Origin of the sequence: Streptomyces sp. NPDC056373 (genome assembly GCF_042262425.1) — a bacterium.
Classification (GTDB): domain Bacteria; phylum Actinomycetota; class Actinomycetes; order Streptomycetales; family Streptomycetaceae; genus Streptomyces.
In genome coordinates this window covers 144,806-258,059 of sequence record NZ_JBHJPX010000009.1, presented here as the reverse complement: position 1 = coordinate 258,059, position 113,254 = coordinate 144,806, and the positions used below count along the sequence as shown (strand labels likewise).

The following is a 113,254-nucleotide window of genomic DNA, read 5'->3' as shown; positions in this document are numbered from 1 at the left end:
GGATTCCGCCCAACGTGAGGGAGTTCACCGTCCTGACGGCCCTCTACGCGGTGTCCTTCGTCCATCTCGACGAGGAGCGGTGGAAGGAGGCCGTCGAGGCGCTGCGGGCGATCCGCGGACAGTTCGACTCCCGCGGATGGCACAAGCAGGCCGGCAAGGTCCACCTGCATCTGGCTCACGCGCTGGCCCGTCTCGGTGAGCGGGAGGAAGCCGCCGCCGAGTACCGTGCCGTGCTCGCGATGGAGGGCGACGCTCCCGCGGACGTGCGGGACGAGGCGTTCGCGGGGCTGGCCGCACTGGCCGCGGGCCGGCCCGCGCCGCTCACCCGGTTCACGCAGTGACGGGCCTCAGCCACCGCGGCCCCTCGTGGAGGCGGACCCGGGCGAAGTCATGGGCGCCGGACCGGTCTGCAAGGACGTTCCCGCTTCCCCGCGTCCGGCCCCTCGTCACCATCTCCTGAGCCGGACAAGCCGTGGAGCCGCCACTCGCGGGGCGTCGTCCCGTAGGCCGCGCGGAAGGCGCGGCTGAAGTGGCTGGGGCTCGTGAAACCCCAGCGCCTGGCGACGGCCGCGACCGCGGTCCCCTGGGCCGGGGACCGCAGGAGATCGCGACGGCACCGCTCCAGCCGCTGCGTCCGGATCCACTCCCCCACCGTCACGCCCTCCGACTCGAACAGCTTGTGCAGATAGCGGACCGACATGAAGTGCGCCGCGGCGATCTGGGGCGGTGCCAGGCCGGGGTCGGCGAGGTGGCGCGAGATGTGGTCCTTGACGCGCACGAGGGTGGCCGCGGCGGTCTCCGGCGCCTGGGGGGTGAAGCGGCCACTGCGCTCGTTGATCAGCAGCGCCAGCAGGTCGAGGGCCGTGGCTGCGAACTGGCGGCCGGCGAAGGGGTCGAGACGCGCCGCTTCGCGTGCCAGCCGCGCGAAATAGCTGCCCACCAGGGCGGCGCTGCCCTCCCGGGCGGAGAACGCCGTGGCGGTCAGCGCCCGCAGATCCTCGTCACGCACCCGGAGATCCTCCCGGGGGAAGTGGAACGAGGTGAAACGGAACGCGTCCTGCACCTTCTTCCGGAACATCCGGGAGGAGTCGGAGAGGGAGAAGTCGCCCGGCCCGATGCGGGCCTCCCGCCCGTCCTGCTCCTTGAGGGCGCCGCCCCGCCGCTGCAGGGTGAGGATGAGGAACTCCTTGCCGTCCTGGGCGATCAGCCGCCTGCTGCGGGTCACGACCTGCGGGCCCGCCTGCACCTGCGAGACCCCTAAGGAACCCAGCCGGTGGCTGACGATGCTGCCGGGCGAGGGATCGTCCTCGAGGAGCCGCACGTCGAGCGGGATGAAGGTCCGGGACACCGCGTGGTGCCAGCGCTCCCCACGGTCGGCCGCCGGCAGTGACGCGGTGGACAGGACGACGGACACCCGGATTCCCCCCTGGACGACATCGAAGGCCGGCAGGCGGGATCCGCTGCCGGCCTTGACGATGTCACCACGCCGCCCCGGGGCGGTCCAGGAAGAATCGGAGGAAGAATCCGGTCACTTGGCCAGGAAGGCGAGCAGCGCCGAGTTGACCTCCTGTGCGTGCGTCCAGAGCAGACCGTGCGGTGCGCCCTCGATCTCCACGTAGTCCGCGTCCGGAAGGGCCTTGTGGAACGGGCGCGCGGTCCCCTCGACGGGCAGGATGCGGTCACCGGTGCCGTGCAGGATCAGGGCCGGCACGTCGATCGCGGGGATGTCGCCGCGGAAGTCGGTGTACCAGGTCGCGGGCGCGGCGGCCGCGGCGAAGAAGCCGCCGCCCGCGGCGACGTCCCAGCTGTGGCGGACGGCCTCCTCGCTGATCCGCGTGCCGAGGTTCTCGTCGAGGTTGTAGAAGTCCTTGTAGAAGTCGGTGTAGTAGGCGTAGCGGTCGGCCTTCACCGCGGCGACGACCCCGTCGAAGAACTCCTTCGGAGCGACGCCGTCGGGGTTGTCGTCGGACTTGAGCAGGCAGGGCTCCAGGGAGGCGAGGAAGGCGACCTTGGCGACGCGGTCCGTGCCGTAGCGGGACACGTACCGGGCGACCTCGCCGGTGCCCATGGAGAAGCCGGCGAGGACGGCGCCCTGCAGGTCGAGGGTCTCCATCACGGTGTTGAGGTCGGCCGCGAAGGTGTCGTAGTCGTAGCCGGTGGTCGGCTGGGAGGACTGCCCGAAACCGCGCCGGTCGTAGGTGATCACGCGGTAGCCGGCGTCGAGCAGGACGGCGCTCTGCCGCTCCCAGGAGTGCCCGTCCAGCGGAAAACCGTGGATGAGGACGACCGGCTGACCGGAACCGTGGTCCTCGTAGTACAGGTCGATGGCGGTGGAGTTCTCCTGGCCCACGGTGATGTACGGCATGTGCTGCTTCCTCGTTTCGAGCGGCTGGTGCAAGGGACACGGCCACGCTAGGCCGGGCGCGGACGCTCCAATTGCCCTGCAGCGCACCGGTGTTTGATCTGACGCGCACACTCGGGCCGTGAACCGTAACCGGGTGCCCTTCCGCGCCGGGCGTGACACCATCGGCGCCATGGAAGGGTTTATGACACCTGGTCAGATGTCTGCCCGGACGTCCCGTGCCCTCGCCGCCGCCGTCGGTGCGGGCAGAGATCTGGGGCTCGACGTGGGTGAGGCGAGGGTCATCTACGACGTGTTCTCCGTCGTGGTGCATCTGGCTCCGTCACCGGTGGTGGTCAGGGTGCCGACCGTCCTGCCGTCGTACTCCGACGCCGACTCCCAGGCCGCGCGGCAGCGGCAGGAGCTGGCCGTGGTGGGGTGGCTCGCGGATCAGGGGCAGCCGGTGATCCCGCCGAGTCCGCTCGTGCCGCGGGAGCCCGTGCTGCGCGACGGGTTCTCGATGACGTTCTGGCAGTTCGTCGAGCTGGACCAGAGCTCCGAGCCCGACTACGTGCAGCACGCCGGGCTGGTCGCCGACCTGCATGCCGCGCTGCGCGCCTACCCGGGCGAACTGCCCTTTCTCACGGCGGCCGAACCGCGGTTCGTCACCGACGGCCTCGCCGCGCTGGAGGGGCGCCCTGATCTTCTGGAGCCGGCGGATCTCGACCGCGCCCGGCGCGAGTGGGAGGTGCTGGAGCCGGTGGTCGCTTCACGCGCGGGGTTCGAGGCGATGTTCCCCGGGATCGGCTTCCAGCCGATCCACGGTGACGCCCCGGCCGCCAACATCGTGTCCGGCCCGGGCGGCGCGCTGTACTCCGATTTCGAACTGACCACGCTCGGACCGGTCGAGTGGGACCTGTCGGCCTTCGGCCCCGAGTGCGAGGCGGCGTACGACACAGCCGCCGAGCGCCTCGGTCTGCGGCCGCTGGACAGGGACGTCCTGCGGGTCGTCAACGCGGTGGGCACGGCCCGCGCGGTGGCCTGCCTCGCGCTCGCGCCGCAGTTGCCCCTGCTGGTCGACGCACTCGAGCCGGCCGTCGAGCAGTGGCGGTCGACGCCGTTCGCCGCAGGGCTGGGCGGCTGAGCGGGGCGCCCCGCAGGCGTTCCGTCATCCGGGCAGCGGCCGGTCGTCGACGATGTGCTTCATGACGAGGGTGGAGTTGAGGCGCTGAACGCCCGGGAGCCGGGCGAGCTGCTGGTCGTAGAGCTGCTGGAAGGCGGTCAGGTCGGTGGCGGCGACGCGCAGGAGGTAGTCGGGGTCGCCGAACAGGCGCTGGGCCTGGAGCACGTGCGGGACGGCGGCGACCGCCTCTTCGAACGCGGAGACCGTGTCGGCGTCCTCCAGGCGCATGGTGACGAAGACGAGGGCTTCGAAGTTCAGGCCCAGGGCGGCCGGGTCCACCACCGCGCGATAGCCGCGGATCGCACCGTCGCGTTCGAGGTCGCGCAGCCTGCGGTGGCAGGGCGAGACGCTCAGTCGCACGCGCGCCGCCAGCTCGGTGACCGTGAGACGGCCGTCCAGCTGCAGCTCGGTAAGAATTTTCCGGTCCATGGCATCCATGGAGAAGATTCTGCCCCAGTACCCGCGATCAAGGAGAAAAGAAAGGAACACTTCCGGGCAGAACCGGCCTAGCCTTCCTCTCGCACCACGGCACGTGAGAGGGAACGAACGATGGACACGACGACGCTGGCGGCCTTCCTGGCAGTTGATCTCCTGCTGGTATTCACCCCCGGCGCGGACTGGGCCTACGCGATCACCGCCGGTCTGCGGGACCGGTCGGTCGTGCCGGCCGTCGCCGGACTGGTCGCCGGATACGCGGGCTACACACTGCTCGCCGTGGCAGGGCTGGTGGTGATCGTGGCGAGCTCGGGGACGCTGCTGACCGCGCTGACCGTGGCCGGGGCCGGCTACCTGGTGTGGCTCGGCTGGGGGGTGCTGCGGCAGCCGGCGGTCCTGACGGCCGGCGCGGTGGAACCGGCCGCCGAGGGGGCCTCCCGCGCGCGGGTCCTGCTCCGGGGGATCGGGATCAGCGGCCTCAACCCCAAGGCGCTGCTGCTCTACTTCTCCCTGTTCCCGCAGTTCATCAACCCCGCGGGTGCCTGGCCGGTCGCGGGCCAGACCGGTCTGCTCGGCTCGCTGCACATGACTGTCTGTGCCGTCGTCTACCTCACCGTCGGAGTCCTCGCCCGCACCGTCCTGAAGACCAGGCCCGCCGCGGCCCGGGCGGTGACCCGGGTGTCCGGCGTGATGATGATCGCCATCGGCGGTTTCCTGCTGGTGGAACGCCTGGCGGGCTGAGGGGCCGCGGGACCCCCGGCCCGGGGAGGGCGAGTTCACGGCACCTCCGGTCCGCCGAACTCGCTCATCGCGTCGACGAGCCAGCGCCCCGGGTAGCCGGCGAACGAGGAGCGCGGAGCAGGCGATAGGCCGGCGCCTCGCCGGTCTGCCAGAGCAGGACGGCGACGGGACCCACCGTGGTAGACACCGCGCGGCCCGGGCCGAAGAACCGGGGATGCAGGTCCAGCGGGCAGGCCTTCTCCAGCACCTGCCGGGCGGACGGTCCGCTCAGCTCCAGCGTCGTGCGGTTCGCGGAGACGTCCACGACCGACCCGGGATCCCGCCCCAGTGCCTCCCGCACTGCGGCGGCCACAATCTCGCCACCCGCATCTGGTGCCTGTTTCTCGACCGCCTGCCGGACAGGGCCACGTCGAGGAGCACGGGCCGCTGATCGAGGCGATCGTCGGGGGCGAGCCGGAGAGGGCGGCGCGCCTCGCCCGGGGCCACGTCGAGGGGTTCGAGCAGGCGATCCGCGCGGCGATCTGAGCGTACGCGCTGGTCACGGTGGCGCCTTTCGGCAGACGAGCCTCAGCGGGCCGGTAGCGGGACAATCGGGTGCAGGGACCGAGTAGGCAGGTGCGGTACACCCGGAGGCACCGTGCAGGGACGCGTACCGGAGGACTTGGCGGTCGTCGTCGACGCCGGCGGGGTGATCATGGTGTGGAGCGACGGTGCCCGCCGCCTGCTCGGACACGAACCCGCCGAACTCGTGGGCCGTCCCGTCACCGACCTGCTCACCACCGACCTCCCCGCTTCCACGCGGCAGCACGTTTCCGAGGGCCGGCCGTGGTCCGGCGAGGTGGCGCTGCGGCACCGGGACGGCGACCGGGTCGTGGTCCGGCTGCGGGGGACGCCGTTGCGGGACGCGGAGGGCCGGCGGCTCTGGCTCGTGACCGGCACCCTGCCGGCGTACCCGCGGGCCGCGCGCAGGCCCCTGCCCCTGTGGGACCTCACCCTCGCCCAGCTCCCCGTGCCGGTGGCGGTCTACGACCGGGATGCCCGGCTGGTCGGCGCCAACGACATCATGACGGAGGTGATGGGCAGGTCCGAGGAGGAGATGAAGGGCCGGACCCTGTGGGAGATCGAACCGAACCCGCCCTTCGACACCTACGACCGTCTTCAGCGGGAGGTGCTGCGCACCGGCGAGATGATCTTCCACGAGGAGCACGGCAAGGCTCCGGGCGAGATCCGGCCGCACGCGTGGTCCATGTTCCTGTCGCCGCTCAAGGACGAGACCGGCACGGTCCAGGGCGTGTCGGCCACCGTCTTCGACACGACGGAACAGTCCTGGGCCCGACGGCGGCTGGCGGTGATCAACGAAGCGAGTCTGCGGATCGGGAGCACCCTGGACGTGACCCGGACGGCCGAGGAGATGGCGGAGGTGGCCGTCACCGCGGGGTTCGCCGACTTCGTCACCGTGGATCTGCTGGAGTCCGTGGCCCGGGGTGACGAGCCGGGGCCGCTGCCGCGGGACACGCCGGTCATGCTGCGGCGCAGCGCGCAGCGGTCGGTGCTGGACGGCTGCCCGGAGTCGGTGGTGGCGCCGGGCGGCGCGATCCGCTACCCGGTGGGGACGCTCCCGCTGCGGACCCTGGCCGCCGAGCGGGGCGTCCGCCACCGGCCGGGGGACCCGGATCTCCTGGAGTGGCTCGAGGCCTCCCCCGCCCGGGCCGAGACCATGGCCAGGCACCTGATCCACTCGGTGATGATGGTGCCGCTGCGCGCCCGGGGCGTGATCCTCGGCATGGTGCACTTCCTGCGGCACCGGACGCCCGACGCGTTCAGCGAGGACGACCTGCTGCTCGCGGAGGACATCGTCGCCCGGGCAGCGGTGAGCGTGGACAACGCCCGCCGCTTCACTCGGGAGCGCCGCACGGCGCTGGCGCTCCAGCGCAGTCTGCTGCCCGAGCGGGTTCCGGAACTGGCCGCGATGGACATCGCCTACCGCTATCTGCCGACCGGGTCCGGCGCGGACATCGGAGGTGACTGGTTCGATGTGATCCCGCTGTCCGGCACCCGCGTGGCCCTGGTGGTGGGCGACGTGGTCGGCCACGGCATCCACGCGTCGGCCACGATGGGCCGCCTGCGAACCGCGGTACGCACCCTCGCCGATGTCGACCTCGCCCCCGACGAGCTGCTCACCCAGCTGGACGACCTCGTCATACGGCTCGACCGGGAGGAGGGCCCCGAGGCGCGCGGGGCGGAGGAGACCCCGGGGCAGGTCGGCGCCACCTGCCTGTACGCGGTGTACGACCCGGTGTCCCGGCGCTGCACCATGGCCCGCGCCGGGCATCCGCCGCCCGCGCTGGTCACGCCCGACGGCGGCGTACGGTTCCTGGACCTGCCGGCCGGGCCGCCGCTGGGCCTGGGCGGTCTGCCGTTCGAGGCGTCCGAGATCCACCTGGAGGAGAACAGCCTGCTCGCCCTCTACACCGACGGTCTGCTGGAGGCGCCCGGGCACGACATCGACGTCGGCACCGCCCTGCTGCGCCAGGCACTGAGCAGCCCCGTGGGCGCGTTGGAGGACACCTGCGAGCAGGTGCTGCGCACGCTGCTGACCGGGCGGCCCACCGACGACGTGGTGCTGATGCTGGCACGGACCACCGTGCTCGACGCCGGGAAGGTCCGCACCTGGCAGCTGCCACCGGACCCCGCGGCCGTGGCCCGGGCACGCAAGATGGCGGGTGAGCAGCTGGCCGAATGGGGGCTCACCGAGGCGGAGTTCGCCACCGAACTGATCGTCAGCGAGCTGGTCACCAACGCGCTGCGGTACGGCGGCGCCCCCATCGAGCTGCGGCTGATCCGCGACGCGACCCTGATCTGCGAGGTGTCGGACGGCAGCAGCACCGCGCCGCATCTGCGCCGGGCCCGGGTCTTCGACGAGGGCGGGCGGGGGCTGCTGCTCGTCGCCCAGCTCGCCGAGCGGTGGGGCAGCCGCCAGACGGCCACGGGCAAGACCATCTGGGCGGAACAGCCCCTGCCCGCCGGGGCGTGAGCGGGGCTACCGCGTGCCGACGACGCCGCCGGTCGCCGTGACGACCTCGCCGACGGTGCGGCTGGAGTCGGCGACCGTTCGACGGCCGCTCGGCGGGACTCCGGGCCGGTGAGGACGCCGGGCAGCAGCGGACGGCGTCGTCCATGGCGCGGCTCGGCTCGGTCACCGTGTCGTGCCCGCCCCCGCGTTCCCGGTACGGCGGCGGGCATGTCCCTTGTCGTCCGGAACGGGCGCGGTGCCCGGAGCGGAATGCCGGGAGGCACGACGGGTACTCCGACGATCTTGCAAGCAGGCCTTCGGGCCGTTCGCCGTCGGAAACGTCCTACTGGCCGCTGGCCTGGCCGGCACCGAAGCCGGCCCTGCTCAGCGTCCACGAACACTCCAGCACGCTCACTCTGCCGGTACGGCCGGTGGAGGAACCCGACGAGGTGCCGTCGTCGCCCTTCGGCGAACCCGAGGGCACCGTCCCGTCGGCCACGACTCAGGTGACGCCGCGGGAGCAGCGCTGGGAGGTCAAGCGGGACCTGGTCGGCTACCACTCCGAGCTGGACATCGTGAAGGACCAGGGCACGGTCCGCTTCGAGGACATCGGCCTGGAGTCCGGCCGCCGCGCCCACGAGCGCTGCACGGCGGTCGCCGACGACTTCACCTCGGTCGGCGGCGAGACCACGTGGACCATGCGGTTCGCGCGGGAGGACTGGGACGCACGGGTGGTCACCCACACCCGGCTCACGTGCGACGAGTCGGACTTCTTCGTCGACGCGACCCTCGACGCCCACGAGTCCGACCGCCGGGTCTTCTCCCGCACCTGGAACGAGAAGGTCCCCCGCGATCTGCTGTAGCCGGTGTCAGCGCAGCTGGGCGGCGCACCAGCGGAAGTGCCCGTCGTGCGGCCCCTTGCCGAAGAGGTCGTAGGTGATGAGGGCGTAGGCCTTCCGGTAGAGGACCAGGTCCGCTTCGGCGTGGCCCAGTTCGCGGGCGAAGAGACGGGTCAGCTCGGCGGTGTGGTGGGCCGCGTCGGGTCCGTACATGTCCCAGACGGCGGCCGTGACCGCGGCCTCGAAGGCGGGGTCGCCGGCGGTGGTGCAGAAACCGAAGTCGAGGACGGCGACCGGGCGTCCGGCCTCGTCCATGTGGATGTTGGGCGGCACCAGGTCGCCGTGGATCACGCTGTCGGGCCGGCCGGGCAGCGCCCGCAGCCCGGCGACCGTGCGGGCCACGACGTCCGCGAGTCCGGGCACCTGCGCGGCGAGGGCGTCGCGGTTGCGGCCGACGGCCCGTTCCACGAGGGCGGCGAGCGCGTCGGGGAAGCGGGAGTGGCCCTGCCGGAGCGGCCGGTCGTCACCCTGGACCACCAGGCGCCGCATGGCCTCGCTGCCCGGGACGGATGCCAGCGCGCGCAGGACGGTGAGCAGGGCGTCGGTCTCGCGGCGGGGCAGGTCACGGGCGGGCCGGCTGCCGTCTCCGTCGGATCGCAACGGGCGTCCGCCGAGCTCGCGTTCGTAGCTGACGAGCACCCCTTCGTGCTCCTCGACGTCGAGGATCTCCGGAGTGCCGAAGGGCAGGGGATGCGCGGCGATGTCGGCGTAGAGCCGCCGGGTGAGGCCGAAGTCCTCGGGAGGGCGCCCGTCCCACACCTTGGCCACGGTCCCCTCCCGGAGCCGGTAGACGGTCCCCTCCATGCCGGAGGCGAGCCGCCGTGCACGGGGATACCCGCGCCGGGCGAAGTACCGGACCCAACGGTCGGACTGGTGTGTGTCGGTTTCGGTCACGTCCGGTATTCAACCAGCGCGGCCCTCGGCCGGGTCGCCGCACCGGTCGGCAGGCTGTCGCCGGCGGTCTCGGCCCTCACCGGTCGGCAGGCTGTCGTTCCCCTCCTGCCTCATGGACCCTGCCTGCACGGAGGCGGATACTGGAGGACTCGCGACAAGGACCGGTTCCCGACCCACCGTCGCCGCAAGGAGGACCACATGTCCGTGCGCACAGGACGCGTCGAACTCACCCCCGCCGCCGGAGAACTGCTGCGGCGGCTGACCGGGACGCACGGGCCGGTGATGTTCCACCAGTCGGGCGGCTGCTGCGACGGCAGCGCCCCGATGTGCTATCCGCGGGGCGAGTTCCGGGTGGGCGCCTCGGACGTCCTGCTGGGGCACGTGGCAGGGGACACGCCGTTCTGGATGAGCGCCGACCAGTTCACGTACTGGTCGCACACCCATCTCACCGTGGACGTGGTCCCCGGCCGCGGCAGCGGCTTCTCACTGGAGGCCCCGGAGGGCGTCCGCTTCCTGCTGCGCTCCCGTCTCCTCACCGACGAGGAGCTGCGCCGCCTCGCATCGGAACCGCCCTTGCCGAACGGGGCGGACCACACCGGCTAGCCCCCTGGGCCGGATCTACGGACCCTTCGCGTCGCTGGTGCCGGACCAGCAGGTGCGTTCATCGCAGGATCCGTGCAGAGGGAAAGGACGTACGGGCTTCCCGGAAGTCCGAGTGGCGGAGGCAGACCGCCTGTCGCATGGCGTGCTTCGGAAGTGATTCACCCAGCGCTGCCCCGTGCACCCGTGCGCCCCCCTGGAGAAAGGGTTCGTCAAGTCGGCGGCCGACCGGGACTGGGCAGGACATGAGGCAAGCAACGCATCGGTGAAACATCACCGTTTTCCCAGGTCGACTGGAACAGGTGGTATTCGATGAACGGCTGCGTTCCCGAATCGGAACAGGCATGGACAGCTGGTACTGCTCCAGGCATATTCCCATCCATCGGCCACGGTATCGCCTTGTTCCGTCGGCCGCTGGATTTTCTGAATTCTCTTCCCGCGCAGGGCGATCTGGTCGAGATACGCCTCGGCCCCCAGCGGGCGTGGATGGTGTGTCACCCGGAACTGGTCCACCGGATGCTCCGGGACACCCGGACGTTCGACAAGGGCGGACCGCAGTACGAGAGGCTCCGGGCACTGATGGGTGACGGCGTCGTCACCTGCCCGCATGCCGAGCACCGGCGTCAGCGCCGGTTGCTGCAACCCACCTTCCGCCCCACCGTCGTCGCCGCACAGACGGACGTGATGGCCGAGGAGGCAGCGTCGATGTGCCGAGACTGGCGCAGCGGGCAGCGGGTCGATGTCAGTGCCGTCACACTGGGTCTGACGACCCGGCTGATCAGCAGGCTGCTGCTGTCCGACTCGCTCGGCCCCGTTGCGGCCGAGGAGGTGCGGCACTGCCTCGCCGTCATCGTCCGTGGCCTGTTCGTGCGCACGGTCGTACCGGTGGACGCCCTGTTCCGTCTCCCCACACCCGCCAACCGCCGTTACCGGCGGGCGGTGGAGCGGGTACGCGAACTCATCGACACGGCCGTCGACGAGCGCCGCCGGGGGACTCCCCGCGACGATCTGCTGGGGCTCCTGCTGAACGCCGCAGCGGACGCGGACGGCGGGCCTTCGGTCACCGACCGCGAGGTCCACGACCAGTTGGTGTCCCTCCTGCTCACGGGTTCCGAGAGCCCTTCGATGTGTCTGGCCTCCACCTTCAGCCTCCTGGCCCGGCACCCGGAGGTGGAGCGACGGTTGCACGCCGAGATCGACACCGTCCTCGCCGGCCGGTCACCGGACGCCGAGGATCTGCCGCGTCTGGTCTACACCCGGGCCGTCCTCACGGAGACGCTGCGCCACTCCCCGCCCGGCTGGCTCTTCACCCGCATCACCACCCTGGAGACGGAGTTCGCCGGGCTCCGGCTGCCACCGGGCAGCACCGTCCTGTACAGCCCCTACCTCCTGCATCACGATCCCGCTTCCTTCCCCGAACCCGACCGCTTCCAGCCCGAGCGCTGGCTGGAGCGCGAGGCTGCCGCACACCCGCACGCGGCGCTGATCCCCTTCGCGGCCGGCAGCCGCAAGTGCATCGGTGACCTGTTCTCCATGGCCGAGATGACGGTGGCCCTGGCGACCGTCGCCGGACGCTGGCGGCTGCGGCATCCGGCCGGGCGCGTCGCGTCACCGCGCCCCGGAGCGACGCTCGGGCCGAGGTCCCTGACGATGATCTGCACGCCGAGGGCGAACGCACCGGGCAGCACCGCGCCGCACGGCCCCGCCCTCAAGTCCGCGACCGTGACGGCGGTATCGGGGACGAAGAACACCCGGAGGGGCGGTGACAACGGTGTCCGTCACGCATGAGGAAAGGGCGGCAGTCGCGCCGGACGTGCTTCCCGCGTCCACCTTGGTGGAGCTGATCGACGCTCACCTCTACATGCCCTTCCCGTTCCGGCGCAGCCCGCACGAGGCGGCGGTCACGGCGGGTGTCGACGAATGGCTGCGCGCGACCGGGTTGAGCGACGATCCAGGCGTCTCGGTCATGATCCGCAACACCCGCCCGGCCGAACTGGCCTCCTACAACAGCCCGGACGCGGATCCCGGCGTGCTGCAGCTCGTCGCCCATCAGATCGCCTACCAGTTCGTGTTCGACGACCGGGCCGAAGAGGTCGGCCGGCACCGGCCCGGCCTGTTGCTTCCCATGCTGGGCGAGAGCATCGCGATCCTGCGGGACGGCGCACCGCCCAGCACCCCGCTGGGAACGGCCCTCTCCGACCTCTACCGGCAGATCCGCGCACGGTGCACACCCGCACAGGCCGCCCGCTGGGCGTGGAAGAGCCGCGAGTACGTGCACGGGCTGCTGTACGAGGCGGTGGCCCAGACTCACTCCTCTCCCCTGCGGCCCGGGCTGTGCACGTCGATACGGTCCCTCACCGCAGGCGTCGAGCCCTTCCACCCGCTGTGCGAGGCCGCGCAGCCGCACGAGCTGACCTCCGAGGAACTCCACCACCCGGTCGTGCGACAGCTGAGCCGGCTGTCGGCCGACGCCGCGGTGTGGATCCCGGACCTCTTCTCCGCGGTCAAGGAGCAGCGGTCCGGCGAAATGATCAATTTGGCGCTCGCCTACCAGCGGGCCCATCAGTGCCCTCTCCCGGTGGCCGTCACCCTGGCCATCCAGCAGATCAACCGCACGATCCGCGAGTTCGAGAGCCTCTACGCCGGGATCGAACCGGAGTTGAGTCCCTCGGGCGTCGGCTACGTGGAAGGCATGGCCGGCTGGATCCGTGGCTGCTACTACTGGTCCCGCACGGTGCCGCGCTACGCGGACGCGGCGGCTCCCGGTCTGCGGTGAAGAGGACGGGTCGTCAGGATGCGTGACGGGTGCCCATTCGGGCCACGCTACCCGCCCGGCCCGCGTTTCACGCAGTTACAGCAGGTCATTCACCCTTCTTCGTCGTGTTCGTTCCGGATTCCACAACCGTGACCATCGGGCGGCATACGCTCGCGCTGCCTCCCGATGGCCGACGACAGGAAGCGGTACGGCACATGGAGAATGAGCTGCGGCAACCCACACCCGAGGCCCGGCCGTTGCTCGAGCGGCGCAAGGAGTTGCGGGCACTGGACTCGGCGCTGACGGGCCTTCGGGACACCGTCGACGGCGTGCCACAGGCACCGCGGGGTGGGCTCATCGCCTTCACCGGCCCGGCCGGGATGGGCAAGACCGCCCTGTTGACCGAGGCCCGCGCCCGCGCCCGGGCGCAGGGGTTCACCGTGCTGTCGGGCCGGGGCGGCGAGAACGAGCAGGAGCTCGCGTTCCACCTGGTGCGTCAGGTGGTGCAGCCCGCTCTGGCGTCGATGGGCGAGGGCGAACTCCGTACCTTCCTGGGCGGCTGGTACGACATCGTCGCCGCCGCCCTCGGTCTGGTCGCCACGCCGAGCGGCCACGTCCCGGACCCGACCGGGGTCCGGGACGGTCTCGACTGGGTGATGACGCGCCTCGCGGTGACAAAGACGCCCATGGTCCTGCTGCTGGACGATCTGCACTGGGCGGACGTCGAGTCACTGACCTGGTTGGCCTCGTTCGCTCCACGGGCCGTGGACCTGTCACTGCTGATCGTCCTCGCCCACCGGCCGGACGAACTGCCCGTCGAGGCAGCGGCGTTCGGTTCTCCCTCCGCCGACCTGGGGAACCGCCCCTTCACCCTGGCACCGCTCAGTGCCACGGCCGTGGCCAGGATCGTCCGGGACGAGGTCGGCGAGCAGGCCGAGGACGCGTTCTGCGAGGAATGCTGGGAGATCACCGGAGGGAGCCCCTTCGAGGCGGTGGAGCTCTCCATCAGGCTCGGCGAGCGCGAACTGCGGGGCAGCAGCGAGGACCTGCCCACGATGCGCGACCTGGCCGCCGCGGTGAAGGGGCCCGGACTCATCGAGCGACTTCAGGGGCTGGGCACCACCACCGTCCGCTTCGCCTACGCCGCGGCCGTCCTCGGGCAGGCCATCTCACAGGAACTGGCGGCCCGTATCGCGGCCATCGGCAGCACGGCGGCGGCAGAGGCCACGGAGAAGCTGCGCGCCGCCCGTGTGCTGGCCGATGGCGAGGCGCGCGGAGAGACCCTGGAATTCCTTCATCCCCTGATCGCCACCACGATCTACCGCTCCATCGGGCCGAGCCTGCGAATGGGGCTGCACAACTCGGCTGCGGAGGCCGTGCGGGCGGCCGGGCTCGGCCACGCCGCCGCGGCCCGGCACCTGCTGGAAGTTCCTTGCGACGCCAACGCCGAGGCCGTGGCCTGTCTGCGGGCGGCCGCCCGGGAGGCCCTGCACTCCGGTGCTCCGGAGGCGGCCCGACGGCTGCTGAACCGGGCTCTGCAGGAACCACCTCCGCCGGAGGAACGCGCGGCGCTGCTGCACGAACTCGCCTGCGCGACCTTCCTCATCAAACCCACGGCGACCGTGACGCACCTGCGCGAGGCGCTCGCGGAACCGGGCATCGACCCCGAGCTGCGTGCCTCCATGGTGTACCGGCTGACCCAGGCGCTGGCCCACACGGACCGGATGGCGGAGGCCGCGACGGTGGCGGCGGACGAGGCACAGCGGGCCGCCGCCCATCCTCGGATCCGGCTGCGGATGCAGGCCGACCACTTCGTGTGGAGCGCGTTCCGCACCGACGAGGTCGACTCGTCCGGCCGTTCACGCAAGCTGGCCCGGCTGGCCGAGCGTCTGCCGGGGCGCGGTCTGGAGGAGCGCTACATCATCGGGTCGCGCGCCTGGGACGCGATGATGTGCGCGGAGCCCCGCCAGAAGGCTCTCGCCTACGCCGAGGAGGCCCTGCGCGGCGGGTTGAGCTGGACCCACGAGAACCATGGCTTCGAGGTGCCCGTCTCGGTCGCGCTCGTGTTCATGTACTGCGACCAGCCGCGGCGGGCCGAGGAACTGTTCGCCAAGGGCATGGCCGAGTGCGGGTCGAAGGGCTGGCGCGGTTCCCACCTGGCCCTGGGCCAGACGCTCTCCGGGTACATCCGTTACCGCCGCGGCTGTCTGGCCGAGGCCGAGAACGCGGTGCGGGAGGGCCTGCGGATCGCCGACCGGGTGGAGGGTGCGGTGCCCGCCCAGTGGTTCGCCATCGGCATCCTGATCCAGACGCTCCTGGCCCGCGGCCGCGTCGTGGCGGCTCGTCGGCTCGCCGACACGTACCACTACGGCGACGTCATCCCGAACGCCGTCATCTACCCCGACCCGCGCACCGTCTACGCCGAGTTGCTCCTGGCGGAGGGGCGGCCCGACGAGGCCGCTCCCCTGCTGACCCGTGTCGGGGAGTGGCTGGAGGGCCGGGAATGGCGCAACCCCGCATGGTGCCCCTGGCAGCTGGGACTGGCCTCAGCCTTGTCGCGCAGTGCTCCTGACCGGGCCGTGCGCCACGCCCAGGACGCGGTGAAGCGGGCCCGGGACTTCGGCGCGGCGTCCGCGATCGGCCAGGCGCTCCACACGCAGGCGGAGGTGACGGGCGGTGCGGCGGGGCTGGATCTGCACGCGCAGGCCGTCGACCAGCTGCGGCAGTCGCCCGCCGCGTACGAACTGGCCCGTGCCCTGGTCGGCCACGGCGCGGCGCTGGCCCGCGACGGCCGTCTGCACGAGGCCGCCGACCGTCTCTACCAAGGCCTGGAGGTCGCGGTGCACTGCGGTGCCGAGGGCCTCGCCACCCGGGCCAGGAGGGAACTGTCCGCAGCCGGACTGCGGCCGCTGCCCCTGCGCTACGCACAGACGGACACGCTCACCGCGCAGGAGCGCAAGGCCGCCGAGATGACGGTTCGGGGCCATGCCGCGGTGGTCGTGGCCAAGGAGCTGCACCTCACCGAAGAGGGCGTGCGGCAGCTGCTCTCGTCCGTCTACCGCAAGGTCGGCACGGACGCGGCGGGCCTGGCCGCGGCGCTGGAGACGTTCCCCCGACCGCGGCCGTGACAGGCGTCTGCCACGGACGGGCGGTCGCGCGACGCCCGGACGACTCCGCGCCGCGCGGGTGCCCGTTTCACCGCGTCCGCGCATTGTGCTGCGCCCGATACCCCATCGACTCCCAGAACGCCCGCAACTCCGCGGTGCTCGTGCGGCGTTGCCAGTGCGCCTTGGGGTGCAGGCCGGAGCGGGAGTGGGACAGGAGAGTGGCCTGGGCGCGGCAGAAGGCCTCGCCGAGTTCGACGCGCTGGCCGTCGAGGCCCTTGGGCGGGTAGGGGCACAGTTCGAAGGCACAGTCGTCGCGGCAGTTGGAGCCCGCCTGGGAGGACGCCGTGCGGACGGTGGTGCGGCCCGGGTCGAGCGGGCTGCGGTCCTGGGTGAGGCAGGGCGGCAGGTCGGGTCGGGCGGTGTGCTGCAGGCGGCGGATGCGGTCGGTGGGCCAGTCGCCGCGCTCCGCCAGGTTGAGCAGCAGCAGCACGTCGGCGAGGAGCTGCTGCGCGCTCGGGTGGAGGGCGCTCCAGCCGGTGGAGGGCGGGATCCAGAGGTTGTGCTTGCGAGCCTCCCCACGGGACGTCTGGGAGCCGACGTGCGCGGCGACGCCCGACTCGTCGACCCACAGGAACCGTTCGGGCTGCCGGGTCTCGAGCGCCCACACGCACAGCTTCCCGGCCGCCGTCACGAAGGGGTGCTCCGGCTCGCCGTCGGGCCGGGCCAGCCACTGACGGACCTGCTGGGCCGGGTCGGAACCGTGGCCGCTGGAGGGGCGGGAGGTCGTGGCGCCGTCGGGCAGGTCCCAGAGGGTCAGCGCGTGGAGCAGTGTCAGGCGGGTGAACCAGAAGCGGGTGCGCTTGAGCATGTCCCAGGCCTGCTCGCTGAGGTACTCGCGGGCTTCGGAGCGGGCGTGCGGATGACGGTGCCGCCGGTTCGCCGCGTACTTGAAGCCCTGTGCGAGTGCCACCTCCACGTGGAGGTCGAGTCCGGAGCGCGCGTCCGGGCTGTCCTCGGGGATACCGACGCGGCGCACCCAGCTCTCCAGGAAGGCGTACGGCGTGTCCTGGTGCCGGTGGGTGGTGACCGAACCGACGAGCAGCGGGACCAGCCAGGCGCACAGGGTGTTGTCCCGCCACTGCCGTTCCTCGGCCTCGCGGTCCTCGCGCTCCCGCCTGCGCTCCTGACGCCGCTGCTGCTCACGCTCCTTCAGTTCCCTTTTCATTCGGGCGACCTGGCCCTCGCCGTGCCGTCGGCGCCGGCTCTCGCGCTCACCGACGACCTCGGGCTGCTGGCTGCCCCAGATCTCCTCCGTCCAGTCGGATTCCCGCTCCACGCGCCCGCTCTCCACCACCTGCGGTCCGCGCAGTCTGGGCTGGAGCGCCTCGAAGGCGAGGTCGCCGCCGGCGCCGATCTCCTGCGCGATGGCGAGACGGACGGCGTACGAGGGCTCCAGGCGCGCGATCTCGAACAGTTCCAGGTAGGCGGGCCGGAGCGTCTGGCGCTGGGCGACCCCGCGCATGGCCTCGCCGAACCTGGTCACGAGGAGGGCCTTGGCGGTCTGCAGGGTGTGCGGGTCGCGGGCCCGCAGCTCGGGCCAGGAGGTGCACAGCCGCATGGCGATCAGGTGCTGCTCGGGCTGGGCGTCGACGCTGTCGATCTCCAGGGCCGCCGCGTAGAGCTCCAGGGCCTTGCTGTGCAGGGTGCGGCCGAAGAGGGGGCGCACCTCCTGCTTGTCGTCGTTGTCGTGTCCGGAGGTGCGGGCCGTCTGAGCCTGGCAGGCGGCCACCATCAGAAGGTCGCGGGCGGCGCTCACCGGGCACCAGCAGGTCCCGTCCGGGCCCGTCGCGCCCGGCTCGTCGTGGACGCACGCGCCGTCCGGCAGGCGGGAGTGCAGCACCATGGCGATCAGCAGCTCCCGGCCCGGACTGCGCAGGGCCGCCGGGAAGAAGGACCCCTCGCGGGGTTCGTCCGGGACGTCGGGGTGGATCACGGCGTTCAGGAAGCGGGCGCCCAGCTGGGCCTGGATCACGCTGTGCTGGAAGCGGACGCGGTCCCCGCCGAGCTCGACCAGCTCCATCCGGGCACCCCAGTGGGCGGCGAGCCTGAGGTCGATGCCGCTGTCGCCGACCCTGCGGGCCAGTTCGCGGACGATCTCGGGGAAGCGGGAGCGGGCCGGGTCCTGCTCGTCGACGACGTCGGTGAACCGCACCTCGGAGGTGTCGAGGGCGAGTCCCACGCACGCGAGCGCGGACAGGTAGTGGACGGTCGAGCGGCGCTCGTCCGGGGAGAGCGGCAGGTGCGGCCGGAAGCGGCCGCTGATGAGGGCGCTCAGCCAGGTCTCGAACAGATGGAACCGCAAGGATGCCCGGTCACCACCCCTGGTCTCCACCGCCTCTTCCTCGGTGGGGACGCTGAGGGCGCGCTCCAGCAGGCCCTGCTCGTGCAGTTCGGCCGCGATCTCCAGATAGGTCGGGGCCTCCGCGATGCCGGCCCGCTCGACGATCCAGTCCAGCCGCTGGCGGTCCTCCCCGGCGCCCCCGGACGAGATGTAGGTGAGGGCGGCCTCCTCGCTCAGCGGCTCCAGTTCGGTGAGGGAGGCCTCCATGCCGCGCAGCGAGTCGTGCGGCCGGGAGGTGATGATCAGCGGCAGGCCCTCCTCGTTGGCGCGGCGGATGGCGAGCCGGATGATGGTGTCGCGCTCCTCCGTCAGGGCTTGCGTGGTGAGCGCTTCGTCCAGCCCGTCCGCGAGGACCACGATCCGGCCCTGCTGGCTCAGCCGCCGCCACACCTTCTCCGCTTCCGCGCCGGAGCGGATGGTGCCCTGCACCTCCTGGCAGAAGCGCTCGAAGGCCAGCTCACGGAAGTCCAGTCTGCTGTCGGCGGCGCGCAGCCGCAGCGGCACGGGCACGGCTCCGCGCTCGGCGAGCCGCTGGGTCAGCAGCACCACCAGCGCGGTCTTGCCGGTGCCGATGCCGCCGACGACGACGTGGGTACGGCGGAAGCGGCGGTCGCGCAGGTCCTCCATGAGGACGGCGCAGAGCTGGTCGCGGCCGACGACCCTGCCGAAGAGGCCGCCCGCGGTCTCCACGAGTTCGTGGGGATCCACCAGTGCCTTGCGCACGTACGCCCGGCGTACGTGTCTGAAGCGGAAGAACAGGTAGGTGACGGTGGCCAGGGCGAGGGTGAGGAAGGGCATGAAGAGCGACTGCAGGACAGAGCAACTGAAGCCGTCGGGGTACTTGCACTGCTGGTCGACCCACCGGACGGGTGATGTGAAGCCCCTGTCCTGCGGCAGGCTGACGAGGGCCGTGACGGCCAGGAACAGCAGGAGCAGTGCGCCGGTGAACGTCAGCACGAGCAGTGCCACGTATGCGCCGCCCTTGCGGACCCGCCAGGTCCTGGTCCGGTCGTAGCCCTGCCGCATCAGCCGGTGCCGGTGCAGGGCGCCGCGGACCCCGAGCGCGTCGCGCAGCACTCGCCCGAGCCGCCGGTGGGGTGGTCCTCCTTCGCTCACCCTGTGAGGCTTCCGCCGTACAGGGTGTTTGTGGCACGGGCGGCCCGGGATTCACCCGACGGAAGCGCCGCGGGCACCCGCCACCCGGCCGTACGGTGCCCGGGCCTCGCGAGCGGCAGCCGGGTGCTTCCCCCCTCGACTCCCCTCAACGGCCGGGCGCTTGACGCTGAACCGTTTCACTGCTTCCCTCGAATGGCTGCCTATGGGAGCGCTCCCAGTCATCCCCCACGTGAAGGGAACCCCGTGCAGAACTCCCCCCACACCTTCCCGAGACACGCCCTGCAGGCCCTTCTCGCGGCCGTGCTCATGGCCTGCCTGCTCGTCTGGGCCGGCGGCCCGCCCGCGCAGGCCGCCGCGGTGCCGACCGGACTCACCGGCACCACGGTGAGGGCGGCCGCTCCCGGACAGCCCGGCGACCCGAACATCAAGTTCGTCGGCCGCTGGGACACCACCAGCTCCTCCACCGCCTACACCCCGTACTGGGCGGGCGCGTACTACCGGGCCGGATTCACCGGCCGGACGGTCAAGCTGAAGCAGCGCGGCACGATCGACCTGTGGGCACGGATCGACAACGGCCCCGTGCGGTTCTTCGACGACGTCAAGGGGACGGTGAACCTGACCCCGACGGCCCTCTCCCCCGGCAACCACACCCTCCAGGTCAACTACCAGGTGGTGGCGGGGTCGTACAAGGGTGACGCCGTCTTCCAGGGGCTGGTCCTGGACAGCGGCGCGACGACGTTCGCGCCGCCGGCCCCGGCCAGGCTGGTCGAGTTCGTCGGCGACTCGATCACCGTGGGCACGACGAGCTCGCAGAACGCCCGTACCGCCTACGGCTGGCTGATCGGGGAGCGGTTGGGCGTCGAGCACACGCAGATAGCGCAGGGCGGGGCGTGTCTGGTGGCCGCGGCGGACGGGTGCGTGGGGCTGGAGCGGCAGTTCACCAAGCTCAACCCGAACGCGGCGACGCCCGACTGGAACTTCTCCCGCTACCGGGCCGACGCCGTCGTCGTCAACCTCGGCACCAACGACGTCGGGCACGGGGTGAGCTCGGCGCAGTTCCAGTCGGCGTACACCAGTCTGCTGCGCAAGGTGCGGGCCGCCTATCCGCAGGCGTGGATCTTCGCACTGGAGACGTTCCGCGGGCGGTTCGTCCCGCAGACCGAGGCCGCGGTGAAGGCCGCCGTCGCCGGTGGAGACTCCCGGGTCTCCTTCGTCGACACGACCGGGTGGCTGGGGTCGGGCGATCTGACGGACTCCGTGCACCCCAACGACCGGGGACACCGGGTCGTCGCCGACCGGCTGGCGCCGGTCATCGCGGCGCGGATCGGGTCTTAGCCGAACCTGACCGGGGCGGGCCTCACATCGGGCCGGGGCCCGCTCCTCCCCCCTTGAGGCGTTCCAGGTCGGAGGGGCGGACCTGGATGACGACCAGGGCGATCAGCGCGGCCACCGCGGTGAAGATCGCCGCCATGATGAAGGCGGCCGAGACACCGGAGGTGAGGATCTCGTCGGACCAGGGTTTGGGCACTTGCCCGGTCTGTTCGAAGCGGACGCGTTCGGCCGGGGTCGCCTGCCGGAGGAAGTCCGGGATCTGCTCGTTCGCCTCGTTGGTGCTGGCCGTGCCGAACATCGTGACGAGGATGGACAGGCCGAGGGAGCCGCCGACCTGCTGCGTGGCGTTGAGGAGGCCGGAGGCCGCACCGGTCTCCGGTGTGGGCACGTTGGACAGCGCCATGAGGGTCAGTGACACGAACTCCATGCCCATGCCCAGACTGAAGACGAGCATCGGCCCGAGGACGCTGCCGGCGTACGTGGAGTGAACGTCGGTCAGGGTCAGCCAGGCCAGGCCGGCCGCTGCCAGGATGGCGCCCACCACCATGAACGGCTTGGGACCGTAGACGGGCAGGAACCGCGAGGCCAGTCCGGCTCCGACGGCGATGACCGCGCTGACCGGCAGGAAGGCGAGTCCGGCCGCGAGCGGGCTGAACCCGAGCACGTCCTGCACGAAGAGCGTGAGGAAGAAGAACATGCCGAAGATGGCGGCGGCCAGGCACAGCATGATGCCGTACGTGCCCGCACGGTTGCGGTCGGCGAACATGTGCAGCGGCGTGATGGGCTGTTTCGATCGCCGCTCGATCATGATGAAGGCCGCCAGGACCACGACCGCCCCGGCGAACGAGGCGAGGGTCAGAGCGTCACGCCAGCCTTCCTGCGCGGCTCTGATGAAGCCGTAGACGAGCAGCACCATGCCCGCGGTGGACGTGAGCGCGCCGGCGATGTCGAAGCGCCCGGGGTGGCGTTCGGACTCCCTGATGAAGCGCGGTGTGGCGAGCACGATGAGCAGGCCGATGGGCACGTTGACGAACAGCACCCACCGCCAGTTCAGCCACTCCACCAGCATGCCGCCGGCGAGCAGGCCGATCGCGCCACCGCCGGCCGAGACCGCCGCGAAGACCCCGAAGGCGCGGTTGCGTTCCGGCCCCTCGCGGAAGGTGGTGCTGATCAGGGCGAGCGAGGTCGGGGACGCGATGGCGCCGCCCACACCCTGCAGGGCGCGGGCGCCGAGGAGTTGGCCGGAGTTCTGGGCGAATCCGCCGAGCAGGGAGGCGAACGCGAAGAGCAGCACACCGAAGATGAAGACGCGCCGTCGGCCGAGGATGTCGCCGGTCCGGCCGCCGAGCAGCAGCAGACCGCCGAAGGTGAGGGTGTACGCGTTGACCACCCAGGACAGGCTGGTGGTGGAGAAGTCCAGCGCGCTCTGGATGTGCGGCAGCGCGATGTTCACGATGGTGATGTCGAGGACCACCATCAACTGGCACGACGCGATGACGAGCAGTGCCATCGTGCTTCCGCCACCACCGGGTTCTGTGGTGGTGGTCGTCCGTGGTGAAGCCGGCTGCGGGCTGCTGCCTGCGGTGTCCACCGTTCGACCGTACGTCCGGCCCCCACACCCCACCAATCGATCTCCGCCGGCGCGGGCGGTGCGGGGGCAGCGGTTCGTCGGCCCGGCAGCTCAGCGGCCGCCGCGGATGAGGCCCGTCAGGTAGCGCCACAGCGAGGAGCGCTGCCGGGCGGACGGGTCCGGCAAAACCTCCTCGGCCACCCCGGGTGCGGGGTCGTCCGCCCACGGCCGCGGGGGCGGCGCGGAGGCGAGGTCGTAGTGCACGGGCAGGGAGCGCAGGCCGCGCATGAACGGCGAGGAGCGCCAGGGCAGTTGATCGGCGGGCAGGGCGAGGTCGAGGTGGTCGAACCGCTCGAACAGGCGCCCCACTCCGGCCGCCGCGACCGCCGAGGCGAGCTCGCGCGCCGGGCACTGACGCGGCCCGGCTCCCCAGGACAGGTGGGCCCGGGTGCTGATGGTGGTGCCCGAGGCGACGTGGTCGGCGAAGAGCGGGTCGGCATGGGCGGCGCCCGGGGAGACCCACACGGGGTCGCCGGCCCGGATCGTGTAGTTGCCGAGGGGGGTGTCCCGGGCCGCGAAGCGCGGGACGAAGTTGACCAGGGGCGGCTTGCGCATGACGACCCGGTTCATGCTCTCCCTGACCATGCCGGCGGACAGGCTGGCGCGCACGCTGCCCTCGCCCGAGATGACCTCCACGACGGTGTTGGAGATGAGGATGCCGACGTGGTCGGAGGTCATGCCGAGCAGCATGAACAACTCGCGGGCGAGCTGGTCGAGCGAGAGGTCCGGGTGGGCGGCCAGCAGGTAGGAGGGGAAGTCGTCGCCCGGCTTCTGAAGCTTCAGCGCGGCGAGTTCGGCCAGTGTCGCCAGCAGGCGTTCCAGCGCGGCCTCGGCGTCCTGGCCCGCGTCGAGCACGCGCCACATGTCCATCAGCGCGTCGTCGCCCTGCGAGCCGGGGAAGCCCAGCAGATGGCTGGCCACCATCAGCGGCAGCGGCCGGGAGAACTGCGCGGACAGGTCCGCCACTCCCGTCTTTCCGCCCTGCCCGACGAGGGTGATCAGTTCGTCGGCGTAGGCGGTGACGGCGGACTTCAGGCGCTTGGCCTGGGGGTGGCGGGGGTCCTGGAAGGGCTTGAGGGCGACGTCCCACGCGGTGCGCAGCGGCCGGTAGCCGGGGCCGCCCTGGATCAGGATGTGGTTGACCTCCAGGGAGGGTCCGAGCGGCCAGTCGGCGGGCACCCTGCCTTCGGTGCGGGCCCGCCAGTTCTCCAGTCCCTTGGGCCAGCCGTCGTCGTCCTGGAGCACCTGGAGCGACTCCCGGTAGCCGAGGACCAGCCAGGCCGGCACGCCCAGCAGGTCGACCGGTGCGACCGGGCCGTGCTGCTGCCGCAGGCGTTCGTACACGAGCGCGGGACGTGTCTCGTAGTCCCTGGTCAGCAGCGGTTCGGGAGCGAGCGTCTCCAGTCCCGGGCCGTCCGGGTCCACGGATCCGCCGTCACCCCGCTGGGTTTCCATCCTCTTGCCACCTTCCGACACGCCCTGTACCGGCACACCACCAGCCGGTAGCCGGAAACGGTGGGGACCCTACCCCAGGCCGAACTCGCGGGTAACGGCCGGGGGTGGAGTGGTGAGGACGGCCCGGTGGGTCAGGCGGCCGTGTATCCGAGCTGACGGCGCATGTAGGGCGTCATGAGGCTCTTCGCCTTGGCCAGGGTGGTGGTGCGGCTGCCGAGGACGGCGGACTCGCCGCCCGGCACGGGCAGCACGGTCAGTCCGTCGGCGGACCCGAAGGGCACGATGAGCGGGTTGCGCCGGGTCGGGCGGTACAGGCGCGGTTCCCTGCGATGCTTGCCGGAACTCTGCAGGTAGCTGCGGATGTTGTGGGCGGCGGTGTCGGCCTGGGCGAGGGCGGCGGGGGTGACCTTGAGTTCGCTGACGTCGTTCACGTCGCCGACGGCGAACACGTCCAGCCTGCCCTCCACCCGGAGCGTCCGGTCGACCTTCACGCGGCCGGCCGCGTTGAGCCAGTCGCCGTGTCCGGCCAGGCGCAGCCAGAGCGTGTTGGGGGTGGTGCCGGTCGCCCAGAAGGACAGGTCGGCCTCGACGATCGTGCCGCGGGCGTCGCGGTAGGTGCCGAATTCCGTGCCGGGCGACATGAAGGAGTCGAGCAGCACCTCGACGTCGTGGGACTGAAGCCAGGCCAGGGCCTTGCGCCCCGGGCGGGCGTTGCCCGCGGAGTCGAGCAGCTCGTCGACGATCTGCCAGCCCTGGAGGGACAGCGGTTCGGGCACGGTGGCGGCCTGGTACTGCTCACTGTTGACGCGCTGGAAGGCGGACGGGTCACCGTCGCCGGCCCCGATGTTGAAGGGCGGGCCGGAGCCCTTCTCGCCGGCGGCACGGAAGGCGGGGGCGGCGTCGGCGAAGTACAGGTCGTTGATGGCCACGGAGTGGGTCCAGCGATCCTGGAAGCGGGAGAGCAGGGAGGAGATCTCCCGGGGCGTGCGGGTGCTCGCGTCGGGGATCGGGATGTTCTGCACCGAGAGCAGCCTCACGCCCTCGCAGTCGGCCAGGGCCTCGCGGATCAGGTCGGACTTGTTGCGGGCGAAGGGGATCGACGCGTCGGTGATGAGCACGACTCCGGCGCGGCCGTCGGAGTCCGAGATGATCCACTGCGCGCTGATGCGGGCCACGTCCTGGACGCGGGTGGTGACGTTGGTGAAGAGGTCGGGCCGGCGGCTCGGGCCGGGGTCGGGGACCGCGTGCCAGCCGATCAGCGGGATGCGCTGGGCGTTGGCCCGGGCGGTCTGCTGGGCCGTCGAGTCGGGGTCGAACCCGCCGATGACGATGCCCGAGGGCCGCAGGGCGACGGCTTCGCTCATGGCCGCCTGGATACCGGCCGGGGTGCCGCCGCCGTCGATCACCCGGACGTTCCAGCCGATGGCGCGTGCGGCGTCGCGCACCCCGTCGGCCGCGCCCGCGACACCGGGGTTCGTCATGGTCTGGGCGACGAAGACGAGGGTCTTGCCGGACACCGCCCGAGGGCCGCTGGTGGGTCCGCCCCAGGGGATGTCGGTCCGCTCGGCCCGGGCGACGGCTTCCCGGGCCCGGGTGTGGACGGCGGGGCAGCCGCTCGGGCCCGTGGTGCTCTCGTCGGCGTCGCCGGAGGAGCCGCGTTCGCAGCCGGTGAGGACGGCGACCGTGGCCAGCAGGGCGCACGAGGCGAGCCGCGCGGCGCGGACTGCGGGGGCGGCCTTGCGGGTGTGGTGCACGAGAGCTCCAGTGAGGGGTCGACGCGGTGGGGCGAGCCGTGAGGGTCAGGGCGGGGCCGTGCCGCTCTCCCGCGCGGGAGAGGACGGGGGCTGCGCGGCGGGCGTGTCGCGGGCCGCGCCGCCGCGCAGCCGGCGGCGGGCGGCGTATCCGGCCAGGCCCACGGCGATGAGCAGGGTGCCGCCGTTGAACAGCGGGACCGTCCAGAACTCGGCGCCCAGCTGCGCGATGCCGGTGAGGCCGACGGCGAGCACGGCGACGGCGACGACGGTGCCGAGGGCGTTGGGCCGGCCGGGTTTGATCGCCGTGGAGCCGAGGAGGGCGCCGACGAAGGCGGGCAGCAGGTAGTCGAGGCCGACGCTCGGGTTGCCGATCTGCTGCTGGGCGGCGAGCAGCACCCCGGCGAAGCCGACGATCAGGCCCGAGGCGGCGAACGCGTAGACGGTGTACCTGCGGGTCGGGATACCGACGAGGTCGGCGGCGCGCGGGTTCGACCCCACGACATACAGGTAACGGCCGAGCGGCAGGCGCTCCAGCACCAGCCAGAGGGCGGCCGCGAGGGCGAGCACGTAGAAGGCGGGAACGGGGAGGCCGAGGAACGAGGAGTCGTAGAGGTCGGTGAACCCGGGGGGCAGGCCCCGCGGGCCGGGGACGATCCGGCCGCCGTCGGTGATCCAGCCGGTCACGGCGTACATCATGCTGCCGGTGCCGAGGGTGGCGATGAAGGAGTCGATCCGGCCGAACTCGACGATGACACCGTTGAGGACGCCCACGACCAGCCCGCCGGCGAGCACGGTGAGGCAGGCGAGCGGCCAGGGCCAGCCCTCGCGGACGACGAGCTGCAGCACCATCACATGGGCCAGGCCCAGGCCGTAGCCGATGGAGAGGTCGAACGCGCCGGTGACGACGGGCACCGTGGCGGCGAGCGCGAGGACGGCCGGGATCGACTGGTTGGACAGGATCGAGTCGAGGGTGTCCAGCGTGGGGAAGGTGTCCGGCAGGGCGAGGGAGAAGGCCAGGTAGAGCAGGGCGGTGAGGGCGAGCAGGCCGTAGGCGCCGATGTGGTGGCCGCCGGGCCGGCGCCGCGGCCGGGGCGGGGGCGTCACCGGTGCCCGGCCGGGGACGGGGGCACGGCCGAGGCCGCCCGGGTGAGTCCGGCGACGGTGAGCGCGGGGCCGCTCAGTTCGGCCGTCACGGAACCGCGCACGAAGACCAGGGTGCGCCGGCACACGCTCGCCACCTCCTCGAAGTCGGTCGACAGCAGCAGCACCGCGAGGCCCGCCTCCAGCGCCTCGTGGAGCAGGCGGTGGATCGCGGCCTTGGCGCCGACGTCGACGCTCGCGGTCGGCTCCTCCAGGATCAGCAGCCGCAGGTCCGTCCGCAGCCAGCGGCCGAGCATGACCTTCTGCTGGTTGCCGCCGGACAGCGTGGCGATGGGCGTCTCGCTGTCGCGGGGGCGCACCGAGAAGCGGTCCATCAGGGCGGCGGCCCGGGCCCGTTCGCCGCGGGGGCCGATCCAGCGCGGTGCGGGCGGGCCTCCCGCCCGGGGATTGGCCAGCAGGTTCTCCCGTACGGTCAGCTCGGCGAGGCAGCCTTCCCGCAGCCGGTCGCCCGGCACCAGGCCGACCCCGCGGGCGACGGCCTCCGCGACCGTACGGGGGCGGTACGGCCGTCCGTCCAGCACGGCCCGCCCGCCCAGGAGGGGGCGGGCACCGGCGAGGGCGCGGCCCAGGTCCGTGTGCCCGGCGTCGGAGAGGCCGACCAGGCCGAGGACCTCCCCGGCGGCGACCTCGAGGGCCACGGGCCCGGTCCGGGCGGTGCGCACCCCGTCGAGGCTCAGCACGGGGGGTGCGCCGGCCGCTGTTCCGGCACGGCGGTGGGCGGCCGGTTCGTCCGCCTCGCCGACGATGTCGTGGACCAGACGCGCGGGGCTGCGCTCGGCGAGCCGGCCGTGGCTGACGACCCGGCCGTCACGCAGGACGGCGAAGGTGTCGGCGACCCGGTAGACCTCGTCCAGGCGGTGGCTGACGTAGAGGAGGGCGTGTCCGCGGTCGCGCAGGTCGTGCAGGACGCGGAAGAGCCGGTCGCAGTCCGCGGCGGGCAGGCGGGCGGTCGGCTCGTCGAGGACGATGAGCCGCGCGCGTGCGGCCAGGGCCCGGGCGATCGCCACCAGGGAGCGGTCGGCCGGCGCGAGGCCGGACACCGGCGTGTCGGGGTCGAGGTGCGCGGCGACGATCCGCAGGGCCTCGACGCAGCGAGCGCGGGTGCGGCGCCAGGAGATCAGCCCTGACCGGCGCCCGTACCCGGTGGTCAGGGCGATGTTCTCGGCCACCGTCATCCACTCCACGAGACCGAGGTCCTGGTGGATGAAGGACATGGCACGGGTGGCGGTGGGGCTGCCGAGGGGTTCCCCCGCGACGGTGACCTGACCGGTGTCGGCGTGGTGGACCCCGGCGAGGATCTTGATGAGGGTGGACTTACCCGCGCCGTTGGGGCCGAGGAGGGCCAGGACGCTGCCGGGGTGGACGTCGAGGTCGGCCCCGGCCAGCGCCACGGTGCCGCCGAACCGCTTGCTGAGTCCGCGGATCCGGACCAGGGGTTCCGGCCCGAAGGGCGAAGCCGTCTCCGGGGGCGTGTCGGGAGCGTCGCGCACTCGATCAAATTACAGCATTCCGGGCATTTTTCGGCTTGCTACGGGTCCGAAGGCCCGCGGCCTCCCCGGCCTCCGTCCGATGTTTTTTCGCGTCACACCGCACCGAGCTCGCACTCGGCCCAGATGACCTTGCCCTCGGGCAGGTAGCGCGTGCCCCAGCTCTGCGACAGCTGCGCGACGAGGAACAGGCCGCGTCCGCCCTCGTCCGTACTGGCCGCCCGGCGCAGGTGCGGAGCTGTGTTGCTGGCGTCGGAGACCTCGCAGATCAGGGCCCGGCCGTACAACAGCCGCACCCGGATGGGCGCGGCGCCGTGCCGGACGGCGTTGGTGATCAGCTCGCTGAGGATCAGCTCCGCGGCGAACGCGGTCTCCTCCAGCCCCCGGTCGGACAGCCACCGCACGGCGGCCGCCCTGACCTCGCCGACGAGCGCCGGGTCGGCGGACAGCTCCCAGGCGGCGATCCGGCCCGGGTCCAGGGCATGGACGCGGGCGACGAGCAGCGCGATGTCGTCGTGCGGGTGCGCGGGCGCCACGGTGTCCAGAACCGCCTGGCAGGTCTCCTCGGGGGCGCGCCCTGGATGGGCCAGGGCCTCACGCAGCTGCTCCAGGACCACGTCGACGTCACGGTGCCGGTCCTCGATGAGCCCGTCGGTGTACAGCACGACCTGGCTGCCCTCGGGCAGGTCGACCTCGACGGCGTCGAAGGGCAGACCCCCGAGACCCAGCGGAGGCCCGGCCGGCAGGTCGGGGTAGGTCACGGTGCCGTCGGGGTGGACGAGCGCGGGGGGCGGGTGGCCGGCGCGGGCCATCAGACAGGTCTGGGCCGCCGAGTCGTAGACGGCGTAGAGGCAGGTGGCGCCGATGACGCCGGCGCCCTTGCCGTCGGGGTCCTCCCGGTCGAGGCGGCCCACGAGGTTGTCCAGGTGGGTGAGGACCTCGTCCGGCGGGAAGTCGAGCTCGGCGAAGCTGCGGGCGGCGGTGCGCAGCCGGCCCATGGTGGCGGCGGAGAGCATGCCGTGGCCGACGACGTCGCCGACGAGGAGACCGACGCGGGCCCCGGGCAGGGGGATGACGTCGTACCAGTCGCCGCCCACGTCCGACTCGGCAGGCAGGTAGCGGTGGGCGACCTCGACGGCGTCCTGGTCGGGCAGGCCGTGCGGGAGGAGCCGGCGCTGGAGGGCCAGGACCATGGTGCGTTCATGGGTGTAGCGCCGGGCGTTGTCGATGGACAGGGCCGCGCGGGAGGCCAGTTCCTGGGCGAGGGAGCGGTCGTCGTCGCCGAAGGAGCCGCCCGCGCGGTAGAAGCAGGCGACACCCAGGACGACGCCGCGGGCGAGCAGGGGCACCGCGATGAGGGAGTGGACGTGGGCCAGCAGTCGTGCGGTGGGCTCGGGGTCCTGGGCGAGCCAGCCCGCGGCGGCCTTCAGGTCCGGTTCCAGCACGGCCTCGCCGCTGTCGAGGCAGCGCAGCTGGGGGGTGGCGGGCCCGAAGTCGATGCGCTTGCCGGCCGGTGTGAAGGGCAGGCCCTCGCGGATGCCGTGGACGACCGTGCGGCGCAGGTCGGCGAGGGGGTCGGCGGACTCCTCGCCGCGCAGCACGGCGTCGGGAAGGTCGATGGTGACGAAGTCGGCCAGTCCGGGGACCGCGGTCTCGGCCAGTTCCTCGGCGGTGCGGCGCACGTCCAGGGTGGTGCCGATGCGGGTGCTGGCCTCGGACAGCAGCTCCAGACGCCGCCTCGCCGCGAGGGCGTAGGCCCCGACCTGCGGCTCCCCCAGCATCACCAGACCCCGGGCCGGGAAGGCCTCCCCGGACTGCCGCGCGTCCCCGGTGCTCCTGCCACCACCATCGGCGGCGAGGGCCCCGTCGGGCTCGGCGACGCCCGGGGTCCCGCCGCTCGGGACGCCCGCCTCCGGCTCGACGCGACGCCGGCCGCCACCGGCCGTGGTGGGCGCGGCCGTGCTCGGCGGGTGGTCCGCCGCTGCGGGCACGGCGGGGGGCGGGTCGCCGTCCGCCGGGACGGCCCCGTCGTCGCCTGCGGCCACGCGGCGCCCGTGGGTGCCGTCGGGGCCTGCCGTCGCGCCGTCCCCGTCGGGCGTCACGCCCGGGCGCGGGGACGCGGCGACGTGCCCGGCCGGCAGGGTGAGCACCGGGCGGGCAAGGGAGAGCGTGACGGCGGGGGCGCCGAGGCCGGCCGGCTCGTCCGTCTGGTGCGGTATGACGAGCGGCTCCCCGGCCGGGAAGTCCGGCAGCAGCGCCTCGATGGCGAACCCCCGGACCCCGGAGCCGCTCGTCACCGGACGGCTCATCAGCGTCACCCGCCGGCCGTCGGGCAGGGTCACCTCGGAGGCGCCGCGCTGCGCACCGGAGATCAGCTCGGCGGCCTTCTCCCGGAGGATGGCCTGGTCACGGGGGTGGAAGTCGTTCGCCAGCGCGTCCAGCGCCAGGCCGTGGTGCGAACCGGCGGTCTCGGCTCCGGTGGCCAGGTACGTCCGCAGCAGGGCCTGCTCGCGCGCGGAACTCTGTCCCAGCAGCCGCCGCTCGATGCCCTCGGCAGCCCGGCGGATGGCGACACCCAGCGCGGGCCGCTCGAAGGCGCGCGGGTAGCCGAGGCACAGGACGCCCTCGATGCGCCCGCTGAGGGGGTCCCGGACGGGCATCGCCACACAGGCGTTCTGCTGGGAGCGCTGCGCGAAGTGCTCGGCGCCGTAGACGCGGATGAGCTGCCGTTCCGCGAGGGCCAGTCCGATGCCGTTGGTACCGGCGACCTGCTCCGCGAACACGAACCCCGGGACGACCTGGATGGCCGGGAGGCTCCGGGCCATCGACGCGTCCCCGAAGCGGCGCAGCAGGACCGTCCCGTTCGCGTCGGCGACCGAGATGTTGACCTGGCTGCCGGCGAACGCGGACTGCAGCCGGTCGAGCACCGGCACGGCCGCCCGGACGATACGGCCGCCCGCGTCGAAGTCCTCCCGGTACGGCAGGTCGAAGGTCTCCGGCGACAGCCCCAGGGACCGGCAGCGCTGCCACGAGTTCAGGATGGACGCCCGCACACCCGTCTCGACGGGCTCGCCCTGGAGGAACAGCTCGCGCAGACTGGCGGGCCCCGTGCCGTCCGTCGCACGCCCCGCCGGCCTGGGTTCCTCGCCGGACCGAACCACGCTTCGCCTCACTTGCGCCCGCGGTAATCCGCTGCTCGGAAGAGAATCTGGCATTGATGAGGATACGGGCATTACGGGCGGGCGTCACGGCGCGCCGGGGTCACGGCGGGACCGGCGGCCGGGAACCGGGGCGGCGGACCGCCCTCACCCCAGGAAACTCAGGCGCACCTTCCGTTCCGGGTTGTCCTTGTTGGTGTCCACCAGGCAGACCGACTGCCAGGTGCCGAGTTCCAGCCGGCCGCCCAGCACGGGAAGGGTCGCGTGGGGCGGGACGAGGGCGGGCAGGACGTGGTCGCGGCCGTGGCCGGGGCTGCCGTGCCGGTGCTGCCAGCGGTCGTCGGCGGGCAGCAGGCTGTGCAGCGCGGCCAGGAGGTCGTCGTCGCTGCCGGCGCCGGTCTCCAGGACGGCGATGCCGGCCGTCGCGTGCGGGACGAAGACGTTGAGGAGGCCGTCGCGACCGGCCGCCGCCTCTCGCAGGAAGGACTCGCAGTCGCCGGTGATGTCGAGGACCCGCTCGGCGGCACCGGTGCTGACGTTCAGAACTCGGGTGGTGAAGACATCTGACATGCCCTCCATCCTGACGCACGCGCCGGATGTTCCGCTGACCCGGCCGGGCCGGGTGGCGATACGGGCGTCCCACTGATCGAGACGTCGTTGACCGTGCGCATGCCAGCTCGCTAGGTTCGGCCGCATGTTGCGTTCAGCCCTGCTCACCACGCGCGGTCACATCGACCTGCTGCGGGTGGCCTCCGCCGCGTGTCGCCGCGGTCGCTGACGCCCTTCTCCTCCTCGATTCCCGCTTCCTCGCCTTCGTTCCGCCTGTCCGCCGGTCGCTCCTGATCGCAGGGCACGGCGGCGGCGAGGCGAGCTTCCCCCGGCCCGCGCTCTCCCCCGTGGATCACTCATGAGCATCAGCCATGCCCCGCCCGTGTCCGAAGAAACCGATATTTCGCCTGTATCGGTTTCCGATCTCGACCTCCAGCCCCTCGTCCCCTCGTCTTCCCGCCGCGCCCGCGTCCCGCGCTGGCTGCGCCGCACCACCGGCCCGGTACTGCTGCTGCTGTTGTGGCAACTCCTCAGCATCACCGGCGCGTTGCCCCCCGAAGTGCTCGCCTCACCCACCCGGATCGCCCGGGTCGCCGCAGACATGCTGGCCGACGGTTCACTGCCCACGGCCATGGGCACCTCCCTCCAGCGGGTCGCCGGAGGGCTGCTGCTCGGCCTGGTCGTCGGCACCGGACTCGCCCTGCTCTCAGGCCTGTTCCGGATCGGTGAGGACCTCGTGGACGCACCCGTGCAGATGCTGCGGACCGTGCCGTTCGTGGGGCTCATCCCGCTGTTCATCATCTGGTTCGGCATCGGCGAGGCCCCCAAGATCGCCATCATCACGCTCGGCGTGACCTTCCCGCTCTACCTCAACGTCTACGCCGGGATCCGGGGCGTGGACGCCCAGTTGATCGAGGCCGGCGAGTCCCTCGGACTGTCGCGATGGGGCCTGGTGCGGCACGTCGTCCTGCCCGGTGCCCTGCCGAGCGCCATGACGGGCCTGCGCTACTCGCTCGGCATCGCCTGGCTGGCGCTGGTCTTCGCGGAGCAGGTCAACGCCGACTCCGGCATCGGGTTCCTGATGGTGCAGGCGCGGGACTTCCTGCGGACCGACGTCATCGTGGTCTGCCTCGTCGTCTACGCCTTCCTCGGCCTGCTCGCCGACTTCATCGTCCGCTCTCTCGAAAAGGTGCTGCTGCAATGGCGACCGACGTTCACCGGCCGGTGACCCCCCAGGCGGTCCACGTCGAGGGCCTCACCCGTTCGTTCGACGGCCGGGCCGTCATCGACGACCTGCGGCTGGACGTCCGGCCGGGCGAGTTCGTGGCCCTGCTCGGCCGCAGCGGCTGCGGAAAGTCGACGCTGCTGCGCATCCTCGCCGGGCTCGACCGTGACATCGAGGGCACCGTGCTGGTGCCCCGCCGCAAGGCCGTCGCCTTCCAGGCACCGCGGCTGATGCCGTGGAAGAAGGTGTGGCGCAACGTGCTGCTCGGCCTGCCGGGCAAGCCCGAACGCGCCGTCGCCGAGCACGCCCTGGACGAGGTCGGCCTCGGCCACCGCACGGACGCCTGGCCCAAGACCCTCTCCGGTGGCGAGGCACAACGCGCCTCCCTGGCCCGGGCGTTGGTGCGCGAACCCGATCTGCTGCTGCTCGACGAGCCGTTCGGCGCGCTCGACGCCCTCACCAGGATCAAGGCCCAGCGGCTCGTGGGCGAGTTGTGGCAGCGCCGCGGCTGTGCGGTGCTCCTCGTCACCCATGACGTCGAGGAGGCCGTACTGCTCGCCGACCGCGTCCTGGTGATGGACCGCGGGGTCATCGCCCACGAACAGCGCATCGACCTGGACCGCCCCCGCGACATCGCCGACCCCCGCTTCGCCGCCCTGCGCGCCGGTCTCCTCGAACGCCTCGGCGTCGAGGCGACGGCCGCCGAAGCCGCCTGACCCTCCCCGCGTACCACCCGTACGCCCCGTACCACCCACACGAACGGAACCACCATGCGACGACGACGCCTCTCCCCCGCCGCCCTGCTCCTCCCCCTCGCCCTGCTGCTCACGGCCTGCGGCGGCACGTCGGCAGCCGGCACGTCGGACGGCCGCGTCGACGGCAAGGGCTCCGTGACGCTGAACGTCGGTGACCAGAAGGGTGGTTCGGAGGCCATCCTGCGGGCCGCCGGGGAACTGAAGAACCTGGACTACAAGATCAAGTGGTCGACGTTCACCTCCGGCCCGCCGCTGCTGGAGGCCATCAACGCCGGGGCCGTGGACACCGGAGGCGTGGGCAACACCCCGCCGGTCTTCGCGGCCGGTGCCGGTTCGAAGATCAAGGTGGTGGCGGCCTGGCACGGCACGTCCAAGGGCGACACGATCCTCGTCCCGAACGACTCCCCCCTCAAGAGCCCCGAGCAGCTCAAGGGCAGGTCCGTGGCCGTCGCGCAGGGTTCCTCCGCGCACTTCCAGCTGGTCGCCTCCCTGAAGAGGGCCGGACTGAAGCTGAGCGACGTCAAGGTCAAGTACCTCCAGCCGGCCGACGCCCTGGCGGCGTTCACGTCCGGCAAGGTCGACGCGTGGGCGGTGTGGGACCCGTACACCTCACAGATCCTCCAGGGCAAGCAGGGGCGGGTGCTGACCGACGGCGACGGTGTGACGAACGGGCACACCTTCCAGGTGGCGGCCCCGTCAGCGCTGAAGGACAAGAAGAAGGCAGCCGCCCTCAAGGACTACCTGGAGCGGCTGCGGCGCGCCTACACCTGGGTGTACGACCACGAGGAGGAGTGGGCGAAGGTCTGGGCCGAGGACACCGGGCTCCCGAAGGACGTGGCGCTGGCCGCTGTGAAGCGCACCTACACGACCCGGATCGCGGTCGCCGTCGACAAGCCGCTGATCGCCTCCGAGCAGGAGATCGCCGACACCTTCACGGCGTTGAAGCTCATCCCGCGCAAGGTCGACTTCGCCGAGTTCACGGACACGCGCTTCAACGACGGCCTGCCGCCGTCGACGACACAGGCACGCCCTTCCACCGGTTCGTGAGGCAGCCGGGGCCGGCCCCCCACCGCCGGCCCCGGGGGACCACGCGGGGTCGCCCGGCAGGAAGAGTCACTGCGAGAAGATCCGTGGCGGCATGATCCTAGGTGGGAAGATCCTCGGCGGGAAGATCCCTCACCCCGCCACGGTTAGTAGAAATGTGAACAACACACGCGAGGTCGAGGTAGTCGTCATAGGCGCAGGTCAGGCCGGTCTGGCCGGCGCCTATTACCTGCGGCGCTCCGGTTTCGAGCCGGACCGCGACTTCGTCGTGCTGGACCACTCCCCCGGTCCCGGCGGCGCCTGGCAGTTCCGCTGGCCGTCGCTGACGTACGGCAAGGTGCACGGTATGCACGCGCTGCCGGGCATGGACCTCACGGACGCGGACCCGTCACGGCCGTCGGCCGAGGTGATCAGCGCGTACTTCGACCGCTACGAACAGACCTTCGACCTGCGGGTCAGGCGCCCGGTGGACGTACGGGCCGTGCGGGAAGGGCCGGGCGGACGGTTGCTCGTGGAGACCTCGGACGGCGTGTGGTCGGCCCGGGCGCTGATCAACGCGACCGGCACCTGGGACCGGCCGTTCTGGCCGCGTTATCCGGGCCAGGAGACCTTCCGGGGACGGCAGTTGCACACCGCGCAGTACCCCGGGCCCGAGGAGTTCGCCGGGCAGCGTGTCGTGGTGGTCGGCGGCGGCGCCTCCGGCACCCAGCACCTGCTGGAGATCGCCTCGTACGCGTCGGCCACCACCTGGGTCACACGGCGCCCGCCCGTCTTCCGGGAGGGGCCCTTCGACGAGGACGCGGGCCGCGCGGCGGTGGCGCTCGTCGAGGAGCGGGTACGGCAGGGACTGCCGCCCCGCAGTGTCGTCTCGGTCACCGGCCTGCCGCTCAACGCCGTGATCCGGCAGGGCATCGAGGACGGGGTGCTCGACCGGCAGCCGATGTTCGACCGGATCACTCCCACCGGTGCCGAGTGGACCGACGGTCGCCGCCTCGACGCCGACGTCATCCTCTGGGCCACCGGCTTCCGCGCCGCGATCGACCACCTCGCCCCGCTCCGGCTGCGCGCCCCCGGCGGCGGCATCCGTATGGAAGGCACGCACGCGGCCTCCGATCCCCGCATCCACCTCGTCGGCTACGGTCCTTCGGCCAGCACCATCGGGGCCAACCGGGCCGGACGCGCGGCCGTGCGGGACATCAGGCGACTGCTTTTCCGCGAGCCGGCCGCGGCATGACCGGGCGGGGCCACGGGGTGGTCACCCGGCCGCCGGGGACTTGCTCTTCCTGCTCTGCGCGTTGAACTCCGCGACGTCGCGCTGGTGTTGCTGGTAGTCCGCCGTGAACCGGGTGTCGCCCGGGCGGACGGTGACGAAGTACAGCCAGTTGCCCGCGGTCGGGTTGACGGCCGCGCGCATCGCCTCCTCGCCCGGGCTGCCGATCGGCGTGGGAGGCAGGCCCATGCGCTGGTACGAGTTGTAGGGGCTCTCGATCCGGGTGTCGCTCTCCGTCGTGCGGAGGGAGGAGCGATTGAGGGCGTAGTTGATGGTGGAGTCCATCTGCAGGGGCATACCGCGTTCGAGGCGGTTGAAGATGACCCGGGCCACCTTCCCCATGTCGGCCCTGGTGGCGGCCTCGGCCTGGACGATGCTCGCGATGGTGACGGCCTGGTACACGTTCATGGCATTGCGCTGCGCCCCGGCGGCGATGGGCGCACCGTTGAACTTCTCGTTCGCGGTGTCGACCATGAGCGCGAGGAGCTTGTCCGGAGTGGTCGTCTCCCGGATCTGGTAAGTCGCCGGGAAGAGGTAGCCCTCCGGATTGCCCTCGGCGTCGTTGGGCAGTTTCAGCGCGGCCTTGTCCAGGGACTTCTTCGTGCTGCCGGCCGGCAGGGCGAGGGCCTTGTCGACGGCCGCGTATACCTGGCTCGCGCGCCGGCCCTCCGGGATGACCAGGGTCGTGGGCCGGCTCTCCTTCGCGGTCCGGGCCCCCAGGGTCAGCAGCGGCACCGCCACGGCGGTACCGACCACGACGGCTCCGGTCGCGACGAGGGCGATGCGGCCCCTGCGCGTCAGTCGAATCGTGCTCCGTGGCGGAGTGTTCTTCTCCATGCGGGCACGGTAACCCCCACATCGCCATAAACCCGGCATATTTTCATCTTGTCGGCTCCAGTTGGGCGTCCCGGCGTACGAGTGCCGCGTACCGGCCGCCCTCCTCCATGAGGTCCTCGTGCGTACCGCGTTCGACCGCGCGGCCCGCGTCGAGGACCAGGATCTGGTCGGCCCCGCGCACGGTCGAGAGCCGGTGGGCGATGGTGAGGGTGGTGCGGTCGGCCGACAGGGCGTCGATGGCGCCCTGGACGGCCGCCTCGGTCCGGGTGTCCAGCGCGCTGGTGGCTTCGTCGAGGATGAGGACCGGCGGGTCGCGCAGGATGGTGCGGGCGATGGCCAGCCGCTGCTTCTCACCTCCGGAGAAGCGGTGGCCGCGCTCGCCGACGACGGTGTCGTAGCCGTCGGGCAGGGCCGCGATGTGGTCGTGGATCTGCGCCGCCTTCGCCGCCTGGTGAAGCTCCTCGTCGGTGGCGTCGGGCTTGGCGAAGCGCAGGTTCTCGGCGACCGAGGCGTGGAAGAGGTACGTCTCCTGCGAGACGACGCCGACCGCGCGTGCCAGGGTGTCGAAGTCGAGGTCGCGGACGTCGGTCCCGTCCAGGGTGACGCGGCCGCCGGTGACGTCGTAGAGCCGGGGCACGAGGTAGCCGAGGGTGGACTTGCCGGCGCCCGTGGGGCCGACGACGGCGAGGCTGCCGCCGGCCGGGACGGTGAGGTCGATGCCGTCGAGAACCGGGCCGCCCTTGTCGTCGTAGCCGAAGGACACGTTCTCGAAGCGGACCTCGCCCTTGACGCGGTCGAGGCGGACCGGGTCGGGGCGCTCGGTGATGTCGATCGGAAGGTCGAGGTACTCGAAGATGCGCTGGAACAGGGCGAGCGAGGTCTGGATCTGCACCCCGGTCGACAGCAGGCTCACGGCCGGGCGGAACAGGCCCTGCTGGAGCGAGACGAACGCGACGATCGTGCCGATGGAGACCGCGGGGCCGCCCAGCTGGAGGGCCATGCCCGCGGTCCAGTAGATGACGGCGGGCAGGGCGGCCATGACGATCGTGATGACGGCCATGCGCCACCGGCCGGCCATGTTCGACCGCACCTCCAGGTCGACGAGCTCCTCGGACTCGTCGGCGAAGGACTTCGTCAGCGAGTCGGAGCGGCCCATCGTGCGGCCGAGCAGGATGCCGCTGACGGAGAGCGACTCGGTGACGGTGGCGGCCATGGCGGCCATCTGCTTCTGGCGCTGGGTGGTGATCTTCCGGCGTTCGTTGCCGACCCGGCGGCTGATCCACACGAACACCGGCAGCAACAGCAGGGAGACGACCGTCAGGCGCCAGTCGAGGGCGATCATCGCGACAACGGTGGCGACCACGCTGGTGACGTTGGAGACCAGGGAGGTCGCGGTGGAGGTGACGGTGGCCTGCATACCGCCGATGTCGTTGGCGATGCGGGACTGCACCTCGCCCGTGCGGGTGCGGGTGAAGAAGGCCAGGGACATGCGCTGGAGCCGGCCGTAGACGGCGGTGCGCAGGTCGTGCATGACGCGCTGTCCGACGGTCGTGGAGATCAGGGTCTGCAGGACCCCGAAGACGCTGGTGAGGACGGCGCTGAGGATCATGCCGAGGGCGAGCAGGCTGAGCAGGCCCGTGCGCCCTTCGGGGATCGCGACGTCCAGGATCTCCTTCAGCAGGAAGGGCGTGGCGACCGAGACCAGGGACGCGGCGCCGACCAGCAGGCCGACGATCGCGAGGCGGCCCCGGTAGGGACGGAAGAGGCCGAGGATGCGGCGGACCTGCCGGGGCTGCTCCTTGGAGTCGGCCGGCGGGGTCCAGGAGGCTTCACGGTCGGGATGCATGGGCTCCTACGAGGGATGCGGCGGATCGGATCACAGCTCATTGTCACCTATGCTCACAATGAACTGCATCCTGATATTGTTCCCGCATGACCACGCCCGATCCCGACAGTCTGCTCGCCGAGCAGTTGCTGCGGCTCACCCGCCGGGTGCACCGCATCCAGAAGCGCCATCTGGAGCATCGGGAGCTCGGTATCACCCCGGCCCAGTCCCGGCTGCTGCGCACGCTCGCGCACTGGGGCTCGCCGCCGCGTATGGCCGATCTGGCCGAGCGCCTGGAGGTGGTGCCGCGGGCGGTGACGACGCTGGTCGACGGCCTGGAGGCGAGCGGCAAGGTGCGGCGGGTCCCGGACCCGGCGAACCGGCGGGTGATCCGCATCGAGCTGACGGACGAAGGCAGGAGCGCGCTGCGCGAGCTGCGCGCGGCGCGGAGGTCGGCCGCGGAGGAGATCCTCGCGCCACTGACGGAGGATCAGCGGGAGGCGCTCGGTGATCTGCTGGACACGCTGATCGACGGGACGCCCGTGCAGTCCTGCTGACGGTCGGCAAACACGACAACGCGCCCGGCGCGACCCGGACGGGCGGCGGGAGCAGCGCAGCGGGCACCGGCACAGCCCAGACGGCCGGCGGGAACAAGGCAGCGGGCACGGACACCACCCAGACGGCCGACGGGAACACGCCAGCGGCCACCGACACCACCCAGACGGCCGACGGGAACACGCCAGCGGCCACCGACACCACCCAGACGGCCGACGGGAACACGACAGCGGGCCGCGGGCACCACCCAGACGGCCGACGGGAACACGACAGCGGGCCGCGGGCACCACCCAGACGGCCGGCGGGAACACGACAGCGGGCCGCGGGCACCGCTCGTCCTGCCTGTGCGGTACCGCGGCCCGTTGCCGTTCGGGTCAACCGGCCTCGGGAGCGGGCTCCTTGAGTTCCTCGGTCTTCTGGGCCGGAATGTCCGGCACCGGCGTCCCGGCGTCGGCGCCCTTCGGGGTGTGGACCGGCTCGGAGGCGTCTTCCGCACCAGGGGCGACACCCTTCCCGGCGTCATCCGGTGCCGGGGTGTCCTCCCCGTCAAGCGTCTTCTTCGCCCGGTCGATGTCCAGGGCACCCTCCCAGCGGGACACCGCGAAGACGGCGACGCAGTTGCCGAGCAGGTTCGTGACGACGCGCATCGAGTCCATGATGCGGTCCACGCCGAGCAGCAACGCGACGGCTCCGGCGGGGATCGCCCCGAGGGACGAGGCGGTCGCGGACAGCGCGAGGAACGCCGACCCCGGAATGCCGGCCATGCCCTTGCTGGTCAGCATCAGCACCAGCACGACCGTGATCTGCTGGCCGATACTGAGGTCCACGCCCACCGCCTGGGCGATGAACAGCGTGCCGATGGACAGGTACAGCGAGGCGCCGTCGAGGTTGAAGGAGTAGCCGGTGGGGAGCACCAGCCCCACGGCGTCGTCGCGGGCGCCGGCCCGGCGCAGCTTCTGCATGACGCGGGGCATCACCGACTCGGTGGACGCGGTGCCGAGCGCGAGCAGCATCTCCTCGCGGATGTAGCGCAGGAACTTCCAGAGGCTGAGCCCGGTGACGGCCTTCAGGGCGACGGCGAGCAGCGCGACGAACAGCGCCGCGGCCACGTAGCAGAGCACGATGAGCTTGGCGTACGTCCTCATCACGCCCAGGCCGTAGTTGCCGACCAGGTGGGCCATCGCACCGAAGACGGCGAGCGGGGCCAGCCGCATGATGAAGCCGACGACCGCGAAGATGATCTCCTGGGCCTGCTCGATCGCGGGCAGGATCTTCGGCACCTTCGTGTGCCCGAGGTGCAGCAGCGCGGCGCCCACCAGGCAGGCCAGGATGAGGACTTGGAGCAGTTCGTTCTCCGCGAAGGCGCCGACGAAACTCTGGGGCAGCGCGTTCAGGACGAACTCGGTCGTGGTGGGCAGATGACCACCGCCCGTCGTCTGGTCGACCGCCGCGGCGTCCAGCGAGGAGGGGTCGACGTTCATGCCCTTGCCCGGGCCGACGACGTTGGCGGTGACGAGACCGATGACCAGGGCGGCCGTGGAGGCGATCTCGAACCAGATGAGGGCCTTCACCCCGATCCGGCCGAAGGCCTTCAGGTCACCGGCCTTGGCGATGCCGACGACGACCACGCAGAACACCAGCGGCGAGATCACTGTCTTGATGAGCCGGGTGAAACCGTCGCCGAGCGGCTGGAGAGCCGTGGCCGTGTCCGGCCACAGCTTTCCGACGACGATTCCGAGGACGAGCGCGCAGGAAACCTGCGCGAAAAGCGAGGTACGTAGGGTGCGTGCGACGCGTCGCGAGAGGGACGGTACAGACGGCGGCACGAAGCCTCCTAGAGGACGGGGCGCACAGAAGCCGGAGGGGACTTCTGTGATACGGAAAGCGGCTTCCGTTTCCGAACACTCTGGAGGCTGTCTTGATCGCGCACAAGACCGCAACGTTTCGGCCAAGTAAAAGTGCCTTAAGTGACACAGATCACACGCGCCCCATCGTTCACCTCAGCATCGGCCGCGGTCCTCCGTGAGCACCCCCTGCACCGCGGTCAGAGTGCGGTCGTAGCAGCCGCGCGAGCCGTACAGCCGGTAGCGCTCGCTCGTGGTGCCGACCGCGTGGCGCTGGTCGCGCGGCACGTTCGCCGTGTAGGTCGCGTCGCCCGTGTAGCCGTTGTCGAGCCGTGACCATGCGGTGCGCCGCCCGCCGTTCGTCGCGACGACGGTGGCGCGGTCGCCGAGCTTCAGCACCGTGCGCAGCCGGTCGCCCGCGCCGAGGGTGGTCGTACCGTCCATCGTGTAGCTGCGGTGGGTGCGTGTGGTGCGTGCGCCGACGGTCACCGACTCGTCGTCGGTCCAGACGGCTTCGAGCGCGTCACGCGTCTCGCCGTCGGTCCAGCGGTGCGTGGAGGTGCCGGTCAGCGAGCGGCTGACGGTGGTCCTGACGCGGCCGTGCGAGGTGTCGACATAGCCGCCGACGGTCAGCCGGTGGGCGCCCTCGGTGTCCACGCGGTGCTCCGAACCCGGCGTGTACACAGATGAGTCGGTGAGGTCTTCCGCCGTGTGCGCGGTGAGCTTCCCGGTGACCCGCTCGCGCTGCTCGTCCTGCCACACGAGGACGTTCACAGGCGTGCTCCAGCCGCTCTGCCCCTCGGGCACGCCGATCACCGAGACCTCGATGCGGTGCGGCCGGCCGTCGTTGAGGATCCCGGCGAAGGGGGTGAGGTCGTAGGTGATCGGTGTGATGTCGAAGGCGCGTGGGCCGGGGATCACGTACCAGAGGAACGGGTTGGACCAGCCGCCGGTCCACACCGTCGGGAACGGTGTGGCGATGCCGGCGAGCCTGCCGTCCACGCTGATCCGGACCTCCCGGTAAGGACCTTGGCCGGCCTTGCAGGAGTAGGGCGCCGGTTCGGGCACCGTCAGATACCAGTACTCCTCGCAGCCGCCACCGGATCCGGTCGCGTACACCTCGGCGAGGATGCGCTCGCTGTTGCGCGGGGTGGTGAGGGCCGAGCCGCTGTCGAGGGTGAGGACCCGGTCGGGGCTCTCCGGGTCGGGGCGGCCCTGGTAGAACGTCAGCGTGACCTTGACGTCCAGGACGCCCGTGTAGGTGTCGTCGACGACGTTCCCGATGAGCATCTCGACGTCCCGGCTCCCGTGGAAGGTGTCGCTGTAACGCGTGACGTCCTTCTCCACGGACCACTCGATGCCCTCGGGCGAGGGCTGCGGCGTCGACGTCCGGAAGATCTCGACGCCGCCGACGTGGAGGTAGCCGAGCCGGTCGTACTGGCGGCCCTTGACCTTGCCGTCGAGCCGCAGCACCACCTTGCTCCAGCGGTCGCCGCAGCCGACGGGCGGGACGTAGGTGCCGCGATACGGGGTGAAGTCCCGGAACTGTGCCCGGGCGAGGGTGACTTCGCAGGACTTACCGGCGGGTTTCGCGACGGGCGGCGCGGCCGTGACCGGGTCGTGCCAGTCGGTGCCGAACTCGGCGGGGACGTCGGCCGCCCGGGCCGGGACGTCCGCCGCCCCGGCGGGAGTGGTGCCGAGCAGGGTGCCCGCCAGAAGCGTCGCTCCGGCAAGCATGGACATGACGATCCGTCTCTTCATGAGCGGTGTTCTACGGGGAGCCGGCCACCCGCGCAATGAGGCCTGGGGTCTGTTGCGAGGTGGCGCCGTCGCCCGGGCGCCGCTTCGCAGCAGACCCTAGGCCGCCAGGTCCGCCCCGTCCCCCATCACCACCACGGGACGCTGTCCCGGGTCGAGCGTGCGCAGCAGGTACCTCATGGCCGACTCGGGCACGCTGACGCAGGCCGACGTGCCGCTGCCGTGGTCCATGTGCAGCCAGATCCCGCCCCCCTTCTTCTCGCCCTCGGGGCGGGTCTGGTCGTTCGGCGGGGTGCCCTTGACGCGGTTGTAGTCGATGGCGATGACGTAGTCGAAGTCGTGCCAGTGCGACTTGGCCCACCAGCGCGGGGCGGCGAAGGCGGCGGAGCGGGTGTACGGGAGCCCGGAGCCCGGGTCCGGCAGCACGCCGCCCGCGTCGCTGAGGGTGAACACGCCCACGGGGCTGCGGTCGTCGTCCTCGTGGTGGTCGGTGGTCCAGCCCTTCTTGCCGTTGTGCCCGGCCCAGTCGCGCTGCCGCTGCCAGGTGGAGCCGTGCTTCGTGTACAGGACGACCGTGGAGTCGGCGGAGTCCTTCCCGTTTCCGTAGACCGCGACGACCTGGCGGGAGCCGGACGGGATCCGCTGCTGGAGCCGGTCGCCGACGCCGGGGATGCGGGTCGGATCTGCCGTGGCCGCGTGCGGGCGGGTGGCCGGGCGCGCGGCGTCCGTCCCGCCGCCGTCCTTCGCGCCGCCGCAGGCGGACAGAGCCGTCAGGAAAGAGGCCAGGACCGCGGTCGCGGCCACCGCTCGTCGTACGCCACCACTGTGCATCGCTCCATGGTCGCACCGCGCTGCGGGCACGGCGGGCCTGAGGTCGCGTGCAGGGCAGTCGTGTTGCATCCGGCTGTCGGCCGGTTGCGCTTGCCGGAGGGGCGCATCCGCCCGGTAGTCGCCCGGTTGTGCACGCAGGACAGCCAGTTGTTGCCCGGCTTGGCCCGGTTGCGCAGGCGGACGGCCGCTTCCGCACGGTGGACGGCCGGCTCCGCACCTCGGACGGCCGGCTCCGCACCTCGGACGGCCGGTTCCGCACGGTGGAGGGAAAACCGTTTGCCTCCGGCCGCGCCGCAACGCGAACCTGTCACGGTTTGCTGCCCTCGTCGGACGGCCGCCCTCACTCCCCTGCCTCCCCTCTCCCGACCCCTTCGCCCCCTGACACGAGCCACTGGGACGTCATGCAGATTCAAGACCTTCCGTACCCCGACCCGGGCGTCCCGGACGCGCGTTCGGGCCCCCGATTCCTGTGGTGGCTCTTCCGGAAGCAGCTGGGCGGTCAGCTCAAGTCGCTGAGCTGGGGGCTGCTGCACTTCGCCTCCGTCGCCGCCCTGCCGTTCTGTGTCGGGGTCGCCGTGCAGGCCGTCGTCGACCGCTCCGGTACCCGGCTCGCCCTGGCGGGCGGCCTGCTGGCCCTGGCCTGCGTCGGCAACGCGGTCGGGGACACCTTCCTGCACCGCACCGCGATCACCAACTGGATCACCGCTGCCGCGCGCGTCCAGCAACTGCTCGCCCGCAAGACCGCCCATCTGGGTTCGGCCCTGACCCGGCGGGTGGCTGCCGGGGAAGTGGTGGCGGTGTCGACGGGTGACGTCGAGAAGATCGGCTGGTTCGTCGAGGCACTGTCCCGGTTCACCGCGGCCGTGGTCACCGTCGTCCTGGTCTGCATCGGCCTGCTCGTCTACCAGCCCGCGCTCGGCGTGGTCGTCGCCGTGGGACTGCCCGCGCTGGCCCTCGCCGTGCTGCCGCTGCTGCCCCGCGCCACCCGGCGTGCCGACACCCAGCGCGAGAAGGCCGGACGGGCCACCGAACTGGCCTCGGACACCGTCGCCGGTCTGCGTGTGCTGCGGGGCATCGGCGGCGAGGAGCTGTTCCTCGACCGCTACCGCAGTGCCTCCCAGGAGGTCCGCCACGCCGCCGTGCGCAGCGCCCGGATGTGGTCCCTGATCTCCGCGATCCAGGTCCTGCTGCCCGGGCTGCTGCTCATCGCCGTCGTCTGGTATGGCGTGGGGCTCGCCCGCGAGGGCCGGATCACCGTCGGTGAACTGGTCACCGTCTACAGCTCGGTCATGGTCCTGACCTATCCGCTGCGGCACTTCGAGGAGATCGCCATGGCGTACTCCTTCTCCCGGCCGTCCGCCAAACGGGCCGCGGGAGTGCTGTCGCTCCAGCGGCCCACGGACACCGCCGGATCACGCGCGGCCGAGGTCCCCTCGGGAGACCTGTACGACCCGGAGACCGGACTGCTCGTGCCCGCCGGCCTGCTCACGGCCGTGGTGTGCGGCGACCCGGACGCCGCGGGCCTGCTGGCGGAGCGGCTGGGCGGACACCCGTCCCACGAGGGCACCTCGGTGCTGCTGGGCGGGGTGCCGCTCGACGAACTCCCGCTGGACAGCGCCCGTACGGCCGTCCTCGTCCAGGACAAGGACCCGGTGCTGCTGTCCGGCACGCTGCGCGAGCTGCTCGACGTACCCGCGTCGGGTGCGGTGGCGCCGCGGGAGGCGCTGGCCGCCGCACAGTGCGACGACGTGCTGGCGGCCCTCGTGCAGGGCTCACTGGACGCGGCCGACCCGATGGACGCCCGCATCACCGAACGCGGCCGGTCCCTGTCCGGTGGCCAGCGCCAGCGGCTCGCGCTCGCCCGGTCGCTGGTAACGGACCCGGAGGCGCTCGTTCTCGACGAGCCGACCTCGGCCGTCGACTCGCACACCGAGGCCCGGATCGCGCAGGGCGTGCGGGAGTTGCGCGAGGGGCGCACGACCGTGGTGTTCACCTCCTCCCCGCTGCTGCTGGACCGAGCCGACCGGGTGGTGTTCCTCCACGACGGCGAGGCCCTGGCGGTCGGCGCCCACCGTGAACTCGTACGGACCGAGCCCCGCTACCGGGCCGTGGTCACCCGCGAGACGGACGACGAGGCCGCGCTCAACAGCTCCGTCGCCCTGAAGGACGTCCTGCAGGAACTGGAAGAGATCGAGGAGAAGGCATGATCGGCGTCGCGCCACCGGCGTACGACCCGGCGGCCCCGACAACGGCGAACACCCTGCCCGTCGGCGCCCCCGAGACCGTCCGCGCCTACGTGGCCGAACTGCTGCGCCGGCACCGGCGGGCGTTCCTGCTGCTGGTCGCCGTCAACACCGCCGCAGTGATCGCCTCGATGGCCGGTCCCTGGCTGCTGGGCGGACTGGTGGAGCGGGTGTCCGACGGCGTCGGGAACCTGCGGCTGGAGCTCACGGCCGGGCTCTTCGTGGCCGCACTGGCCGTCCAGGCCGTGTTCGTCCGTCAGGTGCGCCTGCGCGGCGCGATGCTGGGCGAGCGGATGCTGGCCGACCTGCGCGAGGACTTCCTCGTCCGGTCGGTCGGGCTGCCGCCCGGGGTGCTGGAGCGGGCCGGGACCGGTGACCTGCTGTCGCGCATCACGACGGACATCGACCGCCTCGGCAACGCCATGCGCGAGGCCGTGCCGCAGCTGTCGATCGGCGTGGTGTGGGTGTTCCTGCTGATGGGCGGGCTGGTGATCACGGCGCCGCCGCTGGCGCTCGCCGTGCTGCTCGCCCTGCCGCTGCTGATCGTCGGCTGCCGCTGGTACTTCCGGCGGGCGCCCTCGGCCTACCGTTCCGAGGCCGCCGGGTACGCCGCCGTGGCCGCCGCGCTCGCCGAGACCGTGGACGCCGGGCGCACCGTCGAGGCCCATCGCCTCGGCGAGCGCCGCATCGCGCTGTCCGAGCGGCGGATCCGCGAGTGGACGGCCTGGGAGCGCTACACGCTGTGGCTGCGGTCGGTGCTCTTCCCGGTCATCAACGTCACCCACGTGACCGTGCTCGCGTCGGTCCTGATGATCGGCGGTGTGTTCGCCCTGCACGGGTGGATCGACGTCGGCCAGCTGACGACCGGCGCGCTGATCGCCCAGATGCTGGTCGACCCGGTGGGCATGATCCTGCGCTGGTACGACGAGCTGCAGGTGGCCCAGGTGTCGCTGGCCCGGCTCGTCGGGGTCCGGGACATCGAGCCGGACGCCGGGGATCCGTCGGTGGCCCCCGAGGGACGACACGTGCACGCCGACCGGGTTCACTTCGGCTACCTCGAGGGCGTCGACGTCCTGCGCAAGGTGTCCCTGGAGGTCGCTCCCGGCACCCGGCTGGCCCTGGTCGGCCCGTCGGGCGCGGGCAAGTCCACGCTGGGCCGGCTGCTCGCCGGGATCTACGCGCCCCGGGACGGCCGGATCACCCTGGGCAGCGCCGAACTGTCCCGGATGCCCGCCGAGCACGTCCGCTCCCACGTGGCCCTGGTCAACCAGGAACACCACGTCTTCGTGGGCTCCCTGCGCGACAACCTCCGGCTCGCGCGGACCGGCGCGGTCGACGCCGAACTGTGGGCGGCGCTGGGAGCGGTCGACGCCGACGGCTGGGCCCGGGCGCTGGAGGACGGCCTGGACACCGAGGTCGGCTCGGGCGGCCTGGCGCTCACCCCGGCCCAGGCCCAGCAGATCGCGCTGGCCCGCCTGGTGCTGGCCGACCCGCACACGCTGGTCCTGGACGAGGCGACGTCCCTGCTCGATCCGCGCGCCGCCCGCAACCTGGAACGGTCCCTGGCCCGGGTCCTCGACGGCCGCACCGTCGTCGCCATCGCCCACCGGCTGCACACGGCCCACGACGCCGACGTCATCGCCGTCGTCGAGAGCGGCCGGATCAGCGAGCTGGGCAGCCACGAGGAGCTGGTCGCGGCGGACGGGGCGTATGCGGCGCTGTGGCGGTCCTGGCACGGGTGAGCACCTCGTCGTACCAGGCGGCGCGCCCCTCGGGGGCGGTGTGGCCGTGTCCTTGGCGTTGCGCAGTCCCGAACCGGGGTGGAAGGCTGGAATCAGGCACCGGCTCGGGGAACGCCCGGGAACCAGTGGTCCGGGTGGCGTCAGTGCTCCGTGGCGGCAGCCCGGCACGGGCCCCGTGAGAACGGGCCCGTCCCACCCCCTGGGAGGTACCCGTGAACAGCTCCGACGGCTGGGGAGACGACGTCTACCAGCCGGACCAGGACGAGCAGAGGGAGGACACGGGGCTGCTCGACGCCGAGGACACCCTGGAGAACGACGGCGTCGAAGATCCCCTCGACCGGGGATGGTCTCCTCCCGAGCGGCCCTGGGCCGTCGAGCACCTCGGGGTGACGGCGGCCGAGCGGCAGCAGGGCGAGACACTGGACCAGCGGCTCTCCGAGGAGCTTCCGGACGCCGCCGCCCCGGACGGTGACGGCCTCGGGGACTGTGCGGGCACCGACGGGGAACTCCTGGACAACGAGGTCGGCGCCGAGCGCTCCGGCCGGCTCGTGGCACCCGACGAGGGCGCCCACGAGGACGAGGAGGAGGCGCTGGTCGCCATGGACGTGGGCATCGACGGCGCCGCCGCGTCGGCCGAGGAGGCCGCGGTGCACATCGTCGACGAGGACACCCTGTCCGGCTGATCGCAGAACCGGCCCGAGCCGCCCGAGGAGCATCCATGCAGCAGGACGAGCACCCCGACTACCACCCCGTCGTCTTCCGCGACCGCGCCGCCGGGTACGCGTTCCTCACCCGGTCCACCGCGACCAGTGACCTGACCATCGAGTGGGACGACGGCGAGACCTACCCGGTCGTGGACGTGGAGATCTCCTCGGAGAGCCACCCCTTCTACACGGGCAAGGCCCGCACGGTGGACACGGAGGGCCGGGTCGCCGCGTTCGAGCGGCGCTACGGCGGCGGCTGAGACACGTCTCGGGGCTGCACCCTGAGACGTGTCTCGGAGCTGCGCTCAGATGAAGTTGAGCGCAGCCGCGCAGCCCACCCCGCCGAGCAGCATGAACACCGGCATCAGCACCTTCAGCTCGACCCAGCTGCCCGCCCGGAACCGCATGACCTTCGGCGGCCCGACCGGGTACCAGCGCTTGCGCCCCACCGGGATGGGCCACAGGATCGGGCAGCCGGACACGGTGAGCGCGTCCCCGATGTCGTGCACGATCGCGCCCAGCACCACCGGCAGTCCCAGCCACAGGTACTCCTGGCCCGGTGCCGTGAACAGCCAGTCCGCACCGTTGCCCGGTTTGTCCAGTATGCCCGCGAGGATCCACGCGGTGGTCGCGGCCAGCAGCCACACCAGGACCTCACTGCTGGAGCCGCGCGTCGCCCGCCACAGCAGGCCCTCGATGGCCAGGACCATGTGCACGAAGAGGACCGCGAGCACGCCCCAGCGGTCGCTGGTGATCGCCACGACCGAGGTGCCCGCACCGATCAGGACCGCCCACAGCCAGGTGTGCGTCAGCGTGCGGTGCCCGCCGGAGCGGCGCGGGTCGCCCTGCTTCTTGGTGGCCTTGTAGACGGCGTACGACAGCTTGTCCACGATCTCGCACAGCCAGCGCGACACCGGCCCGAAGGACCGGGAGATGGTGGCCGCCTTGTGGTCGAGGTCCGGGGCGAGGGCTGCTCCGGCGCAGATCAGAGCGCCGACGAGAAGGACCGGCCAGGGCATCGGGTGGCCGGCTGCCGCAGCGGCCGCACCGACGCCGAGCCAGGCGGCGGCTCCCGACAGAGAGTGTGCTGGTCCCATCATGGCCGTGGCCCGCCTCATTCCTCATGTGCCGCTGTCCAGTTGACCGGGCGCGCTGACGTCCCGTCGGCGGCCCAGCGTAGCGTTCGTGATCTTCGGGCCCACAGCCGATTCCCGCATCGGGCACCGGGCCGGGCAAGATGGGGGCGTGACCCTCATCGATCAGCTGCCGCGGACCCCCGACCCCGACGCCCTGTACGAAGCCTTCGAGTCGTGGGCCGGCGAGCGGGGTCTGACGCTCTACCCCCACCAGGAGGAGGCGCTGATCGAGGTGGTCTCCGGTGCGAACGTGATCGTGTCGACGCCCACCGGCTCCGGCAAGAGCATGATCGCGGCGGGTGCGCACTTCGCTGCCCTCGCCCGTGACGAGGTCACCTTCTACACCGCCCCGATCAAGGCCCTGGTGTCGGAGAAGTTCTTCGAGCTGTGCAAGATCTTCGGCACCGAGAACGTCGGCATGCTGACCGGCGACGCGTCGGTCAACGCCGACGCCCCAGTCATCTGCTGCACCGCCGAGGTACTGGCGTCGATCGCGCTGCGCGACGGCAAGGACGCCGACGTCGGTCAGGTCGTGATGGACGAGTTCCACTTCTACGCCGAGGGCGACCGCGGCTGGGCCTGGCAGATCCCGATCCTGGAGCTGCCGCAGGCGCAGTTCGTACTGATGTCGGCCACGCTCGGCGACGTCGCCTTCTTCGAGAAGGACCTCGCCCGCCGCACCGGTCGCCCCACCGCGGTGGTCCGCTCGGCGACCCGCCCGGTGCCGCTGTCCTACGAGTACCGCTACACCCCGCTCACCGAGACCCTCACCGATCTGCTGTCCGCCCGGCAGGCGCCCGTCTACATCGTGCACTTCACGCAGGCCCAGGCCGTGGAGCGGGCACAGGCGCTGATGAGCATCAACATGTGCTCGAAGGAGGAGAAGGAGAAGATCGCCGAGCTGATCGGCAACTTCCGCTTCACCACCAAGTTCGGCCGCAATCTCTCCCGCTACGTCCGGCACGGCATCGGCGTGCACCACGCCGGCATGCTGCCCAAATACCGCCGCCTGGTGGAGAAGCTCGCCCAGGCCGGTCTGCTGAAGGTCATCTGCGGCACCGACACGCTCGGCGTGGGCGTCAACGTCCCCATCCGCACCGTGCTGTTCACGGCCCTCACCAAGTACGACGGCACCCGCGTACGCACCCTGCGGGCCCGCGAGTTCCACCAGATCGCGGGCCGCGCCGGGCGGGCCGGGTACGACACGGAGGGCTTCGTCGTCGCGCAGGCGCCCGAGCACGTCGTCGAGAACGAGAAGGCCCTCGCCAAGGCGGGCGACGACCCCAAGAAGCGCCGCAAGGTCGTCCGCAAGAAGGCCCCCGAGGGCTTCGTCGCCTGGTCGGAGCAGACGTTCGAGAAGCTCATCGGCTCCGAGCCGGAGCCGCTGACGTCCCGCTTCCGCGTGACGCACACAATGCTGCTGTCCGTGATCGCCCGTCCCGGCAACGCCTTCGAGGCGATGCGACGGCTGCTGGAGGACAACCACGAGCCGCGCAAGCAGCAGCTGCGGCACATCCGCCGGGCCATCGCGATCTACCGCTCGCTGCTGGACGGCGGCATCGTCGAGAAGCTCGACCGGCCGGACGCCGAGGGCCGTATCGTCCGGCTCACGGTCGACCTCCAGCAGGACTTCGCGCTCAACCAGCCGCTGTCCACCTTCGCCCTCGCCGCCTTCGAACTGCTCGACCCCGAGTCGCCCTCGTACGCGCTCGACATGGTGTCGGTCGTGGAGTCCACGCTCGACGACCCGCGGCAGATCCTCGCCGCCCAGCAGAACAAGGCGCGCGGCGAGGCCGTGGCCCAGATGAAGGCGGACGGCGTCGAGTACGAGGAGCGCATGGAGCGCCTCCAGGACATCACGTACCCGAAGCCCCTGGAGGAGCTGCTCTTCCACGCGTACGACACGTACCGCAAGAGCCACCCCTGGGTCGGTGACCATCCGCTGTCGCCGAAGTCCGTGATCCGCGACATGTACGAACGCGCGTTGTCCTTCACCGAGTTGGTGTCCCACTACGAGCTGGCCCGCACCGAGGGCATCGTGCTGCGCTATCTCGCCGGCGCCTTCAAGGCCCTCGACCACACCGTCCCGGACGACCTCAAGTCCGAGGACCTCCAGGACCTGATCGCCTGGCTGGGCGAGATGGTGCGCCAGGTCGACTCCAGCCTGCTGGACGAGTGGGAGCAGCTGGCCAACCCGGCGGAGATGACCGCCGAGGAGGCCCAGGAGAAGGCCGACGAGGTCAAGCCGGTCACCGCCAACGCGCGCGCCTTCCGTGTCCTGGTCCGCAACGCCATGTTCCGCCGTGTGGAGCTGGCCGCCCTCGACCAGGTCGGGGAGCTGGGCGAGATGGACGGCGAGTCCGGCTGGGACGCTGACGCGTGGGGCGAGGCGATGGACAAGTACTGGGACGAGTACGAGGATCTCGGCACCGGCCCCGACGCCCGCGGCCCCAAGCTGCTGCTGATCGAGGAGGAGCCGGACAACGCCCTGTGGCGGGTCCGGCAGATCTTCCACGACCCGAACGGCGACCACGACTGGGGCATCAGCGCGGAGGTCGATCTCACGGCCTCGGACGCGGAGGGCCGCGCGGTGGTCCGTGTGACCGACGTCGGCCAGCTGTGACGGGCCGGGCAGCAGCGAGCACAGGAGAATCCCACCCATGACGACCAACCCGGCCGAGAGGCTCGTCGACCTGCTCGACCTGGAGCAGATCGAGGTCAACATCTTCCGCGGCCGCAGCCCGCAGGAGTCCCTGCAGCGGGTCTTCGGCGGTCAGGTGGCGGGGCAGGCGCTGGTCGCCGCCGGCCGCACCACCGAGGGCGACCGTCCCGTGCACTCGCTGCACGCGTACTTCCTGCGCCCCGGACGGCCGGGGGTTCCGATCGTCTACCAGGTCGAGCACGTGCGCGACGGGCGGTCGTTCACCACCCGCCGGGTCACGGCCGTGCAGCAGGGTCGCACGATCTTCAACCTCACCGCCTCCTTCCACAAGCCGGAGGAGGGCAGCTTCGAGCACCAGCTGCCTCCCGCCCGCAAGGTCCCGGACCCGGAGGCGCTGCCCACCGTCACGGACGAGATCCGCGAGCACCTGGGCACACTGCCCGAGCAGCTGGAGCGGATGGCCCGCCGCCAGCCCTTCGACATCCGCTACGTGGACCGGCTGCGCTGGACCGTCGAGGCGGCCCGCGACGCCGAGCCGCGCAGCGCCGTGTGGATGCGCGCGGTCGGGCCGCTCGGCGACGATCCGCTCGTGCACACCTGCGCCCTCACCTACGCCAGCGACATGACCCTCCTGGACGCCGTCCGCATCCCGGTCGAGCCGCTGTGGGGCCCGCGCGGCTTCGACATGGCATCGCTGGACCACGCCATGTGGTTCCACCGCCCGTTCCGCGCGGACGACTGGCTCCTCTACGACCAGGAGTCGCCGATCGCGGTCGGCGGCCGTGGCCTGGCCCGGGGCCGGATCTACGACCGTGAGGGCCGTCTCGTCGTGTCCGTGGTGCAGGAGGGGCTCTTCCGGAAGCTGGGCTGACCTTCGCCGCCGGGCCCTGCTCGCCGGGATCCCGACCGTCGGGGCCCCGGTCGCTGTGATCCTGCCCGTCGGGGCCCTGGTCGCTGTGATCCTGCCCGGGTGTTCCCGATCGCGCCCCGGACCGGATCCGGCGACCATGGCAGGACCAGGCACCGCCGACGTCACACGCCCGCCGGTCCGGGAGGTGACCACGCTGCACACCGTGCTGCCCGTCGTGTTCGCGATCTGCGCCGCCTTCAGTAACGCGGTCGCCACCGTGCTGCAGCGCAAGGCGGCGCTCACCGTGCCCGCCTCCCAGGGGCTGCGGGCCGGGCTGATCGTCGATCTGCTGCGCCGGCCGGTATGGCTGGCCGGCATCCTCGCGGTGATCGGCGCCGCCGTCTGCCAGGCGCTGGCACTGGCCACCGGGCCGTTGACCATCGTGCAGCCGCTGTTCGTGCTGGAACTGCCGCTCACCCTCGTCGTCGCCTCTCTGCTGTTGCACCGGCACCTGCCGGGAAGGGGCTGGCTGGCCGTCACGGTCGTGGTGGCCGGTCTGGCGATCGCGCTCGCCGCGGCCTCCCCCGCGGGCAACCGCACGCATGTGGCACTGGACCGCTGGATTCCCGCGCTCGCGGTGTGCGCGGGGGCGGTCGTGGCCCTCGCCGTCGCGGCCCTCCGGCGGCCGGAGGGCCGGGCCCGGGCGGCCTGCCTGGGCGCCGCGACGGCGATCAGCTATGCGGTGACCGCGGCACTGATGAAGGCCGCCACCCACATCCTCGACGAGCAGGGCCTCGTGGCCTTCCTCACCGCCTGGCAGACGTACGCCTTCGCCGCCACCGGCGTGGGCGCGCTGTTCCTGCTGGAGAACGCCATGCAGGCCGGTCCTCTGGTCGCCTCGCAGCCCGTACTCACCCTCGGCGACGCCCTGGTGAGCTTCACCCTCGGCATCACCCTGTACGAGGAGACCGTCCGCTCGGGTTGGTGGCTGCTGCCCCAGCTGATCGGCGTCGCGCTGATCGCCGCGGGGGTGTTCGCGCTGGCTCGCATTCCGTTCACACAGTCGCTGGTGGCCCCCGAGGACGAGCGCGAGACTGCCTCGGCACCCTGACCACGAAGTCCCCGGCAGAACGCCACCGGTCGGGGCAGCACGACCGTGGTGGCGCGGGCTGTCGGCCAGGTTTCGCCGCTCAACCGTCCGCCTGGCATCGCGGGCACCACACCGTGCCCCGGCCCGCCATACGGGTCCGGCGCAGCCCGGCGCCGCACCGCGGGCACCTCGGGTCGCCGTCGTCCTGGTGACCGGTGAGCCAGGAGTCACGGGGCGGTACGCAGCCGGCGGCCACGGACGAGCGCAGGGTGCGGCGCATCTCGCTGTACAGGCGACGGCGGTCCTCCGGGGTGAGATCACGCGCCCCGTGGTCGGGGCGCAGCCGGGCCCGCCACAGGATCTCGTCGGCGAGCAGATTGCCGAGCCCGGCGAGCACGGACTGGTCGGTGAGGGCCGTCTTGAGGTACCCCCTCCTTGACGAGAGCGCCTCCTCGAACCCCGCCCGGTCCACCGTCAGCGCATCGGGTCCCTGCCTCCGCAGCAGCCGGTCGACATCGGACTCGTCGTGGGCCAGCCACAGCCCCTGCAGTTTGCGCTGGTAACGGAAGCGCAGCTCGCGGTCGCCGCCCAGGATGAACAGGACGCGGTCATGTGTCTCGACGGGGTCCTCGACCTGCCCGCAGACCAGCCGCCCGGTCATGCCGAAGTGCAGGACGAGGGTGGGGCCGCCGGTGCGGGCCAGCAGCCACTTGCCGTGCCGCTCCGGCGTACCGAAGCGCCGCCCTTCGAGGGCGTCCCGCAGCCTCCGGGTGCCGACGCCGTGCAGAACACCCGGGTCCCGCACGTCGACCCGGCGGATCAGGCGTCCCTTCGCGCAGGACTCGAGGACCTGCCGGAATCCTTCTACGTCGGGCAGTTCGGGCACGACCGGCGCGTCAGGTTTCCTGCAGGACGGAGAGCACGTTCCCCGCCGGGTCGGTGAACCAGGCGATCAGTGGGCCGCCGCCGCGGAAGATGCCCTTGTCGTCCGTCTTGAGGTGGTCGTAGCGCTCGAAACGCACCCCTTTTCCGCCCAGCTCGTCCACCGCGGCCTCGATGTCGTCGACCGGGAAGTTGAGGATGGTGAACGTGGCCGGCGTGTGGTCCGGCTTGGGGTAGACCAAGGTGTCCCGGTCACCCGCGATGTGCAGGATCAGCAGCCCGTTCTCCTCCGACACCCGGAGACCGAGCGTGTCGGCGTAGAACGCCTTGGCCGCGTCGATGTCGTCCACCGAGAACCCGCTGAACGCCTTCGTCGTACCGAACATGGTCGCCTCCCGGACATAGTCTGCTGAGGGTGTGACCTCGGCGCATCCGGAAAGTCATCGGTCGACGGGCCGCCCGGCGGTGACGCCGACGGCCCGTTCACCCGGTCGGCCGCCGGCCTCTGCGGCGGAACCAGCGCAGCAGACCGTGGGAAGGGGTACGGCCCGAGGGTGCGGGGGGCCGCTCCCCCGCCGGGGCGGGGGATGAAGCGGGGGCTGCTGCCGATGGCACGGGCGGAGGTGACCCGAGCGGCCTTGAACTCGGTCGCGGTGCCGGGCGTGAGATGGAGGGTTCCGACGCTGATGGAGGTGTCGGCAAAGGTGCCGTGGTCGCGGGGTCGTGCCGGCGGGCCGTCTCCATCGTGTGAGCCAGGTCCGCTCGGAACCAGGCCACCTCGTCCGGTTCGCTCGCCGTCATCAGCGTCTCGGCCAGCTCGGCGGTGGGTGAACCGGGGGTGCCGTGCGCCGGGAGCCGGGGGCGGCGGCGAGCGAGGCGGTCTCGCTCCTCGGGGTCCTGGACGACGTCCGCCACATCGGCCGGATCGAGGAGGGTGGCGACCGCTGCCGCGTGGGCCCAGGGATCGTCACCGGCCTGCCGGGTCAGGAAGCCGACGTGACGCCCCCGCCAGTTGCGGGGCCGCCGGTCCATTCCGGCCTTCAGCCCTTCCCGGATCTCCAGGGGCACTCGGCGGGCGGTCAGCAGCCGGGCGTTGCTCCTCTCGGCCGCGAACTGCCGCAGTTCTTCGGCCAGATAGAGCCAGACGACGGTCCGGTAGCGGTTCAGGTAGAACGTCACCGGAACCAACAGGCCGTAACGCGCGAGGCCTGTGAACCTGGTGGGCGCCACCCCCATGAGCTCGGCGCCCTGGGTGGTGCCGGCGGTCGCGACGCGTTCGCGCAGGGCGCCCGGGAAACCGTCCCCGGAGCGCAGCCGGTCGATCTCGGCCCCGGCCACGTGCCTGCCCCCGCCTCCTTCGTCGGGAACGGTCCGGATGAGCCCCAGGTTCACCGCGAGGTCGAACTCACGGCGCCTGAGCTCCAGTTCACGGGCGGCCCGGCTCGGGGCGCAGGTGGTGCGGTCGGATGTCGTGCTGATACGTGCCATGGTCGGTCTCCCCCGTGGAGTCAGCGGCTCACGCCGTGCGCGGTGGTCGCGGTGCGGTGACCGTGCGCTGTGGTCGCGGTGCAGTGGCCATGCTCGGTGGCCGTTTTCGACGGCCGATCTGCGGTGGCCGTGCGAAAAACCGTAGCCGCTTCGGCGAATCTCGCGCCGAGCCTGTGGAAAACCCCACGGGGGATGACGAACGTGCAGGTCAGAGGTCTGTGATCGGTTTTGGTTCAGGCTGGCGGGCATCGACGTCGAGACGCTCGCCGACGCGGTTGACCAGCAGTGTCATCTCGTAGGCGATCTGGCCGATGTCGGCTTCCGCGCCGCTGAGGACGCACAGACAGCTGCCCGTGCCGGCCGCCGTGACGAACAGCACCGCGTCGTCGAACTCGATCATCGTCTGGCGTACGCTGCCCGCCCCGAAGTGCCGTCCGGAGCCCTTGGCCAGGCTGTGCAGCCCGGACGACACGGCCGCGAGGTGCTCGGCGTCCTCGCGGCGCAGTCCGGTGCTCGCGCCGGTCACCAGGCCGTCGTTGGACAGGACCAGTGCGTGCCGCACTTCGTGGACGCGCTCGGTCAAGTCGTCCAGCAGCCAGTCGAGTCCCTGGTTCTGCGCCATCTTCCGGTCTCCCCGTTTTCTCCCCGTGCGAATGTCCTCCTGGCCGGAGGACCTCCTTGTCAGCCTTCCCCACGACCGCGGTCGGGGCAAGGAGGACGGGAGCCATGGCAGAGAAGATGACCGACGCGCGCCGGCCGGGCGGCCGTCGCGGACCGACCGCGCGGGCCCCGTCTTCGCTCAGCCGACCGAGTCGAGCAGCCGGGCGGTGTGCATCCGCCCGGCGTACTCGACGAGCCGGATCAGCACCTCCTTTCCCGAGTCGCGGTCACGGGCGTCGCACAGCACCACGGGGGTGCCCCTGTCGAGGTCGAGTGCGCGCGAGACGTCCGGGCCGCCGTGCCGGCGGGCGCCGGCGAAGCAGTTGACGGCCACGACGAACGGGATGCGCCGGTGCTCGAAGTAGTCGACCGCGGGAAAGCAGTCCTCCAGGCGGCGGGTGTCCGCGAGGACCACCGCGCCGAGCGCCCCCTGCGACAACTCGTCCCACAGGAACCAGAAGCGGTCCTGGCCCGGCGTGCCGAACAGGTACAGGGAGAGGCCGGACCGGATGGTGATGCGTCCGAAGTCCATGGCGACGGTCGTGGTGGTCTTGTGGTCCACACCGTCGGTGTCGTCCACCGACTGCCCCGCCTCGCTGAGGAGTTCCTCGGTGCGCAGCGGCCGGATCTCGCTGACCGCGCCCACCAGGGTCGTCTTGCCCACGCCGAATCCGCCGGCGACCAGAATCTTCAACGCCAGCGCGGCGGTCTCGCCGTCCGGGGTGTCGGAGTGCTCGGAGACCATTGATCACTTCTCTCAGGAGTGCCGGGTGTCGGGAGTGCCGTGCGTGGGCAGTTCGGGGGGCCGGGAGTGCGTGCTTGTGGAATCCGGGTGCCGGGAGTGCCGTGCTGGGGGAATCCCGGTGCCGGGAGTGCAGGGTGTGTACATGGGTGCGGTTTGCGTCGGCGCGTCGGGATCACAGCGCTCGCAGGCCGGCGATCACCTCGCGCAGGATGCGTTCGTCGGGCAGTTGCGCCGGGGGGACGGGACGGCTGACGGTGACACAGCCGAGTTCCATGAGATCGCCGAGGAGGACCCTGACCACACCGACGGGCAGGTCCGCCCCTGCGGCGAGTTCAGCGACCGACTGGGTCTCCGGGCGGCACAGGTCGATGAGGTTGCGGTGTTCCGGGCCGAGCGGGGCGTCGTCCACCCCGGGTGCCTCCGGGTCCAGCGAGACCAGGGCGATCAGGTCGAACCGTACGCCGGTGGGGCCGGGCCGGGTGCGTCCGCCCGTCATGGCGTAGGGGCGGACGAGCGGGCCGGCCTCGTTGTCGTACCAGTGGCTGCCCTGCTCGTGCGGGGTGCCCGTCATGTCCTCGGTCATCTGCACGGACCGTTCTCCAGGTTCATCCGGCGACGGGTGGCCGCGCGGCCGAGCGGGGCGCCGTGCCGAGGTGCTCGCCGACGCGCTTGATCAGGCGGGCCATCTCATAGGCCACGAGGCCGATGTCGGCGGTGACGGCGGTCAGGAGGGCGAGGCAGGAGCCGTCGCCCGCGGCGGCCACGAACAGGAAGCCCTCGTCCATCTCCACCATGGTCTGACGGACTCCGCCGGCGCCGAAGTGCCGTCCCGCGCCCTTGGCAAGGCTGTGGAAACCCGAGGCGACCGCCGCGAGGTGCTCGGCGTCCTCGCGGCGCAGGCCGGACGAGGCGCCCACCGCGAGGCCGTCGTTGGACAGCACCACGGCGTGCCGGACGTCGCTCACGCGGAGCACCAGATCGTCCAGCAGCCAGTCGAGTTCGCCGGCTCGCCGGGCGGACTGTGTGCTCGGATCCTGGATCATGCGGGGTCTCCTTCGCTGCTGTCGCTGCCCGTCGCGTGGCCGGGAACGGTGCCGCGGCCGGGTTGCCTGCCGCCGCCGCGCGCCCAGCCGTCGCGGTAGGCGGCCATGCGGTCGCGCACGAGTTCGGGTGTCCGCTCGTCGTCCAGGGCGGCGGACGCGGACGGCTGTTCCTCGGGGCGCTTGTCGCGCAGTTGGGGCGCGAGGCTGGCCTGACGTACCCGGCGCGGAAGGTCGTCGTGGTCTTCGGGCTGCTGCGGTGGGCGGTGCAGTCGCAAGGTGGCGACTCCTGGGGGTGGGGGCTGGCTCGGGGTCTCCAGGTGACGCGGGCCGTCCGCGTGACGTGAGGGTTCCGCGTGTCGTGACGTCTCCGCGCGGTGGGAGAGATCCGCGTGAGACGAGGTCTCGGGCCCCGCGGCGGACGGCACGGGGGCAACAAGGGCCCGCCGGTCGTGGTGGGCGGGGACGGCGTCCTGCGGCGGTGTGTCCTCGGGCACGCGCGCACAGGTGTGGGCCTCGGGCTGCAGCGCGGGTTCCACCGCTTCGGGGGAGCGTGGTGCCGGGCCCGTGTGAAGGAGCGGGGTGGGCAGCAGGACGACCGCGGTGGTGCCGCCGTACGGGGAGGTCTTCAGGTGGACCTTGACGTCGTGCCGGGCGGCGAGCCTGCTGACCACGAACAGGCCGAGCCGGTCGCTGTCGAACAGGTCGAGTGCCTCGGACTGGGCGATGCGGCGGTTGGCTTCCGCGAGGGTCTCGTCGCCCATGCCGAGGCCGCGGTCCTCGACCTCGACGGCGTAGCCGTTGCCGACGGGTTCGCCGGTGACGCGCACCCGCGTGTGGGGCGGGGAGAACTGGGCGGCGTTCTCGATGATCTCGGCCAGGAGATGAGTGAGGTCGGCGACGGCCGCGCCGGCGACGGCCGCTTCGGGGAGGTGCCGTACCTCCACGCGCGCGTAGTCCTCCACTTCGGAGACGGCCGCGCGGACCACGTTCGTCAGGGAGACCGGCATGCGCCAGGCCCGGCCCGGGGCGGCCCCGGAGAGGATGATCAGGCTCTCCGCGTGCCGCCTCATACGGGTGGTGAGGTGGTCGAGGCGGAAAAGGTCGCTCAGCTCGTCGGGATCGTCGGAGCGGCGTTCCATGCTGTCGAGGAGGGCCAGCTGCCGGTGGACGAGGATCTGGCTGCGGCGGGCGAGGTTGACGAAGACGCCGGAGATTCCGCTGGCGAGTTCGGCGCGTTCCACGGCGGCCCGCAGCGCTGCTCGGTGCACCGTGGTGAGGGCCTCGGCGACCTGCCCCGTCTCGTCCTCCGCGGACGCTCCGGGCGGTGCCTCGGCGCGGATGTCGATCTCCTCGCCCGCGCGCAGTCTGCGCATGGCGTCGGGCAGTTTGCGCCGGGCGATCTCCAGGGCGCTGTTGCGCAGGCCTTCCAGTTCCACCACGAGGCCGCGGCCGATGCGCACGGAGATGACGAGCGAGGCGGCGACGGCGGCGAGGCCGAGCAGGACGGCGGCGCCGGCCGGGGTGAGCAGTCCCCGGGTGAACGGGTCGGCCCGCTCGGCGACCCCGCGTGCCGCGTCGTTCTCGATGATGCGCATGCCGTTCTGCACACGCGCGTGTGCCGTGTTCCAGCCGCTCTCGGGTGCCGCTTCGACCGCCTTGGTGCCCGGCGCCCGGGTAAGGACGACGTCCTCGGCGTCGCCCAGGCCGGCGTAGGCGCTGCTGTCGGCGAGGGCCTCCCACGCGGAGCGTTCGACGCCGCTCAGGTCCGCGACGGCCGCTTCGGTGAGCGTACGGCGCAGGTCGACGGCGCCGGTGAAGAGCCGCAGCCGCTCCCCCGTCAGGGTGCCGTCCAGGCGGGCGCTCCCCAACAGCGCGTCCTCCTGGGCCAACGCCTCGCCCGCGCGGGCCAGTTCGAGCAGCACGCGCGCGTCGGATCCGAGGTCGGCGTCCTGGATGCCGGTGAGGGCGCCTCCGACGCCGAACGCGGCCGAGATGGTCCGGGTGTAGCGGTCGTACGTCTCGGCCCAGCCGGCGCGCCGGTCCCGTACCGCGGTGCGCAGGGGCCGCAGTTGCTCGGCGGAGGAGACGAACGTCTTCAGCCGCTGGGCGACTCCGGCGGGCAGTTCCCCGCTGTCGGCGACGGTGCTGCCCTGCCCGAGCCGCAGTCGCGCGACGGCCCGGTCGGTGCGCCGGGCCAGCTCGTCCAGTTCACCGGTCCGGACGGCGGACGGGTCGGTGGCGTGACGTACGGCGGCGGCACGTTCGGCCTGGAGGGCGGTGACTGCGGCGGAGACGGGGGCGCGGACGGTGGCGTCGACGCGCTGGACCTGCCGGAGCCGGGAGACGTCCTGGGCGGTGGTGACGGTGGCGTATCCCCACAGGGCCAGGAGGGAGACTACCGGCACCATCAGCAGGCAGACGATCTTGGCGCGTACGGTGCGGGGGCGTATGTGCCAGCGCTCCGCGCGCGCGGGCGCCTCGTCCGGTGCGGTGTCCGAGGGCGTGCCGGGGCTCTCGTCGGCCGGTGGTCCGGCGTGCGCGCGGCGTCCGCGCACGGGAGGGGACGGCGCCTCGGCGCCGGCTGTGGGGGTCCTACGGGGTGTGCGCATGGACTCCTCGCTCGGGAGTGGGTCGGAGGGCTGAGGGCCGGCGTCCTGGCTGGGCTCCCAGGGAGCCCGGAGCGCATGGCCCGACGGGGAGGGGCTGTCCGTACGGGTGGTCACGCCACCGCCGCCCGGATCGTTGGGACGGCCCCTCCTTGTCCGCCGGGCGCCCTCAGTGCGAGGCATGCCCTGACCACCCCTCGGGGCCGTTCGGCCGGTCCGCGGTCTCGGGCCGCCTCGTGGCTAGGGGGCGGCGCTCCGGACCGGGCGCTGGGCCGAGGCGGACGCCGCACGCTCCCCCGCTGTCGGCGACAGCGCGACGAAGGCCGACGTCAGGAAGAGGTAGGAGCCGAGGCCGACGGCGAGGGGGAAGATGAACTGCATCGCCGAGGCCCCGGGCAGGGCCTCCCCGGAGGGTGTGACGCGCACGCCCACCGCGAACATCCCGGTGTAGTGCATGCTGCTGACCGCGGCGCCCATGATCAGGGAGGCGATGGTGACCGCCACGGGCGACTTGATGTTGAGGGCAGCCCACAGGGCCGCCGTGGCGGCGACGACCGCGATCAGCACGGAGAGCGCGACGAGCAGCGGGTCGTAGGTCACGTCGCCGTGCAGCCGGACGGCCGCCATGCCCAGGTAGTGCATGCTCGCGACGCCGAGGCCGGTGGTGAGTCCGCCGGCGAGCAGGGCGCGGCCGCGGTTCTTGCCGTAGCCGACGGCGAAGACACCGGCGCAGACGACGACCATGGCGACGAGCAGACTCAGCAGCGTGAGCGGAACGTCGTAGCGGATGTCGGTGCCTGTGACGCCGAAACCGAGCATGGCCACGAAGTGCATGGTCCAGATGCCGGTGCCGATCGCGGAGGCGGCGGTGACGAGCCAGTTGCGGCGCGAGCGCCCGGTGGTGGCGAGCGCGCGGACGGTGCAGCGCAGACCGAGTGCGGCGCCTATGCAGGCCATCACGTACGACAGTGCGGGGGTCAGCCACCCCAGGGCTGCGTGGTCCAGGTGTCCCATGGCCCCGGGACGCTAGACCCGGCACCGGCGCCCAAAGGGGGCGCATTTCGAAAGGTGTTGGAATATGACCCAAGGCTGTACCGGAACGATCGGGTCACGCTCGAACGTGTGCACTGAGGCGTCATCCGTGCCGGTGAGGAATCATGCGGTACATGAGCGACGAGCAGACCCGTGTACAGGAGTTCTTCACCGCCCGCGCCGCCGACTGGGACAGCCGTTTCCCCGACGACGGCCCGGCCTACGCGGCCGCGGTCGCCGAGCTCGGACTGCGTACGGGCGACCGGGTGCTGGACGCGGGCTGCGGCACCGGGCGCGCCCTGCCGCCCCTGCGGGCCGCCGTGGGGCCGTCGGGAGTGGTCCTCGGGGCCGATCTGACGCCGGCCATGCTGCGGGAGGCCGTGCGGGCCGGACGGGACCGTGACGGGCAGTTGCTGCTCACGGACGTCGCCGCGCTGCCCCTGCGCTCGCGGTCGCTGGACGCCGTGTTCGGAGCGGGCCTCGTCTCGCACCTGGGGAGCCCGGCCGACGACCTGCGGGAGCTGGCGCGTGTGGTGCGCCCCGGTGGGGTGCTGGCGCTGTTCCACCCGATCGGCAGGGCGGCGCTCGCGGCACGCCACGGCCGTCCGCTCACCCCCGAGGACCTGCGTGCCGAGCCCAACCTCCGCCCCCTGCTGGCCGGCTCGGGATGGCGCCTGACGTCGTACGTCGACGAGGACTCCCGTTTCCTGGCGCTCGCCGTGCGCGAGGACTGAGCCGGCCACCGCGTCACCGTGCCTTGTGCCCCGGCTTCATGTCACCCCGCCCGCTCGTCCGGCCGCATGCCACCCCGCCTGGCGTCCGGCTCCGTGTCACACCGCCCGGTCGTCCGGCGCAGTGTGCCGCACCGGGCAGCCCCGGACGCCCGGGACCGGGCGGGTGCCCAGGTCGGCGACCCGGTAGCCGTACGGGTAGCCCTTGATCTCCCGGTTCTGGCGGGCGAAGTGCGGGGTGCGCCGGGGCGGCAGCAGGCGGACGGCCCGGCCACGGAGCCGGACGGCGCGCCGCACCCACGCTCGCGTGGTGGCACTCGGCGGGGTGTAGCGGAAGGCGTGCAGCAGCGAGTCGTCCAGCAGCGCGAGGGTCGTGGTGCGCAGCAGGGGCGCGAGGGGGCCGGGGTACCAGGAGGCCATCAGGTCGAGCGTGGCGTCCGAGACGCGCCGGGCGTCCTCGTCCCAGGCGAAGTGGGCGGCCTCGTAGGAGTCGAGGCAGCTCTCGAACTCCTCGTAGGTCTCGGGAATGTTCTTGATCCCCATGTGCCGGCCCAGGGTTCGGTGGTGGACCGCACTGGCGACGATCTCGTGGCGTGACATCCTGCGCCAGCCATAGGCGTCGATCCACCTCTTGGGCATCACGACGAAGGTGCAGAGCACGTAGCGCATGTCGTCGTCGCTGATGTCGTAGCTGCGGTGCATCTGGTTGATGCGGCGGATCGCGGTCCTGCCCTGCTCACCGCCGAAACCGTGCTCGACGATGGTGTCCAGCAGCAGCGAGGTGTCGTCGTAGCGCTTCTGCGTCCGGTCCGTGAGCTCCGCCGTGCGCGCCAGCAGCCTGCCGATGCCGGGGACGGCGTACGTGCGGTACAGGGCCAGCTCCAGGGCGCGCGTGAAGTCCCAGGGGAACTCGTAGGCGACGCTGAGCCGGTAGATCTCCGTGGCCTCCTCGTACGGGTCCATCCGCCGGATCTGTTCGAGCCGTGAGAAGCGCTTCACCGCTCCGTCCCCCTTCTGCCACAGGTTCTGTAACTTTACGTTGACGACCGGGAGATGAACGACCGCGCACGGCAGACACAGGGGAAGGTGGTCAGCATGTGGGGCAGGTTCCGCAAAGCCGGGGGAAGGGTCGCCGATGTCCTGCGCACGGAGCCGAAGGCCGGTGGGGACAAGCGTCCGCACAATCTTTTCGAGGCGGCGGCGGCCTATGTCACGGCCTCCGCGGAGAACCGGCCGGAGCGCGCCGACGAAGCGGCGGGCTGGGTGTCGCCGGAGGCTCTGTCGTTCGGCGTGAACGAGCTGGCCTGCCGGGCCGTGGTCGCGCTGGCCCGTGAGCGCGGTCAGTCGCCGGAGACCGTGGCCCGTGAATTGCTGGGGCTGCCGGGAGCATGAGGTGCACCTCCAGGACGGCCGATTCGCCCCGTCCGCCGGAAAACTGCAGCTCCGAGTGCGCCTGCCAGGCCGTGACAAGGGGCTTGCGGGCGCATTAGGGTGCGCGCCGGTGGACGAACCGATGGGGAGGCTGGGATGGCCGGGACGGACGAGGAAGCCGTCGCCGCCGCGGACGATGCGCTCTATGTGCTCACGGCGGTGCTGCTGACGCCGGCGAAGTTCCCGAGTGTGCTGGGCGACGACTATCCCGAGGCATGCGCGGCGCTCGGTCTCGCGCCGCTCGCCGACGGGTACGGGCTGGTGCTCGGCCAGGACGGCGAGGGCGCCCGGTGGACGGTGGCCATCGACGACGTCTCGCTGGTGGCCGTCGCGATCGCGTCCTGGGACTGCGGCATGGAGTACGAGCTGTCACCCGACGAGCGCACGGTCGTCGCGGCCCTGCCCGGGTGGCCTCTCGCGGTCGCCGTCGCGGCCCCCGGAGTGCCCGCGCCGCACGATCCGGGCCCGGAGGCCGATGACCGGCCCCCGCTGGCCCCGCCGGACACCGGCGTCTGGGGTCCCGCCCAGCGGCGTCTGGGCGCGGACGAGATCGCGCTGCAATGGGCGACATGGCGGGAGCAGGTCGACGACACGGCGTTCCGGACGCCGGATTCCTCCGAGACCCCGGGTGCCCCGGCAGGCGAGGGCGCAGCGGCCGACGGACCGGACGGGAGCGGGTCGGCCGACAGACCTGTCGAGCGCGGGACGGCCGACGGACGGGACGGGCACGGGACGGCCGACAGACCTGACCGGCACGGGACGGCCGACGGACCGGACGGGCGCGGGACGAACACGCATCAGAGCGGCCACAGCGGCATCCGGCGCGTTCTCGCGGAGGCCCGCACCTACATCGACTCGCCGCCGCCGCTGGGCCGGGTCAGGTCCTCCTTCGCGCCGGGTGACGCCCGGACCCTGCGGGCCGACGGTCCGGGCTGGTCGCTGGTCGCGCGGACCGACGACATCGCGTTCGTGCTGCTCGACGAGGAGCCCGGTGAGGTCCTGCCGGTGGGCAGGGGGCCGGAACTGCCGAGTCTCCTGGAGGCGCTGGACAAGATGGCCGTACGGCCGAACTGAGCCGGTGCGGCCGGGCCCCTCGCGGTGCCCGGCCGGGCCGTGCGGAGCCGTGGCCTCAGCGGCCGAGTTCCTTGCGGGTGGCGCGGCGCAGCCTGCGCCGCTGCGACGGGTCGAGCGTGAGGTAGGCGGCGGCCGGGACTCCCAGGATGATCAGGAGCGATGCCCACCAGGGCAGCCAGATCAGCAGGATGAGCCCGACCGCCACACCTCCCACGGCGATCTTGGCGTTCTTCGACATGACTGTCGCCTCCTTCGCGGCCACTGCCGCTCTGTCTCGAAAACGGACCCGCTGCCACGGCGGTTCCGGACCGCGACCCTGAGACATCCCTGAGGTGCGACCCCGGCGCACCCCTGAGACCTCCATGGTGACTCAGCTCACAGCACAGCCATACCCGTGTGCACCGAAAGTGCTGTACTCTCGGCGACTCCGCTCTCACTAGTCAAATTTGAGGACCGAGTCATAGCCGAGCATCAGAATCACCCGGCACCCTGGTCCGGCATGGTGAGTCGTCGAGGTCCGGCATCCGGGCCGCACACGACGGGGCACATCACCCAACTCGCCGCGTTCGCGCAACCGGATCACGGCGGCCCCGCCGGTGTCCGCATGTGGAATACCGGCCGGCGCCGCCCCGGCCTGTGACGCGACCACAAACCTTCCCGTGGATTCCCAGCCTTTCCCGCGCACCGGAAAACATCACCGGCATTCAAGGGAAACGACGGAACGCATGAAACGAAGTGCGGTCAGCCGCAAGGACATGGACGCAACAAGTAAGTCAAGACTTACCTTTGGGGAGTTTTGGCCGTACGGTGCGGCTCGAATCGAAGGAGTCCCTTGTTGTCGAACACAAATGATTCTGCCGTGCGTGCGGTTGAATCGGAGCAAGGTTACGTGTCCTCATTGCATGAGCTGCTCACCGAGCGGATTTCCGAGGCGCGAGCGACCCGGGCGAGTGTGCTGAAGGCCCCGGCGGACGGGGCCGGCGAGGCGTACGAGAGAGAGATCGCCGCCGACCGTCTGACCAAGGAGATCGGCCGGCTGGAAGGCGCCGAGAAGGGGCTGGTCTTCGGGCGCATCGACTGGACGGACGGCACGGCCCTGCGCATCGGGCGGATCGGACTGCACACGGAGGAGGACGAACTGCCGCTGCTCGTGGACTGGCGAGCGAACGCGGCGCGGCCCTTCTACGAGGCCACACCGGTGCACCCGATGGGTCTGCGGCGGCGCCGGCACCTGCGCCTCGAGGATCGCACGGTCGTCTCGGTGAGCGACGAACTGCTCGACGGGACCGCCCCGACCGACGAAGACGTCGTGGGGGACGGCCCGTTGACCGAGGCTCTGTCGGCACGGCGTACGGGCAGGATGCACGCGGCCGTCGCGACGCTGCAGGCCGAGCAGGACGAGATCGTCCGCTCCGCCCACCGCGGGGTGACCGTGGTGCAGGGCGGGCCCGGCACCGGCAAGACCGTGGTCGCCCTGCACAGGGCGGCCTACGTCCTGTACGCGTTCCCGCGCGCCGCGGAGGAAGGCGTCCTCGTGGTGGGCCCCAACGCCCGTTTCCTCGACTACATCTCCCAGGTCCTTCCCTCGCTCGGGGAGAACGACGTCGATCTGGCGACCTGTCAGGAACTGGCCGGAGTGTCCCCGGACGCGGTGGACCCGTTCGACACGGCGCGCCTCAAGGGCGGCCCGGAATTCGCCGACGCCCTGGCCGGCCTGTTGCGAGACCACCAGGCCCCCGCCGGTGACTTCACCGTCCGGGTCGGGCGGGAACTGGTCCACCTGTCCGAGAAGGACGTCGCCACTGCACGCGCCGCCGCCCTGGCGGCCGCATCCGGCCACAACCCCGCGCGCCAGGCGTTCAAGGAACTCCTTGTCGACGCCGTCACCGACGCGATGCAACGGGACATGGGCGACCTCCTGGAGCAGATCGACGCCGATGCCGAGCAGATGACGGGCCTGAACCTCGACCGGTTCACGGGGGTCGCCCAGCGCCGCGCCGAGGGCGCCGCCGACCCGGGTCCGGTCCACGAGCTGGACCTGGACGCCATCGGGGCCGATCTCCTCGACGACGCCGGTGTCGACCGGGCGGTCGAGGAGCTGTGGCCGAGGCTGGTACCCGGCAACCTCGTGAAGGCACTGCTGACGGATGCCGACACCCTGGCCGAGCGCCTGCCGACCCTGACCCCGCAGGAGCGATCCCTTCTTCTGCGCGCCCCGGACGCCCCGTGGACCGATGCGGACGTGCCGTTGCTGGACGAGGCGGCGAGCCTGGTCGACGGCCCGCCCGCGCGGACGTACGGGCACGTAGTCGTCGACGAGGCGCAGGAACTGACCTCCATGCAGTGGCGGATGATCGTCCGCCGCTGCCCGGCGAGAGCGATGACGCTGGTGGGTGACTTCGCCCAGTCGGGGCCGGCCACGACGGCACGCGACTGGAAGCAAGCCCTGAGCCCGCATGTCGGGACGCGGTTCCGACTGCACGACCTGACGGTCAGTTACCGCACTACGCAGGAGATCCTGGAGAGCGTCCGGGACTTGCTGGCGCGGATCGCTCCGGACCAGCGGCCCGCACGGTCACTGCGCAGCGGTGAGAGACCGCGCACCGTGACCACGCATGGGGACGGGCTGGTCACCGCCGTCGAGGAGGAACTGCGCGCCCAGAGCACCGCGCAGCCGGACGAACTCCTGGGAGTGATCTGCGCGGACACCCGGGTGAGTCAGTTGACGGCTCACGGCATCGCCGACCACGCACGCATCGTGCCCGCGTCCGAAGCACGTGGTCTCGAGTTCGACGGGGTCGTCGTCCTGAACCCCGAGGAGATCATCACGGCCCGCCCCGGCGGGGAGAGGGACCTGTACGTGGCCCTGACCCGGGCCACCAAGCGCCTGTGCACCATCACCACCCGGCCCGCGTGATGGCGCGGCGCCCACCAACGGGCTCACACCCGTACCGGGCGGTGATCTGGTCAGCGGGCCTCCGGTGAGCGTCGTAACCTGAAGGTAGACATGGAAGGCCCGCTTCGAGGCGTCGCACCCGAACCTCTCCCGCGTGGAAAGGAGGCCTTCGTCATGACCACCCATGCCCTTCAGTTCACCTTGGAAGCTGTCGATGACTCCGCCGTTATGGGGCAGTCGTTCCTCGCTGTGGACGGCACCGGGGAGCCCGCCGTCGCCTACGTGATCGGCACCGCGGCCGGCGCCGCCGTGAGGGTGGCCCGTCGGCAGAACGGTCACTGGACGCACGAGAACACGGGCGGCTTTCCCGCAGGGGACGACGTGAGGATCAGTCTGGGCTTCGACTCGGGCGGCGTCCCGCACATCGCCTACCGGGACGGCGACAGCGGCAATGCAATTTTCGGCACGAGGCGCAACGACGGCTGGTCACTTGAGGCGATCCCCACCCAGGCCGGGCACATCGTGCGCTCCGCCGCCGACGTCTCCATGCAGATCGAGCCGAACCTGAACGATCCGCCCTTCGCCGACACCCCGACCGTCGGGTACCGCGACACGTTCAACGGCGACTCCGCGGCGGTCGCGCGGAAGATCGGCGGATCCTGGCAGATCAGCGACGTCGACGCACCGAGCGATGCGAGGACAGGCCTGTCGCTGGCCTTCGACAGCAGTGCCGGGCTCAGGCTCGCCTACTTTCAAGGCTTCGACGACGGGTCGCCCGTGATCCCGCAACCGCTGAAGCTGGCGCAGGAAGAGGTGAGCGACGCCGCGAACCCCGACCCACCGACCTTCGTCAACGATGTGATCGACCCGGACATGCGCGCCGCCGAGAGCGTGTCCATGGCCCGAGGCCTCTTCTCCAAGGCGCTCGTCGCGTACTCCGACGTCCGGACACGCACCGTGCGCGCCTGGTCCGGTTCGTTGGGGTCGGAGCCGAGGATCGAAGTGGTCGCCGAGGGCGACGACGCCAACGGCCCCCGGTTCCCCTCTGCCGCGGGCGACCCGCACCAGACCCTGTTCATCGCCTACTTGGACAACGGTCAGGTCGTGCTCGCCAGGCGCGGAACCTCGGGGTGGACCAGTCAGCCGGTCGCCACCGGCGACGGCTGGCCGTCCCTGGAGTTCGGCAAGGACGGTACGGCTCATCTCGCGTACGGAACCGGGACGTTGATGTACGCACGCGGCACCCTCAGCCCCGGCTGACCGGAGGCGGAGCTGGACCGGTGCCCCGACGACCGCGACCGGGACAGATGTCAGGGCAGTAGCCGGCCGGGGTCCAGGGACGGGACCAGCGATTCGAGGCCGCTCGGCAGCTCGCTCGGCAACCGGGTCGGGAAACCCGACGGCAACTTGGTCGGCAGCTCGCTCGGCAGCCTGGTGGGCAGCTTCGTGGGGAGGCCGAGGGACGGGGCCGGTGTGCGACTCGTGCTCTCGCCGGGTGGCTCCTCGTCCGACGAGTCGCCCCGGCCCGAGGCCATGAGCACCACGAGCGACACGGCTGCCACGGCCACGAGCACGGCGAGCAGGACGAACAGCGGATTCCGGCGCCGAGGAGGTCCCGGCGGGTGGGGCGGTACGGGCGGCAGGGCCATACCGTCCAGCGTCGCCGCGCACCGCTCGCGCCGGGAGGGGCGCACGGAAGCTGATACGGACTCATGGCGTGGATCGCACGATTCCGCGGCACGACAGGGCCCGTCGCCCGGACGGAGTGACCGGACGACGGGCCCGCACGCGCGCGTGGCTCAGCCCCGCGCCCCCAGGAGGTGATCCATCGCCAGCTGGTCCAGGTGCTCGAACGCCATGCCGCGCGCGGCGGCCGCCTCCACGTCGAACGTCTCGAACGCGGACCGGTCGGCGAGCAGCGCCTGAAGTCCGTCTGCGGCGGTGGGCTGGGCCAGTTCGTCCAGACGGGCCGCGCGCAGCGCCTGCTGTACGTCCGGGTCGGCCCGGAAAGCGGCGGCGCGCTCCTTGAGGATGAGGTAGTTGCGCATGCAGCCGGCCGCCGAGGCCCACACGCCGTCGAGGTCCTCCGTCCGCGGGGGCTTGAAGTCGAAGTGGCGCGGTCCGGCGTAGCCGGCCGACTCCAGCAGGTCGACCAGCCAGAACGCGGCTCGCAGGTCGCCGGCGCCGAAGCGCAGGTCCTGGTCGTACTTGATGCCGGACTGGCCGTTGAGGTCGATGTGGAACAGCTTGCCCGCCCACAGTGCCTGCGCGATGCCGTGCGGGAAGTTCAGCCCGGCCATCTGCTCATGCCCGACCTCGGGGTTCACGCCGTACAGCTCGGGCCGCTCCAGGCGCTCGATGAACGCCAGGGCGTGGCCGACGGTCGGCAGCAGGATGTCACCGCGCGGCTCGTTCGGCTTGGGCTCGATCGCGAAGCGCAGGTCGTAGCCCTGGGAGGTGACGTACTCGCCGAGCAGGTCGAAGGCCTCCTTCATCCGGTCCAGGGCCGCGCGGACGTCCTTGGCGGCACCGGACTCGGCGCCCTCACGTCCGCCCCAGGCGACGTACACCTGGGCGCCGAGCTCGACCGCGAGGTCGATGTTGCGGATGGTCTTGCGCAGCGCGTAGCGGCGCACCTCGCGGTCGTTGGCGGTGAACGCGCCGTCCTTGAAGACGGGATGCGTGAAGAGGTTGGTGGTGGCCATCGGGACCTTCATGCCGGTGGCGTCCAGCGCCTGCCGGAAGCGCTTGATGTGCGCCTCGCGCTCGGTGTCGCCCGAGCCGAACGGGATCAGGTCGTCGTCGTGGAAGGTCACGCCGTGGGCGCCCAGCTCGGCCAGGCGCTGCACCGTCTCGACCGGGTCGAGGGCACGCCGCGTGGCGTCGCCGAAGGGATCCCGTCCCTGCCAGCCGACGGTCCACAGGCCGAAGGTGAACCTGTCCTCGGGGGTGGGCTGGAAGCTCATGCCGCGGCTCCTTGCTCGCTGAGGCTATTTCGTCATGCCGATTTACAAATTAGTATGCGAGCACCTCTCTGGGAAGAGACAACGTGCCTCCGAACGGAGACACGTGCCGCACGCAGTAGGGAGAGCCCGATGTCAGCAGCCGAGGGTCCGCTCGTCGTCGGCGTGGACTCGTCCACCCAGTCCACCAAGGCACTGGTCGTCGACGCGTCCACCGGCCGGGTGGTCGCGAGCGGCCAGGCGCCGCACACGGTCTCCTCGGGAGCCGGACGCGAGACCGATCCGCGTCAGTGGTGGGACGCCCTGTGCGAGGCCCTGAGCCAGTGCGGGGAGGCGGCTCACGAGGCCGCGGCGGTGTCGGTCGGCGGGCAGCAGCACGGCCTCGTGACCCTGGACGGCCGGGGCGAGCCGGTGCGGCCCGCCCTGCTGTGGAACGACGTGCGCTCGGCGCCGCAGGCCCGCCGGCTGACGGAGGAGCTGGGCGGCGCGAAGTTCTGGGCGGACCGCACCGGGAGCGTCCCCGCCGCCTCTTTCACGGTCACCAAGTGGGCCTGGCTGGCCGAGCACGAGCCGGAGGTGGTGCGCGCCACGAAGGCCGTGCGCCTCCCCCACGACTACCTCACCGAGCGGCTCACCGGGCAGGGCACGACCGACCGCGGCGACGTCTCCGGGACCGGCTGGTGGGCCTCCGGGACGGAGGCGTACGACGAGGAGATCCTGGCGCACGTGGGGCTCGACCCGGCGCTGCTGCCGCGTGTGGTCCGGCCCGGGGAGGTGGCGGGCACGGTGCACAGCCACGATCTGCCGTTCTCCAAGGGCACTCTGGTCGCGCCCGGGACCGGCGACAACGCCGCCGCGGCACTGGGCCTCGGGGTGCGGCCGGGTGTGCCGGTGATGAGCCTCGGCACCTCGGGCACGGTGTACGCCGTGTCCCGGCACCGGCCCGCCGACCCGAGCGGCACGGTGGCGGGTTTCGCCGACGCCCGCGGCGACTGGCTGCCGCTGGCCTGCACCCTGAACTGCACGCTCGCCGTCGACCGCGTCGCCGCGCTGCTGGGCCTGGACCGCGAGGCCGTGGAGCCCGGCACGGCGGTGACCCTGCTGCCCTATCTGGACGGCGAACGCACCCCGAATCTACCGAACGCCTCGGGCCTGCTGCACGGCCTGCGCCACGACACGACCGGCGGGCAGCTCCTCCAGGCCGCCTACGACGGTGCCGTGCACTCCCTGCTCGGCGCGCTCGACCTGGTCCTCGACGAGGAGGCGGACCGCTCGGAACCCCTGCTGCTGATCGGCGGCGGCGCCCGCGGCACGGCCTGGCAGCAGACCGTACTGAGGCTCTCGGGACGTCCCGTGCAGGTGCCCGAGGCCAAGGAACTGGTCGCGCTCGGCGCCGCGGCGCAGGCGGCGGGGCTGCTGACCGGGGAGGATCCGTCGGCGGTCGCACGCCGCTGGGACACGGCGGCCGGGCCGGTGCTCGACGCCGTCGACCGGGACGAGGAGACGCTGGCCAGGATCGCCGGGGTACTCTCCGACGCGGCTCCGCTGCTGGAGCGGCCCACGGACACCCACTGAGGACTGGCGTCAGGCATGACCGCACCGCTGCACGAGGCCCGTCCCGCCGGACCGGGACGGGCACTGCCCGACACCCAGCAGGGCATGCGCCGCCGCAACCTCGCCCGTGTGCTGCACACCGTCCGTGCCGAGGGGCCACTGTCCCGGGCCGCCGTGGCCTCGAGGATCGGTCTGACCCGGGCCGCGGTCTCGACGCTCGTCGACGAGCTCATCCGCTCGGGGCTCCTCGAAGAGCTGGGGCCCGAGCGGCCCGGCCGTGTGGGACGGCCCGGTTCCGCGCTCGCCGTGAGCGGACGCGGTCCGGCCGGCATCGGCGCGGAGGTGGGCGTCGACCATCTCGCGGTCTGTGCCGTCGACCTGCGCGGCACGACCCGGTCACGTGCGATACGGCAGGGAGCGAACCGCGGCCGCTCCCCTCGGCCCGTGCTCGCGGAGCTCACCGACCTGATCCGGCAGGTCGTCGACGAGGCGGAGGGCGAGGGCCTGTATCCGGCCGGACTCGCCGTGGCGGTGCCGGGTCTGGTGGCGCGCGACGCCCGGACGGTCGTGCGCGCCCCGAACCTCGGCTGGCACGACGCCGACCTCGCCCCGCTGCTGCCCGCGGACACTGCGCTGACCGTGGACAACGAGGCCAACTTCGGTGCCCTCGCCGAACTCTGGCTCGGTGACGGCACCCCTCGCGACTTCCTGCACGTCTCGGCGGAGATCGGTATCGGCGCGGCGGTCGTGGTGGACGGCGGGCTGCTGCGGGGGACGCGTGGTTTCGCGGGCGAGTTGGGGCACGTGCCGGTCCGGCCGGACGGTCCGGAGTGCGCCTGCGGCGGGCGGGGCTGTCTGGAGCAGTACGCCGGCGAGGAGGCCGTGCTGCGTGCGGCGGGTCTGGAGCCCGACGAGGACAGGGTCGGGCTGCTCGCGGGGCGGGCCGCGCAGGGCGACGAGGACGTACGACGTGCCCTGCGCGACGCGGGTACGGCGCTGGGCGTGGCCCTGACCGGGGCGGTCAACCTGCTCGACCCTCAGAGCGTGGTCCTGGGCGGCGAACTGTCCGCTCTGGCGCCCTGGCTGCTGCCCTCGCTCCAGGACGAACTCGCGCGCCGGACGGCAGGCCCCGCCTGCCCCGTGTCGGTGTCGCGGCTGGGCCCTCAGGGGCCGCTGCTGGGGGCCGCCCATTCGGTGATCCGGGCGGTGCTGGACGACCCGGCGGCGTTCGCCGGACAGGCCTGAAACGGCGCGGTCGCCACCGGCCTCGGGCACTACTCCCCTGCCCTGAGCAGCCGAACGGGTGAGGGAGTTGTCCACAACAGGGGGCCCGTCCACCGAATCCAGTCGCTCTCCCCGGGCCGGCCGACGGCCGTCGTAGCTTGATTCACGCAGGCCGCGGTCGCAACGGCCGCAGCTCCGCGCAGGTGCGCGAGAGACACCCTCCTGCCGAGCCCGGAAGGCACCCACCCATGTCACAGAGCACCCTTTTCTCCAGCAGGCGAGGCATCCTGGCGGGCGCCGCCCTCGCCGCCGTCCCGTCCGGCCTGCTCACCGGCCCCCGGGCCGGCGCCCGGCCCCAGGTCGTCGATCACCCAGGTGCGGCGTGGCGACCGGCGAGCCGCGGCAACTACACGCCGTGCAACCGCCCACGTGCCCATCCGCCGCGCTACGTGATCATCCATGTGGCGCAGACCACCTACTCCGGCACCCTGTCCGTCTTCCGCAATCCCGGGAACAAGGTGTCCGCGCACTACGTGGTGCGTTCCTCCGACGGGCGGGTCGCACAGTGCGTGCGCGAGTCCGACATCGCCTGGCACGCCGGCAACTGGCGCTACAACACGCGCAGCATCGGCATCGAGCACGAGGGCTGGGTGGACCGGCCCGGATACTTCACCGACGTCATGTACGAGCGCTCGGCCCGGTTGACAGCCGCGATCTGCAGGAGGCACGGCATCCCGAGGAACCGCGCGCACATCATCGGCCATCATGAGGTCCCGGGCAGCGACCACACCGACCCGGGCCGGCACTGGGACTGGAAGCGCTACCTCAGACTCGTCAAGTCGGCATGAGGGCCGGGCTCGTCGAGTCCGCCCGAAATGCCGGACGCTCCCCCGGCCGTCCACCTCACGTCCCGGTTACAAATCGCTCAACCTCTGGTTGCGGACCGGTGAGCAGGCGACGATGGGGTCATGACTCTGGCCCAGCGCGCCATGGAGCGCCTGCAGGCCTGGCCCGACCTCAAGGCGGGCCCGGCGAGTTGCGGTACCGGAAGGGCGCTGCGTTGCGTCCGTGACGAGATAGTCCACTTCCACTCCGCACGTGACGTCGACCTCCACCTCACCCGCCGGGCCATACAGCGCTTTCACTACGACCTCGCCGGTTCGAGCGCGATCCGCCTGCTGTCCGGATCGGGCTGGGTGACGGTCCACCTCGACTGCGAGGCGGACGTCGATCTGCTGCTGAGTCTGACGAGCATCGCCCTGAAGGCTCACCAGGCCCCGCCGGCCGATGACGACGGACCGCGGCCCGCCGGGTGCAACTTCCACCGGGTCACGGTGCTGCCGCGTGACGCGGTGGCGGGCGGCTGAGCCTTGGGAGGAGAACCGGAGGCGGTCAACGCCGAGGCGTGGGACGCGTACGGAGCGCACCATCTGCGCCGGGGCACGGTGCTGCCCGAGGCGGCCAGGATCGACTGGGGGTTCGCGGGCGGCGGGCCCGGAAGCGAGGTTCTCGGGGAGCTGACGGGCCGGCGGGTGCTGGACCTCGGCTGCGGTCCGGCCCGGCACGCCGCCCATCTGGTGAGGGCCCACGGGGCGCTGGTGGACGCGGTCGACGCCTCGGCCGGCCAGTACGAGCGGGCCCGTGCCCGCTACGGCTCACTGCCCGGGCTGCGGCTGTCTCTCACCGACGCGGTGGAGCACCTGCTCACGGCCGAGCCGTATGACGTCGTCTACTCCGTCAACGCCGTCCCGTACCTCGACCCGCACCGGCTGCTGCCCGCCCTCGCGGGAGCGCTCAAGCCGGGTGGCAGGTTCTGTTTCACGGTGCTGCACACCAACAGCCGGGGTGACGGGCCGTCGGACCGGGTCGCCGCCCGGCCGGAGATCCTGCGGCTCGCGGACGGCGGTGAGGCCACCGTCCACATGTGGGTGCTCACCCCGGAGCTCTGGACGGAGCTGCTGGCCGAGCACGGGCTGCGGGTGGAGGGGATCGACGTCCTCGACGCCCCGGAGGAGGGCAACAGGGCCTCCTACCGGCTCTTCCGGGTGACCCGGCCCGTCCGGGTGTCCTCCCGGCCACGCGTCGACAGGCCGCCGCCCGCGCACGCCGCGCTCGGCGTGGGCGCCGTTCTGTACGGGCCGCGCGGGCTGCTGCTGGGCCGGCACCGGCGCGGGACGTGGGAGCTGCCCGGCGGGACGGTGGAGCCCGGGGAGTCGTTGCAGGAGACGGCCGTGCGCGAGCTCGGTGAGGAGACGGGGCTCGTGGCCCGGCCCGAGGACGTCCGGCTGCTCGGGACGCTGCTGGACGCCGCGGGAGGTGTCGTGCGGATGACCGTGGCCGCCCGGGTCACCGTCTGGCGGGGGGAGCCGTCGGACCAGCCCGGGGAGAGCGTGGGCCGCTGGCGGTGGTTCGCCCTGGACCGGCTGCCGGAGCAGCTGTTCGTGTGCAGCGCGCAGGCGCTCACCCTGTGGCGGCCCGGTCTGCCGATCGACCACACGCCCGCGCACGTGTGGCGTCCCGGGGTGCCGATCGACCGCTCACCGGCGCATGTCACACCGTTCGACACCGGAACGGGTGACAGCTGAAGCACCCAGAGGGGTGCGTTTTTTCAGCCGTTCCCGCGTAGTGCGCGCTCAGCAACCCTGCCGGACCCCGGTGTCTGGTGCACTGCCTCTGAGGGTCCCGACAGTTGACGAGGCATCAGGGGGCACGGTGGCAGGTCGTCGCGGGCGACGGAGAGCAGGCAGAGCGGTACTGGCGTTCCTCACGGCGTTCGGCGCGCTGGTCGGTGCGGGACTGGCCGGGGCGGCTCCGGCCGGCGCCGTCCAGAAGGGCGGACGGGTCGCGCCGGGCGTGACGTACGAGGAGTTCGACATCCAGGCGGCACGGGGGGTGACGCACGCACATGTGCTGAGGGTCGACCTGGGCAACCCGCAGGTACGGGTCGACCTGCTGTACCCGGGGGCCGTGGCCGCACGCGCGCGGGTCTCGGCGATGGCGGACACCCAGGGCGCGGTCGCCGGTGTCAACGGCGACTTCTTCAACATCACCGAGACGCAGCATCCGGGCGTGGAGGCGACCGGCGCGAGTGTGGGCCCGGCGATCGCGGACGGACGGACGCTCAAGGCGGCCGTGCCGAAGGGGCAGCGTTTCGGGCCGGAGCTGCCACCCGGCACGACCACCGAGGACGTCTTCGGCGTCGGCGCCGACCGGCGGGCGCGGCTGGACCGGCTGGCGCTGGCCGGCTCGGTCAGTACGGCCGAGGCGCAGCTGCCGCTCGGCGGCCTCAATCAGTACGCGCTGCCGGTGGGGTCGGTAGGTGCGTTCACCGCCGAGTGGGGCAGCGTGTCGCGGGTGCGCGCGACCTGCGGCACGGACACGGACCGCGCCGCCCCGTGCAGCACCGACACCTACGAGGTGACGGTCCGCGACGGCAAGGTCGTCTCGGCCGCCGGCACTCCGGGCAGCGGCCCGATCGCCGAGGGGACGACCGTGCTGGTCGGCCGGGAGGCGGGCGCCCAGCAGCTGCGCAAGTTCTCCACGGGTGAACCGGTCGAGGTCGAGCACAGCCTCGTGGCGGCGGACGGCGTCGCGTACCGGCTCGCCCTGGGCGGCTACCCGGTGCTCTCGGGCGGGCAGCCGCTGCCGGGGCTCGACGACACGGCCTCGGCCGTCCGTACGGCCGTCGGGATCGCCGACGACGGGCGCCGTCTGCTGCTGCTCGCACTGGACGGCGCCGCCGCCTACCGCAGCGGTCTGACGATCGCCGAAGTCGCCGCCACCCTGCGGAATCTGGGCGCACAGGACGGATTCAGCCTGGACGGCGGCGGATCGTCGACGCTGGTCGCGCGGAAGCCGGGCGCGGGCACGGTCTCGGTGCGCAACCATCCCAGCGGTGGCGCCGAGCGCCTTGTCGCGAACGGCATCGGCGTGTTCTCGGGGTGAGCTCAGGGCCGCAGACCGCTGACGATCTCCGCCGTCGCCGTGATGCCGCTGTGGATGGTGGGGGCGATGCTGGTGCTGGCGAGATAGAAGCCGAGCAGCAGGCAGACCAGCGCGTGGGAGACCTTCAGCCCGCCGTTGCGCAGGAAGATCACCGCAAGGATCGCGAGCAGCAGCACCACAGAGATGGAAATGGCCATCGTCAACTCCTCCGCCACGCCGTCACGTCCGGTTCACGGCGTTCGGCCGCAAGTGTGGCGTAGCGGAGGGTTCGTCCGGGCGGCTGACGTGTCCGCCGAACGTGTGGTGTCCTGCTTGCGCCCTAAGCCGACCGCCGGGCGTCGAGGAACGCCTCCAGGCCGGCGAGGTCGTCGGTGTTGAGGTGGTCGACGCCGGCGGCGAGCAGTTCGCCCCATACCGCGTCGCGGGCGGGTCCGGCCAGGTCCGGGGTGGCCCAGAACCGCACCCGCTGCCCTCGCTCGTGGGCGGCCTCGGTGATGCCGTGCAGCTTCTGGCGCTCGGTGCCGGGGAACGGGCCCACGCCCTGCCAGGTGAAGTTCAGCGTCCAGTTGTCGCTGATCAGCGGGATGAAGGAGGCGGGCGCCGGGCTGCCGAGGTCGGCGAGGCGGCCGTCGTAGAAGGCGCGCCGGACGGTCTGGGTCTCCATGGGCGCGCGGGCCGCGCGGTCGCCGGAGATCACGGCGGTGACCGGACCGCGGTGGACGCGGCCGTGGGCGTATGTGGTGAACAGGTGCCGGTGGCGCCGGAGCCGGCGGTCGAGTGCGCGGTATGTCGAGGCGCCCTCGGTCTTGATGTCGATGAGCAGTTGCAGCGATCCGCGGTGCCCCCGGTACACCGAGCCGTGGTGGGCCCGGACGCGGGCGGCGAGCGGGGCGAGGTAGAGGGACTCGAGGGTGCGGGAGGGGTCGAGGTCCTCGGGGCCGTGCGCGACGAGGAGCTGGTCGCCCACGAGGTGGATGTCGGCTTCCACGCTGCCGAAGCGGTGGTCGAGGGCGTCGAACAGCGGGCGGGGGTGCTCGTAGTCGTTGTGGGCGTGGGCGCGCCACAACGGGCGGCGGCGGTGTGTGCGTTCGCTCGCCGGTGCGGGGGTGGCGGGCAGGGCGAGCGAGCCCGCCAGGGCCGCGCCGAGGGTGGTGAGGGCCGTGCGACGGGTGGTGAGGGCCATGCTCTGCCTCCCTGGAGATGCCGTACGGGAACCCTGTGAGTATGGGTCCCGGCAGACTCAAGGAGCAGGCTTGAGGCCGGAGTTGGCCGGACTGCCGCCAGGGGTTCACTTCGCCGGGCCGGCCGCGGGTGCAGCGCCGGCTGCTGCCGGCCGGGGCACGCGAAGGCCCGCCCCTGGCGGGACGGGCCTTCGCGGGGTTCTCCCCCTGGAGTTCCCGGAGTCGGGAGGGGCGTCAGGGGGCCTGGAGGCCGACCAGTGCGGCGAGGGCTTCCCGGTGGGCGCCCGGCGTGCCGTAGGCGATCGAGTCGGCCTTGGCGCGCTTGAGGTAGAGGTGCGCCGGGTGCTCCCAGGTCATGCCGATGCCGGCGTGCAGTTGCACCGCCTCCTCGGCGGCGTGCACGGCCACCGGTGCCGCGTACGCCTGGGCGACGGCGACGGCCACGTCGACGTCCTCGCCGTGCGCCAGGGCGTCGGCGGCGTTGCGGGCGGCCGCGCGGGTGTTGACTACCTCCAGCCACAGCTGGGCGAGCCGGTGCTTGATGGCCTGGAAGCCGCCGACGGGCCGGTTGAACTGCTTGCGCTCCTTCAGGTAGCGGACGGTCTCCGTCAGCGTCCACTCGGCCAGGCCGAACTGCTCGGAGGCGAGCAGTCCGGCGCCTGCGCGCAGGGCGCGGCGTACGGCGGGCTCGGCGTCGCCCAGCAGGCGGCCCGGCACCCCGTCGAGGGTGACGGTCGCGAGCGGCCGGGTCAGGTCCAGGGAGGTCCGGGGCGTGATGGTCGCGGCGGTGGCGTCGACCGCGTACAGACCGCCGTCGTCGGCCGGCACGAGCAGCACGTTCGCGACGGCCGCGTCCGCGATCCCGGTCAGTTCGCCGCGCAGCAGCCCGTCCTCGTGCCGGACCACCTTGCAGGCGGCGCCGGGCGCGACGTCGAGGGCGACCGCGAGGGCGCCGATCGCCGTGCCGGTCGCGAGGTCGCGCAGCAAGTCGTCGGTGCCGCAGGCCAGCAGGGCCTCGGTGGCGACGACCGCGCTCGTCAGGTACGGCACGGGCGCGACCGCGCGCCCCAGTTCCTCCAGCACCACGGCGGCTTCACGGTGGGTGGCACCCTGGCCGTCGAGTTCCTCGGGCACCAGCAGGCCGGCCAGGCCCATGCCGTCGGTGAGGGCCTTCCACAGGGCCAGGTGGTGCGGGGTGTCCGACTCGGTGCGGGCGATGACGCCGGGCGCGTCGCAGTGGTCGGTCAGCAGGTCGCGCACGGCGGCGCGCAGCGCCTCTTCCTCTTCCGAGTACAACAGGTCACTCATCGGGCGAGGTCCTTCCAGGCGACGTCCTTGTCGGTGCGCGGTTCGGCGGGCAGGCCGAGAACCCGCTCGGCGACGATGTTCAGCAGGACCTCGCTGGTCCCGCCCTCGATGCTGTTGCCCTTGGAGCGCAGGTAGCGGTAGCCGGCGTCGCGGCCGGTGAAGTCGACGAGCTCGGGACGCCGCATGGTCCAGTCGTCGTAGAGCAGGCCCTCCTCGCCGAGGAGTTCCACCTCCAGGCCGCTGATCTCCTGGTTGAGGCGGGCGAAGGCCAGCTTCATGCCGGCGCCCTCGGGGCCGGGCTGGCCCGCGACGAGCTGCTGACGCAGCCGCTCCGCGGTGAGGCGCGAGACCTCCGACTCCACCCAGAGCTTCAGCAGCCGCTGGTGCAGGTCGTGCGTGCGCAGCTCGGGCCGCTCGCGCCAGGTCTTCGAGATCGGGCCGATCATGCCGCCCTCGCGGGGCAGTCGCATGCCGCCGATGGCCACGCGCTCGTTGTTCAGGGTGGTCTGCGCGACCTTCCAGCCGTCGCCGACCGCGCCGAGGCGTCGCGAGTCCGGGATGCGGACGTCGGTGAGGAACACCTCGTTGAACTCGGCCTCGCCGGTGATCTGCCGCAGCGGCCGCACCTCGACGCCCGGGTCGGTCATGTCGCACACGAAGTAGGTGATGCCCCGGTGCTTGGGCACCTCCGGGTCGGTGCGGGCGATGAGGATCGCCCAGCGGGCCACATGGGCACTGGACGTCCAGACCTTCTGCCCGTTGACCAGCCAGCCGTCGTCCTCACGCACGGCCCGGGTGCCCAGCGCGGCGAGGTCGGACCCGGCGCCCGGCTCGCTGAACAGCTGGCACCAGACCTCCTCGCCGGTCCACAGCGGCCGGAGGTAGCGCCGCTTCTGCTCCTCGGTGCCGTACTGGAGGATCGTCGGCGCGGCCATGCCGAGGCCGATGCCGATGCGCCGCGGGTCGTTGTCGGGCGCCCCGGCGGCCTCCAGCTCGGCGTCCACGACGGCCTGGAGGGAGCGGGGGGTGCCGAGTCCGCCGAGGCCCTCGGGGTAGTGCACCCAGGCGAGTCCGGCGTCGAAGCGGGCCCGCAGGAAGTCCAGTCGGTCGGTGGAGGCCGGCGGGTGGGTCTCCAGCAACTCCCGGGTACGGTTGCGCAGTTCCTCGGCGTCGGTCATGCCGCCTCCTCCGTGACGACCGCGATGCGGCCGGTGGTCACACCGTCCGCCACCTTCTGCACGGCGTCCGCCGCCCCGCCGAGCGGCACGCGTTCGCTCACCAGCGGCTTGATCGCGCCCCGGGCGGCCAGCTCGGTCAGCTGCTCGTGGCAGTGCTGGACGAGCTTGGGGTTCTTGGTGTTGTACAGGCCCCAGTGCAGGCCGAGGATCGAGTAGTTCTTCACGAGGGCGTGGTTCAGGCCGGGGCTGGGGATCGTGCCGCTCGCGAAGCCGACGACGACGATCCGCCCCTCGAAGGCGACGACCTTGGCGGACTGTGCGTAGGCCTCGCCGCCGACCGGGTCGTAGATCACGTCGGCGCCCCGGCCGCCGGTGGCCTCCTTGACCGCGGCGACGACGTCCTCGGAGCGCCGGTCGATCACGACGTCACAGCCCAGCTCGCGGGCGACGGCCGCCTTCCCGGAGCCGCCGACGACACCGATGACGGTGGCGCCGGCGGCCTTCCCGAGCTGCACGGCCGCGCTGCCGACCCCTCCAGCGGCAGCGTGGACGAGCAGGGTCTCGCCGGCCTCCAGACCGGCCCGGCGGTGCAGACCGAACCAGCCGGTCTGGTAGCCGATGTGCAAGGCCGCGGCCTCGGCGTCGTCGAGGGCGTCCGGCGCGGGCAGGAGCGCCGCGGCGTCCGCGACGGCGTACTCGGCGAAGCCTCCGTGGGGCAGCGCCGGGTTGGCGATCACCCGGCGGCCGTCCTCGGTCTCGCCGCAGATCTCCACGCCCGGGGTGAACGGCAGCGGCGGCCTGACCTGGTACTGGCCGCGGCAGAGCAGGGCGTCCGGGAAGTTGATGTTGGCCGCGCGCACCTTCAGCAGGACCTGGCCGTCGCCGGGGGTGGGCGGCTCGACGTCCTGGAGCCGCATCACCTCGCCCGGCTCGCCGTTCTCGTGCACTTGCCATGCCTGCATGCGGGGCCTCCACGGGGGACTGCTTCGTCTGACCGGGGTCGCTTCGCATACTAAGCGGTCGCTTGCCGATCAGGGAACAGTCTCCGGGCAAAGTCCCGCGCGGCGGCTTCACCCGTGGGCACACCGGCTCACGCGCCAGTGGGGCACACCGGCTCACGCGCTTGGGTCACGCCGGCTCACGCGCCCTTGGGCCGGGCCCGCACATGCATCCGCTCACCCTGCGGCCCGAACAGGCTGAGGAACTCCACGGGCCCCTCCCCCGTCGACCCGAACCAGTGCGGCACACGGGTGTCGAACTCGGCGGCCTCACCCGCCGTGAGCACCACGTCGTGCTCGCCCAGCACCAGGCGCAGCCTCCCGGACAGCACGTACAGCCACTCGTAGCCCTCGTGCGTCCGGGGATCCGGCTCCTGCCTGCGCTTCGGTTCGAGGACCTTGTAGGCCTGCAGACCGCCTGGCTGACGGGTGAGCGGCCAGTGGGTGCGGCCGCCCATCACGATCGGCTCGGACCGCACCCGGGGATCACCGGCCGGCGGAGCCCCGACCAGCTCGTCCAGCGCCACCCGGTGGGCGCGCGCGATGGGCAGCAGCAGTCCCAGACTGGGTTTACGCAGGCCGGACTCCAGCCGCGACAGGGTGCTGACGGAGATGCCGGTGATCTCGGACAGCGCCGCCAGGGTCACCTCCCGTTCCTTGCGCATCTGCCGCAGCCGGGGGCCCACGCCCGCGAGTACCTCGTCCGTCGTCATGGCCGTATTGCAGATTCGGCAAGGTTGTTTGTCAATCCCGCAGGGCCGGGCGACGCTCGGCAGCGGAGGTGGTCACATGACCGAGAAGTACGCAGTGGTGGTCATCGGCGGGGGTGCGGCGGGCCTGTCCGCCGCGCTGGTGCTGGGGCGGGCCCGGCACCGCGCGCTGGTGGTCGACGCGGGCGAGCCGCGCAACGCGCCCGCCGCGCACATGCAGGGCTACCTGACCCGGGACGGAATGCCGCCCGCCGAGTTCCTGACAGCCGGCCGCGAGGAGATCGCGCGCTACGGCGTGGAGCTGGTGCGGGACCGGGTCGTGGAGGTGACGCGGGACGACGACCTCTCCGGGGTGCGAGGCGAGGACTCCACCGGGGTGCGGGACGAGGACTTCACCGCGGCACGGGGCGAGCGCTTCACCGCGGCACGGAGTGAGGGCTTCACCGTCGTGCTGGCAGGCGGCCGGACCGTGCGGGCCCGGCGGCTGGTCGTGGCGACCGGGCTCAAGGACGAGCTGCCCGCCGTCGCCGGGGTCGCCGAGCGGTTCGGCCGGGACGTGCTGCACTGCCCGTTCTGCCACGGCTGGGAGGTGCGCGACCAGCCGTTCGGGGTGCTGGCCACCACCGCGGCGAGTGTGCACCAGGCCCTGATGGTGTCCCAGTGGTCGAAGGACGTGCGGTTCTTCCTGCACACGGTTGCCGAGGACGAACTGCCGGACGAGGATCTGCGGCGGCTCGCGGCGGCCGGGGTGGAGGTGGTGCCCGGGGAGGTCGCGGGGCTGGTGGTCGAGGACGACCGGCTCACCGGCGTCCGGCTCGCCGACGGTACGACGCACCCCCGCTCGGTGCTGTTCCTCGCCCCTCGGGCCGTTCCGCGGACCGGCCTGCTGGAGCGGCTGGGCGCCGAGCTGCACGAGACGCCGTTCGGCGTGTATCCGGTGGTCGATCCGACCGGGCTGACGACCGTGCCGGGCGTGTGGGCCGCGGGCAACGCGATCGGCTTCGCCGAGCAGGTCGTGCACGCGGCGAGCGGCGGATACCGGGCGGCGTCGGCGATCGTCGGGGACCTGCTGATGACCGACCTCGACGCGGCCGCCCAGGTGTAGAGGCCCCGCCTCCGGTGCACCATGGCTGCATGCTGCTGCACCGGCTGGCCCGAGTGTCCCAGGAGGTCGCCGCCACCTCGGCGCGGACCCGCAAGACGGCCCTGCTCGCGGAGCTCTTCCGGGACGCCGAGGCGGAGGACGTGCCCATCGTCATCCCGTATCTGGCGGGACGGTTGCCGCAGGGCCGGATCGGCGTCGGCTGGAAGGTGCTGAGCCGCCCGGTCGCGCCGGCCTCCGAGCCGGCCCTGACCGTGCGGGAGGTGGACGCCCGGCTGGCGGAACTCGCCAAGGTGTCCGGACCGGGCTCCCAAGCGGAACGGACCCGGCTCCTCGGGGAGTTGATGGGCGCGGCCACCGAGGACGAACAGCGGTTCCTGCTCGGGCTGCTCACCGGCGAGGTCCGCCAGGGCGCCCTGGACGCGGTCGCGGTGGAAGGGCTGGCCCAGGCGACCGGGGCGCCGGCCGCGGACGTGCGGCGGGCGGTGATGCTCGCGGGTTCCCTCCAGACAGTCGCGCAGGCCCTGCTCGCGGACGGCCCCGCCGCCCTCGACCGGTTCCGCCTCACCGTCGGCCGTCCGGTCTGGCCGATGCTCGCGCACAGCGCCTCCTCGGTGGCCGAAGCGGTCGACAAGCTGGGCGCCTGCGCGGTGGAGGAGAAGCTGGACGGCATCCGCGTCCAGGTGCACCGGGACGGTGGCACCGTGCGGCTCTACACCCGCACCCTCGACGACATCACCGACCGCCTGCCCGAAGTGACGGCCGCCGCGCTGGAGTTGCGGGGCGAACGGTTCATCCTGGACGGCGAGGTGATCTCCTTCGACGCGGACGGGCGCCCCCGCTCGTTCCAGGAGACCGCCGGCCGCGTCGGCTCCCGCACGGACGTGGTGACGGCCGCTCGCGCCGTGCCGGTCTCCCCCGTCTTCTTCGACGCGCTGTCCGTCGACGGGCACGATCTGCTGGACCTGCCCTTCGCCGAGCGGCACGCCGAGCTGGCCCGGCTGGTGCCGGAGCCGATGCGGGTGCGGCGCGCGCTGGTGTCCGGGTCCGGGGACACGCCCACGGCGGAGGAGTTCCTCGCCGAGACGCTGAAACGCGGCCACGAGGGCGTCGTGGCCAAGGCGCTCGACGCCTCCTACAGCGCGGGGCGACGCGGCGCGTCCTGGCTGAAGGTCAAGCCCGTGCACACCCTCGACCTGGTCGTCCTGGCCGCCGAGTGGGGCCACGGCAGACGGACCGGCAAGCTCTCCAACCTCCACCTGGGCGCCCGCACCGCCGACGGCGGCCTCGCCATGCTCGGCAAGACCTTCAAGGGCATGACCGACGCGATGCTCACCTGGCAGACGGAACGCCTCCAGCAGCTCGCCGTCGACACCGACGACTACGTGGTGAAGGTCCGCCCGGAACTCGTCGTCGAGATCGCCTACGACGGCCTGCAGCGCTCCACCCGCTACCCGGCCGGCGTCACCCTCCGCTTCGCCCGGGTGGTCCGCTACCGGGAGGACAAGCGCCCCGAGGACGCCGACACGGTCGAGACGCTGCTCGCCACGCACCCTGAGGTGAAGCCGTGAACCGCAGCGCCGGCCTGCTGCTCTTCCACCCCGTCGACGACGGCATCGAGGTGCTGCTCGGCCATATGGGCGGCCCGTTCTTCGCCCGTCGCGACGCCGGGGCATGGACCGTGATCAAGGGCGAGTACGAGCCGGACGAGCCCGCCTGGGAGGCCGCCCGCCGCGAGTTCCAGGAGGAACTGGGCCTGCCCCCGCCCGACGGGGAGGCCATCGACCTCGGCGAGGTCCGGCAGGCAGGCGGCAAGATCGTCACGGCCTGGGCGGTCCGGGCCGACCTCGACCCGGCGACGATCACGCCCGGCACGTTCCGGATGGAGTGGCCGCCGAGGTCCGGACGGCTGGCGGAGTTCCCCGAACTGGACCGGGTGGCCTGGTTCGGCCTGGACCGGGCCCGCACCGTGATCGTCAAGGCACAAGCGGCGTTTCTCGACCGGCTGGCGGAGCACTCGCACTGAGGAGACACTCCCGCGTTGCGGTCCCCTCCGCCGCGCGGGAAGGTCGAGACACAGCCCGCTCCGAGGGAGGTCGGTCATGCCCATCGCAACGGTGAACCCGGCGAACGGCGAGACGCTCAAGACGTACGAGGCCATGGGCGAGCAGGAGATCGAGCGCCGGCTCCAGCTCGCGGAGGCCACGTTCCGCACGTACCGGACGACGACCTTCGACGAGCGTGCCCGGCTGCTGCACCGGGCCGCCGACCTCCTCGAGGAGGACCAGCAGGACATCGCCCGCGTGATGACCACCGAGATGGGCAAGCCGATTCAGCAGGCCCGCGCCGAGGCGGCGAAGTGCGCCAAGGCGATGCGCTGGTACGCCGACCACGCCGAGGAACTGCTCGCCGACGAGGAACCCGCCGGCTCCGACGTGAAGGACTCCGGCGCGTCACGCGTACGGGTGCGTTACCGGCCGCTGGGCCCGGTGCTGGCGGTGATGCCGTGGAACTTCCCGCTGTGGCAGGTGGTCCGGTTCGCCGCGCCCGCGCTGATGGCGGGCAACGTGGGCCTGCTCAAGCACGCCTCGAACGTCCCGCAGACCGCCCTCTACCTGGAGGACCTCTTCCACCGGGCGGGCTTCACCGAGGGCGCCTTCCAGACCCTGCTCATCGGCTCCGGGGCGGTCGACGAGATCCTGCGCGACGAGCGGGTCAAGGCCGCCACGCTCACCGGCAGCGAGCCCGCTGGGCGCGCGGTCGCCTCCACCGCCGGCGAGATGGTCAAGAAGACGGTGCTGGAGCTGGGCGGCAGCGACCCGTTCGTCGTCATGCCCTCGGCCGACATCGACCGGGCCGCCGAGGTCGCGGTGACCGCGCGCGTGCAGAACAACGGGCAGTCCTGCATCGCCGCGAAGCGGTTCATCGTGCACACGGACGTCTACGACGCCTTCGCCGAGCGGTTCGCCGAGGGCATGAAGGCGCTGACGGTCGGCGACCCGATGGCCGACGACACCCAGGTGGGCCCGCTCTCCAGCGAGCAGGGACTGCGCGACGTGGAAGAGCTGGTCGACGACGCGGTGCGCGGCGGGGCCCAGGTGCTGTGCGGTGGCGAACGGCCGGACGGGCCGGGCTGGTACTACGCGCCGACGATCCTGGCCGGCATCACCCGCGAGATGCGGATCCACCGCGAGGAGGCGTTCGGGCCGGTCGCGACGCTGTACCGGGCGGCCGACCTGGACGAGGCCGTTCTGATCGCCAACGACTCCCCGTTCGGGCTGAGTTCGAACGTCTGGACCCGGGACGAGGCGGAGGTCGACCGGTTCGCCCGGGATCTCGAGGCGGGCGGGGTGTTCTTCAACGGCATGACCGCGTCCCATCCGGCGTTCCCGTTCGGCGGTGTGAAGCGGTCCGGCTACGGGCGTGAGCTGTCCGGGCACGGAATCCGCGAGTTCTGCAACATCACCACTGTTTGGCATGGTGCGTGAGTGTTGCGGGGCTACGATCCCGTCTGTGAACCGCGAAGTGACTCTGCCTCTGATCGTCGACGACCGCGGGACCCTGCAGGTGGCTGCGGCGGATGTCAGCAAGCTCTTGCGGACGGTGGGGGGTCGGTGGGTGCGGCTCGTGGAGGGCGGGGAGTCGGGGCTGGACGAGGACACGGTCGCCGAGTTGGCCATCGAGCTGGCGAAGCTGGCCGACCGGATCGATGTGGCCTGTATCGCGCACAGCAGTGGGACCGCGACCTGAGTGGTGCGAGTGCCGGGGATGCTCGCGCGGTTCCCCGCGCCCCGACACGCACCTGACGCGCCCGGGTGCGGAACACGGCGTCCCCGATACGGAGTAGCTCCGCGCGAAGTCGGCGTACCGGCGGGTGATCGTGAGTGGACCACCCCTTGAGGTGACCCACTTCTGACCGGGGGGCTCAGGGCCTTCCGGGCGGCGAAAGCAGGCGCGGCTCATGGCGACTTTGTGCAGACCCTCGGTGTCCGTTCCGGAGCACGTGATCACGATGGAGGAGACCCTGGAGCTGGCGCGTGAGCGTCACGCCGGGCATCCCCAACTGCCGCTGGCCCTGAGGCTGATAGAGAACACCGGGGTGCGCACCCGGCACATCGTGCAGCCCGTCGAGGAGACGCTGAAGCACCCCGGGTTCGAGGACCGCAACAAGCTCTACGAGGCCGAGGCGAAGGCCCGGGTGCCCGCGGTCGTCCAGCGGGCGCTCGACGACGCCGAGCTGCTCACCACGGAAGTGGACCTGATCGTCTACGTGTCGTGCACGGGTTTCATGATGCCCTCGCTCACGGCCTGGCTGATCAACGAGATGGGCTTCGAGCCGACGACCCGGCAGCTTCCGATAGCCCAGCTCGGCTGCGCGGGGGGCGGCGCGGCCATCAACCGGGCCCACGACTTCTGCACGGCCTACCCGCAGGCCAACGCGCTGATCGTGGCGTGCGAGTTCTGCTCGCTGTGCTACCAGCCCACCGACATGGGTGTCGGCTCGTTGCTGTCGAACGGCCTGTTCGGTGACGGCATCGCCGCCGCCGCGGTCCGCGGCCGGGGCGGCGAGGGCGTCCGGCTGGAACGCAACGGCTCGTTTCTGATCCCCAAGACCGAGGACTGGATCACGTACGACGTGAAGGCCACCGGCTTCCACTTCCTGCTGGACAAGCGGGTGCCGGCGACGATGGAACCGCTCGCGCCCGTGCTGAAGGACTTGGCCGATGAACACGGCTGGGACGCCTCCGACCTGGACTTCTACATCGTCCACGCGGGTGGCCCCCGTATCCTCGACGACCTCAGCACCTTCCTGCACGTCGACCCGCACGCCTTCCGGTTCAGCCGGGCCACGCTCACCGAGTACGGCAACATCGCCAGCGCCGTCGTCCTCGACGCGCTGCGCCGGCTGTTCGACGAGGGCGGCACCGAGCACCGGGCGCGCGGGCTGCTCGCCGGGTTCGGCCCCGGCATCACCGCCGAGATGGCCCTGGGCCGCTGGCACGGCGCGGACGGGACGAGGTGACATGAGCGAAGAGACGATCACCGCGGCCCCGGACCCGGACCCGACCCAGGTCCTGGACCGGCCCGCGCCCGGGCCGGCCGGTGCCGTGGTCGACCCGGCCGGCGCCGTGGTCGACCCGGGCGGCGACTCCGCCCTCCTGCTGGACCCGTCGGCCCACGCCCGGTCGCGCCGCGCCGTCGCCGCAGCCTTCACGGTGCGGGGTATGGAGCGGGTGCGTGAGCGCTGCCGGCGCATGCTGGCGGAACTGGTCGACGAGTTGCTGCAGGACGGCCCGCCCGCCGGCCTGACCGAGGCTGTGCTCAGCCCCTTCGCCGACGCGGTGATCTGCGAGCTGATGGGCGTCCCGCCCGCGGACCGGCAGGGTATGCGCGCCTGGACCCGGCTGATCCTCTCCTCGCACGGCACCGAGGCCGGCGCGAAGGCCGGGAGGGAGATGGGCGCCTACTTCTCCGAGCTCATCGGCCTGCGCGCGGGCAGCACCGGCGAGGACGCCGCTTCCCTGCTCGGAGCCGCCGTGAGCCGTGCGGAGGTGACCCTGGACGAGGCGGCCGGTCTCGCGGTCCTCCTCCGGATCGGCGGCGAGGCGGTCACCGACCAGAGTGTCCGGCTGTTCCGCGTCCTGCTGGCCTGTCCCGACCTCGCCGAACGGCTGCGCGCCGAACCGGAGACGCGTCCCCGGGCCGTAGACGAACTGCTGCGCGGGCTCCCCCGTCGCGACGCGGACGTCGTCCCCGGGCCGGGCACGAGCGACCTCGGCCTCGGCCCGAACCCGCAGGTCTCCTTCGGCCGCGGCCCGCACCACTGGCCCGGCGGCCTGCCGGGCCGGACGGTGTCGGAGCTCCTGGTCGACGCGCTCCTCGACGGCGTGCCGGGCCTTCGGCTCTCCGTTCCCGCAGACGAGCTGCTCCTCAGGGCGGGCACGCGGCTGCGCGGGCCCGAGTCCCTGCCCGTGACCTGGTGATCCGGCGATGACCGCGACGGAAGGACTGCTCGTCCCACCCGGCCACGGCCGGATCATGGAGACCCCCGCCCAGCGCGTCACCTTCAAGGTGACCGGCACGCACTCCCGCACGGCCTCCACCTTCGAGGTGGTCGTGCCCCCGGGCTTCGACGTCGGGGCCCATGTACACACCCGCAGCGAGGAGTTGTTCTACGTGCTCGAGGGCGAGCTGGACGTCCTCGCCTTCGAGCCGCGGATCCGCACACCCGGCAACTGGCGGGCGTGGGAGTCCACTTCGGGCAACCGGGTGGTGCGGGCGACGCCCGGGACGGTGATCGCCGTGCCGCCGGGGTGCCCGCACGCGTTCGCCAACCCGACCGACACACCGGCGAAGATGTTCTTCCAGGCGAGCCCGCCGCCCGACCACGAGCGGTACTTCGAGGAACTGCTGGAGATCCTCGACGGCGGGGGCCCTCCTGACCAGGCGGCGATCGAGAAGCTGCGGGCGCGCTACGACATCGAGCAGCTGACGCCGCTCCGGCACCGTTAGCGGATGGGCACACCGGCGAGGGTGCGGGCGATGACCAGGCGCTGGATCTCGCTCGTCCCCTCGAAGATGGTGTAGATGGCAGCGTCCCGGTGCATCCGCTCCACGGGGTACTCCCGGGTGTAGCCGTTGCCGCCGAGGATCTGGATCGCCTGGGCCGTGACCTTCTTGGCCGTCTCGCTCGCGAAGAGCTTGGACATCGAGCCCTCGGCCGCCGTGAACGGCTTGCCGTTGATCGCCATCCAGGAGGCGCGCCACACCAGCAGCCGGGCCGCGTCGATGGACGTCCGCATGTCGGCGAGCTGGAAGGCGACGCCCTGGTTGTCGATGATCGGCCGGCCGAACTGCTCGCGCGTCTTCGCGTAGTCGAGGGCGACCTCGTAGGCGGCGCGGGCGGTGCCGACGGCCATGGCGCCGACCGCCGGGCGCGAGGCCTCGAACGTGGCCATGGCCGCGTTCTTCACGCGCTCGCCGCCCGCTTTGGCCCGCTCCCGGGCCCGGGCCAGCCGCTCGTCCAGCTTCTCCTTGCCGCCGAGCAGGCAGGAGCCGGGAACGCGCACGTTGTCCAGGATGACCTCGGCGGTGTGCGAGGCGCGGATGCCGTGCTTCTTGAACTTCTGGCCCTGGGCGAGACCCGGCGTCCCCGGCGGGACGATGAAGGAGGCGTGCCCCTTGGAGCCGAGCTCGGCGTCGACGACCGCGACGACGACGTGGACGTTGGCGATGCCGCCGTTGGTCGCCCAGGTCTTGGTGCCGTTGAGCACCCACTCGTCCTTGGCCTCGTCGTACACGGCCCGGGTGCGCATGGAGGCCACGTCGGAGCCGGCGTCCGGCTCGGAGGAACAGAACGCGGCCACCTTGACGTCGTTGGCGTCGCCGTACATCTGGGGGATCCAGGTGCCGATCTGTTCCTCGGTGCCGTTGGCGAGGACTCCTACGGCGGCGAGGCCGGTGCCGACGATGGACAGGGCTATGCCCGCGTCTCCCCAGAACAGCTCCTCCATCGCCATGGGGATGCCGAGGCCGGTCGAGTCGAAGTACTGCTGGGCGTAGAAGTCCAGGGAGTAGATGCCGACCTTGGCGGCCTCCTGGATGACCGGCCAGGGAGTCTCCTCACGCTCGTCCCATTCGGCGGCCGCGGGGCGGATCACATCGGCCGCGAAGCCGTGCAGCCAGTCCCGGACCTCCTTCTGTTCGTCGTTGAGCTCCATGGTGAACTCGGCCATGTCGTCCCCTCCAGCGGCACACATGCATGTTACTTGCGGTAACACCAGTCTGTTACCGGCGGGTAGTCGAAGTCAACTCCTACCGACCGGTCGGCACCCGTTCGGTGTCGGGGGCACGCTTCAGTGTTAGTTTTCGCAGGCGTCATGGAAACAGCACGGGTGGGGAGAGACCATGGACACCACGCAGCGGACCGATCAGCAACGGTCCGCCGACCGCCGCCGGCGTGAGCTGCTGGAGGCCGCCGACCGGGTGGTGCTGCGCGACGGACCGCAGGCATCGATGAACGCGATCGCGGCGGAGGCCGGCATCACCAAGCCGATCCTCTACCGGCACTTCGGCGACAAGGGCGGACTTTACGCGGCCCTTGCCATGCGGCACACGGACGCCCTGCTGGACTCGCTGCGGGCGGCGCTGGACGCGCCGGCGGACCGGCGGGAGCGGGTCGAGGCGACGCTGGACACGTACCTCACGGCGATCGAGCTGCGGCCCCAGGTGTACCGGTTCCTGATGCACCCCGCGGAGGGGGGCCAGCCGGGGGACCCGGGGTTCGATGTCGGCAAGCACAGCGCGCCGTTGCTGCGGCGGATGGGTGAGGAGCTGGCGCAGGTCATCGAGGAGCGGCTGGATCTCGGGCCGGGCGGGCAGCAGCTCGCTCGCGTGTGGGGGCACGGGATCGTCGGCATGATGCATGCGGCCGGGGACTGGTGGCTGGGGGAACGGCCCTGTTCGCGGGCCGAGTTGGTTCGGAGTCTGGCTGATCTGTTGTGGGGGCGGCTTGCTGCTGCGGGGGATCGGGTGGGAGGTCCCGGGTTCTGACCCTCGCAAGTCGTGTGCGGACCGGTGGGGGCTGGTCGCGCAGTTCCCCGCGCCCCTGAGGCGTTGCCGCCCGGGCGCTCCAAGAGCCCGGGCGCCCCGGTGCCCCGGTGCCCTGAGGCGATGACCCTCAGGCGTTCCAAGATGCCCGGGACACCTGCCGCATCAGTCTCCGGTGGCGCCAGCCCTTGAGATGGTCCGCGTAGATCCGGCCCTCCAGGTGGTCGCACTCGTGTTGCAGGCAGCGGGCGAAGAAGCCCGTGCCGTGGACGGTGACGGGTTCTCCCGTCACCGTGAAGCCCTCGACGACCGCGTGGTCGTGGCGTTCCGTGCCCGCTTCCAGGCCCGGCAGGGACAGGCAGCCCTCCGGGCCACGGATCACCACGCCGTCCTGCTCGGTCAGACGGGGATTGACCACATGGCCCACATGGCGGACGTCCTCGTCGTCCGGGCAGTCGTAGACGAACACCCGCAGGGACTCGCCGACCTGGTTGGCGGCGAGGCCGACACCCTGGGCGGCGTACATCGTCGCGAACAAGTCCTCGACGAGGCGGGCCAGTTCGGGGCCGAAGTCGGTGACCTCCGCGCAGGGGGTGTGCAGCAGCGGATCGCCGTGCAGGGTGAGGGGTCTCACGCGGCCGTGGGCGCCGGGGATGGAGCTCTGTCGCATGGCGGCAAGAGTAAGGTCCTGTCGGTCCGCGTCTCCCACACGAGTTCGCCACAGTGCCGCGGTTCGGGAGTGCGAATGGATCTCGATAGGCTGAGGTCCACACCACGTGGCCGTCAGGCTTCAAGGCGCGGCGCGTACGCAAGGAGGATCGAGAACTGATGGCAGGCAACTCGGACCCGCTCTCGCCGCGGGCCAAGCTGGCCGTGACCGCGGGCAAGGCGGTCGCAGCGGCATCCCGTGCCGCAGGACGCGGCAGCGGTTCGGTGATCGGCGGCCGGGTGGCTCTCCGGCTCGACCCCGACCTCCTCGCCACGCTCGCCCAGAACCTGGACGTGATCCTGGTCTCCGCGACGAACGGCAAGACCACCACCACCCGGCTCATCGCCGAGGCCCTGCGCGCGGCGGGACCCGTCGTCTCGAACGCGCTCGGCGCCAACATGCCGGCCGGCATCACCTCGGCCCTCGCCGGCAGCTCCGACGCCCGCTACGGCGTCATCGAGGTCGACGAGAAGTACCTCGCGGGCGTCGCCCGGGACACCGCCCCGAAGTGCATCGCCCTGCTCAACCTCTCGCGGGACCAGCTCGACCGGGCCGCCGAGACCCGCATGCTCGCCGAGAACTGGCGGGAGGGCCTCGCGGGCTCCAAGTCGGTGGTCGTGGCCAACTGCGACGACCCGCTGGTCGTGTGGGCGGCGTCGTCCTCCCCCAATGTGATCTGGGTCGCAGCCGGGCAGATGTGGAAGGACGACGCCTGGTCCTGCCCGTCGTGCGGTGGCGTCATGCAGCGCCCGGGCGACGACTGGTTCTGCGGCGAGTGCGGCTTCCGCCGTCCCACGCCGAGCTGGGCTCTCTCAGGCGACCACGTCCTCGACCCGCACGGCTCGGCCTGGCCGATCCACCTCCAGCTGCCCGGCCGCGCCAACAAGGCCAACGCCGCCTCCTCGGCCGCCGTCGCCGCCGTGTTCGGCGTACCGCCGCAGGTCGCGCTGGAGCGCATGTACCAGGTGCAGGCGGTGGCAGGGCGCTACGACGTCGTCCAGTTCCAGGGCCGTGACCTGCGGCTGCTGCTCGCGAAGAACCCGGCCGGCTGGCTGGAGACGTTCTCCCTGATCGACCCGCCGCCCACGCCGGTCATCCTCTCGGTGAACGCGCGCGGCGCCGACGGCACCGACACCTCCTGGCTGTGGGACGTCGACTACACGCGTCTGACCGGCCACCCGATCTGCGTCGTCGGCGACCGGCGGCTGGACCTGGCGGTGCGCCTGGAGGTCGCCGACCAGCACTTCCAGGTCTACGACAACCTCGACCAGGCCGTGGCGGCGTGCCCGCCGGGGCGCATCGAGGTCATCGCCAACTACACGGCGTTCCAGGACCTGCGCCGCCGCGTCGGCAACTGAGCACGAGACGTCAGGGGACTTTTGTGAGCGACAACCAACTGCGGGTCGTCTGGATCTATCCCGACCTGCTCAGCACCTACGGCGACCAGGGCAACGTCCTCGTCGTGGAGCGCCGCGCGCGGCAGCGCCGCCTGGACGTGGCCCGGCTGGACGTGCGCAGCGACCAGCCGATCCCGACCTCCGGCGACATCTACCTGATCGGCGGCGGCGAGGACCGGCCGCAGCGGCTCGCCGCCGAGCGGCTGCGCCGGGACGGCGGACTGCAGCGGGCCGTGGAGAACGGCGCCATCGTGTTCTCGGTGTGCGCCGGCTACCAGATCCTCGGCCACGAGTTCATCAACGACCTCGGCCAGCGCGAGCCCGGCCTCGGGCTGCTGGACGTGGTGTCGACGCGCGGCGAGGGCGCGCGGTGCGTCGGGGACGTGCTGGGCGACATCGACGCCCGCCTCGGCCTGCCCCCGCTGACGGGCTTCGAGAACCACCAGGGCGTCACCCACCTCGGCCCCACCGCACGCCCGCTCGCCCAGGTGCGCTTCGGCAACGGCAACGGCACGGGCGACGGCACCGAGGGCGCGTACAACGACACCGTCTTCGGCACGTACATGCACGGGCCGGTGCTCGCGCGCAACCCGCTGATCGCGGACCTGCTGCTGAAGCTGGCCCTCGACGTCAACGCGCTGCCGCCCACCGACGACCAGTGGTACGAGGCCCTTCGCAACGAGCGCATCGCGGCTGCTCAGCAGCCTGCCTGAGCGCGTCCGGGCAGCATGCGGGAAGCACGCGTCAACCTGCTGGTCAACAGCCCGTATGACGGTCCATCCGCACAGGTGAGCGGGGTGGTCCAGCAGGCGGACGCGCGCTTCGGTCCGGCCCCTCGGTGCCGCTAGGGTGGCGGGGATTCCAGCCGGACAACGTGGTCCGGTCCCCGGCCCACGTTGAGAAGGTATTTCGGGCTATGCGCATTGGTGTCCTCACGTCCGGCGGCGACTGCCCCGGCCTGAACGCCGTCATCCGGTCCGTCGTGCACCGCGCCGTCGTCGACCACGGCGACGAGGTCATCGGCTTCCGGGACGGCTGGAAGGGCCTCCTGGAGTGCGACTACCTCAAGCTCGACCTCGACGCGGTGGGTGGCATCCTCGCCCGCGGCGGCACGATTCTCGGGTCCTCCCGGGTCCAGCCCTCCCATCTGCGGGACGGTGTGGAGCGGGCCAGGGGCCATGTCGAGGAGCTCGGCCTCGACGCGATCATCCCCATCGGCGGCGAGGGCACGCTCAAGGCCGCGCGGCTGATGTCGGACAGCGGCCTGCCCGTCGTGGGCGTGCCGAAGACCATCGACAACGACATCGCGGTCACGGACGTCACCTTCGGCTTCGACACGGCCGTGGGCGTGGCGACCGAGGCCCTGGACCGGCTGAAGACCACCGCCGAGTCCCACCAGCGGGTCCTGGTGGTCGAGGTCATGGGCCGGCACACCGGCTGGATCGCGCTGCACTCCGGCATGGCGGCCGGTGCGCACGCCATCGTCGTGCCCGAGCGGCCCTTCGACATAGAGGAACTGACCAGGCGGGTCGGCGAGCGGTTCGAGGCGGGCAAGCGCTTCGCGATCGTCGTGGCGGCGGAAGGGGCGAAGCCCCGGGCCGGGAGCATGGAGTTCGACGAGGGCGGCAAGGACATCTACGGGCACGAGCGGTTCGCCGGGATCGCCCGGCAGCTGTCCGTGGAGCTGGAGGGGCGCCTCGGGAAGGAAGCCCGGCCGGTGATCCTCGGGCACGTGCAGCGGGGCGGTACGCCGACCGCCTACGACCGGGTGCTGGCCACGCGGTTCGGGTGGCACGCGGTGGAGGCGGTGCACCGGGGTGAGTTCGGGCAGATGACCGCGCTGCGGGGGACCGACATCGTGATGGTGCCGCTGGCCGAGGCTGTGGAGACGCTGAAGACCGTTCCCGACGACCGGTACGACGAGGCGGAGACCGTTCTCTGAGGCTGTGCCTGCCTGCCGGGTGCGGGTTGTGTGTGGTTGATCGCGCCCACGCGGCGGAGCCGCAGATCCAATACAGTCCCGCGCCCCTGAGGGGCCTCGAACCGCCCCCGGTCGTAGCCGCGACCGGGGGCGGTTCTACTCTTGTCGGCGGACAGACTGCTGCACACCCCCACGAAACAGGAGCCGGCGGAATGGATCACAGCGGGCACGGCATGACCATGGATCTGCCGCCGTTCACGCTGGGGCGAGGTCTGGAGTGGTCGGCGGACCCGTTCTTCCTCGTCGCCTGCCTGGCCGGGCTGGCCCTGTACGGGTGGGGTGTCGTGCGGCTCGTCCGGCGCGGGGACAAGTGGCCGGTGGGGCGTACGGTCGCCTACGTCCTGGGCGTGCTCAGCATCGTGCTGATGATGTGCACCGGGCTGAACGACTACGGGATGGTCATGTTCAGCGTGCACATGGTGCAGCACATGGTCATCAGCATGGTGTCGCCCATCCTCATCCTGCTCGGGGCGCCGATCACGCTGGCGCTGCGGGCGCTGCCCACGGCGGGGCGGGGCCGCAAGGGGCCGCGTGAGCTGCTGCTGATGTTCCTGCACAGCCGGTACATGCGGATCATCACGCACCCGGCGTTCACGATCCCGCTGTTCATCGCGAGCCTGTACGGCCTGTACTTCACTCCGATCTTCGACACCCTGATGGGCTCCAAGGCGGGCCACATCGCGATGATGGTGCACTTCCTCGCCGTCGGCCTGGTGTTCTTCTGGCCGATCATGGGCGTGGACCCGGGCCCGCACCGCCCGGGCTACCTGATGCGGATGCTGGAGTTGTTCGCGGGCATGCCCTTCCACGCGTTCTTCGGGATCGCGCTGATGATGGCGTCCCAGCCGATGGTCGAGACGTTCAAGAACCCGCCCGGCTCGCTCGGCATCGACGCGCTCTCCGACCAGAACGCGGCCGGCGGCATCGCCTGGGCGTTCAGCGAGATCCCCTCCGTGCTGGTGCTGGTGGCGCTGCTGTTCCAGTGGTACGCCTCGGACCAGCGGCAGGCCAGGCGCGAGGACCGGGCCGCCGACCGCGACGGGGACAAGGAGCTGGAGGCGTACAACGCCTATCTGGCCTCGCTGAACACGCCGGGGCGCTGAAGACCTCTTCGGTACGGGCCGTGCGCGCCGGGCGTCCGCCGGGCACCATGGAGGGACCGAACCCGAGGAGGGTGTTGCGATGCCCGGTTCCACGAACGGTTCCAACTCGACGAAGACGATGGGAGCGCTCACGCTGGGCGGGCTGGTCCTGGTGACGGCCTACACGGTGGCGCTCGGGAGCAACGGCTGGCTGTGGTTCGGCTGGGTCGTCCTGGGCCTGATCACGCTGGGACTGGCGGTCACCACGCGCAGCACCTGACGGCTCACCGCCCCGCCCGGCCGGCCGGTCGTGGTCAGCCGGTGGCGCGGCTCACTCCCTGGTCAGCCGGCCCGCGGGGTGCACGCCGGGCTGGTACTTGGGGAGCCGGACGGTGATCTTCATGCCGGCTCCCACCGCGGTTTCGATGACGAGCCCGTAGTCGTCGCCGTAGACCTGGCGGAGCCGGTCGTCGACGTTGGACAAACCGATGCCGCCCGAGGGGCTGACCTCGCGGGCGAGGATGCGGCGGAGCAGGCCGGGGTCCATGCCCGCGCCGTCGTCCTCGATCACCACGAGGGCCTCGGCGCCCGCGTCCTGTGCGGTGATCTGGATGTGGCACTTGCCCGAGGACGGGGCCTTGCCCTCCAGGCCGTGCTTGACGGCGTTCTCGACGAGCGGCTGAAGGCAGAGGAACGGCAGGGTCACCGGCAGCACCTCCGGCGCTATCTGGAGGGTGACGGAGAGGCGTTCGCCGAAGCGTGCCCGCACCAGCGCCAGGTAGTGGTCGATGGCGTGGAGCTCCTCGGCGAGGGTGGTGAAGTCGCCGTGCCGGCGGAACGAGTAGCGGGTGAAGTCCGCGAATTCGAGGAGCAGTTCGCGGGCGCGCTCGGGGTCGGTGCGGACGAACGAGGCGATCACCGCGAGCGAGTTGAAGATGAAGTGCGGGGAGATCTGTGCTCGCAGCGCCTTGATCTCGGCCTCGATGAGGCGGGTGCGGGACTGGTCGAGATCGGCCAGTTCCAGCTGGACCGAGACCCAGCGGGCGACTTCGCCGGCAGCCCGGACGAGCACCGCCGACTCACGCGGCGCGCAGGCCACGAGCGCGCCGTGCACCCGGTCGTCGACGGTGAGCGGGGCGACGACCGCCCAGCGCACCGAGCAGTCGAGCCTGTCGCAGGTGAGCCGGAAGGCCTCGCCGCGCCCGGTTTCCAGGGGGCCCGCGAGGCGATCCATGATCTCGGTGCGGTGGTGGGCGCCGTCGCCGTCCCAGACCAGGACCTGCCCCCGGTCGGTGAGGCAGAGGGCGTCCGTTCCCAGCAGGGAGCGGAGTTTGCGGGCGGACTTGCGGGCGGTCTCCTCCGTCAGGCCCGCCCGCAGCGGGGGCGCGGCGAGGGACGCCGTGTGCAGGGTCTCGAAGGTGGCGTGCTCGACGGGGGTGCCGAGGCCGGCGAGGCTCTTGGCCCGTGCGGTGCGCCGGCCGAGCCAGACCCCGAGGGCGAGCACCGGGAGCACGGCGGCGCACAGCCCCGCCAGGAACCCGCTCATGCGCTCACCTCGGAGCGCAGTTCCTCGGGCAGGTGGAACCGGGCCAGGACCGCCGCCGTGCCGGGCGGAACGCGGCCGGGGGTGGCCAGGGACACCAGGACCATGGTGAGGAAGCCCAGGGGCACCGACCACAGCGCGGGCCAGGCCAGCAGGGCGTGCAGGGCGGCTCCCTCGCCCGGGTAGCCCGCCATGGTGGCGGCGACGGCGAGCAGGGCGGAGCCGCCGCCGACCAGCATCCCGGCGGCGGCTCCTGGCGGGGTGAGCCGTCGCCACCAGATGCCGAGGACGAGCAGGGGGCAGAACGAGGACGCCGAGACGGCGAAGGCCAGCCCGACGGCGTCGGCGACCGGCAGCCCGCCGACCAGGACGCTCGCCGCGAGGGGCACGGCCATGGCGAGGACCGTCCCGAGGCGGAAGTGCCGCACGCCCCGGGACGGCAGGACGTCCTGGGTGAGGACGCCCGCGACCGCCATGGTCAGGCCGGAGGCCGTGGAGAGGAACGCGGCGAAGGCGCCGCCGGCGACGAACGCGCCCAGCAGGTCGCCGCCCACTCCCCCGATCATGCGGTCGGGCAGCAGGAGGACGGCGGCGTCCGGGTCGCCGGTGAGGGTGAGTTCGGGGGCGTAGAGGCGGCCGAGGGCGCCGTAGACGGGGGGCAGGAGGTAGAAGGCGCCGATCAGGCCGAGGACCGCGACGGTGGTGCGGCGGGCGGCGACGCCGTGCGGGCTGGTGTAGAAGCGGACCACGACGTGCGGCAGGCCCATGGTGCCGAGGAACGTGGCGAGGATCAGCCCGTACGTGGCGTACAGCGGGCGTTCCTCCCGGCTCTCGGCCTGCGACGGGGACAGGTCGCCGCCGCCGCGCTCGCCCTCGGGGACGGGGGCGCCCCGGGCGAAGGTGAGCCGGGTGCCGCGCTCGATGTGGTGGCTTCCGGGGGTGAGTTCCAGGTGTGTGCCGGTGTGGGTCCGGCCGTCGACGGTGCCGGTCACGGTGACGCCCAGGGGCCGGTCCAGTTCGAGGTCGATCGAGTCGTCGACGCGGACCACGCGCTGTTCGCGGAAGCTGGCCGGTTCGTCGAAGGCGTGCCGTGGTGCTCCGTCGCTCTGCCAGGTGAGGACCAGGAACAGGGCGGGGACGAGCAGGGCGGTGAGTTTCAGCCAGTACTGGAAGGCCTGCACGAAGGTGATGCTGCGCATACCGCCGGCGGCGACGGTGGCGGTGACGACGACGGCGACGATCACTCCGCCGAGCCAGTCGGGCGCCCCGGTCAGCACGTTCAGGGTCAGCCCGGCCCCCTGGAGCTGGGGCAGCAGGTACAGCCAGCCGACGCCGACGACGAAGGCACCGGCCAGGCGCCGTACGGCCTGGGAGGCGAGGCGGGCCTCGGCGAAGTCGGGGAGCGTGTAGGCGCCGGAGCGGCGCAGCGGGGCGGCGACGAAGAGGAGCAGGACGAGGTAGCCGGCGGTGTAGCCGACCGGGTACCAGAGCATGTCGGGGCCCTGGACGAGGACGAGGCCCGCGATGCCGAGGAAGGAGGCGGCGGAGAGGTATTCGCCGCTGATGGCGGCGGCGTTGAGGCGGGGGCCCACGGTGCGGGAGGCGACGTAGAAGTCGGAGGTGGTGCGGGAGATGCGCAGACCGAAGGCGCCGACGAGGACGGTCGCGACGACGACGAGGGCGACGGCGGGGACGGCGTAGCTGGAGTTCATCAGAGGCCGGAGTTCATCGGTGGGACGTCACGGGACTTCAGCGGTCTTCGACGAGGCGTACGAAGTCGCGTTCGTTGCGCTCGGCGCGGCGGACGTACCAGCGGGCGAGCAGCACCAGCGGGACGTAGAGGCCGAAGCCGAGGACGGTCCATTCCAGGCGGCGGGCGTCGGGCATCGCGGCGAAGAGCAGCGGGAGCGGGCCGACGAGCAGGCCGAGGAGCGCGAACACGGTGAGGGCGGCGCGCAGTTGGGTGCGCATCAGGGAGCGGACATAGGTGTGGCCGAGGGTGGTCTGCTCGTCGATCTCGGTGCGCGGACGGTAATGGCCGGAGGAGATCTGGGGGTACCGGCCGCGCGAGCGGAGCCGGGCGTGGGGAAAGGGCTGCCGCGGTGGGCCCGTGACGACGACGCGGCGTTCGGTGTGGTCCTGGGGCACCGTCACGGCCTCCGCATGAGCAGGTCGCGCAGTTCGCGCGTGTGGCGCCGGCTGACCTGGAGTTCCTCGGAGCCGACCAGGACGCTGACGGTGCCCGCGTCGAGGCGGAGTTCGCCGATGTGGTGCAGGGCGACGAGGTGACGGCGGTGGATGCGGACGAAGCCGCGGGTGCGCCAGCGCTCCTCCAGGGTGGACAGCGGGATGCGCACCAGGTGGCTGCCCTTGTCGGTGTGCAGGCGGGCGTAGTCGCCCTGGGCCTCGACGTGGGTGATGTCGTCGACGGCGACGAAGCGGGTCACGCCGCCTAGTTCGACGGGTATGTGGTCGGGGTCGGGTTCGTGCACGGGGATGCGCGGGGCGGCGCCGCGCAGTTCGGCGGCCCGGCGGACGGCTTCCGCGAGGCGTTCCTTGCGGACCGGCTTCAGGACGTAGTCGACGGCTTTGAGGTCGAAGGCCTGCACGGCGAAGTCCTCGTGGGCGGTGACGAACACGACCAGCGGCGGCCGGGCGAAGCCGGTGAGCAGCCGGGCGAGGTCGAGACCGTCGAGGCCGGGCATCTGGATGTCGAGGAAGACGACGTCGATGGCCTCGGGCCCGCCCGGGCCGCACTCCAGGGCACGGTTCATGCGGCGCAGCGCCTCGGTCGCGTCGCCGGCGCCCTCCGCGCTGCCGATGCGGGGGTCGGCGTGCAGGAGGTACAGCAGCTCCTCCAGGGAGGGGCGTTCGTCGTCGACAGCCAGGGCACGCAGCATGAACCCGGAGTGTAGGGGTGATCCGTACGTCTGGACACGTGCCGGGGGTGGACGTATCCGCTGGATACGGTGCTCGCGTCCGCCGGGCGCGGGCCGGGGTGCCGGTGGATACAGTGCCCGCATGAACAGCAGGTCCACGCCGTTCGACGAACTCGACCGGAAGATCATCACCGCGTTGATGGCGAACGCGAGGACGTCGTTCGCCGAGATCGGCACGGCGATCGGGCTGTCGGCGACGGCGGTCAAGCGGCGGGTCGACCGGTTGCGCGAGACGGGCGTGATCACCGGCTTCTCGGCGACGGTGAAGCCGTCGGCGCTGGGCTGGCGCACCGAGGCCTACGTCGAGGTGTACTGCGAGGGCGCCGCCCCGCCGCGGCGGCTGGCGGAAGTGGTGCGCGACTACCCGGAGATCGCCGCGGCGATGACCGTGACGGGCGGCGCGGACGCGCTGCTGCACGTGCGGGCGCGGGACGTGGAGCACTTCGAGGAGGTGCTGGAACGGATCCGGCAGGAGCCGTTCATCCGGAAGACGATCAGCGTGATGGTGCTGTCCCATCTGCTGCCGGAGAGCCCGGAGGCGGGGGCGAGTCATCCGGCCCCCGAAGGTGTCTCCGGCGGCGCAGCAGACGTGCGCTGAGCGCCTGGAAGACGCAGCATTCCTGCGCCAACGCGCAATCTTTGTTTCTTGTCGGGCACCACCCCCGGTTCCTACCGTTGTGTCAACCCCCAGTCACACACCGTGAGGAAGCGGAGGGACCCCTCTGTGCCCGACTCCCGTGTGCCGCGCCGGCGGCGCTACCTCGTCTGCGAACCCAGACACTTCGCCGTGCAGTACGCGATCAACCCGTGGATGCATCCCGACGAACCCGTCGACGTCATCCGCGCCCTGGACCAGTGGCAGGCGCTGGTCGACACCTACCGCGTCCACGGCCATACCGTGGACAGTGTGAAACCCGTTCCCGGCCTGCCCGACATGGTTTTCGCCGCGAACGCGGCGGTCGTCGTCGACGGCCGCGTCTTCGGCTCGCTCTTCCACGCGCCCGAGCGCCGTCCCGAGTCCGTGCCGTACGAGGCGTGGTTCAAGACGGAGGGCTACGACGTCTACCACCCCGAGTCGGTGTGCGAGGGCGAGGGCGACCTGGTGCCGGCCGGCCGCTGGATCCTGGCCGGGACTGGCTTCCGGACGACCCGGGAGGCCCACAGCGAGGTGCAGGAGTACCTCGGGACGCCGGTGATCAGCCTGACGCTGGTGGATCCGTACTTCTACCACCTGGACACGGCGCTGTTCGTCCTCGACGAGGGGCACGACGGGAACATCGCCTACTACCCCGGGGCGTTCTCGCCGGGCAGCCGCGAGGTGCTGGCCCGGCTGTACCCGGACGCGGTGCTCGCCACCCGCGAGGACGCGATGGCGTTCGGGCTCAACTCCGTCTCCGACGGGCGCCACGTGTTCATCTCACCGGGGGCGACGGGCCTGGCCGGGCAACTGGCCGACCGCGGTTACGTCCCCGTCCCCGTCGACCTGTCCGAGTTCCACAAGGCCGGTGGCGGCATCAAGTGCTGCACCCAGGAGATCCGGGAGATCCGCTCATGACCGCACCCGTCCGCACCGAGGACCCGCAGGGGGCCCGTGGCCCGCGGGAGGCCCGTGACGCGCAGGAGACGCGCGGCTCGCAGGAGCTGATCCGCGCGGAGGAGCCGGTCCTCGCGCACAACTACCACCCGCTGCCGGTGGTCGTCGCCCGCGCCGAGGGCACCTGGGTGGAGGACGTGGAGGGGCGTCGCTACCTCGACATGCTGGCCGGCTACTCGGCCCTCAACTTCGGCCACCGGCACCCGGTGCTGATCGAGGCGGCCCACCGGCAGCTGGACCGGCTGACGCTCACCTCGCGCGCCTTCCACAACGACCGGCTCGCCGAGTTCGCGGAGCGGCTGGCGGCGCTGACCGGCATGGACATGGTGCTGCCCATGAACACCGGAGCGGAGGCGGTGGAGAGCGGGGTGAAGGTGGCCCGCAAGTGGGCCTACGACGTCAAGGGCGTGCCGGCCGGCCGGGCGACGATCGTGGTCGCGGCGGACAACTTCCACGGGCGTACGACGACGATCGTCAGCTTCTCCACCGACGAGACGGCCCGGGCGGGCTTCGGGCCGTTCACGCCCGGTTTCCGGGTGGTGCCGTACAACGATCTGGCCGCGATGGAGGCGGCGGTCGACGACACGACGGCGGCGGTGCTGATCGAGCCGATCCAGGGCGAGGCGGGGGTGATCATCCCGGACGAGGGCTATCTGGCCGGCGTGCGGGAGCTGACCCGCCGCAAGGGCTGTCTGTTCATCGCGGACGAGATCCAGTCCGGGCTCGGCCGTACGGGCCGGACGCTCGCGGTCGAGCACGAGCCGGTGGTGCCGGACGTGCTGCTGCTGGGCAAGGCGCTGGGCGGTGGCATCGTGCCGGTGTCGGCGGTGGTCGGGCGACGGGAGGTGCTCGGGGTGCTGCACCCGGGTGAGCACGGCTCGACGTTCGGCGGCAATCCGCTGGCGGCGGCGGTCGGTACGGCGGTCGTGGAGCTGCTGGAGACGGGTGAGTTCCAGCGCCGGGCGGCCGAGCTGGGCACGATCCTGCGCGACGGTCTGACGGGGCTGGTCGGCAAGGGCGTGGTGGGCTTCCGCTCGCGCGGGCTGTGGGCGGGCGTCGACATCGACCCCGCGCTCGGCACCGGCCGCGAGATCAGCGAACGCCTGATGCGCCAGGGGGTCCTGGCGAAGGACACCCACGGCTCCACGATCCGCCTGGCCCCACCGCTCACCATCACGGGCGAGGAGCTGACGGGGGCACTCGGGGCGCTGGAGAAGGCGCTGGGACAGAGGGCCTGAGGTCGCAGGGGCGGGGGCTCCGGCCTCGGGACGAAGGAGCTGAGGTCGCAGGGCCGGGGGCTCCGGCCTCGGGACGAAGGGACTGAGGTCGCAGGGCCGGGGGCGGCGTGCAGGCGTGCACACCGGGAGGCCTGCACGCCGGGCGTCCGCCGCCTCGCCCCCGGCGCTGACGGTGTCGTCGGACGCGAGGGCGTTCGGCGCGGTGGCGAGGGCGCCGACACTGCCCGGCCTCTCCGCCGCGCGGACGGAGTCCGGCCGACGTGCTCGCCCCCGGGTCGCCTCGCCTCGCCTCGACCCGCATCGTCCGCGGCGCGGAGGGAGCCCGCCGTGCTCTCCCCCAGGGAGCCGCCGTTCTTCGTCCGGCGTCCGGGACGGCGTCCGGCGCGTCCGGCGCGGGGCCCCGACCGGCCCTGCACGAGCCGCCCAGCGTCGCCGGATGGGTGAAGATTGAGGCAAGAGGTGGTAGACCACTCTCAGCGACAGAGAGGTCGGCCGTGGGCGCAGACGAGGTGTACGGCGTTGCCCGGCAGCGGTTCGATGTGGCCGACGCGGCGCCCCTGTTGCTCGATCCACAGGGCGTGGTGACGGGCTGGACCGACGCTGCCCGGCGGCTGCTGGCGTACCCGGCTGCCGAGGCGGTCGGCAGGAAGCTGGCCGACCTGCTGGCCGCCGAGGACGCTCAGCGCGTACCGGACCTGGTCGAGCGGTGCCGCAGGGACGGCGGCTGGACGGGGCTGCTGACGGCCCGCCGCAGGGACGGGCGGCCGGTGAAGGTCGCGGCCCGCATCGCCTCGGCCGAGGAGGGCCAGGGCGGCGCGCGCTGGCTGCTGCTCCTGTCGGAGCTGTCCGACGCCCCCGGCTGGGACATGAGCCGCACGGTCCTGGAACAGATGGCGGCGGGCGCCCCGGTCGGTATCGCGATCGTGGACACGGACCTGCGCTTCGTGTGGTCGAACGCCGCCCTGGAGCAGTTCGGCGGCGGTCCGGCGGCGCGCCGGCTCGGGCTGCGCTTCGCGGACGTGCAGCCGGGCATGGACGCCCAGGCGGTCGAGGCGCAGATGCGGCACGTGCTGGAGACCGGCGAGCCGGTGATCGGCTACGAGCACGTGGGCCATATCCGCTCGGCCCCGCTGCGCGAGACGGCGCACATGCTGTCGTTCACCCGCCTCGAGGACGACCGGGGCCATCCCATCGGCGTGTACTACACGGTCGTGGACATGACCGAGCGGCACCGTGCGCGACAGCGGTTGGCGCTGCTCGACCGGGCGGGCGAGAGCATCGGCCGCAGCCTGGACCTCACGCGCACCGCACAGGAACTGGCGGATGTGGCCGTGCCGGGGCTGGCCGACTTCGTCACCGTCGACCTGCTGGAGACGGTGCTGCGGGGCGGCGAGCCGGTGCCCGGGCCGCTGGCGGACTCGGAGGGGCCGGTGGAGCTGCGCCGCGCCGGCTACCGGTCCGCGCAGGACGATCTCGTGGAGGCCGTCATCGAGATCGGCGAGGGGGTGGCCTTCCGGGCCGGAACGCCGCCCTTCCGGTGTCTGGCCACCGGACGGTCCTGGCGTGCCGAGCGGCTCGACCCGCTGACCCGGGACTGGACCACGAGGACCCCGAGCGGCCACCGGGCCACGTTCCGGGAGCTGGGCCTGCACAGTGTGATGACCGTGCCGATCCGCTCGCGCGGTATCACCCTCGGCATCACGACCTTCTACCGGCGCGGCCACCGGGAGCACTTCGACGAGGAGGACCTGCGGCTGGCCGAGGACCTCGTCGCCCGCGCGGGCGTCTGCGTGGACAACGCCCGCCGCTACACCCGCGAGCGGGACGCCGCGCTCGTCCTGCAGCGCAGTCTGCTCCCCCACCGCCTGCCCGAGCAGGACGCCGTCGAGGTGGCCGCCTGTTACCGGCCGGCGGACGAACTGACCGGTCTCGGCGGCGACTGGTACGACCTCATCCCGCTGTCCGGGGCGCGCGTGGCGCTGGTCGTGGGAGAGGTGCCGGGGCACGGCATCGACGCCGCCGCGGCCATGGGGCAGTTGCGGACCGCCGTGCGGACCCTGGCGGCTCTGGATCTGCCGCCCGCGGAGGTGCTGGCGCACCTCGACGACCTGGTGGCGCGTTCGGCGCGGGAGGAGGGCGCGGAGCCCGGGACGATGGGCTCCGCGGGCACACCGGGCGTGGGTTCCGGTTGCCTGTACGTCGTCTACGACCCGGTCGACGGGGGGTGTGCGCTGGCCGCGGCCGGACATCCCGCCCCGGCCGTGGTACGGCCCGACGGCTCGGTCCTCTTCGTCGACCTGCCGCAGGGACCGCCGCTCGGCGTGGGCGGTCCGCCCTTCGAGGCGGTCGAGCTGTCCCTGCCCGAGGACAGCACCCTGGCGCTGCACACCGACGGGCTGCTGGCCCGGGGCGAGAGCTGGGCCGTCGACGCGGGCCGGGAGCGGCTGCGCCGGGCCCTGGAGCGGACGGGCCCGCTGGAGTCGTACTGCCGGTCCGTGGTCGACGCCCTGGTCCCGGCCCGCCCGTACGACGACGTGGCCCTGCTGATGGCCCGGACGAAACGTCTCGGCAGCGATCAGGTCGCGGCCTGGGACCTGCCGTCGGACCCGGCCGTGGTCGCAGACGCCCGCCGCACGGCCACCCGGCAGCTGGCGCACTGGGGCCTTCAGGAGCTGGCCTTCACCACGGAGCTGGTGGTGAGCGAGCTCGTCACCAACGCCATCCGGTACGCCACCGGCTCCATCCGGCTCCGGCTGATCAGGGAGCGTGCCCTGGTCTGCGAGGTCCTCGACGGCGGCGCCACCACACCCCATCTGCGTCATCCCCGGACGACGGACGAGGGCGGGCGCGGGCTCTTGCTGGTTTCCCAGCTCACGCAGCGATGGGGTACGCGGTTCGTTCCCGAGGGGAAGATCATCTGGGCCGAGCAGTCCCTGGCCGATCGTCCCGAGTGAAGACGCCCAGGTTTCTCTCATACCGTGCGAAACTGGTGTGACCCCGGCGGCGGTGAGGCGGCAGCCATGGCGGAGACGGCGATCGACTACGGTGCGGTTTTCAAGGCCCTGCCCGGCATGGTGGCGCTCCTGACGCCCGGGCTCGTGTACGCGGACGTCAACGACGAGTTCGTCCGCGTCTCCGGCCGCTCGCGGGAGCAGCTGATCGGCAAGTACCTGTTCGACGTGTTCCCGGACAACCCGAACGACCCGGCCGCGACAGGCATGCGCAACCTGGAGGCCTCGCTGTACCGCGTCCTGGCCACCGGGGAGCGCGACGCCATGGCCCTGCAGCGCTACGACGTCGAGGATCCCGAGCGGCCCGGCGAGTGGCAGGAGCGCTACTGGAGTCCGGTGAACGCGCCGCTGCTGGGCCCGGACGGCAAGGTCGTGCTGATACTGCACCGGGTGGAGGAGGTCACGGAGCTGATCCGGGCCCGGGGAGGCTCCGCGGAGAACCGGGGCAGCCGGGCCAGGGTGCTGGAGGCCGAGCTGTACACCCGCGCCCGTGAGCTGCAGGAGCTCAACGAGCGGCTGCGCCAGGCGCACTCCCGGGAGCGGGAGGTGGCGCTGGCGCTCCAGGCGGCGATGCTCCCCGCGCCCCGGCAGGTCCGCAACCACCCGGCCGCCGTCCGGTACCGGCCCGCCGTCGGCGCGCTCAACGTGTGCGGGGACTGGTACGACCTGGTCGATCTGGTGGGCGGCGACCGGATCGGCGTGGCCGTGGGCGACGTGGTCGGGCACGGACTGGAGGCCGCCGGCGTGATGGGGCAGCTGCGCAGTGCGCTCAGCGCGGCCTCCCGGGTCGCCGACGGACCGGCCCAGGCCCTGGACGTGCTGGGGCGCTACGCCCACGTCATCGACGGGGCCGAGTCGGCGACCGCCGCCACGACCTTCATCGACTGCGACCGCTACCTCATCACGTACAGCAGCGCCGGCCATCCCCCGCCCGTGCTCGTCCACGCGGACGGCGGCACGGAGTTTCTCGACCAGGCCACGGACACCCCGCTCGACGCCCGTCCGGACCCGATCCCGAGACCCCAGGCCGAGACAACGTTCGCGCCGGGCGCCACGCTCGTGCTCTACACCGACGGCCTGATCGAACGGCGCCACGAGGACATCGACAAAGGCCTGGACCGGCTCGCCGACGCCCTGCGCGACCATCGGGGCCAGGACCCCGAGACGCTCGCCGACACCGTTCTCCACGAGTTGCTGCCACCCGGCGGCGCCACCGACGACACGGCGCTGATCATCGTGCGGTTGTGACCGGCATACGGCTGTGACCTACGTGCGGCTGTGAGCTGCATGAGCCGCATGAGCTACATACGGGTCTTGCCGTGGTCGAGCAGCCGGACGCGGTCGACGTTCTGCCGGTCCTCCGCGTCCGCGCTGGGCCCACCGGCGAACCACGCGTCGAGGATCTCCGTCAGCAGGGGCTGCGACGTCAGCCGCAGGCTGAGCGCGAGCACGTTGGCGTCGTTCCAGCGGCGCGCCCCGTCGGCGGTGTAGGCGTCCGTGCACAGGGCGGCCCGCACGCCGGGCACCTTGTTCGCGGCGATCGAGGCGCCCGTGCCGGTCCAGCAGCACACCACCGCCTGGTCCGCCGTACCGTCGGCGACCTCGCGGGCCGCCGCCTCGGAGCACACCGCCCATTGCGGGTCGTCCCCCTGGCGCAGCGCGCCGTGCGGGCGCACCTCATGGCCCCGCTCGCGCAGGGCGGCCACGAGGGAGCGGGCGACGGGTTCGTCCATGTCCGAGGAAACAGCGATCCGCATGCCTGGCAGGTTACTCGCCGGAGCCGCCGGGCTCACCGGCTCACAGCGCCCGTCCCGCCCGCAAGAGTCACCCGCAGGTCACGCACCCCCGCTATCGCGCCAGCCCGCCCGTTCGGCTTGCCCGTCACCCGGGTGGCGCAGCACGCTGGTCCCGCGATCCTCCCCAGCCGCAGGAGCACCACCGGACACGCACGCCTGACTGACCATCAGTCAATTGGCGAAGGATCTGTGCCCTCCGCCCGCACGAGGTGCCCGGTGGACGCGCCTGCACCTACACTGGCACCCCACGACATGCCGGTTGACCTGCTGGAACGCGGCGGTTGAGGCCACCGCGAGAGTCGAGGAGCGCCCGCTTTGTTCTACTACCTGCTGAAATACGTGCTGCTGGGCCCGCTGCTGCGACTGGTCTTCCGGCCTCGAATAGAGGGCTTGGAGCACGTTCCCGCGGAGGGCGCCGCCATCATCGCCGGCAACCACCTGTCGTTCTCGGACCACTTCCTGATGCCCGCCATCCTCAAACGGCGCATCACCTTCCTCGCGAAGGCCGAGTACTTCACGGGCCCGGGCATCAAGGGCAGGATGACGGCGTTCTTCTTCCGCAGCGCGGGGCAGATCCCGGTCGACCGCTCCGGCAAGGACGCGGGCCAGGCCGCGATCCGCGAGGGCCTCGGAGTGCTGAGCAAGGACGAACTGCTCGGCATCTACCCGGAGGGCACCCGCTCGCACGACGGCCGGCTGTACAAGGGCAAGGTCGGGGTGGCGGTGATGGCCCTCAAGGCCGGCGTCCCGGTGATTCCCTGCGCGATGATCGGCACCTTCGAGGCCCAGCCGCCCGGCAAGGTCATCCCCAACATCCACCCCGTGGTGATCCGCTTCGGCAAGCCCCTCGACTTCTCCCGCTACGAGGGCATGGAGAACGAGAAGGCCGTCCTGCGCGCGATCACCGACGAGATCATGTACGCGATCCTCTCCCTGTCCGAGCAGGAGTACGTCGACCGCTACGCGGCCGCGGTGAAGGCCGAGGAGGCCGCCGCTGCCAAGGAGCGGAAGTTCCGGCGCATGCCCCTCAGTTGAGCTCTGCTGCCGGCAGAAGCCCGTTCCCCGGCCCGCCTTCGGCGATCTACGGTCGCGGCATGAGACGTGCTGTGGTGATCGGGGCGGGCGGGCAGATCGGCAAACCGGCGGTGGCGGCGCTGCTGCGGGACGGCTGGGAGGTGACCGCCGCCTCGCGCGGCGGCGGCAGACAGGACGACCGGCCCTCGGAGGTGCGGACGGCGCGCCTGGACCGGGAGGACGACGCGGCCCTCGGCGCGCTGATCGGCGACGGCTGCGACCTCGTGGTCGACCTGGTCGCCTACGGGGCCCGGCACGCACGGCAGCTCACGGGCTGGGCCGACCGGATCGGCGCGGCCGTGGTGGTGTCGTCGGCGTCGGTGTACGAGGACGGCAAGGGCCGCGGCTTCGACACCATGGGCGAGCCCGACGGGCTGCCGGAGTACCCGGTGCCGATCACGGAGGACCAGGTCACGGTCCCGCCGGGGGACGCCACCTACAGCACGGGCAAGGTGGCCCTGGAGCGTGAACTCCTCGCGGCGGCCGACCGGTTGCCCACGACCGTGCTGCGCCCGGCCGCTGTGCACGGGCCGTACAGCCCGCTCCCCCGCGAGCTGTACTTCGTCAAACGGAACTTCGACGGCCGGCGCAGGAAGGTGCTCGCCTTCCGGGGTGAGAGCCTCTACCACACCTCCGCGGCGCGCAACATCGCCGAACTGATCCGGCTGGCGGCGGACCGGCCGGGCTCGCGGGTGCTCAACGCCTGCGATCCGCAGCCGCCGACCGTGTCGCAGATCGGGGCGGCGGTGGACGCGGTCATGGGCGTGGAGACGGAGACGGTCACTCCGGACGGGCCCGCGCAGGCGTCCGTGGGCCTTACGCCCTGGTCGGTGGAACGGCCCGTGCTGTGCGACATGTCCGCCGCGGAACGGGAGCTGGGCTACCGGCCGGTCGTGACCTACCCGGACAGCCTGCCGGAGACCGTCGAGTGGCTCACCCGCCGGCTGTCCGAGCAGGACTGGCGCGAGGCGTTCCCCACCCTCGCCCGTGCCTACCCGGACCTCTTCGACTACGCGGCGGAGGACGCCTGGTTCGCGGCCCGGAAGGCATGAGGAACAGGCATGAGGGAGGGGCGGGCGGGGGGGGCGGCCGCCCCCCCCACTGCCCGCGGGGCCCGCAAGGGGGGGGGAGCCGAAAATTAATTTACGGGGCCCGGGGGGGCCGGGGGCGCGCGACGCTTGGCCGCACCGCGGCCCCCAACAACCAA

99 protein-coding genes and 2 pseudogenes (1 of these 101 only partly in view) are annotated in these 113,254 nt (G+C 72.2%); 56 read left to right on the top strand and 45 right to left on the bottom strand.

The features are described from left to right. A protein-coding gene (locus ACFCXS_RS20950; RefSeq protein ID WP_376644850.1) for a transcriptional regulator crosses the window boundary here: on the top strand, window positions 1-341 show its end. The gene continues 1,489 nt to the left of window position 1, outside the view; 341 of the gene's 1,830 nt are visible here — the last part of the coding sequence; its start codon lies off the left edge, out of view; it ends in the stop codon at window positions 339-341. Between the two features lie 47 nt (window positions 342-388). On the opposite strand, the gene ACFCXS_RS20945 is transcribed toward ACFCXS_RS20950, so the two are convergent. Together ACFCXS_RS20945 and ACFCXS_RS20940 are read right to left on the bottom strand one after the other, a co-directional pair. Then, window positions 389-1,414: a helix-turn-helix domain-containing protein gene (locus tag ACFCXS_RS20945; protein ID WP_376644849.1), complete on the bottom strand. Its 1,026-nt coding sequence runs from the start codon at window positions 1,412-1,414 to the stop codon at window positions 389-391. Window positions 1,415-1,528: 114 nt separating this feature from the next. Beyond that, entirely contained in the window at window positions 1,529-2,365 is an 837-nt protein-coding gene (locus ACFCXS_RS20940) for an alpha/beta fold hydrolase (protein WP_376644848.1), read from the bottom strand. Window positions 2,366-2,561: 196 nt separating this feature from the next. On the opposite strand from ACFCXS_RS20940, the gene ACFCXS_RS20935 reads away from it, so the two are divergent. After that, window positions 2,562-3,485 carry a phosphotransferase family protein gene (locus ACFCXS_RS20935; protein WP_376644847.1) on the top strand — a complete coding sequence of 308 codons (924 nt, stop codon included), beginning with the start codon at window positions 2,562-2,564 and terminating at the stop codon, window positions 3,483-3,485. 24 nt (window positions 3,486-3,509) lie between these two features. Here ACFCXS_RS20935 and ACFCXS_RS20930 read toward each other — a convergent pair whose 3' ends face one another. Then, window positions 3,510-3,962, bottom strand: a complete 453-nt coding sequence (locus tag ACFCXS_RS20930; RefSeq protein ID WP_376644846.1) for an Lrp/AsnC family transcriptional regulator — start codon at window positions 3,960-3,962, stop codon at window positions 3,510-3,512. 111 nt (window positions 3,963-4,073) lie between these two features. On the opposite strand from ACFCXS_RS20930, the gene ACFCXS_RS20925 reads away from it, so the two are divergent. Next, window positions 4,074-4,700 carry a LysE family translocator gene (locus ACFCXS_RS20925; protein ID WP_376644845.1) on the top strand — a complete coding sequence of 209 codons (627 nt, stop codon included), beginning with the start codon at window positions 4,074-4,076 and terminating at the stop codon, window positions 4,698-4,700. 64 nt (window positions 4,701-4,764) lie between these two features. Here the strand turns inward: ACFCXS_RS20925 and ACFCXS_RS20920 are convergent, their stop codons facing one another. After that, window positions 4,765-5,052 carry a sarcosine oxidase subunit gamma family protein gene (locus ACFCXS_RS20920; protein WP_376644844.1) on the bottom strand — a complete coding sequence of 96 codons (288 nt, stop codon included), beginning with the start codon at window positions 5,050-5,052 and terminating at the stop codon, window positions 4,765-4,767. A 20-nt stretch (window positions 5,053-5,072) separates the two neighbouring features. On the opposite strand from ACFCXS_RS20920, the gene ACFCXS_RS20915 reads away from it, so the two are divergent. From ACFCXS_RS20915 to ACFCXS_RS20905, 3 genes and pseudogenes are all read left to right on the top strand, one after another. Further along, on the top strand, window positions 5,073-5,225 hold the full coding sequence (locus tag ACFCXS_RS20915) for a hypothetical protein (protein ID WP_376644843.1): 153 nt from the start codon (window positions 5,073-5,075) through the stop codon (window positions 5,223-5,225). 112 nt (window positions 5,226-5,337) lie between these two features. After that, a complete protein-coding gene (locus ACFCXS_RS20910) occupies window positions 5,338-7,734 on the top strand; it encodes a SpoIIE family protein phosphatase (protein WP_376644842.1) in 2,397 nt (798 codons plus the stop codon). 317 nt (window positions 7,735-8,051) lie between these two features. Further along, window positions 8,052-8,576: pseudogene (locus ACFCXS_RS20905) on the top strand (peptidase S15); the annotation flags it as partial. A gap of 6 nt (window positions 8,577-8,582) precedes the next feature. Here the strand turns inward: ACFCXS_RS20905 and ACFCXS_RS20900 are convergent. Next, a complete protein-coding gene (locus tag ACFCXS_RS20900) occupies window positions 8,583-9,506 on the bottom strand; it encodes a phosphotransferase family protein (RefSeq protein ID WP_376644841.1) in 924 nt (307 codons plus the stop codon). A gap of 198 nt (window positions 9,507-9,704) precedes the next feature. Here ACFCXS_RS20900 and ACFCXS_RS20895 point away from each other — a divergent pair, with 198 nt between their 5' ends. The 4 genes from ACFCXS_RS20895 to ACFCXS_RS20880 all read left to right on the top strand — a co-directional run bounded on the left by ACFCXS_RS20895 (window position 9,705) and on the right by ACFCXS_RS20880 (window position 15,989). Next, window positions 9,705-10,109: a DUF779 domain-containing protein gene (locus ACFCXS_RS20895; protein WP_376644840.1), complete on the top strand. Its 405-nt coding sequence runs from the start codon at window positions 9,705-9,707 to the stop codon at window positions 10,107-10,109. A gap of 396 nt (window positions 10,110-10,505) precedes the next feature. Beyond that, window positions 10,506-11,894, top strand: a complete 1,389-nt coding sequence (locus tag ACFCXS_RS20890) for a cytochrome P450 (protein ID WP_376644839.1) — start codon at window positions 10,506-10,508, stop codon at window positions 11,892-11,894. Beyond that, window positions 11,878-12,882 carry a (-)-alpha-amorphene synthase gene (locus ACFCXS_RS20885; protein ID WP_376644838.1) on the top strand — a complete coding sequence of 335 codons (1,005 nt, stop codon included), beginning with the start codon at window positions 11,878-11,880 and terminating at the stop codon, window positions 12,880-12,882. Before ACFCXS_RS20890 ends, ACFCXS_RS20885 begins: the two co-directional genes overlap by 17 nt. Before the next feature lie 194 nt (window positions 12,883-13,076). After that, a complete protein-coding gene (locus ACFCXS_RS20880) occupies window positions 13,077-15,989 on the top strand; it encodes an AAA family ATPase (protein WP_376644837.1) in 2,913 nt (970 codons plus the stop codon). A gap of 67 nt (window positions 15,990-16,056) precedes the next feature. Here ACFCXS_RS20880 and ACFCXS_RS20875 read toward each other — a convergent pair whose 3' ends face one another. Continuing rightward, window positions 16,057-19,485 carry an NACHT domain-containing protein gene (locus ACFCXS_RS20875; protein ID WP_376644836.1) on the bottom strand — a complete coding sequence of 1,143 codons (3,429 nt, stop codon included), beginning with the start codon at window positions 19,483-19,485 and terminating at the stop codon, window positions 16,057-16,059. Window positions 19,486-19,728: 243 nt separating this feature from the next. On the opposite strand from ACFCXS_RS20875, the gene ACFCXS_RS20870 reads away from it, so the two are divergent. Next, window positions 19,729-20,820: a GDSL-type esterase/lipase family protein gene (locus ACFCXS_RS20870; RefSeq protein ID WP_376644835.1), complete on the top strand. Its 1,092-nt coding sequence runs from the start codon at window positions 19,729-19,731 to the stop codon at window positions 20,818-20,820. A gap of 22 nt (window positions 20,821-20,842) precedes the next feature. On the opposite strand, the gene ACFCXS_RS20865 is transcribed toward ACFCXS_RS20870, so the two are convergent. From ACFCXS_RS20865 to ACFCXS_RS20835, 7 genes are all read right to left on the bottom strand, one after another. After that, window positions 20,843-22,327, bottom strand: a complete 1,485-nt coding sequence (locus ACFCXS_RS20865; protein WP_376644834.1) for an MFS transporter — start codon at window positions 22,325-22,327, stop codon at window positions 20,843-20,845. A gap of 171 nt (window positions 22,328-22,498) precedes the next feature. Then, window positions 22,499-23,902, bottom strand: coding sequence for a cytochrome P450 (locus tag ACFCXS_RS20860; protein WP_376644833.1), 1,404 nt, complete (start codon window positions 23,900-23,902; stop codon window positions 22,499-22,501). Window positions 23,903-24,033: 131 nt separating this feature from the next. Next, the gene (locus ACFCXS_RS20855; protein ID WP_376644832.1) at window positions 24,034-25,656 is read right to left on the bottom strand and encodes a substrate-binding domain-containing protein; all 1,623 of its coding nucleotides are present in this window, start codon (window positions 25,654-25,656) and stop codon (window positions 24,034-24,036) included. 45 nt (window positions 25,657-25,701) lie between these two features. Then, entirely contained in the window at window positions 25,702-26,760 is a 1,059-nt protein-coding gene (locus tag ACFCXS_RS20850) for an ABC transporter permease (protein WP_376644831.1), read from the bottom strand. After that, window positions 26,757-28,307, bottom strand: coding sequence for a sugar ABC transporter ATP-binding protein (locus ACFCXS_RS20845; protein ID WP_376644830.1), 1,551 nt, complete (start codon window positions 28,305-28,307; stop codon window positions 26,757-26,759). Before ACFCXS_RS20845 ends, ACFCXS_RS20850 begins: the two co-directional genes overlap by 4 nt. Before the next feature lie 92 nt (window positions 28,308-28,399). After that, window positions 28,400-31,465 carry a SpoIIE family protein phosphatase gene (locus ACFCXS_RS20840; RefSeq protein WP_376644829.1) on the bottom strand — a complete coding sequence of 1,022 codons (3,066 nt, stop codon included), beginning with the start codon at window positions 31,463-31,465 and terminating at the stop codon, window positions 28,400-28,402. Window positions 31,466-31,609: 144 nt separating this feature from the next. Further along, window positions 31,610-32,032 carry a YjbQ family protein gene (locus ACFCXS_RS20835; protein WP_344464665.1) on the bottom strand — a complete coding sequence of 141 codons (423 nt, stop codon included), beginning with the start codon at window positions 32,030-32,032 and terminating at the stop codon, window positions 31,610-31,612. Window positions 32,033-32,156: 124 nt separating this feature from the next. On the opposite strand from ACFCXS_RS20835, the gene ACFCXS_RS20830 reads away from it, so the two are divergent. The 5 genes from ACFCXS_RS20830 (at window position 32,157) to ACFCXS_RS20810 (ending at window position 36,269) form a co-directional block, all read left to right on the top strand. Then, complete coding sequence (locus ACFCXS_RS20830) at window positions 32,157-32,240, top strand: putative leader peptide (protein WP_313884353.1); 84 nt, start codon at window positions 32,157-32,159, stop codon at window positions 32,238-32,240. Window positions 32,241-32,369: 129 nt separating this feature from the next. Further along, window positions 32,370-33,239, top strand: coding sequence for an ABC transporter permease (locus ACFCXS_RS20825; protein ID WP_376644828.1), 870 nt, complete (start codon window positions 32,370-32,372; stop codon window positions 33,237-33,239). Beyond that, window positions 33,212-33,952: an ABC transporter ATP-binding protein gene (locus ACFCXS_RS20820; protein WP_376644827.1), complete on the top strand. Its 741-nt coding sequence runs from the start codon at window positions 33,212-33,214 to the stop codon at window positions 33,950-33,952. The genes ACFCXS_RS20825 and ACFCXS_RS20820 overlap by 28 nt, the downstream gene beginning before the upstream one ends. A 54-nt stretch (window positions 33,953-34,006) precedes the next feature. Further along, a complete protein-coding gene (locus ACFCXS_RS20815; protein WP_376644826.1) occupies window positions 34,007-35,038 on the top strand; it encodes an ABC transporter substrate-binding protein in 1,032 nt (343 codons plus the stop codon). 154 nt (window positions 35,039-35,192) lie between these two features. Then, window positions 35,193-36,269, top strand: a complete 1,077-nt coding sequence (locus tag ACFCXS_RS20810) for an NAD(P)-binding domain-containing protein (RefSeq protein ID WP_376644995.1) — start codon at window positions 35,193-35,195, stop codon at window positions 36,267-36,269. 21 nt (window positions 36,270-36,290) lie between these two features. On the opposite strand, the gene mltG is transcribed toward ACFCXS_RS20810, so the two are convergent. Both mltG and ACFCXS_RS20800 read right to left on the bottom strand, forming a co-directional pair. Beyond that, window positions 36,291-37,142, bottom strand: coding sequence for an endolytic transglycosylase MltG (gene mltG, locus ACFCXS_RS20805; protein ID WP_376644825.1), 852 nt, complete (start codon window positions 37,140-37,142; stop codon window positions 36,291-36,293). Between the two features lie 43 nt (window positions 37,143-37,185). Continuing rightward, entirely contained in the window at window positions 37,186-38,988 is a 1,803-nt protein-coding gene (locus ACFCXS_RS20800; protein WP_376644824.1) for an ABC transporter ATP-binding protein, read from the bottom strand. An 86-nt stretch (window positions 38,989-39,074) separates the two neighbouring features. Here ACFCXS_RS20800 and ACFCXS_RS20795 point away from each other — a divergent pair, with 86 nt between their 5' ends. After that, the gene (locus ACFCXS_RS20795; RefSeq protein ID WP_376644823.1) at window positions 39,075-39,524 is read left to right on the top strand and encodes a MarR family winged helix-turn-helix transcriptional regulator; all 450 of its coding nucleotides are present in this window, start codon (window positions 39,075-39,077) and stop codon (window positions 39,522-39,524) included. A 372-nt stretch (window positions 39,525-39,896) separates the two neighbouring features. Here ACFCXS_RS20795 and ACFCXS_RS20790 read toward each other — a convergent pair whose 3' ends face one another. From ACFCXS_RS20790 to ACFCXS_RS20780, 3 genes are all read right to left on the bottom strand, one after another. Continuing rightward, on the bottom strand, window positions 39,897-41,348 hold the full coding sequence (locus ACFCXS_RS20790) for a cation:dicarboxylate symporter family transporter (protein WP_376644822.1): 1,452 nt from the start codon (window positions 41,346-41,348) through the stop codon (window positions 39,897-39,899). 174 nt (window positions 41,349-41,522) lie between these two features. Beyond that, on the bottom strand, window positions 41,523-43,127 hold the full coding sequence (locus ACFCXS_RS20785; RefSeq protein WP_376644821.1) for a peptide-N4-asparagine amidase: 1,605 nt from the start codon (window positions 43,125-43,127) through the stop codon (window positions 41,523-41,525). A gap of 96 nt (window positions 43,128-43,223) precedes the next feature. Continuing rightward, window positions 43,224-43,955, bottom strand: a complete 732-nt coding sequence (locus tag ACFCXS_RS20780; RefSeq protein WP_376644820.1) for a L,D-transpeptidase family protein — start codon at window positions 43,953-43,955, stop codon at window positions 43,224-43,226. Between the two features lie 401 nt (window positions 43,956-44,356). On the opposite strand from ACFCXS_RS20780, the gene ACFCXS_RS20775 reads away from it, so the two are divergent. From ACFCXS_RS20775 to ACFCXS_RS20760, 4 genes are all read left to right on the top strand, one after another. Then, window positions 44,357-46,162: an ABC transporter transmembrane domain-containing protein gene (locus tag ACFCXS_RS20775; protein ID WP_376644819.1), complete on the top strand. Its 1,806-nt coding sequence runs from the start codon at window positions 44,357-44,359 to the stop codon at window positions 46,160-46,162. After that, the gene (locus tag ACFCXS_RS20770; RefSeq protein WP_376644818.1) at window positions 46,159-47,940 is read left to right on the top strand and encodes an ABC transporter ATP-binding protein; all 1,782 of its coding nucleotides are present in this window, start codon (window positions 46,159-46,161) and stop codon (window positions 47,938-47,940) included. The genes ACFCXS_RS20775 and ACFCXS_RS20770 overlap by 4 nt, the downstream gene beginning before the upstream one ends. Before the next feature lie 212 nt (window positions 47,941-48,152). Continuing rightward, entirely contained in the window at window positions 48,153-48,623 is a 471-nt protein-coding gene (locus tag ACFCXS_RS20765; RefSeq protein ID WP_376644817.1) for a DUF5709 domain-containing protein, read from the top strand. 35 nt (window positions 48,624-48,658) lie between these two features. After that, window positions 48,659-48,904, top strand: a complete 246-nt coding sequence (locus ACFCXS_RS20760; RefSeq protein ID WP_376644816.1) for a type B 50S ribosomal protein L31 — start codon at window positions 48,659-48,661, stop codon at window positions 48,902-48,904. Window positions 48,905-48,949: 45 nt separating this feature from the next. Here the strand turns inward: ACFCXS_RS20760 and ACFCXS_RS20755 are convergent, their stop codons facing one another. After that, window positions 48,950-49,744 carry a metal-dependent hydrolase gene (locus tag ACFCXS_RS20755; RefSeq protein ID WP_376644815.1) on the bottom strand — a complete coding sequence of 265 codons (795 nt, stop codon included), beginning with the start codon at window positions 49,742-49,744 and terminating at the stop codon, window positions 48,950-48,952. Window positions 49,745-49,889: 145 nt separating this feature from the next. On the opposite strand from ACFCXS_RS20755, the gene ACFCXS_RS20750 reads away from it, so the two are divergent. The 3 genes from ACFCXS_RS20750 (at window position 49,890) to ACFCXS_RS20740 (ending at window position 54,403) form a co-directional block, all read left to right on the top strand. Beyond that, window positions 49,890-52,403, top strand: a complete 2,514-nt coding sequence (locus tag ACFCXS_RS20750) for a DEAD/DEAH box helicase (RefSeq protein WP_376644814.1) — start codon at window positions 49,890-49,892, stop codon at window positions 52,401-52,403. Window positions 52,404-52,440: 37 nt separating this feature from the next. After that, the gene (locus ACFCXS_RS20745; RefSeq protein ID WP_376644813.1) at window positions 52,441-53,313 is read left to right on the top strand and encodes an acyl-CoA thioesterase; all 873 of its coding nucleotides are present in this window, start codon (window positions 52,441-52,443) and stop codon (window positions 53,311-53,313) included. Window positions 53,314-53,449: 136 nt separating this feature from the next. Continuing rightward, on the top strand, window positions 53,450-54,403 hold the full coding sequence (locus ACFCXS_RS20740; RefSeq protein ID WP_376644812.1) for a DMT family transporter: 954 nt from the start codon (window positions 53,450-53,452) through the stop codon (window positions 54,401-54,403). A 79-nt stretch (window positions 54,404-54,482) separates the two neighbouring features. On the opposite strand, the gene ACFCXS_RS20735 is transcribed toward ACFCXS_RS20740, so the two are convergent. The 9 genes from ACFCXS_RS20735 to ACFCXS_RS20695 form a co-directional block, all read right to left on the bottom strand. Next, window positions 54,483-55,268: an Fpg/Nei family DNA glycosylase gene (locus ACFCXS_RS20735; RefSeq protein WP_376644811.1), complete on the bottom strand. Its 786-nt coding sequence runs from the start codon at window positions 55,266-55,268 to the stop codon at window positions 54,483-54,485. A gap of 10 nt (window positions 55,269-55,278) precedes the next feature. Further along, window positions 55,279-55,650 (bottom strand): VOC family protein, encoded by a 372-nt coding sequence (locus ACFCXS_RS20730; RefSeq protein WP_376644810.1) that lies wholly within the window; start codon window positions 55,648-55,650, stop codon window positions 55,279-55,281. Between the two features lie 97 nt (window positions 55,651-55,747). After that, complete coding sequence (locus ACFCXS_RS20725) at window positions 55,748-56,752, bottom strand: DUF6397 family protein (RefSeq protein ID WP_376644809.1); 1,005 nt, start codon at window positions 56,750-56,752, stop codon at window positions 55,748-55,750. 208 nt (window positions 56,753-56,960) lie between these two features. Then, window positions 56,961-57,374 (bottom strand): roadblock/LC7 domain-containing protein, encoded by a 414-nt coding sequence (locus ACFCXS_RS20720; RefSeq protein ID WP_234749518.1) that lies wholly within the window; start codon window positions 57,372-57,374, stop codon window positions 56,961-56,963. 177 nt (window positions 57,375-57,551) lie between these two features. Continuing rightward, a complete protein-coding gene (locus tag ACFCXS_RS20715) occupies window positions 57,552-58,157 on the bottom strand; it encodes an ATP/GTP-binding protein (RefSeq protein WP_376644808.1) in 606 nt (201 codons plus the stop codon). Window positions 58,158-58,329: 172 nt separating this feature from the next. Continuing rightward, the gene (locus ACFCXS_RS20710) at window positions 58,330-58,740 is read right to left on the bottom strand and encodes a DUF742 domain-containing protein (protein ID WP_376644994.1); all 411 of its coding nucleotides are present in this window, start codon (window positions 58,738-58,740) and stop codon (window positions 58,330-58,332) included. Between the two features lie 22 nt (window positions 58,741-58,762). After that, window positions 58,763-59,200 carry a roadblock/LC7 domain-containing protein gene (locus ACFCXS_RS20705; RefSeq protein ID WP_376644807.1) on the bottom strand — a complete coding sequence of 146 codons (438 nt, stop codon included), beginning with the start codon at window positions 59,198-59,200 and terminating at the stop codon, window positions 58,763-58,765. Next, complete coding sequence (locus ACFCXS_RS20700) at window positions 59,197-61,809, bottom strand: nitrate- and nitrite sensing domain-containing protein (RefSeq protein WP_376644806.1); 2,613 nt, start codon at window positions 61,807-61,809, stop codon at window positions 59,197-59,199. The genes ACFCXS_RS20705 and ACFCXS_RS20700 overlap by 4 nt, the downstream gene beginning before the upstream one ends. A gap of 237 nt (window positions 61,810-62,046) precedes the next feature. Next, window positions 62,047-62,820 (bottom strand): MHYT domain-containing protein, encoded by a 774-nt coding sequence (locus ACFCXS_RS20695; RefSeq protein WP_376644805.1) that lies wholly within the window; start codon window positions 62,818-62,820, stop codon window positions 62,047-62,049. A 152-nt stretch (window positions 62,821-62,972) separates the two neighbouring features. On the opposite strand from ACFCXS_RS20695, the gene ACFCXS_RS20690 reads away from it, so the two are divergent. Beyond that, on the top strand, window positions 62,973-63,572 hold the full coding sequence (locus ACFCXS_RS20690; RefSeq protein ID WP_376644804.1) for a class I SAM-dependent methyltransferase: 600 nt from the start codon (window positions 62,973-62,975) through the stop codon (window positions 63,570-63,572). Between the two features lie 96 nt (window positions 63,573-63,668). Here ACFCXS_RS20690 and ACFCXS_RS20685 read toward each other — a convergent pair whose 3' ends face one another. Next, on the bottom strand, window positions 63,669-64,568 hold the full coding sequence (locus ACFCXS_RS20685; RefSeq protein ID WP_376644803.1) for an oxygenase MpaB family protein: 900 nt from the start codon (window positions 64,566-64,568) through the stop codon (window positions 63,669-63,671). 96 nt (window positions 64,569-64,664) lie between these two features. Here ACFCXS_RS20685 and ACFCXS_RS20680 point away from each other — a divergent pair, with 96 nt between their 5' ends. Together ACFCXS_RS20680 and ACFCXS_RS20675 are read left to right on the top strand one after the other, a co-directional pair. Further along, the gene (locus ACFCXS_RS20680; RefSeq protein ID WP_376644802.1) at window positions 64,665-64,961 is read left to right on the top strand and encodes a hypothetical protein; all 297 of its coding nucleotides are present in this window, start codon (window positions 64,665-64,667) and stop codon (window positions 64,959-64,961) included. Between the two features lie 135 nt (window positions 64,962-65,096). Then, window positions 65,097-66,074 carry a hypothetical protein gene (locus tag ACFCXS_RS20675; RefSeq protein WP_376644801.1) on the top strand — a complete coding sequence of 326 codons (978 nt, stop codon included), beginning with the start codon at window positions 65,097-65,099 and terminating at the stop codon, window positions 66,072-66,074. A 55-nt stretch (window positions 66,075-66,129) separates the two neighbouring features. On the opposite strand, the gene ACFCXS_RS20670 is transcribed toward ACFCXS_RS20675, so the two are convergent. Next, window positions 66,130-66,312, bottom strand: a complete 183-nt coding sequence (locus ACFCXS_RS20670; RefSeq protein WP_102911672.1) for a hypothetical protein — start codon at window positions 66,310-66,312, stop codon at window positions 66,130-66,132. 651 nt (window positions 66,313-66,963) lie between these two features. Between ACFCXS_RS20670 and ACFCXS_RS20665 the strand changes: the two genes are divergently transcribed. Beyond that, on the top strand, window positions 66,964-68,991 hold the full coding sequence (locus ACFCXS_RS20665) for a HelD family protein (protein ID WP_376644800.1): 2,028 nt from the start codon (window positions 66,964-66,966) through the stop codon (window positions 68,989-68,991). Window positions 68,992-69,144: 153 nt separating this feature from the next. Further along, entirely contained in the window at window positions 69,145-70,230 is a 1,086-nt protein-coding gene (locus ACFCXS_RS20660; protein WP_376644799.1) for a hypothetical protein, read from the top strand. A 50-nt stretch (window positions 70,231-70,280) separates the two neighbouring features. Here ACFCXS_RS20660 and ACFCXS_RS20655 read toward each other — a convergent pair whose 3' ends face one another. Both ACFCXS_RS20655 and xylA read right to left on the bottom strand, forming a co-directional pair. Then, window positions 70,281-70,619 carry a hypothetical protein gene (locus ACFCXS_RS20655; protein ID WP_376644798.1) on the bottom strand — a complete coding sequence of 113 codons (339 nt, stop codon included), beginning with the start codon at window positions 70,617-70,619 and terminating at the stop codon, window positions 70,281-70,283. A 150-nt stretch (window positions 70,620-70,769) separates the two neighbouring features. Further along, window positions 70,770-71,936 carry a xylose isomerase gene (gene xylA, locus ACFCXS_RS20650; RefSeq protein ID WP_376644797.1) on the bottom strand — a complete coding sequence of 389 codons (1,167 nt, stop codon included), beginning with the start codon at window positions 71,934-71,936 and terminating at the stop codon, window positions 70,770-70,772. A 129-nt stretch (window positions 71,937-72,065) separates the two neighbouring features. Between xylA and xylB the strand changes: the two genes are divergently transcribed. The 6 genes from xylB (at window position 72,066) to ACFCXS_RS20620 (ending at window position 78,656) form a co-directional block, all read left to right on the top strand. Next, window positions 72,066-73,508 (top strand): xylulokinase, encoded by a 1,443-nt coding sequence (gene xylB / locus ACFCXS_RS20645; protein ID WP_376644796.1) that lies wholly within the window; start codon window positions 72,066-72,068, stop codon window positions 73,506-73,508. A gap of 15 nt (window positions 73,509-73,523) precedes the next feature. Next, window positions 73,524-74,732: an ROK family protein gene (locus tag ACFCXS_RS20640; protein ID WP_376644795.1), complete on the top strand. Its 1,209-nt coding sequence runs from the start codon at window positions 73,524-73,526 to the stop codon at window positions 74,730-74,732. 227 nt (window positions 74,733-74,959) lie between these two features. Next, window positions 74,960-75,559, top strand: a complete 600-nt coding sequence (locus tag ACFCXS_RS20635) for an N-acetylmuramoyl-L-alanine amidase (RefSeq protein WP_376644794.1) — start codon at window positions 74,960-74,962, stop codon at window positions 75,557-75,559. A 120-nt stretch (window positions 75,560-75,679) separates the two neighbouring features. Then, window positions 75,680-76,078: a luciferase family protein gene (locus ACFCXS_RS20630; protein WP_376644793.1), complete on the top strand. Its 399-nt coding sequence runs from the start codon at window positions 75,680-75,682 to the stop codon at window positions 76,076-76,078. 3 nt (window positions 76,079-76,081) lie between these two features. Then, complete coding sequence (locus ACFCXS_RS20625) at window positions 76,082-77,296, top strand: NUDIX domain-containing protein (RefSeq protein ID WP_376644792.1); 1,215 nt, start codon at window positions 76,082-76,084, stop codon at window positions 77,294-77,296. A 127-nt stretch (window positions 77,297-77,423) separates the two neighbouring features. Then, window positions 77,424-78,656: a phosphodiester glycosidase family protein gene (locus ACFCXS_RS20620; RefSeq protein WP_376644791.1), complete on the top strand. Its 1,233-nt coding sequence runs from the start codon at window positions 77,424-77,426 to the stop codon at window positions 78,654-78,656. A gap of 2 nt (window positions 78,657-78,658) precedes the next feature. Here the strand turns inward: ACFCXS_RS20620 and ACFCXS_RS20615 are convergent, their stop codons facing one another. From ACFCXS_RS20615 to ACFCXS_RS20590, 6 genes are all read right to left on the bottom strand, one after another. Beyond that, a complete protein-coding gene (locus tag ACFCXS_RS20615; RefSeq protein ID WP_104782004.1) occupies window positions 78,659-78,853 on the bottom strand; it encodes a hypothetical protein in 195 nt (64 codons plus the stop codon). 122 nt (window positions 78,854-78,975) lie between these two features. Then, window positions 78,976-79,839, bottom strand: coding sequence for a phosphatidylinositol-specific phospholipase C/glycerophosphodiester phosphodiesterase family protein (locus ACFCXS_RS20610; RefSeq protein WP_376644790.1), 864 nt, complete (start codon window positions 79,837-79,839; stop codon window positions 78,976-78,978). 232 nt (window positions 79,840-80,071) lie between these two features. Then, the gene (locus ACFCXS_RS20605; protein ID WP_376644789.1) at window positions 80,072-81,145 is read right to left on the bottom strand and encodes an acyl-CoA dehydrogenase family protein; all 1,074 of its coding nucleotides are present in this window, start codon (window positions 81,143-81,145) and stop codon (window positions 80,072-80,074) included. Beyond that, window positions 81,142-82,323, bottom strand: coding sequence for an acyl-CoA dehydrogenase family protein (locus ACFCXS_RS20600; RefSeq protein WP_376644788.1), 1,182 nt, complete (start codon window positions 82,321-82,323; stop codon window positions 81,142-81,144). The genes ACFCXS_RS20605 and ACFCXS_RS20600 overlap by 4 nt, the downstream gene beginning before the upstream one ends. Further along, window positions 82,320-83,285, bottom strand: coding sequence for an NADPH:quinone oxidoreductase family protein (locus ACFCXS_RS20595; protein WP_376644787.1), 966 nt, complete (start codon window positions 83,283-83,285; stop codon window positions 82,320-82,322). The genes ACFCXS_RS20600 and ACFCXS_RS20595 overlap by 4 nt, the downstream gene beginning before the upstream one ends. Window positions 83,286-83,461: 176 nt before the next feature. Next, window positions 83,462-84,034: a helix-turn-helix domain-containing protein gene (locus tag ACFCXS_RS20590; RefSeq protein ID WP_376644786.1), complete on the bottom strand. Its 573-nt coding sequence runs from the start codon at window positions 84,032-84,034 to the stop codon at window positions 83,462-83,464. A 76-nt stretch (window positions 84,035-84,110) separates the two neighbouring features. Here ACFCXS_RS20590 and ACFCXS_RS20585 point away from each other — a divergent pair, with 76 nt between their 5' ends. The 8 genes and pseudogenes from ACFCXS_RS20585 (at window position 84,111) to ACFCXS_RS20550 (ending at window position 91,646) form a co-directional block, all read left to right on the top strand. Next, window positions 84,111-85,136: an NAD(P)/FAD-dependent oxidoreductase gene (locus tag ACFCXS_RS20585; RefSeq protein ID WP_376644785.1), complete on the top strand. Its 1,026-nt coding sequence runs from the start codon at window positions 84,111-84,113 to the stop codon at window positions 85,134-85,136. Between the two features lie 29 nt (window positions 85,137-85,165). After that, window positions 85,166-86,704, top strand: a complete 1,539-nt coding sequence (locus ACFCXS_RS20580; RefSeq protein WP_376644784.1) for an ATP-dependent DNA ligase — start codon at window positions 85,166-85,168, stop codon at window positions 86,702-86,704. Beyond that, a complete protein-coding gene (locus tag ACFCXS_RS20575) occupies window positions 86,701-87,159 on the top strand; it encodes an NUDIX domain-containing protein (RefSeq protein ID WP_376644783.1) in 459 nt (152 codons plus the stop codon). The genes ACFCXS_RS20580 and ACFCXS_RS20575 overlap by 4 nt, the downstream gene beginning before the upstream one ends. 76 nt (window positions 87,160-87,235) lie before the next feature. Further along, the gene (locus ACFCXS_RS20570) at window positions 87,236-88,621 is read left to right on the top strand and encodes an NADP-dependent succinic semialdehyde dehydrogenase (RefSeq protein ID WP_376644782.1); all 1,386 of its coding nucleotides are present in this window, start codon (window positions 87,236-87,238) and stop codon (window positions 88,619-88,621) included. Window positions 88,622-88,646: 25 nt separating this feature from the next. Continuing rightward, window positions 88,647-88,883 (top strand): DUF6213 family protein, encoded by a 237-nt coding sequence (locus ACFCXS_RS20565; RefSeq protein WP_033307522.1) that lies wholly within the window; start codon window positions 88,647-88,649, stop codon window positions 88,881-88,883. 205 nt (window positions 88,884-89,088) lie between these two features. Next, window positions 89,089-90,156: pseudogene (locus ACFCXS_RS20560) on the top strand (type III polyketide synthase); the annotation flags it as partial. Between the two features lies 1 nt (window position 90,157). After that, a complete protein-coding gene (locus ACFCXS_RS20555) occupies window positions 90,158-91,117 on the top strand; it encodes a cytochrome P450 (RefSeq protein ID WP_376644781.1) in 960 nt (319 codons plus the stop codon). A gap of 7 nt (window positions 91,118-91,124) precedes the next feature. After that, window positions 91,125-91,646: a cupin domain-containing protein gene (locus tag ACFCXS_RS20550; protein ID WP_376644780.1), complete on the top strand. Its 522-nt coding sequence runs from the start codon at window positions 91,125-91,127 to the stop codon at window positions 91,644-91,646. Here ACFCXS_RS20550 and ACFCXS_RS20545 read toward each other — a convergent pair. After that, entirely contained in the window at window positions 91,643-92,869 is a 1,227-nt protein-coding gene (locus ACFCXS_RS20545) for an acyl-CoA dehydrogenase family protein (RefSeq protein ID WP_376644779.1), read from the bottom strand. The genes ACFCXS_RS20550 and ACFCXS_RS20545 overlap by 4 nt on opposite strands. A gap of 172 nt (window positions 92,870-93,041) precedes the next feature. Between ACFCXS_RS20545 and ACFCXS_RS20540 the strand changes: the two genes are divergently transcribed. Continuing rightward, window positions 93,042-93,686 carry a TetR family transcriptional regulator gene (locus ACFCXS_RS20540; RefSeq protein ID WP_376644778.1) on the top strand — a complete coding sequence of 215 codons (645 nt, stop codon included), beginning with the start codon at window positions 93,042-93,044 and terminating at the stop codon, window positions 93,684-93,686. Window positions 93,687-93,813: 127 nt separating this feature from the next. Here ACFCXS_RS20540 and def read toward each other — a convergent pair whose 3' ends face one another. Continuing rightward, a complete protein-coding gene (gene def, locus ACFCXS_RS20535) occupies window positions 93,814-94,353 on the bottom strand; it encodes a peptide deformylase (protein ID WP_376644777.1) in 540 nt (179 codons plus the stop codon). A 158-nt stretch (window positions 94,354-94,511) separates the two neighbouring features. Here def and ACFCXS_RS20530 point away from each other — a divergent pair, with 158 nt between their 5' ends. From ACFCXS_RS20530 to ACFCXS_RS20510, 5 genes are all read left to right on the top strand, one after another. Beyond that, complete coding sequence (locus ACFCXS_RS20530; RefSeq protein ID WP_376644776.1) at window positions 94,512-95,750, top strand: MurT ligase domain-containing protein; 1,239 nt, start codon at window positions 94,512-94,514, stop codon at window positions 95,748-95,750. A gap of 23 nt (window positions 95,751-95,773) precedes the next feature. Then, window positions 95,774-96,502: a type 1 glutamine amidotransferase gene (locus ACFCXS_RS20525; RefSeq protein ID WP_221758932.1), complete on the top strand. Its 729-nt coding sequence runs from the start codon at window positions 95,774-95,776 to the stop codon at window positions 96,500-96,502. Window positions 96,503-96,705: 203 nt separating this feature from the next. Continuing rightward, window positions 96,706-97,731 carry a 6-phosphofructokinase gene (locus tag ACFCXS_RS20520; protein WP_376644775.1) on the top strand — a complete coding sequence of 342 codons (1,026 nt, stop codon included), beginning with the start codon at window positions 96,706-96,708 and terminating at the stop codon, window positions 97,729-97,731. A 191-nt stretch (window positions 97,732-97,922) separates the two neighbouring features. Beyond that, window positions 97,923-98,873, top strand: a complete 951-nt coding sequence (locus ACFCXS_RS20515; protein ID WP_376644774.1) for a cytochrome c oxidase assembly protein — start codon at window positions 97,923-97,925, stop codon at window positions 98,871-98,873. A gap of 79 nt (window positions 98,874-98,952) precedes the next feature. Continuing rightward, complete coding sequence (locus tag ACFCXS_RS20510) at window positions 98,953-99,132, top strand: hypothetical protein (protein ID WP_376644773.1); 180 nt, start codon at window positions 98,953-98,955, stop codon at window positions 99,130-99,132. Between the two features lie 51 nt (window positions 99,133-99,183). Here the strand turns inward: ACFCXS_RS20510 and ACFCXS_RS20505 are convergent, their stop codons facing one another. From ACFCXS_RS20505 to ACFCXS_RS20490, 4 genes are read right to left on the bottom strand one after another with little or no spacing between them, the layout of a single operon-like run. Then, window positions 99,184-100,398 carry a sensor histidine kinase gene (locus tag ACFCXS_RS20505; protein ID WP_376644772.1) on the bottom strand — a complete coding sequence of 405 codons (1,215 nt, stop codon included), beginning with the start codon at window positions 100,396-100,398 and terminating at the stop codon, window positions 99,184-99,186. Next, entirely contained in the window at window positions 100,395-102,107 is a 1,713-nt protein-coding gene (locus ACFCXS_RS20500) for a cation acetate symporter (RefSeq protein ID WP_376644771.1), read from the bottom strand. Before ACFCXS_RS20500 ends, ACFCXS_RS20505 begins: the two co-directional genes overlap by 4 nt. 37 nt (window positions 102,108-102,144) lie before the next feature. Further along, complete coding sequence (locus ACFCXS_RS20495) at window positions 102,145-102,543, bottom strand: hypothetical protein (RefSeq protein ID WP_376644993.1); 399 nt, start codon at window positions 102,541-102,543, stop codon at window positions 102,145-102,147. A gap of 2 nt (window positions 102,544-102,545) precedes the next feature. After that, window positions 102,546-103,295, bottom strand: a complete 750-nt coding sequence (locus ACFCXS_RS20490) for a LytR/AlgR family response regulator transcription factor (RefSeq protein WP_376644770.1) — start codon at window positions 103,293-103,295, stop codon at window positions 102,546-102,548. 121 nt (window positions 103,296-103,416) lie between these two features. Here ACFCXS_RS20490 and ACFCXS_RS20485 point away from each other — a divergent pair, with 121 nt between their 5' ends. From ACFCXS_RS20485 to ACFCXS_RS20465, 5 genes are all read left to right on the top strand, one after another. Then, on the top strand, window positions 103,417-103,932 hold the full coding sequence (locus ACFCXS_RS20485; protein WP_362046076.1) for an Lrp/AsnC family transcriptional regulator: 516 nt from the start codon (window positions 103,417-103,419) through the stop codon (window positions 103,930-103,932). Window positions 103,933-104,058: 126 nt separating this feature from the next. After that, window positions 104,059-104,889 carry a dimethylargininase gene (gene ddaH, locus ACFCXS_RS20480; RefSeq protein WP_376644769.1) on the top strand — a complete coding sequence of 277 codons (831 nt, stop codon included), beginning with the start codon at window positions 104,059-104,061 and terminating at the stop codon, window positions 104,887-104,889. Then, the gene (gene rocD / locus ACFCXS_RS20475; RefSeq protein ID WP_376644768.1) at window positions 104,886-106,166 is read left to right on the top strand and encodes an ornithine--oxo-acid transaminase; all 1,281 of its coding nucleotides are present in this window, start codon (window positions 104,886-104,888) and stop codon (window positions 106,164-106,166) included. Before ddaH ends, rocD begins: the two co-directional genes overlap by 4 nt. A gap of 494 nt (window positions 106,167-106,660) precedes the next feature. Then, complete coding sequence (locus ACFCXS_RS20470) at window positions 106,661-109,120, top strand: SpoIIE family protein phosphatase (protein WP_376644767.1); 2,460 nt, start codon at window positions 106,661-106,663, stop codon at window positions 109,118-109,120. A gap of 66 nt (window positions 109,121-109,186) precedes the next feature. Next, the gene (locus ACFCXS_RS20465; protein ID WP_376644766.1) at window positions 109,187-110,425 is read left to right on the top strand and encodes a PP2C family protein-serine/threonine phosphatase; all 1,239 of its coding nucleotides are present in this window, start codon (window positions 109,187-109,189) and stop codon (window positions 110,423-110,425) included. A 53-nt stretch (window positions 110,426-110,478) separates the two neighbouring features. Here the strand turns inward: ACFCXS_RS20465 and ACFCXS_RS20460 are convergent, their stop codons facing one another. Further along, window positions 110,479-110,934 (bottom strand): RpiB/LacA/LacB family sugar-phosphate isomerase, encoded by a 456-nt coding sequence (locus ACFCXS_RS20460; protein WP_376644765.1) that lies wholly within the window; start codon window positions 110,932-110,934, stop codon window positions 110,479-110,481. Window positions 110,935-111,288: 354 nt separating this feature from the next. Between ACFCXS_RS20460 and ACFCXS_RS20455 the strand changes: the two genes are divergently transcribed. Together ACFCXS_RS20455 and ACFCXS_RS20450 are read left to right on the top strand one after the other, a co-directional pair. Continuing rightward, the gene (locus tag ACFCXS_RS20455) at window positions 111,289-112,008 is read left to right on the top strand and encodes a lysophospholipid acyltransferase family protein (RefSeq protein ID WP_376644764.1); all 720 of its coding nucleotides are present in this window, start codon (window positions 111,289-111,291) and stop codon (window positions 112,006-112,008) included. Between the two features lie 59 nt (window positions 112,009-112,067). Then, on the top strand, window positions 112,068-113,099 hold the full coding sequence (locus tag ACFCXS_RS20450; RefSeq protein WP_376644763.1) for an NAD-dependent epimerase/dehydratase family protein: 1,032 nt from the start codon (window positions 112,068-112,070) through the stop codon (window positions 113,097-113,099). The last annotated feature ends 155 nt before the right edge of the window (window positions 113,100-113,254 follow it).

Coding starts and splice junctions, on each gene's coding strand:
- ACFCXS_RS20705 (WP_376644807.1), bottom strand. CDS start 59,200: ATGATCCAGGATCCGAGCACACAGTCCGCCCGGCGAGCCGGCGAACTC.
- ACFCXS_RS20895 (WP_376644840.1), top strand. CDS start 9,705: ATGTCCGTGCGCACAGGACGCGTCGAACTCACCCCCGCCGCCGGAGAA.
- ACFCXS_RS20570 (WP_376644782.1), top strand. CDS start 87,236: ATGCCCATCGCAACGGTGAACCCGGCGAACGGCGAGACGCTCAAGACG.
- ACFCXS_RS20595 (WP_376644787.1), bottom strand. CDS start 83,285: ATGCAGGCATGGCAAGTGCACGAGAACGGCGAGCCGGGCGAGGTGATG.
- ACFCXS_RS20775 (WP_376644819.1), top strand. CDS start 44,357: ATGCAGATTCAAGACCTTCCGTACCCCGACCCGGGCGTCCCGGACGCG.
- ACFCXS_RS20520 (WP_376644775.1), top strand. CDS start 96,706: ATGCGCATTGGTGTCCTCACGTCCGGCGGCGACTGCCCCGGCCTGAAC.
- ACFCXS_RS20860 (WP_376644833.1), bottom strand. CDS start 23,902: ATGGAAACCCAGCGGGGTGACGGCGGATCCGTGGACCCGGACGGCCCG.
- ACFCXS_RS20785 (WP_376644821.1), bottom strand. CDS start 43,127: ATGAAGAGACGGATCGTCATGTCCATGCTTGCCGGAGCGACGCTTCTG.
- ACFCXS_RS20760 (WP_376644816.1), top strand. CDS start 48,659: ATGCAGCAGGACGAGCACCCCGACTACCACCCCGTCGTCTTCCGCGAC.
- ACFCXS_RS20600 (WP_376644788.1), bottom strand. CDS start 82,323: ATGACCGACGCCGAGGAACTGCGCAACCGTACCCGGGAGTTGCTGGAG.
- ACFCXS_RS20505 (WP_376644772.1), bottom strand. CDS start 100,398: ATGAGCGGGTTCCTGGCGGGGCTGTGCGCCGCCGTGCTCCCGGTGCTC.
- ACFCXS_RS20555 (WP_376644781.1), top strand. CDS start 90,158: ATGAGCGAAGAGACGATCACCGCGGCCCCGGACCCGGACCCGACCCAG.
- mltG (WP_376644825.1), bottom strand. CDS start 37,142: ATGGAGAAGAACACTCCGCCACGGAGCACGATTCGACTGACGCGCAGG.
- ACFCXS_RS20630 (WP_376644793.1), top strand. CDS start 75,680: ATGACTCTGGCCCAGCGCGCCATGGAGCGCCTGCAGGCCTGGCCCGAC.
- ACFCXS_RS20460 (WP_376644765.1), bottom strand. CDS start 110,934: ATGCGGATCGCTGTTTCCTCGGACATGGACGAACCCGTCGCCCGCTCC.
- ACFCXS_RS20925 (WP_376644845.1), top strand. CDS start 4,074: ATGGACACGACGACGCTGGCGGCCTTCCTGGCAGTTGATCTCCTGCTG.
- ACFCXS_RS20610 (WP_376644790.1), bottom strand. CDS start 79,839: ATGGCCCTCACCACCCGTCGCACGGCCCTCACCACCCTCGGCGCGGCC.
- ACFCXS_RS20725 (WP_376644809.1), bottom strand. CDS start 56,752: ATGGCACGTATCAGCACGACATCCGACCGCACCACCTGCGCCCCGAGC.
- ACFCXS_RS20940 (WP_376644848.1), bottom strand. CDS start 2,365: ATGCCGTACATCACCGTGGGCCAGGAGAACTCCACCGCCATCGACCTG.
- ACFCXS_RS20450 (WP_376644763.1), top strand. CDS start 112,068: ATGAGACGTGCTGTGGTGATCGGGGCGGGCGGGCAGATCGGCAAACCG.
- ACFCXS_RS20865 (WP_376644834.1), bottom strand. CDS start 22,327: ATGGCACTGCTCGTCATCGCGTCGTGCCAGTTGATGGTGGTCCTCGAC.
- ACFCXS_RS20655 (WP_376644798.1), bottom strand. CDS start 70,619: ATGGCCCTGCCGCCCGTACCGCCCCACCCGCCGGGACCTCCTCGGCGC.
- ACFCXS_RS20640 (WP_376644795.1), top strand. CDS start 73,524: ATGACCGCACCGCTGCACGAGGCCCGTCCCGCCGGACCGGGACGGGCA.
- ACFCXS_RS20780 (WP_376644820.1), bottom strand. CDS start 43,955: ATGCACAGTGGTGGCGTACGACGAGCGGTGGCCGCGACCGCGGTCCTG.
- ACFCXS_RS20465 (WP_376644766.1), top strand. CDS start 109,187: ATGGCGGAGACGGCGATCGACTACGGTGCGGTTTTCAAGGCCCTGCCC.
- ACFCXS_RS20795 (WP_376644823.1), top strand. CDS start 39,075: ATGACCACGCCCGATCCCGACAGTCTGCTCGCCGAGCAGTTGCTGCGG.
- xylB (WP_376644796.1), top strand. CDS start 72,066: ATGTCAGCAGCCGAGGGTCCGCTCGTCGTCGGCGTGGACTCGTCCACC.
- ACFCXS_RS20720 (WP_234749518.1), bottom strand. CDS start 57,374: ATGGCGCAGAACCAGGGACTCGACTGGCTGCTGGACGACTTGACCGAG.
- ACFCXS_RS20710 (WP_376644994.1), bottom strand. CDS start 58,740: ATGACCGAGGACATGACGGGCACCCCGCACGAGCAGGGCAGCCACTGG.
- ACFCXS_RS20745 (WP_376644813.1), top strand. CDS start 52,441: ATGACGACCAACCCGGCCGAGAGGCTCGTCGACCTGCTCGACCTGGAG.
- ACFCXS_RS20515 (WP_376644774.1), top strand. CDS start 97,923: ATGGATCACAGCGGGCACGGCATGACCATGGATCTGCCGCCGTTCACG.
- ACFCXS_RS20615 (WP_104782004.1), bottom strand. CDS start 78,853: ATGGCCATTTCCATCTCTGTGGTGCTGCTGCTCGCGATCCTTGCGGTG.
- ACFCXS_RS20830 (WP_313884353.1), top strand. CDS start 32,157: ATGTTGCGTTCAGCCCTGCTCACCACGCGCGGTCACATCGACCTGCTG.
- ACFCXS_RS20730 (WP_376644810.1), bottom strand. CDS start 55,650: ATGTTCGGTACGACGAAGGCGTTCAGCGGGTTCTCGGTGGACGACATC.
- ACFCXS_RS20700 (WP_376644806.1), bottom strand. CDS start 61,809: ATGCGCACACCCCGTAGGACCCCCACAGCCGGCGCCGAGGCGCCGTCC.
- ACFCXS_RS20820 (WP_376644827.1), top strand. CDS start 33,212: ATGGCGACCGACGTTCACCGGCCGGTGACCCCCCAGGCGGTCCACGTC.
- ACFCXS_RS20670 (WP_102911672.1), bottom strand. CDS start 66,312: ATGTCGAAGAACGCCAAGATCGCCGTGGGAGGTGTGGCGGTCGGGCTC.
- ACFCXS_RS20530 (WP_376644776.1), top strand. CDS start 94,512: ATGGCAGGCAACTCGGACCCGCTCTCGCCGCGGGCCAAGCTGGCCGTG.
- ACFCXS_RS20585 (WP_376644785.1), top strand. CDS start 84,111: ATGACCGAGAAGTACGCAGTGGTGGTCATCGGCGGGGGTGCGGCGGGC.
- rocD (WP_376644768.1), top strand. CDS start 104,886: ATGACCGCACCCGTCCGCACCGAGGACCCGCAGGGGGCCCGTGGCCCG.
- ACFCXS_RS20545 (WP_376644779.1), bottom strand. CDS start 92,869: ATGGCCGAGTTCACCATGGAGCTCAACGACGAACAGAAGGAGGTCCGG.
- ACFCXS_RS20695 (WP_376644805.1), bottom strand. CDS start 62,820: ATGGGACACCTGGACCACGCAGCCCTGGGGTGGCTGACCCCCGCACTG.
- def (WP_376644777.1), bottom strand. CDS start 94,353: ATGCGACAGAGCTCCATCCCCGGCGCCCACGGCCGCGTGAGACCCCTC.
- ACFCXS_RS20500 (WP_376644771.1), bottom strand. CDS start 102,107: ATGAACTCCAGCTACGCCGTCCCCGCCGTCGCCCTCGTCGTCGTCGCG.
- ACFCXS_RS20605 (WP_376644789.1), bottom strand. CDS start 81,145: ATGAGTGACCTGTTGTACTCGGAAGAGGAAGAGGCGCTGCGCGCCGCC.
- ACFCXS_RS20490 (WP_376644770.1), bottom strand. CDS start 103,295: ATGCTGCGTGCCCTGGCTGTCGACGACGAACGCCCCTCCCTGGAGGAG.
- ACFCXS_RS20930 (WP_376644846.1), bottom strand. CDS start 3,962: ATGGATGCCATGGACCGGAAAATTCTTACCGAGCTGCAGCTGGACGGC.
- ACFCXS_RS20755 (WP_376644815.1), bottom strand. CDS start 49,744: ATGATGGGACCAGCACACTCTCTGTCGGGAGCCGCCGCCTGGCTCGGC.
- ACFCXS_RS20680 (WP_376644802.1), top strand. CDS start 64,665: ATGTGGGGCAGGTTCCGCAAAGCCGGGGGAAGGGTCGCCGATGTCCTG.
- ACFCXS_RS20675 (WP_376644801.1), top strand. CDS start 65,097: ATGGCCGGGACGGACGAGGAAGCCGTCGCCGCCGCGGACGATGCGCTC.
- ACFCXS_RS20540 (WP_376644778.1), top strand. CDS start 93,042: ATGGACACCACGCAGCGGACCGATCAGCAACGGTCCGCCGACCGCCGC.
- ACFCXS_RS20835 (WP_344464665.1), bottom strand. CDS start 32,032: ATGTCAGATGTCTTCACCACCCGAGTTCTGAACGTCAGCACCGGTGCC.
- ACFCXS_RS20580 (WP_376644784.1), top strand. CDS start 85,166: ATGCTGCTGCACCGGCTGGCCCGAGTGTCCCAGGAGGTCGCCGCCACC.
- ACFCXS_RS20740 (WP_376644812.1), top strand. CDS start 53,450: ATGGCAGGACCAGGCACCGCCGACGTCACACGCCCGCCGGTCCGGGAG.
- ACFCXS_RS20590 (WP_376644786.1), bottom strand. CDS start 84,034: ATGACGACGGACGAGGTACTCGCGGGCGTGGGCCCCCGGCTGCGGCAG.
- ACFCXS_RS20715 (WP_376644808.1), bottom strand. CDS start 58,157: ATGGTCTCCGAGCACTCCGACACCCCGGACGGCGAGACCGCCGCGCTG.
- ACFCXS_RS20880 (WP_376644837.1), top strand. CDS start 13,077: ATGGAGAATGAGCTGCGGCAACCCACACCCGAGGCCCGGCCGTTGCTC.
- ACFCXS_RS20815 (WP_376644826.1), top strand. CDS start 34,007: ATGCGACGACGACGCCTCTCCCCCGCCGCCCTGCTCCTCCCCCTCGCC.
- ACFCXS_RS20510 (WP_376644773.1), top strand. CDS start 98,953: ATGCCCGGTTCCACGAACGGTTCCAACTCGACGAAGACGATGGGAGCG.
- xylA (WP_376644797.1), bottom strand. CDS start 71,936: ATGAGCTTCCAGCCCACCCCCGAGGACAGGTTCACCTTCGGCCTGTGG.
- ACFCXS_RS20690 (WP_376644804.1), top strand. CDS start 62,973: ATGAGCGACGAGCAGACCCGTGTACAGGAGTTCTTCACCGCCCGCGCC.
- ACFCXS_RS20485 (WP_362046076.1), top strand. CDS start 103,417: ATGAACAGCAGGTCCACGCCGTTCGACGAACTCGACCGGAAGATCATC.
- ACFCXS_RS20800 (WP_376644824.1), bottom strand. CDS start 38,988: ATGCATCCCGACCGTGAAGCCTCCTGGACCCCGCCGGCCGACTCCAAG.
- ACFCXS_RS20770 (WP_376644818.1), top strand. CDS start 46,159: ATGATCGGCGTCGCGCCACCGGCGTACGACCCGGCGGCCCCGACAACG.
- ACFCXS_RS20935 (WP_376644847.1), top strand. CDS start 2,562: ATGTCTGCCCGGACGTCCCGTGCCCTCGCCGCCGCCGTCGGTGCGGGC.
- ACFCXS_RS20550 (WP_376644780.1), top strand. CDS start 91,125: ATGACCGCGACGGAAGGACTGCTCGTCCCACCCGGCCACGGCCGGATC.
- ACFCXS_RS20660 (WP_376644799.1), top strand. CDS start 69,145: ATGACCACCCATGCCCTTCAGTTCACCTTGGAAGCTGTCGATGACTCC.
- ACFCXS_RS20825 (WP_376644828.1), top strand. CDS start 32,370: ATGAGCATCAGCCATGCCCCGCCCGTGTCCGAAGAAACCGATATTTCG.
- ACFCXS_RS20635 (WP_376644794.1), top strand. CDS start 74,960: ATGTCACAGAGCACCCTTTTCTCCAGCAGGCGAGGCATCCTGGCGGGC.